Below are 115343 nucleotides of genomic sequence, written 5' to 3' on the forward strand. Positions count from 1 at the left end.
CTGATCCGCCAGATCCTCGAACAGCACCCGCTGGCGGTACTCATCGACACCGACACCTTCTTCCGCGCCTCGCCCATGCAGCTGTTCCGCCGCGTCGTGCCCGGCACGCTGTTGTGCAACGCCATCGGCGGGCGTTTTGGCGACAACCCGCACTGCGTGCTGCACCAGGCCCTGGCAGGCATCCTCGCGGAGCGCGGCCTGGCCGATGAGCAGATGCCACTGCTCAACTCCGGCGTGATCGGCCTGAACGCCTGCGACGCGGCGCTGCTCGACCAGTCCATCGCCATGATGGACGAGTTCCACCCGCTCGCCCCGAAAGCCTACACCCTCGAGGAATTCTGCCTGGCGGTGGCGGCCTACCGCACGCTCAAGGTCAGCGAGTGTACCGACGTCATCCATCACTACTGGAGCCGCAAGGCCCAGTTCCGCGCCAAGATCCAGGCCTGGCTGCGCAAGCACGGTGAAGCCATGCTGAGCGAAGCGGCGCTGGCCGACGTGCCACTGGTCAACGACCAACTGCCACGGCCACCCTCCCTACACCGCTTGGGCTACAAGGCCTTGACCTACATACTCCCCGGCCAGCATCGGCAGTTCGCCCGCGAACTGCTGTACGGCTGCTATCCGTATGCCAACGAATTCGACCGCGCCTGCGCCTCGGCCTGGTGGGACAAGGCCCTGGAAAACCTCAGCCAGCGTCATGGCCGACCCGACCCGGAGCAACTGCGGCGCTGCCTGCGCCATCCAGGCCTGCGCCTGTCACTGGGCAGCCGACGCAGCGAAGTCGAATCCCACCTGCTGAATCAGCACCAAGGCTGATCGGCATGCCGGGCACGCCATCGCGGACTAGCCAGCCTTGACCCTGCCCCGCGCCCTGCTCAGCCTGTTACGCCCCTTGAGCCTGTTGCTGCTTGCCTGCCTGAGCCCACTGGCCCACAGCGAACGCCTGCGCATCGTCAGCGACGACTGGGCGCCCTACCTCTATCAGGAGAACGGCCAGCCCAGGGGCATCGACTATGAAGTGACCAACGAAGTGTTCAAGCGCCTGGGGGTCGATGTGCAATGGGAGTTCATGCCCTGGAAGCGCTGCCTGGCGATGATCCAGCAAGGCCTGGCCGACGGCGTGATGGACATCTTCCGGGTCGACTCGCGCCAGTCCTACATGGTTTACCCGGAGGAACCGATGTCCGACGTCGAGTTCGTCCTGTACCAGGCCCGTACCCGCCGCCATGCCGTGCAGGCACTCGAAGACCTCGCAGGCCTGACCGTGGGCACCTCACCGGGTTACGCCTATAGCGATGCTTTCAACGAGTCCACGCTGTTTCGCCGCGAATCGGCGCCCAGCCACGAAGCCAACTTCGGCAAGCTGGCGCTGGGGCGCATCGACCTGCTGATCACCGACCGCAAAGTCGGGCGCTACCTGAGCCGCAGGCTCGGGCTTGACCAGCAGGTCGAAGCGCTGCCACTGGTGATCGCCCGCCAGACCCAATACCTGGGCCTGGCCCGCAAGCCGGGCCGCGAGCAACTGGCCCAGGCGTTTTCCGATGAGCTGCGACGCTTCAAGCAGGAGCCCGGCTACGCCGCCATCAATGCGCGCTATATCGGCGAAGACGCTATTCCTTTCGCCGTTGAGCAGCAGGAACGCAGCACACGCTGATTGCTCTGTTATACTCGGGCCTTCCCGCCCGGCTCACGCCCGGACGCTCGGTCTCACTGCAGGCATCTCGAGCAGCGGCGCAGCACACACAGTGCCCACCCGCCACCTCCAGGATGCACAGTAAAGGCCCAGCTGGACCGGACGCGATCGCATCCCTCCGATGCCCGTCGCGCCAGGCAGAACACCCCATAGGGCCTAGCCCCCACGAGAACAGGATTGCCCATGTCCTTTGCTTCCCTCGGTCTCTCCGAGGCACTTGTCCGCGCTATCGAAGCTGCGGGCTATACCCAGCCCACTCCAGTGCAACAGCGGGCCATTCCCGCCGTGTTGCAAGGCCGCGACCTGATGGTTGCCGCACAGACAGGTACAGGTAAAACCGGCGGCTTCGCGCTCCCTATTCTCGAGCGCCTGTTCCCGGGTGGCCACCCTGACAAATCGCAGCGCCACGGCCCACGCCAGCCGCGCGTGCTGGTGCTGACCCCGACCCGTGAGCTGGCCGCGCAAGTGCATGACAGCTTCAAGGTCTACGCCCGTGACCTGAACTTCATCAGCGCCTGCATCTTCGGCGGCGTCGGCATGAATCCGCAGGTCCAGGCCATGGCCAAGGGCGTCGACGTGCTGGTGGCCTGCCCTGGCCGCCTGCTCGACCTGGCCGGCCAGGGCAGCGTCGACCTGTCCCACGTCGAGATCCTGGTGCTGGACGAAGCAGACCGCATGCTCGACATGGGCTTCATCCACGATGTGAAGAAAGTGCTGGCGCGCCTGCCGGCCAAGCGCCAGAACCTGCTGTTCTCGGCCACCTTCTCCAAAGACATCACCGACCTGGCCGACAAGCTGCTGCACAACCCCGAGCGCATCGAAGTCACGCCGCCGAACACCACCGTCGAGCGTATCGAGCAGCGCGTCTACCGCCTGCCCGCCAGCCACAAGCGCGCGCTGCTGGCACACCTGATCACCCTCGGTGCCTGGGAGCAGGTGCTGGTGTTCACCCGCACCAAGCACGGCGCCAACCGCCTGGCCGAGTACCTTGAAAAGCACGGCCTGACCGCCGCCGCGATCCACGGCAACAAGAGCCAGAACGCGCGCACCAAGGCGCTGGCCGACTTCAAGGCCAACACCGTGCGCGTGCTGGTGGCCACCGATATCGCCGCCCGCGGCCTGGACATCGATCAGTTGCCCCACGTAGTCAACTTCGAGCTGCCCAACGTCGAGGAAGACTACGTTCACCGCATTGGCCGTACGGGTCGTGCCGGCCGTTCCGGCGAAGCCATTTCGATGGTCGCCCCGGATGAAGAGAAGCTGCTCAAGAGCATCGAGCGCGTCACCAAGCAGAAGATCCCGGATGGTGACTGGATGGGCTTCGATGCTTCGCAAGTCGAGGCAGAGAAACCAGAGGTGCGCGAGCGCCAGCCAAACGCCGGGCGCGGTGGCCGCAACCAGCAGGCTCGTGGCGATGCCAAGAAAGAAGGCAGCGGCGGGCGCAAGGACAAAGGCAAGGATCAAGGCAAGAGCAAGCCGGCAGCCGAGAAGTCGGCAGACAAGGACAAGGCCGACGACAAGCCGCAGCAGGGCCGCCAGCGTAAACCTCGCGATGGCAAACCTCGCCAGCAGCAAGGCGGCCAAGGCCAGAAAGCTGCGCAACCGATGCCGGCCAACCGTGATCCCGAAGAGTTCCTGGACGACGACATCGACAACTTCGGTAACCGTGCCGACTACGTCAGCCCCTACCAGAACGCCAAGAACCAGGGCCGCAACCGTCGCCCGGGTGGTACTGGCGGTCAGGGCCAAGGTCAGCGTAGCGGTGCCGGCGGTCAGGCTCAGGGCCAAGGTCGCGGCAATGGCCAGCAGCGCCAGGGCCAGGGGCAGAACCAGGGCTCGGGCGAAAAACGCGCCCGTAACGGTGGCGGCAGCAATGGCGGCGCCCGTCGCGACAACAACGGTGGCCGTAACCGCCGTGACGATTCGGCCCGCCAAGAACCGGCCGTGCGCAATCCGCGCGATTCGCAGCCGGCACCGGTGATCATCCGCAAGGAATCCAAGCTTGATCGTTACCCAACGCCCGAGCAGCTGGACGACCTGCCAAGCCGCCCACGCGGCGAGCGCCCGGCGCTGCTGACCCGCAAGGGTTAACAAGCGATCGCGGGGCAAGCCCGCTCCCATAAAGCCAGGCTGGCTGTTGTGGGAGCGGGCTTGCCCCGCGATGAGGCCAAAAATGAAAACGCCGCCCAATGGGCGGCGTTTTCGTTACCGAGGCAAATTACTTCTGCTTCACGCCTTCGACACTGATGTCCAGGTCGAGGGTCTGGGAAGCCGGTCCCGGGCCCTTGATGCCGAAGTCATTCAGGTTGAGGGTGGTGGTGGCGTTGAAGCCGGCACGCTCGCCGCCCCACGGGTCCTTGCCCTCACCGTTGAAGGTGGCCTTGAAGGTCACAGGCTTGGTCACGCCGTGCATGGTCAGGTCGCCGGTCACGTCGGCGGTCTTTTCACCGGTGGACTTGACGCTGGTGGAAACGAACTTGGCTTCCGGGTACTTCTTCACATCCAGGAAGTCTTTGCTGGCGATGTGCTTGTCACGCTCGGCGTGGTTGGACCACAGGCTGGCGGTTTTCAGATCGACGTTGATCTTGCTGGCCTCAGGCTTGGCGCTGTCCCAGGTGAAATTGCCGTCGAAGTCCTTGAAGGTGCCGTGGATGAAGCTGTAGCCCAGGTGGCTGATTTTCCAGTCGACGAACGCGTGCTGGCCTTCCTTGTCGATCTTGTATTCAGCGGCCATGGCCTGGCCGGCGGAGAACAGAGCGGTACCGAGCGCCAGAGCGGCAAAAGTCTTTTTCAACATCCTTACTTCCTTCCTTTGCAATTGAGGTTGAGAGTCAAGCTTTGCGGCCCAGCATACGAGTCAGGGTCGCGTCACGGTCGATGAAATGGTGCTTGAGTGCCGCCAGTGCGTGGAGCACGGCAAAGATCACCAGGCCCCAGGCCAGCCACAAATGGATGACCCCGGCAGTGTCGGCCTGGTCAGGCAGGTCGCTGATCAATGCCGGCACCTCGAACAGTTCGAACACCGGGATGCCGACGCCGTCGGCAGTGGAGATCAGGTAACCGGCGATCATCACCGCGAACAGCCCCAGGTACAGCGCCAGGTGCCCAAGTTTGGCGGCCAGGCGCGTCACCTTGCCATGGTTGGCCGGTGCCGGCGGTGGTGGGCTGACGAAACGCCAGAGCACGCGCAGCAGCATCACCGCCAGCAGCACCAGGCCAATGCTCTTGTGCAGGTCCGGCCCGGACTTGCGCCACGGGTCGTAGTAATCCAGACCGACCATCCACAGCCCCAGGCCGAACAACCCGAAGACCGCCAGCGCCACACCCCAGTGCAGGATGATGCTGACCAGGCCATAGCGAGAAGATGAGTTGCGCAGTTGCATGTTGGCGTATTTCCCCGTGAAAGCTGTGCACAAGACTAGCGGGTAATGTATCGAATAAAAGCGTAAAAACTTGCTTAGGATTATCGAGAAATCCGATAACAATTCTGCAAGCTTGCCATTAAGGAAACGTTAACGATAGCCGCTTGCGGTCTGGATGCTAGGGTAGTGTTGCCTGGTCCGCCCTCATCGCCGGCAAGCCGGCTCCCACACGAACCGCATCAACTTCAAAGCTGTGGGAGCCGGCTTGCCGGCGATGAGGCCTGGCCAGACGACGGCGAAGGCTCAGTCAGCCTTGGCCTGGCTGTTCACCACCGCCTTCTTCGCGGGCTCGCTCTTGGCCGTGGCTTTCTTCACTGGCGCAGGCTTGGCAGCAGGTTTGTGTGCCTGCTTGGCTGCCGGCTTCTGCGCAGCAGGCTTGGCCGGCGCAGCTTTGGCAGGGACGGCCTTGACCGGCTCTTCCTTGGCCACCACGGCAGGGGCTGCCGGAGCCTGCGCTGGGGCTGGGGCCGGGGCCGGCGCCACCTCTTCCACCTTGGCGACCGGCGCGGCCTTGACCTCTGGCTTGTCGCCGCCACCGAACAGACGCGAGAAGAACCCCGGTTTGTCTTGCTTGGCCTCTTCAACCTTCACCGGCTCTGGCTTGGCAGGCGCCTTCTCGGCTTTGTCGGACGAGCCGCCGAACAGGTTGGAGAAGAACCCGCCCTTGTCCTTGGCCGCCGCTGCCGCCACGGTACCTGCAGCTGCAGTGGCTGCGACCGCTTTGACCGGGTCGAACGACTTGTCCGCCGCCAGGTCCTGCACTTGGCCGGCGGCGCGCTGGCCACTGCGCAGGGCGCCTTCAAGGGTGCCCGGGTACAGCGCGTCGGTGTGCTCGCCGGCAAAGGTGATGCGTTGCACCGGGCGCTCCCACAGGCGCCAGTACTTGCTGATCTGGCCGGGGCCGAAGGCCAGGTAGGCGCCACCCATGCCAGCGTCGGTGCTGTAGCGGCGCACCTCGTAGCCGGTGAAGGCACCACGGGCCTGCGGATAGAACGCATGCAGGCGAATCAGCACCTGATCGACCATCTGCTTGTCGCCGAACGCCTGCAGCAAGCGGGCATTGTCACCGGACAGGTTGATCACCACGTTGGCGCCACCCTTGAGCGCCGGCTCGATCCACAGCATGCCCAGGCCGGTGTTGCTGAAGATTTCACCCGACATGCGCGCGCGGCTTTCCCAGACCGGGCTCTTGAACTTGAGCATCAGCTGGTCGCGCCAGCCGTAGTTGGTGCCCTTGAGCGCGGCCAGGTGCTGGTTGTCCAGGCCTGGGGTCATCTGGATCTTGGCCAGCGCACGCAGCGGCACGGCCATGACCAGGTAATCGGCCTGGTAGCCGACCGAGCCGACCTTGACCGTCACGCCGTCCTTGTCCTGCACGATGGCAGTGACCGGCGAGCTGGTCTTGATGGTCTTGAGCTGCTTGACGAAGGCCTGGGCCAGCACCGGGCTGCCACCGGGCAGGCGCGCGGCGCGCAGGTCGCGGTCGCTGACATTGCGGTACACACGGCTCTGCTGGGCGAAATACAGCAACGACAGGCGCGACGGTTCGTCGTAGCGGGTGCGGATCTGCTGGTTCACCAGCTGACGCGCAGTCGCTGGCAGTTGCAGCTTGTCGAGCCAGGTCGAGACGTTGATCTGGTCGAGGGCGAACAGGGTGCTGTTGGCCGCCGGGTTCAGTGGGTCTTCGATCGAGCGCGCCAGGTCATCCAGGGTCTTCTCATAGCGCTTGAGCGCCTCGGCCGTGGCCGGCTGCTTGGTGGCCAGGTCGGTGGCGCTGAAATACTCGCCGTCGATCAGGTAGCCAGGGGTGCGGACAAATTCCGGCGCGGGCAAGGTACCGACCTTGAAGCGCTCCAGGTACTGGTTGAGCACCGGCTGGGTCTTGTTGTTGCCGATCCACTCGCTGGTGGCCAGGCCCGAACGCCCGCCCATGCCCGCCTTGGCCTCCAGCAGGGTGACCTGCCAGCCCTTGCTCTGCAGCTCATAGGCGGCCGTCAGGCCCGCCAGGCCGCCACCGACGACGATCGCCGTCTTGTCCTTGGCCAGCGCGCCAGCGCTGGACACACCAATCAATACCAACGCGCACAGGCGCACCCAAGCAGCAGCCATGTCGGCGAACTCCGGTTCAGAAATCACTGAGAAAAAAGGGGAGGAATACCCCAGGGAAAGTAGCGCTAAGAATACGTCAGGTCCGCACACCCTGCCAGTTGGTCGCAGCAAGTGCTTTTAGCGGCTGGAGTTTTTGTCTGAAGCCGCCCCGTAGCAATGCAACCGGCGGTTGTCCCGCCTGCCCGCTTTGCTTAGGCTTACGCGGTCAAGCCACGCCGCCAAGCCAGGAGAAGTGCCCATGGGCCTCAACGATCAGTGGATGCAACGCGACCTCAAGGTCCTGTGGCACCCCTGCACCCAGATGAAAGACCACGAGCAGCTGCCGCTGATCCCGATCAAGCGCGGCGAAGGCGTATGGCTCGAGGACTTCGAGGGCAAGCGCTACCTGGACGCGGTCAGCTCCTGGTGGGTCAACGTGTTCGGCCACGCCAACCCACGCATCAACCAGCGCATCAAGGACCAGGTCGACCAGCTCGAACACGTGATCCTGGCCGGCTTCAGCCACCAGCCGGTGATCGAGCTGTCCGAGCGCCTGGTGGCCATGACCCCGGCCGGCCTGGACCGGGTGTTCTACGCCGACAACGGCTCGTCGTGCATCGAAGTGGCGCTGAAGATGAGCTTCCACTACTGGCAGAACACCGGCAAACCGCAGAAAAAGCGCTTCGTTACCCTTACCAACAGCTACCACGGCGAGACCATCGCCGCGATGTCGGTGGGTGACGTGCCGCTGTTCACCGAAACCTACAAGGCGCTGCTGCTGGACACCATCAAGGTGCCCAGCCCGGACTGCTACCTGCGCCCCGAGGGCATGGGCTGGGAAGAACACTCGCGCAACATGTTTGCCGCCATGGAGCAGACCCTGGCCGAGCACCACGCGACCATCGCCGCGGTGATCGTCGAGCCGCTGATCCAGGGCGCCGGCGGCATGCGCATGTACCACCCGGTCTACCTCAAGCTGCTGCGCGAAGCCTGCGACCGCTACGACGTGCACCTGATCCACGACGAGATCGCCGTGGGCTTCGGCCGCACCGGCACGATGTTCGCCTGCCAACAGGCCGGCATCCGCCCGGACTTCCTGTGCCTGTCCAAGGCGCTGACCGGCGGCTACCTGCCGCTGGCCGCCTGCCTGACCACCGACAAGGTCTACCAGGCCTTCTACGACGACTACCCGACCCTGCGCGCGTTCCTCCACTCGCACAGCTACACCGGCAACCCGCTGGCCTGTGCCGCCGCCCTGGCGACCCTGGACATCTTCGAGCAGGACAACGTGATCGAGGCCAACAAGGCCCTGTCGGCACGCATGGCCAGTGCCACCGCGCACCTGGCCGACCATGCCCACGTCGCCGAGATCCGCCAGACCGGCATGGCCCTGGCCATCGAGATGGTCCAGGACAAGGCCAGCAAGGCCGCCTACCCCTGGCAGGAGCGTCGCGGCCTGAAGGTGTTCGAGCACGCCCTGACCCGCGGCGCGCTGTTGCGCCCGCTGGGCAGCGTGGTGTATTTCCTGCCGCCTTACGTGATCACCCCGGAGCAGATCGACTTCCTCGCCGAAGTGGCCAGCGAAGGTATCGACATTGCCACCCGCGACAGCGTCAGTGTGGCGGTACCGGCCAACTTCCACCCCGACTTCCGCGATCCGGGCTAACCAGCAGCATCGCCGCATACCCTGTGGGAGCGGGTTTACCCGCGAATACCATGGTGGCCACGCCGCCGCATTCGCGGGTAAACCCGCTCCCACAGGGTCTATGACAACCTTTTCCCGAGCAGAACCATGAGACTCTCCCGCTTCTTCATCGACGCCCCCCTGGCCCTCGGCGAGCACGACCTGCCCGAAGCCCAGGCCCACTACATCGGCCGCGTGCTGCGCATGGCTGCCGGCGACGCCGTGCAGTTGTTCGACGGCAGCGGCCAGGAATACCTTGGCCAACTGCTCGAGGTCGGCAAGAAAAGCGTGCGCGTCAGCCTCGACCAGGCCCTCCCCGGCCAGGCCGAATCGCCCCTGCACATCCACCTCGGCCAGGGCCTGTCCCGTGGCGAGCGCATGGACTGGGCCATCCAGAAAGCCACCGAACTGGGCGCCAACGAAATCACCCCGATCGTCAGCGAACGCTGCGAAGTACGCCTGAAGGACGAGCGCGCCGACAAACGCCTGGCCCACTGGCGCCAGGTGGCCATCAGCGCCTGCGAGCAGTGCGGCCGCTCGACCCTGCCGGTGATCCACCCGCCGCTCACCCTGGCCGAATGGCTCAAGGCCTGCGAGGCCGACCTCAAGCTGGTGCTGCACCCGGTGGCCGAGCCGTTGACCAGCCACCCCAAGCCCGCACGCCTGGCCTTCCTGATCGGCCCCGAAGGCGGCCTGAGCGATGCCGAAGTCGAGCAGGCCAAGGCCGCCGGCTACCACGCCGCCCGCCTCGGCCCACGCGTGCTGCGCACCGAGACCGCGCCAGTGGTGGCGCTGTCGGTGGCGCAACAGCTGTGGGGCGATTTCTAACTGACGTAGAAGAACACCGCGACGAAGTGCATCAGGCTGCCGGCGATGACGAACAGGTGCCAGATGCCGTGCCAGTGCCGGAACCGGCTGTCGAAGGCGAAGAACAGGATGCCGACGGTGTAGAACACACCGCCGGCCGCCAGCCAGGTGAAGCCGGCGGTACCCAGGCTGTACAGCAACGGCTTGACCGCCACCAGCACGATCCAGCCCATCACCGCGTAGATGACGATCGACAAGATGCGCGCCTCCGAGCGCGGCTTGATCTCCTGCAGCATGCCGATCAGCGCCAACCCCCAGACCACCCCGAACAGGCTCCAGCCCCACGGCCCGCGCAGGCTGACCAGGCAGAACGGCGTGTAGCTGCCGGCGATCAGCAGGTAGATCGACAGATGGTCGAGCTTGCGCATGACCCGCTTCGCCCTGCCGCGGGTGCTGTGATAGAGGGTGGAGATGCTGTAGAGCAACAGCAGGGTGAAGCCGTAGATGGAGAAGCTGACGATCTTCCAGGGATCGCCCTGCAGGCCCGCGACGACGATCAGCCACACCGCGCCGATGCAGGCCAATACCGCGCCGACCAGGTGGGTCCAGGCATTGAAACGTTCACCGTAATACATGCAAGCACAGACCTCCGAGGGCCAGCAGGGTTCCTGACGGCCTCATCGCGGGGCAAGCCCGCTCCCACGGTTTGCTCTCGAGCGTGGGAGCGGGCTTGCCCCGCGATAGGGCCGGGACTGCCTACATCCTAACCAAGGCCAGGTTGCAATTGCGCGTCACGCACCATCCGCTCAAGCCCCGCCAGGTCCGGCACCCGCGCCACTTGCTCGCCCACCTGCACCGCCGCCAGCTCCAGCGCGGCCAGCGGCACATCCACGTAGTTGAGCTGGCTGTCGAGCTTGCACGAACGCGGAATCCCCTGCAGCAGCAGCGCCAGATAACGCAGCCCGGTATCGCCCAGGGCATTGAGCACGACGATCCGCGCCCGCTCACCGCACGGGGTGTGCCCACCGCAGGCGGCCTCGAAACCGACCAGCGGCAAGCGCTGCTGGCGCCAGTCGACCCAACCCAGGTGCCAGCCGGGCTCGCCCGGCTCACAGGCGATGGCGCGGTGGCCGATCAATTCGGCCACCGCCACGTTCGGCAGCACCAGGGCACGGTCGCCCAGGGGCAGCAACAGCCCGGTCAGGCTGCTGCGCTGCCCGGCGATATGGTCAAGCATGGTGCTGGCTCCAGTGGGCGATGCTCTGCAACAGGACCGACTCCTGGTACGGCTTGCCAAGGTACTCGTTGACGCCGATGGCCATGGCCCGCTCACGGTGCTTCTGCCCCGTGCGCGAGGTAATCATGATGATCGGCAGTTGCTTGAGGCGCTCGTCACGGCGGATGCGCGTGGCCACTTCGAAGCCGTCCATGCGCGGCATCTCGATATCCAGCAACAGCACATCCGGGCGGTGCTCTTCGAGCAGGGCCATGGCATCGACACCGTCCTTGGCGGTCAGCACACTCATGCCGTGGCGCTCCAGCAGGCGGCTGGTGACCTTGCGCACGGTCACCGAGTCATCCACCACCATCACCAGCAACGCCCGACGTGGTGCAGGCCCGGTCAGCGCGCGCTGGCCGTCGCCGGCACCCGGCAGGCGCGCCAGGCGCCGTTGCTGGCCGCGCAACTGGCCCAGCAGGTCGAGAATCAGCACCACCCGGCCATCGCCCAACAGCGTCGCACCCGACAGCCCCGGCACCGCCGCGAACTGCGGCCCGAGGCTCTTGACCACGATCTCGCGGCTGGGCGACAGGCTGTCGACCTGGATGGCGAACGACTGCTCCTGGGAATGGGTGAGCAGCACCGGCAGCGGCACGCTCTGGCCCAGCAGCCCGGGCTGGCCACCGCCCTGCACCAGCTCGCCGAGATAGCGCAGGGCATAGTCGTGGCCGGCGTAGGTGTAACGCGGCGGGTCGAGGCGGTAGCAGGCCTCGAGCTCTGCGGCCGGCACCCGCACTATCCCTTCGATGGTATTGAGCGGGATGGCGTACTGCTCATCGCCCAGGTGCACCATCAGCGCCCGGTTCACCGACACGGTGAACGGCAGGCGGATGAGAAAACGCGCGCCCTTGCCCGGGCTGGACTCGATGCTCATCGAACCGCCCAGCTGCTTGACCTCTTCATGGACCACGTCCATGCCCAGGCCGCGTCCGGAAATCTGGGTGATCTTTTCGGCCGTGGAGAACCCGGGGCGCAGGATGAATTGCAGGATCTCGTGGTCGCTCAAGCGCGCCTGGGGGTCGAGCAGGCCGCGCTTGATCGCCTTGTTGCGCACCGCTTCCAGCGGCACCCCGGCGCCGTCGTCGCTCATTTCGATGACGATGTCGGCGCCTTCATGCAGCAGGTTGAGGTGGATGGTGCCCTGCTCCGGCTTGCCGGCGGCCAGGCGTGCCTCGCGGCCTTCCAGGCCGTGGTCGACGGCGTTGCGCAGCATGTGCTCCAGCGGCGCCACCATGCGCTCCAGCACACTGCGGTCGAGCTCGCCTTCGGCGTTGCCGACCACCAGCTCGACCTGCTTGCCCAGCTCGCTGGCCACCTGCCGCACCACCCGCTGCAAGCGCGGCACCAGGCGTTCGAACGGCACCATCAGGGTGGCGGTCAGGCCTTCCTGCAACTGGCTGTTGACCCGCGCCTGCTGCTGCAGAAGGCTGTGGGTTTCCTGGGAGCGCTGCAGCAGGGTCTCTTTCAGGTCGAGCAGGTCCGACGCCGATTCGAACAGAGCCCGCGACAGCTGCTGCAGCTGTGAGTGGCGGTCCATTTCCAGCGGGTCGAAATCATCGTAGGCGTCGCCCTCGAACTGCTGGCGACTGGAGATCCGCCCCTGGGTTTCGATGTCCAGGCGCAGCAGCTGGTCGCGCATGCGCTCCAGCGTGGTCTCCATTTCGTTGAGGGCGAACTGCGCATCGTTGACCTGCTGTTCGATGCGCCCGCGAATCACCGTGTGCTCACCGGCCAGGTTGCCCAGGTCGTCGAGCAGCTCGGCATCGACCTTGATCATGTCCCCGGCCCGCTCCGGCGCGGCGGCCGGCAGCTCGGCGGGCGTGGCCTCGACCTGCGGCGCGGCGGCGGCGCTGTCGGTCAGCGCGGCGCTGGAGAAGTTGCGGATGTAGTCGATCAGCGCCGTGGCGGCATGCAGCGGCTGGCCCAGGCGCACGGCATCGAGCATGTGGGCCAGGCGGTCGTGGCAGTTCTGCAGCAGGCTGAACAAGGCCGGCGTCGGCGGCAGCCTGCCGGCGGCCAGCAACTCGTAAAGGAATTCCAGTTCATGGGCCAGGTCGCCAATGGCGGCGATCTCGACCATCCGCGCGCCGCCCTTGAGGGTGTGCAGGTCTCGCAGCAGGTTCTCCACCTCGACCGTGCTACGCGGATCGGCCTGCCAGCGGTCCAGGGCATCGGCGGCGCTCTCGACGATGTCGGAGCTCTCTTCGAGGAAGACTTCCAGCAGCTCTTTGTCGCCTGCGGCCTGGGCCTGCTCTTCGGGCGTGCCGGGCAGCTCGGCCGGGCTGGGCGGCGGCGCGGTCTGGCGAAATTCGCGCAGCTCGCCCAGCAGCGCCACTGCCGAGACCGGAGCCTCGCCCTGGCGCAGGCTGTGCAGCATCTCGGCCAGGGCCGCGTGGCTGCGCCGCAGCAAGTCGAAAAGCGCTGCGCTGGCCCCCAGGCGACGGTCCACCAGCCCTTCGTAAAGCAGCGCCAACTCCTGGGCGAGCACTTCCACCGCGCCGATCGCGGCCATCTGCGCCCCGCCCTTGAGGGTCAGTGCATCATGTTGCAGCGAAGACAGCACGGTGACGTTGCCCGGCTCGCCTTGCCACTGCTGCAGGGCCTGGTTGGCGCTGTCGAGGATATCCCCGGCCTCCTCCAGGAACAGCTCGACCAAGGCTGGCGCCGGCAGCGGCGTCACCCCCTCGGCACCGACCACGCCCATCACCGACGGGTCGAGCGCATCGTCGAGCAACCCGCGCAAGGCCGCCAGGCACTCGGGGCGCGCATTCAGGTCCTGCCCGGCGGCGATCTCGTCGAGCATATCGAGCAGCACTTCATGAGCCTGGCCGGCCACTTCGAAGAACCTCGGCGTGGCCGCCAGGCTGCCCTCTTCCACCGCGCCATACAGGTCGAGCAAGCCTTCGCAGATTTCATCCACCTGCCACAGCTCGGCCTGGTGAGCCGCATGGCTGAGGCTGGTCATGGCATCCAGCAAAGGGTCCAGCGCCTGGCGCAGCGCCGGCTGTTGCTGCCAGTGCGCCAGTTGCGCCTCGGCGTCGAGCAAGGTGTCCATGCCTGCGGCCAGGAAAGCGGCGATCAACTGTGGGTCGCGACGGCTGCGCCGCACCTGGTGGGGGTCGCTGTGCAACTGCGCCAGGCGTGCATCGACGGTTTGACCGACCTGTTCGATCAGCGCGGCGGCACCGGTGATCGGCGCCAGCGGCGTGCTGCCCAGTTGCGCCAGGCCCAGGTGGAACAAGGCCCGGGCCGCTTCCAGCAGTTCGATTTCCACCAGCAGCAGGGGCAGTTCGTGGCCCTTGTACTCACGCACCAGGCGGTCGAGCGCGGTGGCAAGCTCGGCCACCGGCATCACCCCGGCCATGGCCGCACTACCCTTGAGCGTGTGCAGTGCGCGCTGCAGGCCGTCGCTGACCGGCGTGCCTTCGCCGCTGGCCGTGTGCAGGAAGGCATCGAGGCCGGCCAAATGGCCCTGGGCCTCGTTGCGGAAGATCTCCAACAGCTGCGGGTCGAGCCCGTCGATGCTGGCGCCGGGCGCGGCGTCGTTGAGCGCCAGCGCATGCAGGTGGGCGGCCAGTTGCTCGATCTCGGCGCTGGCCGGCAACTGGCTGGCGGCGAAATCGGCCAGCAAGTCGGGCAAGCGCACAAACACCTGCTGCAGCGCGACCAGCCCCTCGGCGCTGAGCGCGATACGCCCCTCCAGCACCCGGTTGAGCAGGTGCTCGGCGCCCCATGCCAGCTCCGCCACGGCCTCGGCATGGACCATGCGCCCACTGCCCTTGAGGGTATGCAAGGCGCGCCGCACTTCGATCAACGCATCGCGCAGGCTGTTGTCGGCGCGCCAGCGTAGCCAGTGACGTTCGATTTCCGGCAGCAGCTCGCCGGCTTCTTCGAGGAATACGTCGCGCAGCTCGTCATCGATGCCATCCACGGCCCGGCCGCTGCTGGCCGACGGCTCCAGCGCCTGGCACTGCACACCCAGTGCAGCCAGGCTGGCGCGGGCCATCTCGATGAAGGGTTGCGCATCGGCCAACGGGTCGGCCACGCGCCATTGCAGGTACGCCTCGGCGGCGCACAGCGCGTCGGCCAGGTGCGCCAGCTCGTCGGGCAGTGGCTCGTCCTCCAGGTGCACCAGCCAACCCTGCACATAGCCGGCGGCCCCCGCGAACACCTCGGCGGCGGCCGGCAGCATCAGCATCGCCAGCGCCCCGCGCACTTGCTGCAACAGCCCAGGCAGGGCCTGCAGGCGTTGGCGCGACCAGTCCGACTCGAGGCAGTCGCCAATCAGGTCCTTGGCCTGCTGCAAGACGTTGAGCGACTCGTGGAGTACCAACTGGCGGATCTCGGCCAGGTCCGAGCCGGGCAGGCTGCCGGGCTGGCTTTCTTCCAGCGGGCCGACCATGCCGTTGAGCGTCGCTTCCACATACAGCAGCGCCCCGGCCACATCCATCAGCACCGCTTCATTCACGCTGTCGTCCTGCTCGACCAGGGCCTGCAACGCCAGCACCTGGTCGATGATCACCCGCCGTGGCTGCTGGAAGCCCAGCACCGCCAGGGTATCAGCGACGTGGCGCAGCGGTGCGAGCAAGGCTTGCAGCGGCGCCCGTGGCGGCCGCTCGTCACTGACCAGGGGGTCGAGCTGGTCCTTGATGCGCATCAGGTCGTCGCACAGGGCCGAGACCACCGAGCGTAAGGCATCGCGCCCGGCGCCGGCCTGCATGTGCTCGCGCCAGTTGCCCAGCGACAGGTCGAGGTTGGCCAGGTCTTCGGCACCGGCCAGGCGCGTGCCGAGCTCACCCAGCAGGCTGCCCTGGGCCAGCGCCTCGGCGCCCCGGCAGGCGCGCAGCTGGTTGAGCAGCGGCATCACCACCAGCGGCAGGTCGTGGCGCGCGCCGCGCAGCCGGTCGAGGTACGGCGGCAGTTGCTCCAGGCCCCGGAACAGCGCGCCCAGGCACTCGCCGCGGGGGCTGACCTGGCCCTCGGCCATGGCCCGCCCAAGCAGTTCCAGCTCTTCGGCCAGGCGCGTGGCGCCGGGCAACTCGAGCATGCGCAGGCAGCCATGCACCTGGTGCAGGTTGTCGACGAAGAAAGTCAGGTTGGACAGGTCGTCCGGCGCCCCGGTGAAATGTTCCAGGGCCTGGCGCGCCTGGCCCAGGCAGTCGAGGATGGGCGCCTTGGTCCAGGCCAGGGCGACCGTGTCGTGCCGTTCGCTGCTCGCCACCACCGACGTCATGGACTGCTCCATCAGCGGCGCTCGGCCGCGGCCGGCAGGGTGAAGCCCGACACCGAGCGGCGCATTTCACTGGCCATGCGCGCCAGGTGGCGGATGCTGTCGGCGGTGGCGCCGGAACCGGCGGAGGTCTGCGCGGTGATCTGCTGGATCACCGCCATGGTGTGGGAGATCTGCCCGGCGGACGAAGTTTGCAGCTGGGCAGCGTCGGAGATGCTGTGGATAAGTTCGGCCAGGGTCTGCGACACCCCCTCGATCTCGGCCAGCGCCACCCCGGCGTCCTGCGCCAGGCGTGCGCCGCGCACCACTTCGGCGGTGGTCTGCTCCATGGAAATCACCGCCTCGTTGGTGTCGGCCTGGATGGTGCGCACCAGCGCCTCGATCTGCCGGGTGGCCGACGACGAACGTTCGGCCAGGCGTTGCACTTCGTCGGCGACCACGGCAAAGCCGCGCCCGGCCTCGCCGGCCAGCGAGGCCTGGATCGCCGCGTTGAGGGCGAGGATGTTGGTCTGGTCGGCAATGTCGTCGATCAGGCTGACGATGTCGCCGATTTCCTGGGACGACTCACCCAGGCGCTTGATCCGCTTGGCGGTGTCCTGGATCTGCTCACGGATGTTGTCCATGCCGTTGATGGTGTTGTGCACCACCTCGTTGCCCTTGTTGGCGATGGCGACCGAACGCTCGGCCACCTTGGCCGACTCGTAGGCGTGGGCCGATACCCGGTCGATCGACTCGACCATGTCGCCCACCGCCTCGGAGGCCTCGCTGATCTGCGCGGCCTGGTGCTCGGAGGCCTTGGCCAGCTGGCGCGCGGTGTTCTGGGTGTCCTGCACGGCGGCGGCGACCTGCTCGGCGCTGTGGTTGATGGTGGCGACCAGGTCGCGCAGCTGGTCGACCGAGTAGTTGATCGAGTCGGCGATGGCGCCGGTGAAGTCTTCGGTGACCGCCACCGTGACGGTGAGGTCGCCGTCGGCCAGCTCTTCGATTTCGTCGAGCAGGCGCATGATCGCCTGCTGGTTGCGTTCGTTCTTCTCGGCGGTTTCACGCAGCTGGCGGTGGGTGGCGCGCACCATCACCAGGCCGATGAGGATGATCGACGCCAGCGCCAGCAGGCCCAGCACGTAGCCGCCGACGGTGTCGAGGGTGCGCCCGCTGGCCAGGTTTTCGAAGCCGTTGGCCAGGTGCGAGGCCTCGTCGAGCAGGGTTTGCGAGAGGCTGAAGATGTTGCCGGCGGCTTCGCGCACACGGAACAGCTCGGGCGAGGTTTCGAGAATTTCGTCCACCGAGCCGGCAACGAACTGGAACAGCTCGGCAATTTCAGCCAGGCGCGCGCGGGCATCGGCGTCTTCGACCCGGGTCACCTGGATCGCCGGGTTGCCGGCGAGCATGCCTTCGAGCACCTGGCCGAAACGGCTGGCGTCGCGGCCGAAGGTGTCGGCGGCCTGCACCGAGCTGTCGTCGCCGGCCAACACGGTGTTGACCGAGCCGAGAATGCGCTCGGCCAGCAACAGCTGGCGCTGGGCCACCGCCACCTGGCTGGCCGGGGCACCGCTTTGCAGCAGGATCTCCACCACCTTTTCGTACTCGACCTGCAACTGCGGCACGGTCTCGGCCAGGGTGGCCGCCACCTGGTGCAACGACAGCACGGTCTGTTCGCTGGCCAGGATGGTGTCGGTGTTCTTGCGCAGGTTTTCCCAGTCCTGGCGCACCGCGTCCATTTCGTCGCGCACTGTGGCCGGCGCGGCGGGCAGGCCGGTGGCCTTGTCGCCCTCGCGCAGGTAGCTCCAGCGCCGTTCGAAATCGTTGCGCGCATCACTGAGCAGGCGGAATGCCAGGGCCTTGCCGGCTGCCGCTTCGGTGGCGTTCTTGGCGATGCGCTGGGACAGCACGCGCAGCTCGCCGGCATGCCCGATGTACTGCTTGTCGTGGTTGGCCTGGGTGTTGAGGTAGGCGAAGTTGGCGAACAGCAGCACGATCGACAGGATCAGCACCACGAACAGCACGGTGATCTGCGCGCTGCTGCGCGGGCGCTGGGCCACGGCGGCGGGGGAAACGGAGGGGCCAGGCTTGTTCACGTCGAAAGTCCTCTACAACGCCACATCGAGAAAGCCCGGTGCCTGGGCCAGGGCGAACGGGCTGAAGATCGCCCAGTTGCGCTCACGGGGGAAATGCCCCTGCACGAAGGGTGCGGCGGCGCGGATCAAAGGCTGCGGCGGCGACAGTTCGAGGCTGCTCAGGGCGAAGTGCTGCAGGCCCACCACCTCGTCCACCAGCAGCCCGGCGAACAGCTCTTCGTGGTCCAGCACCAGCACCCGCCGCTGCTTGCCCGCCGCCGCAGGGCCTAAGCCGAAGAACGCGCTCAGGTCCATCACCGGCAACAGCCGCCCGCGCAGGTTGGCCACCCCGCATACCCAGGGCTGTACCCCCGGCACCCGGCTGCTGCGCGGCTCACGCAGCACTTCGGCAATTTCACCCATGGGCGCGACGAACCATTGCCCGGCAATGCGAAAGCCGATGCCGCTCCACTGCTGCAGGCGGGTGTCCTGGAGCGGCTGGTCGGCCACCAGCAGGCGGCAACGCCGATCGATGTCCAGCAGCAGCTCGAAGGCGGTCAGTGCCGCGCCCTGAGGGCGAGTGGTCAAGCGCCGAGCACCTCGACCAGCTTGGCGATCAACGCGTCCTCTTCCACAGGCTTGGTCAGGAAGTCGCGGGCGCCCTGGCGGGTGGCCCAGATGCGGTCGGTTTCCTGGTCCTTGGTGGTGACCACGATCACCGGGATGGCGCTGGTTTCCGGGTCTTTGCTCAGCTGGCGGGTGGCCTGGAAGCCGTTCATGCCGGGCATGACGATGTCCATCAGCACCGCATCGGGCTTCTCCTGGCGGGCCAGAGCCACGCCGTCGGCGCCGTTGCTGGCCTTGAGCACCTGGTGGCCGTGTTTTTCCAGCCACTCGGTCAAGCGGTACATCTCGGTCGGCGAATCGTCGACAATCAGAACTCGGGCCATGCTGTTTCCCCATGAGGAACGTGAGACGCCGCCTTCAACTGGGCGGCGTCAGGGTGCGATTGGGTCCTGCGCGGCGAAACCGGGCACATGGGCGCGGATTGCGTCGAGCAGTTCTTCCTTGCTGAAAGGTTTGGTCAGGAACTGGTCGGAGCCGACCACCCGGCCGCGGGCCTTGTCGAACAGGCCGTCGCGGGAAGAAAGCAGAATCACCGGGGTGTCCTTGTAGGCGCTGTTGTGCTTGATCAGTGCGCAGGTCTGGTAGCCGTCCAGGCGTGGCATGAGCACATCGACGAAGATGATCCGCGGCTTGTGGTCGATGATCTTGGCGAGGGCGTCGAAACCATCGCTGGCGGTGATCACCTCGCAGCCCGCCTCGCCGAGCAACATCTGGGCAGTGCGGCGGATCGTGCGCGAATCGTCGATCACCATCACCTTCAGGGGTTGTTCCATAAATTGCGCCACATTGAATGAGCGGTAAGCTGCACGCTTCAAACGACAAGAAAAAGCAGATCGCTGCGCAGCGCCTCTGTCTTGTAGCTTATAGCTTGCGGCCTGAAGCTGGATCGAGCCTTTTTAGCACACTCCGCAGGGCCATTCCATCTGCCCGCCCCCTTGACCGGGCGCGCGCCCGGCGCCACCCTGAGCCACTTTTTCGTGCCATCGCGGCCACTCGCCGCCAAGAGGAATTACCCCATGAGCGTTCGCCTCGGGATTGTCATGGACCCTATCGCGTCCATCTCCTATAAAAAGGACAGCTCGCTGGCCATGCTGCTGGCCGCCCAGGAGCGTGGCTGGAGCCTGTTCTACATGGAACAGCACGACCTGTATCAGGGCGAAGGCAAGGCCCGCGCGCGGATGCGCCCGTTGAAGGTGTTTGCCGACCCGGCGCGCTGGTTCGAGCTGGGCGACGAGCAGGACAGCCTGCTCAGCGAGCTGGACGTGATCCTGATGCGCAAGGACCCGCCGTTCGACATGGAGTTCGTCTACAGCACCTACCTGCTGGAGCAGGCCGAGGCCGACGGCGTGCTGGTGGTCAACCGCCCACAGAGCCTGCGCGACTGCAACGAGAAGCTGTTCGCCACGCTGTTCCCGCAGTGCACGCCGCCGACCCTGGTCAGCCGCCGTCCGGACATCATCCGTGAGTTCGCCGCCAAGCATGGCGACGTGATCCTCAAGCCGCTGGACGGCATGGGCGGCACCTCGATCTTCCGCCACCGGGTCGGCGACCCCAACCTGTCGGTGATCCTCGAAACCCTGACCGCCCTGGGCGCCCAGCAGATCATGGCCCAGGCCTACCTGCCGGCAATCAAGGACGGCGACAAGCGCATCCTGATGATCGACGGCGAGCCGGTGGACTACTGCCTGGCGCGCATCCCGGCCAGCGGCGAGACCCGCGGCAACCTGGCCGCCGGTGGCCGTGGCGAAGCCCGCCCGCTGAGCGACCGCGATCGCTGGATCGCCGCCCAGGTTGGCCCAACCCTGCGCGAGAAGGGCCTGCTGTTCGTCGGCCTGGACGTGATCGGCGAGCACCTCACCGAAATCAACGTGACCAGCCCGACCTGCATCCGCGAGATCGACGCTGCCTTCAACACCAATATCGGCGGCAAACTGATGGATGCCATTGATCGCAAGCTGCAAGCGCGCTGACCGAGGACAGGTGGCAACACCGCACAGTGGGGTATGATGCGCAGCCGCAAGCTTCAAGCTGCAAGCCGCAAGTAAAAGCAGGCCTGCACTCAGCCGCCTCTGCTTGAAGCTTGCAGCTTGTGACTCGAAGCTGCCTTTGGATACCCGATGACGCTCCCCGCCGACATCCCCGCTGACCTGCTGCCACCCCGCGTTCGCCCGGTGGATCGGCTCGGCTTTACCCTGTTCCTGGCCGCGCTGGTGCACCTGGCACTGATCCTGGGCGTCGGTTTCACGGTGATCAAACCCGCTGAAATCCGCCACACCATGGACATCACCCTGGCCACCTTCAAGAGCGAGAAGGCGCCCGAGAAGGCCGATTTCCAGGCCCAGGAAAACCAGCAGGGCAGCGGCACCCTGGACAAGAAAGCGGTACCCAAGACCACCGAGGTGGCGCCGTTCCAGGACAGCAAGATCAACAAGATCACCCCGCCGCCGGCCGCGAGAGTAGAGTCGCCGCCCGCGCCATCGAAGTCCGCGGTCGCCACCCAGGCACCGAAACCGCAGAAGGTCGAGCCCAAGCCGAAGGAAAGCAAACCGCAGCCCAAGGCCGAGGCGAAAGTGCCGGACTTCGACAGCTCGCAGCTGTCCAGCCAGATCGCCAGCCTTGAGGCCGAGCTGTCCAACGAACAGCAGCTGTACGCCAAACGCCCGCGTATCCATCGCCTGAATGCGGCCTCGACCATGCGCGACAAGGGCGCCTGGTACAAGGAAGAGTGGCGCAAGAAGGTCGAGCGCATCGGCAACCTCAACTACCCCGACGAGGCACGGCGCCAGCAGTTGTACGGCAGCCTGCGGCTGATGGTGTCGATCAACCGCGATGGCTCGCTGTATGAAGTGCTGGTGCTGGAATCGTCTGGCCAGCCAGTGCTGGACCAGGCGGCCCAGCGCATCGTGCGGCTGGCCGCGCCGTTCGCGCCGTTTACCGGGGACATGGCGGAGTTTGACCGACTGGAGATCATCCGCACCTGGCGGTTTGCCCGCGGGGACAAGCTGTCGAGCAACTAAGGTTCGAGGGGCAGTTTGTGGGAGCGGGCTTGCCCCGCGATCGGACCGCCCCGCAAGCGGCGTTGCCTGACCTGGCGCAATCGCGGGGCAAGCCCGCTCCCACAGGGTCATCTCAAGGCTGCCATGCACCTTGCCAGCCCCGCCACCTGGCGCCACACTAGCGCTCATGAAAACTTTCGCCCCCAGCTACCTCAAGCACCAGTTCCTGATCGCCATGCCGCACATGGCCGACCCGAACTTTGCCCACACCCTTACCTACATCGTCGAGCACAACGCCAACGGCGCCATGGGGCTGGTGGTCAACCGCCCGCAGGAGCTGAACCTGGGCGACATTCTCGAACAGTTGCGCCCCGACGAAACGCCCCCGGCCAGCACGCTGCAGGTGCCCATCTACCTGGGCGGCCCGGTGCAGACCGACCGTGGTTTCGTGCTGCACAGCGATGAGTGCAGTTTCCAGGCCACCGTGGCCCTGGAAGGCCTGTCGCTGACCACCTCCCAGGACGTGCTGCTGGCCATCGCCGCCGGCGTGGGCCCGAAAAAGAGCCTGATCACCCTCGGCTATGCCGGCTGGGAAGCCGGCCAGCTGGAAGCGGAGCTGGCCGACAACGCCTGGCTCAACTGCCCGTTCGACCCCGCGATCCTGTTCGGCATGGACAACGAACAGCGCCTCGGCGCCGCCGCTGCCAGCCTCGGCATCAATCTGAGCCTGCTCACCAGCCAGGCGGGGCACGCCTGATGGCCGAACTGCGCCTGCTGCTGGGCTTCGACTACGGTAGCAAACAGATCGGCGTGGCCGTCGGCCAGGTGATCACCGGCCAGGCCCGCGAGCTCTGCGTGCTCAAGGCACAGAACGGCGTGCCGGACTGGAACCAGGTCGAAAAACTGATCAAGGAATGGAAACCCGATGCCATCGTCGTCGGCCTGCCGCTGAACATGGACGGCACCCCCAGCGAGATGAGCGAGCGCGCCGAGAAATTCGCCCGGCGCCTCAACGGCCGTTTCAACCTGCCGGTGCACACCCACGACGAACGCCTGACCACCTTCGAAGCCAAAGGTGAGCAGATGGCCCGTGGCGGCCGTCACGGCAGCTACCGCGACAACCCGGTCGACGCCATCGCCGCCGCCCTGCTGCTGCAAGGCTGGCTGGAGGCCAACGTTTAATTCCGCTTTGCCGCCGGAGCTACCCGGCGCCTGCCTTCCGAGGAGCACGCAATGAGCCTACCCAATCCCGCCGACCTGATCCGGCAGATGGCCGTCGACCTTCGCGCCCACCTGGCCCGCCGCGCCATCGCCGAGCCACGCTTCATCGGCATCCGCACCGGCGGCGTATGGGTGGCCCAGGCGCTGCAGCAGGCATTGGCCGACGAGAGCCCGCTGGGCACCCTGGATGTCTCGTTCTACCGCGACGATTTCAGCCAGAACGGCCTGCACCCGCAAGTGCGCCCTTCGGAGCTGCCGTTCGAGATTGAAGGCCAGCACCTGGTGCTGGTGGATGATGTGCTGATGAGCGGCCGCACCATCCGCGCCGCCCTCAACGAACTGTTCGATTATGGCCGCCCGGCCAGCGTGACGCTGGTGTGCCTGCTGGACCTGGATGCCGGCGAACTGCCGATCCGCCCCAATGTGCTCGGTGCCACCCTGTCACTGGCCGCCCATGAACGGGTAAAATTGACCGGACCCGCACCGCTCGTCCTCGAGCGCCAGGACCTCGCTTCCGCTTCCGCCCTTTAAGAGTCCCCCGCGATGACGCCATTCGACGCCAAGCGCCCGCTGCAGCTCAATGACCAGGGCCAGCTGCGCCACTTCCTCTCACTCGACGGTTTGCCCCGCGAACTGCTCACCGAGATCCTCGACACCGCCGACTCGTTCCTCGAAGTCGGCGCCCGGGCCGTGAAGAAAGTCCCGCTGCTGCGCGGCAAGACCGTGTGCAACGTGTTCTTCGAGAACTCCACCCGTACCCGCACCACCTTCGAACTGGCCGCCCAGCGCCTGTCGGCCGACGTGATCAGCCTGAACGTGTCGACCTCCTCGACCAGCAAGGGCGAGACCCTGTTCGACACCCTGCGCAACCTCGAAGCCATGGCTGCCGACATGTTCGTCGTGCGCCACTCCGACTCCGGCGCCGCCCACTTCATCGCCGAGCATGTGTGCCCGGACGTGGCGGTGATCAATGGCGGCGACGGCCGTCACGCCCACCCGACCCAGGGCATGCTCGACATGCTGACCATCCGTCGGCACAAGGGCAGCTTCGAGAACCTGTCGGTGGCCATCGTCGGCGACATCCTGCACTCGCGCGTAGCCCGCTCGGACATGCTCGCGCTCAAGGCGCTGGGCTGCCCGGACATCCGCGTGATCGGCCCGAAAACCCTGATCCCGATCGGCATCGAGCAGTACGGGGTGAAGGTCTACACCGACCTCGCCGAAGGCCTCAAGGACGTTGACGTGGTGATCATGCTGCGCCTGCAGCGTGAGCGCATGGCCGGCGGCCTGCTGCCCAGCGAGGGCGAGTTCTACCGCCTGTTCGGCCTGACCACCGCACGCCTGGCCGGCGCCAAGCCCGACGCCATCGTCATGCACCCCGGCCCGATCAACCGGGGCGTGGAGATCGAGTCGGCGGTGGCCGACGGCAAGCACTCGGTGATCCTCAACCAGGTCACCTACGGCATCGCCGTGCGCATGGCCGTGCTGTCCATGGCCATGAGCGGGCAGAACGCGCAACGTCAAATCGAGCAGGAGAACGCCCAGTGACCCTCAGCATTATCGGCGCTCGGGTAATCGACCCTGCCAGCGGCCTGGACACCATCACCGACCTGCACCTCGAAGGCGGTCGCATTGCCGCCATCGGCGCAGCCACGGCAGGCTTCAGCGCCAGCCGCACGATCCAGGCCGACGGCCTAGTCGCCGCGCCGGGCCTGGTCGACCTCGGCGTCTCGCTGCGCGAGCCGGGCTACAGCCGCAAGGGCACCATCGCCAGTGAAACCCGCGCAGCGGTCGCCGGCGGCGTCACCAGCCTGTGCTGCCCGCCGCAGACCAAGCCGGTGCTGGACACCTCGGCGGTGGCCGAACTGATCCTCGACCGCGCCCGCGAAGCGGCCAACAGCAAGGTGTACCCGATCGGTGCCCTGACCAAAGGCCTGGAAGGCGAGCAACTGGCCGAGCTGGTGGCCCTGCGCGACACCGGTTGCGTGGCCTTCGGCAACGGCCTGAAAGAGATCCCCAACAACCGCACCCTGGCCCGCGCCCTGGAATACGCGGCGACCTTCGACCTGACCGTGGTGTTCCACTCCCAGGACCGCGACCTGTCCCAGGGCGGCCTGGCCCACGAAGGGCCGATGGCCAGCTTCCTCGGCCTGCCCGGCATCCCCGAAAGCGCCGAGACCGTGGCCCTGGCCCGCAACCTGCTGCTGGTCGAGCAGAGCGGCGTGCGCGCGCACTTCAGCCAGATCACCAGCGCCCGCGGCGCACGGCTGATTGCCCAGGCCCAGCAACTGGGGCTGCCGGTCACCGCCGACGTGGCGCTGTACCAGCTGATTCTCACCGACGAAGCGCTGCGCGATTTCTCCAGCCTGTACCACGTGCAGCCGCCGCTGCGCAGCGCCGCCGACCGTGACGGCCTGCGTGAGGCGGTGAAGTCGGGCGTGATCCAGGCGATCTCCAGCCACCACCAGCCCCACGAGCGCGATGCCAAGCTGGCGCCGTTCGGTGCCACCGAGCCGGGCATCAGCAGCGTCGAGCTGTTGCTGCCGCTGGCCATGACCCTGGTCGAGGACGGCCTGCTCGACCTGCCGACGCTGATGGCGCGGCTGAGCAGCGGCCCGGCGGCGGCCATGCGCCTGCCGGCGGGTGAGCTGAAAGTAGGCGGCGCGGCCGACCTGGTGCTGTTCGATCCGCAAGCCTCGACAGTGGCGGGCGAGCAGTGGCTGTCGCGCGGCGAGAACTGCCCGTTCATCGGCCACTGCCTGCCGGGCGCGGTGCGTTATACCTTGGTCGATGGGCACATCTGCCACGAGGCCTGACAGACCGCACCGCCCATTTCGCGGGTAAACCCGCTCCCACAGGGTATCGAGCCACTGTGGGAGCGGGTTTACCCGCGAATGCAGCAACAGCGATGAGCCTGTTCGACGCCGACCACTCATCCCTCAAGGTTGAAATCCATCCCCCCACCCCCATATGACTCTCCATCAGGCATTTTCGCCCCGCTGCGTGGAGACTCTCCCTTGACTACCATCGTTTCTGTCCGCCGTAACGGCAAAGTCGTCATGGGCGGCGACGGCCAGGTTTCCCTCGGCAACACCGTGATGAAAGGCAACGCCAAGAAGGTCCGCCGCCTGTACAACGGCCAGGTCATCGCCGGCTTCGCCGGTGCCACCGCCGACGCCTTCACCCTGTTCGAGCGCTTCGAAGCCCAGCTGCAGAAACACTCCGGCCACCTGGTGCGCGCCGCCGTCGAACTGGCCAAGGAATGGCGTACCGACCGTTCCCTGAGCCGCCTGGAAGCGATGCTGGCGGTAGCCAACAAGGACGCCTCCTTGATCATCACCGGCAACGGCGACGTGGTCGAACCCGAAGACGGCCTGATCGCCATGGGTTCCGGCGGCGGCTACGCCCAGGCCGCAGCGCGCGCCCTGCTGAACAAGACCGACCTGTCGGCCCGGGAAATCACCGAGGCTGCCCTGAACATCGCCGGCGACATCTGCGTGTTCACCAACCACAACCTGACCATCGAGGAGCAGGACCTGGCCGAGTAATCAGTTGTTTTGGCGTCCCGCCAACAGCGGGACTTTTCCACACTGATGACTGCGCCTTAGGACCCTATTGATCATGTCCATGACCCCCCGCGAAATCGTTCACGAACTGAACCGCCACATCATCGGCCAGGACGACGCCAAGCGCGCCGTCGCCATTGCCCTGCGCAACCGCTGGCGGCGCATGCAGCTGCCTGCCGAACTGCGTGCCGAAGTCACCCCGAAGAACATCCTGATGATCGGCCCCACCGGCGTGGGCAAGACCGAAATCGCCCGTCGCCTGGCCAAGCTGGCCAACGCGCCGTTCATCAAGGTCGAAGCGACCAAGTTCACCGAAGTCGGCTACGTCGGCCGTGACGTCGAATCGATCATCCGCGACCTGGCCGATGCCGCGCTGAAGATGCTCCGCGAGCAAGAGATCGTCCGTGTGCGCCACCGCGCCGAAGACGCCGCCGAAGACCGTATTCTCGACGCCCTGCTGCCGCAGGCGCGCACCAGCAGCTTCGCCGAAGAGGCTGCACAGTCGAGCAGCGATTCCAACACCCGCCAGTTGTTCCGCAAGCGCCTGCGTGAAGGCCAGCTGGACGACAAGGAAATCGAGATCGAAGTGGCCGACGCGGTCGGTGTCGAGATCGCCGCGCCGCCCGGCATGGAAGAGATGACCAACCAGCTGCAGAGCCTGTTCGCCAACATGGGCAAGGGCAAGCGCAAGGCGCGCAAGCTGAAGGTCAAGGACGCGCTGAAGATGGTCCGCGATGAAGAAGCCGGCCGCCTGGTCAACGACGAAGAGCTCAAGGCCAAGGCCCTGGAAGCGGTCGAGCAGCACGGCATCGTGTTCATCGACGAAATCGACAAGGTGGCCAAGCGTGGCAACGTCGGCGGCGCCGATGTGTCCCGCGAAGGCGTGCAGCGCGACCTGCTGCCGCTGATCGAAGGCTGCACCGTCAACACCAAGCTGGGCATGGTCAAGACCGACCACATCCTGTTCATCGCCTCCGGTGCGTTCCACCTGAGCAAGCCGAGCGACCTGGTGCCCGAGCTGCAGGGTCGCCTGCCGATCCGCGTCGAGCTCAAGGCCCTGACCCCGGAAGACTTCGAGCGCATCCTCAAAGAGCCGCACGCCTCGCTGACCGAGCAGTATGCAGCGCTGCTGAAGACCGAAGGCCTGAACATCGAGTTCGCCGACGAGGGCCTCAAGCGCCTGGCCGAGATCGCCTTCCAGGTCAACGAGAAAACCGAGAACATCGGTGCCCGCCGCCTGCACACCCTGCTCGAGCGTTTGCTCGAAGAGGTGTCGTTCAGTGCCGGTGACCTGGCCAGCGCCCACGACGAGACGCCGATCCACATCGACGCCGCGTATGTGAACAGCCACCTGGGTGAGCTGGCGCAGAACGAAGACCTGTCGCGCTACATCCTGTAAGCGGCAAGCTGTAGGCTGCAAGCGACAAGCTGATTTGCGTCGCTTGCAGCATCACCTCTCTCCTGTTTATCCGCGATGGCTTGAATATCGCTTCTTGAAGCTTGAAGCTTGCAGCTTGAAGCTCAAGAGAGAAGCCCATGGCCCGCCTGCCCACCGCCATCAACCTGCACAAAGCCTCGAAAACCCTCACCCTCACCTACGCCCCCGGCGAGGTCTACCACCTGCCTGCCGAGTTCCTGCGGGTGCACTCCCCTTCCGCCGAGGTCCAGGGCCACGGCAATCCCATCCTGCAATTTGGCAAGATCAACGTAGGCCTCAGCGGCCTGGAGCCTGCCGGCCAATACGCACTGAAACTGACCTTCGACGACGGCCATGACTCAGGGTTGTTCACCTGGGAATACCTCGAACAACTGTGTCTGCGCCAGGAACAACTGTGGGCCGAGTACCTGGATGAACTGCACAAGGCCGGCAAATCCCGCGACCCCGCCGAGTCGGTCGTCAAGCTGATGCTCTAGCGCGGGGCCTCCAGGTTTTAGAGCGCATTTTCTAATCTCATCTGCTTGAATGCGTGAATGGCGGCCAAAGACTGGCTGTCTTGCGCATTACATGAAAGTCGGGTAACCAATGGAGCTGGCAAGTTCCCTGCATCGCCTTCTCGGCAAGCAGGGCCAGGCCGGTATGTAGAGGTCGCGAGCGAAAGCAGGTTGTCTTCACACGCAGAAACCCCCGCAGCTCATCATCGACACGCATCCGGTCGCAGCACCGCTGTTCCTTATCACTGGTCACCCGAGTAGCAGTACCGGGCTGTCACAGCACACCGGTACTCGTCTCAGGACAACGGAGCGTCGTAGATGAGTAACAAGAACAACGATGAGTTGCAGCGGCAGGCCTCGGAGAACACCCTGGGGCTGAACCCGGTCATCGGCATTCGCCGTAAGGATTTGCTCACGTCGGCGCGCACGGTATTGCGCCAGGCGGTTCGCCAGCCATTGCACAGTGCCAAGCACGTGGCGCATTTCGGCCTGGAACTGAAGAACGTGCTGCTGGGCAAATCCAGCCTGCAGCCCGGTGGCGACGACCGTCGCTTCCAGGACCCGGCCTGGAGCCACAACCCACTGTACCGGCGCTACCTGCAGACGTACCTGGCCTGGCGCAAGGAGCTCAACGACTGGATCGGCGAAAGCGACCTGTCGCCCCAGGACATCACCCGTGGCCAGTTCGTCATCAACCTGATGACCGAAGCCATGGCACCGACCAACACCCTCTCCAACCCGGCGGCGATCAAGCGCTTCTTCGAAACCGGCGGCAAGAGCCTGCTCGACGGGCTGTCCAACCTCGCCAAGGACATGGTCAACAACGGCGGCATGCCCAGCCAGGTGAACATGGAAGCCTTCGAGGTGGGCAAGAACCTGGGCACCAGCGAAGGCGCGGTGGTGTACCGCAACGACGTGCTCGAACTGATCCAGTACAAACCCATCACCGAGCAGGTGCACAGCCGCCCGCTGCTGGTGGTGCCGCCGCAGATCAACAAGTTCTACGTGTTCGACCTGAGCCCGGAAAAGAGCCTGGCGCGCTTCTGCCTGCGCTCGCAGCAGCAGACCTTCATCATCAGCTGGCGCAACCCGACCAAGGCCCAGCGCGAGTGGGGCCTGTCCACCTACATCGACGCCCTCAAGGAAGCGGTCGACGCGGTGCTGGCGATCACCGGCAGCAAGGACCTGAACATGCTCGGCGCCTGCTCCGGGGGCATCACCTGCACCGCGCTGGTGGGCCACTACGCGGCCCTGGGCGAGAAGAAGGTCAACGCCCTGACCCTGCTGGTCAGCGTGCTCGACACCACGATCGACACCGAGGTGGCGCTGTTCGTCGACGAGCAGACGCTGGAAGCCGCCAAGCGCCACTCCTACCAGTCCGGGGTGCTCGAGGGCAGCGACATGGCCAAGGTGTTCGCCTGGATGCGCCCCAACGACCTGATCTGGAACTACTGGGTCAACAACTACCTGCTGGGCAATTCACCGCCCGTGTTCGACATCCTGTTCTGGAACAACGACACCACGCGCCTGCCGGCCGCCTTCCACGGCGACCTGATCGAAATGTTCAAGAACAACCCGCTGATCCGCGCCAATGCCCTGGAGGTGTGCGGCACCGCCATCGACCTGAAGCAGGTCGACTGCGACATCTTCAGCGTCGCCGGTACCGCCGACCACATCACCCCGTGGCAGTCGTGCTACCGCTCGGCGCACCTGTTCGGCGGCAAGATCGAATTCGTGCTGTCCAACAGCGGCCATATCCAGAGCATCCTCAACCCGCCGGGCAACCCCAAGGCGCGCTTCATGACCGGTGAAGACCGCCCGGACGACCCGCTGGCCTGGCAGGAGAACGCGGTCAAGCACGCCGACTCCTGGTGGCTGCACTGGCAGACGTGGCTGGGCGATCGCGCCGGGGAACTGAAGAAGGCGCCGACCCGCCTGGGCAACCGCACCTATGGCGCAGGCGAGGCCGCACCGGGAACCTACGTGCACGAGCGTTGAGCCCAACCGCCGTGATGTGCCGGCAGGCGCATCGCGGCGCTACCTTCACCCCAGAGTCACGCGTATGCCGCAACCCTACATCTTCCGCACCGTCGAGCTGGACGATCAGTCCATCCGCACCGCGGTGCGCCCGGGCAAGCCGCACCTGACGCCGCTGCTGATCTTCAACGGCATCGGCGCCAACCTCGAACTGGTGTTCCCCTTCATCGAGGCGCTGGACCCGGACCTGGAAGTGATCGCCTTCGACGTGCCCGGGGTCGGCGGCTCGTCGACGCCGCGTCACCCGTACCGCTTCCCCGGCCTGGCCAAGTTGACCGCGCGCATGCTCGACTACCTCGACTACGGCCAGGTCAATGCCATCGGTGTGTCCTGGGGCGGGGCGCTTGCCCAGCAGTTCGCCCACGACTACCCCGAACGCTGCAAGAAGCTGGTGCTGGCCGCCACCGCCGCCGGTGCGGTGATGGTGCCGGGCAAGCCCAAGGTGCTGTGGCTGATGGCCAGCCCCCGGCGTTACATCCAGCCCTCCCACGTGATCCGCATCGCCCCCATGATCTATGGCGGTGCCTTTCGCCGCGACCCGGACCTGGCGCTGCACCACGCCTCGAAAGTGCGCTCCGGCGGCAAGATGGGCTACTACTGGCAGCTGTTCGCCGGGCTCGGCTGGACCAGCATCCACTGGCTGCACAAGATCCAACAACCCACCCTGGTGCTGGCCGGCGACGACGACCCGCTGATCCCCCTGGTCAACATGCGCCTGCTGGCCTGGCGGATTCCCAATGCCCAGCTACACATAATCGACGATGGCCACCTGTTCCTGATCACCCGGGCCGAGGCCGTCGCCCCGATCATCATGAAATTCCTCCAGCAAGAGCGCCAGCGCGCGGTCATGCACCCCCGGCCCGCCTCGGGCGGCTGATGCAGACGCGCTGGCGTCTGTGGGAGCGGCTTTAGCCGCGAAGCAAGCGACACGGTGAATGGCACCGGCTACGCCGGTGTTCGCGGCTAACGCCGCTCCCACAGGTCTCTGGTGGGTCAGGCAGTGATGCGCAGCACCACCAGAGCGGCCCGATTGCTATAACGATGGAGTGTTGGCATGAAAGACAAACCGGCAACAGGGACGATACCGGTCCCGGCCACCAGCATGAACGTGCAGAACGCGATCACTGGCCTGCGCGGCCGCGACCTGCTTTCGACGCTGCGCCATGTCGGTCGCCATGGCCTGCGCCACCCGCTGCACACGGCAAAACACCTGCTGGAGCTGGGCGGCACCCTGGGCCGGGTGATGCTCGGCGACACCCCCTTCCAGCCGCACGCGCGCGACAGCCGCTTCAGTGACCCCACCTGGAGCCAGAACCCGTTCTACCGGCGCAGCCTGCAGGCCTACCTGGCCTGGCAGAAACAGACCCGCCTGTGGGTCGAGGAAAGCTCGCTGTCCCACGATGATCGCGTGCGCGCGCAGTTCCTGTTCAACCTGATCAACGACGCCATCGCCCCGAGCAACTCGCTGCTCAATCCGCTGGCGGTCAAGGAGCTGCTCAACACCGGCGGCCAGAGCCTGCTGCGTGGCGTTGGCCACTTGCTCGACGACCTGCGCCACAACGACGGGCTGCCACGCCAGGTGGACGAGCGCGCCTTCGAGGTCGGCGGCAACCTCGCCGCCACGCCTGGCGCGGTGGTGTTTCGCAATGAGCTGCTGGAGCTGATCCAGTACAAGCCGATGAGCGAAAAGCAGTACGCCCGGCCAGTGCTGGTGGTGCCGCCGCAGATCAACAAGTTCTACATCTTCGACCTCAGCCCGACCAACAGCTTCGTCCAGTACATGCTCAAGAACGGCCTGCAGGTATTCATGATCAGCTGGCGCAACCCCGACCCGCGCCATCGCGAGTGGGGCCTGTCGAGCTACGTGCAGGCCCTGGAAGAGGCGCTCAACGCCTGCCGCAGCGTCAGCGGCAGCCGCGACCCGAACCTGATGGGCGCCTGCGCCGGCGGCCTGACCATGGCCGCGCTGCAGGGCCACCTGCAAGCCAAGAACCAACTGCGCAAGGTGCGCAGCGCCACCTACCTGGTGAGCCTGCTCGACAGCCAGTTCGACAGCCCCGCCAGCCTGTTCGCCGACGAACAGACCATCGAGGCGGCCAAGCGCCGCTCGTATCAGCGCGGCGTGCTCGACGGCGGCGAGGTGGCGCGGATCTTCGCCTGGATGCGGCCCAACGACCTGATCTGGAACTACTGGGTCAACAACTACCTGATGGGCAAGACCCCGCCGGCCTTCGACATCCTCTACTGGAACGCCGACAACACCCGCCTGCCGGCCGCCCTGCACGGCGACCTGCTGGACTTTTTCAAGCACAACCCGTTGCCCCACCCCGACGGGCTGGAGGTGTGCGGCACGCCCATCGACCTCAAGCAGGTCGACCTGGACAGCTTCACCGTGGCCGGCAGCAACGACCACATCACCCCCTGGGACGCGGTGTACCGCTCGGCCCTGCTGCTGGGTGGCGAGCGACGCTTCGTGCTGTCGCACAGCGGGCATATCCAGAGCATCATCAACCCGCCCGGCAACCCCAAGGCCTATTACCTGGATAACCCCAAGCTGTCCGGTGACCCGCGCGCCTGGTTCTACGATGCCGAGCGCCGCGACGGCAGTTGGTGGCCGCAGTGGCTGGAGTGGATCAGCCAGCGCTCCGGTACGCTCAAGGCACCGCGCACCGAGCTGGGCAACGCCACCTACCCACCGCTGGCCCCCGCGCCAGGCACCTACGTACTGGCACGCTGACTGAATGAAGACCCGCGACCGCATCCTCGAATGCGCCCTGCTGCTGTTCAACCGCCAGGGCGAACCTAACGTCTCGACCCTGGAGATCGCCAACGAACTGGGGATCAGCCCAGGCAACCTGTACTACCACTTCCACGGCAAGGAGCCGCTGGTGATCGGCCTGTTCGAGCGCTTCGAAGAACAGCTGATGCCGCTGCTCGACCCACCGCTGGACGTGCGCCTGGACGCCGAGGACTACTGGCTGTTCCTGCACCTGATCGTCGAGCGCATGGCCCAGTACCGCTTCCTGTTCCAGGACCTGTCCAACCTCACCGGGCGCCTGCCCAAGCTGGCGCGGGGCATGCGCAGCCTGATCAACGCGCTCAAGCGCACCCTCGCCGCGCTGCTGGCCAGCCTCAAGAGCCAGGGCCTGGTGACCAGCGAAACGCAAGCCTTGGGGCAATTGGTGGAACAGATCGCCCTGACCCTGATCTGTTCGCTGGATTACCAGCGGGTACTGGGGCGTGAAGGCGATGTGGGGGTGGTGGTGTACCAGGTGATGATGCTGGTGGCGCCGCACTTGCAGGCGCCGGCGCGCACGGCGGCGGAGCAGCTGGCGATGAGGTATCTGGAGGGGTGAAATGATCGCGGGGTAAGCCCGCTCCCACGTTGGCCTGAGTAGCCATTGTGGGAGCGGGCTTGCCCCGCGATGAAGGCGACGCGGTATCAGGCCTGGGCGGCCACGTTCACCGGTGCCGACGGGGTGGCGCTGGCCGGGGCCGCGCTCGGCGCCGGGGCGGCGGTGGCGGCAGGTGCCGCTGCTACCGGCTTGGCTGCCGCAGGTTTGGCCGCAGGTGCTTTCTTGACTGCTGGTTTCTTCGCCGCTGCCGGTTTGGCCGCAGGCTTGGCAGCAGCCGGCTTGGCTGCAGCGGTTTTAGCCGCAGGCTTGGCCGCAGGTTTCGCCGCAGCGGTCTTGGCGGCCGGTTTGGCAGCTGCCTTGGCCAGTGGCTTGGCAGCCGTCTTGCTGGCGGCGGCCTTGGATACCGGCGTGACCGAAGCGCCGGTCAGCTTCTCGATCTGCTTGGTCAGCGTGTCGACCTGCTGGTGCAGTGCCTTGATCTCGTTGCGGCTGGGCACGCCCAGGCGCGAGATGGCGCTGTTCAGGCGCTTGTCGAAGGCCTCTTCGAGTTCGCTCCACTTGCCCAGTGCGCGTTCCTTGACATCCGATACCCGCGAGGTGGTGGCGGACTTGGCCGAGTCGGCTGCCGAGTCGACGCTTTTCTTCGCCTGCTTCTCGGCTTTCTCGCCATCCTTCACCAGCGAATCGAACAGCTTCGGACCGTCCTGGTCGACCTTGGAATAGATACCCAGGCCAGCCAACCAGATCTTGCGGGAGTACTTCTCGATTCCGCCGATCCAGGAGCTGCCTTCTTTTTCGGTGTTCTTCTTGCCAGCCATCCTGCTCTCCTTATGGTTTGTGCGCGACGCGCTCGAGCAGCTCGTGCAGCTGTTCAAGCTTGATGGACAACGCCTCAACGTCATGTTTAGACGGAATGCCGAGGCGATTCAAGGCGCGGCCGACGCGCTCGTCGAAGGCTTTCTCGATTTTGTCCAGCTGGACCTCGACCTTGCCCCGCACGCGGGTCACTTCCTGGCCAGCTTCGTCGAGCTGGTGGTTGGCCGCATCGAGTTCTTTATGGATGCGTTTCTTGCCGCGCTTCTCGACGCCTTCACCGGCCTTGACCAGTTCCTTGAAGTAGTCGGAGCCTTCCTGGCCGACACGGGCGTATGCACCGATGCCAGCCAGCCAGATCTTGCGCGCGTAACCGCGCACTTCGCCCAGGGTGCCCTGGGCGTCGTCCTGCTTGAGATTCACTTTGGCCATGCTCTGTACCTCATGCTCATTTGGGGAGGGAGGATGAGCCCAGGGTGGTAGGGCTTGAGCGTGAAGGTAGGCGGAATAATTAGAATCCTCACCCTAAGGTGTGGCGATGCGGGGCTAGTGTGTACGGGGATCGTGGGAGCGGGCTTGCCCCGCGATAGCGTCAGCCCCGGCAATCGCTATCGCGGGGCAAGCCCGCTCCCACAAAGCCTGCCCCCGCAAACAGCAAGGACCTCGCGGCCTCAGGCCAGGGCTTTGTCCAGCGCCCGCTCGATCTCGCCCTTGATGGTGCCGCCCATCATCGACAGCATCATGCCCAGCTTGAGCTCGACGCGGATGCTGTCGTCAAAGATGTGCACGCTGCCATTGGCACCGCTGCGGGTCACGTCTACCCGGTCGCCGTTCCAACTGGCCTTGAGGTCGTATTCGCGGCTGAGCTTGTCCACCAGCGCTTCGGCCTTGGCGCGGGCGGCTTCGCGGCCGAGGGAGTGTTTGCGTTCGACGCTGATCTGGGTCATGCGGGTGTTCCTGCTGATGTAGACATAATCGCCATTATGCCCGCCACCCCGCCACGGCACACCCCGCGAAGACAAATCCGCCCGATGCCCCTAGAATGGCGGTAATTTTTTTCTGGTGAAGCGAAATGACCGACCAGCGCAAAGGCGACCACGCCGAACCCACCACCCACTTCGGCTACCAGGACGTGCCCGAGAGCCAGAAGGCGAAGAAAGTCGCCGAGGTCTTCCACTCCGTCGCCGCCAAGTACGACCTGATGAACGACGTGCTGTCCGGCGGCATGCACCGCCTGTGGAAGCGCTTCACCATCGAGCTGTCCGGTGTGCGCAGCGGCAACCGGGTGCTGGACATCGCCGGTGGTACCGGCGACCTGGCCGCCAAGTTCTCGCGCCTGGTCGGCCCGACCGGCCAAGTGGTACTGGCCGACATCAACGACTCGATGCTCAAGGTCGGCCGTGACCGCCTGCTCGACCGGGGCGTGGCCGGCAACATCGAGTTCGTCCAGGCCGACGCCGAGAAGCTGCCGTTCCCGGACAACCACTTCGACTGCGTGACCATCGCCTTCGGCCTGCGCAACGTGACGCACAAGGACGAAGCCATTCGCTCGATGCTGCGCGTGCTCAAGCCCGGTGGCCGGCTGTTGATCCTGGAATTCTCCAAGCCCACCAACAAGCTGATGTCCAAGGCCTACGACGCCTACTCGTTCGCCTTCATGCCACTGGCCGGCAAGCTGATCACCAACGACTCCGAGAGCTACCGTTACCTCGCCGAGTCGATCCGCATGCACCCCGACCAGGAAACGCTCAAGAGCATGATGGTCGAAGCTGGCTTCGACCGCGTCACCTACCACAACATGACCAGCGGCATCGTCGCCGTGCACCGGGGGATCAAACCCTGATGCTCCTGGCCGGCCTTCTCGCCAGCGTCGAACACGGCCTCAACCGGGTCTTGCGCATGGACAGCACGGCACTGCCGCGGCTGGCCGCGCTGGAGGGCCAGGTCATCGAGATCGACTGCGTGCAGCCGGCCCTCAAGCTGTTCGTGCTGCCCGATGAAGAAGGCCTGATGCTGGCCGCCCACTGGGAGGGCGAGGTCGATTGCACCCTGCGCGCCCCGGCCGGGCGCCTGGCCCAGTTGGCCCTGAGCAAGGACAAGAGCGCCGTGCTGCACAGCCCGCAGGTCGAACTGCACGGTGACAGCGCCGTGCTGCTCGACCTGGTCGCGGTGCTGCAGGACCTGGAACTGGACTGGGAGCACGAGCTGCAACGCTGGCTCGGCCCGGTACCCACCGCGCTGCTCGCCGGCCACGTGCGCCTGCGCGCGCGCTGGACCAGGCAAGGCCTGGCCCGTTTCAGCCAGAACCTTTCCGAGTACCTGGCCGAAGAGTCCCGCACCCTGGTCGGCAAACGCGAAGCCGAAGCGGCGTTCAGCGAACTCGATGCGCTCAAAGTCGACATCGAACGTCTCGAGGCGCGCCTGCGCCGCCTCGCCCACACTCTTGATACCAGCGATAACGCATGAAGCTGCTCGCCGTCCGCCGTCTGTTGCGCATCCAGCGCGTCGTGATCCGCTACCGCCTCGATGACCTGCTGTTCGAACAGCCCCTGCTGCCCTGGTGGCTGGCCAGCCTGCGCCTGCTGATGCCCTGGCGCTGGCTGCCGCGCAAACCCCTCGAGCTCAGCCGTGGTGCGCGCATGCGCCTGGCGCTGCAGGACCTGGGGCCGATCTTCATCAAGTTCGGCCAGCTGCTGTCCACCCGCCGTGACCTGCTGCCCACCGACATCGCCGACGAGCTGATGCTGCTGCAGGACCGGGTGCCGCCGTTCGACCCGCAGCACGCCGTGGCGCTGATCGAAGAGCAGCTGGGGGCCAAGGTTGGCGAGGTGTTCAGCCGTTTCGACGTCGAGCCGCTGGCCTCCGCTTCGGTAGCCCAGGTGCACGCCGCACGCCTGAAAAGCGGCGAAGAAGTGGTGGTCAAGGTGGTGCGCCCGGGCCTCAAGCCGGTGATCGCCCAGGACCTGGCCTGGCTGTTCCTGATCGCCAAGGCCGCCGAGCGCGCCTCGGCCGATGCCCGCCGTCTGCACCCGGTCGAGATCGTCGGCGACTACGAAAAGACCATCTACGACGAGCTCGACCTGCTGCGCGAGGCGGCCAACGCCAGCCAGCTGCGGCGCAACTTCGAAGGTTCGGAGCTGATGTACGTGCCCCAGGTGTACTGGGACTTCTGCCGGCCCAAGGTGCTGGTCATGGAGCGCATCTACGGTGTGCCGGTCACCGACATGGCCACCCTGGCCGACCAGCGCACCGACATGAAGCTGCTGGCCGAGCGCGGTGTCGAGGTGTTCTTCACCCAGGTGTTCCGCGACAGCTTCTTCCACGCCGACATGCACCCGGGCAACATCTTCGTCAGCACGGTCAAGCCGTGGAGCCCGCAGTACATCGCCATCGACTGCGGCATCGTCGGCAGCCTCACCGCCGAGGACCAGGACTACCTGGCGCGCAACCTGATCGCCTTCTTCAAGCGCGACTACCGCCGCGTGGCGCAACTGCACATCGATTCGGGCTGGGTGCCGGCGCAGACCAAGGTCAACGAGTTCGAAGCGGCGATCCGCACCGTGTGCGAGCCGATCTTCGAAAAGCCGCTCAAGGACATCTCCTTCGGCCAGGTACTGATGCGCCTGTTCCAGACCGCCCGGCGCTTCAACATGGAAGTCCAGCCGCAACTGGTGCTGCTGCAGAAGACCCTGCTCAACATCGAAGGCCTGGGCCGCCAGCTGTACCCCGACCTGGACCTGTGGAGCACCGCCAAGCCGTTCCTCGAACGCTGGATGCGCGAGCGCATGAGCCCCAAGGCGGTGTTCGGCAACCTGTACAGCCAGGCCGAGCAACTGCCGCACCTGGCCGACATGACCCGCGACCTGCTCGAACGCCTGTCGCAGCCGCACCTGCACGACCCGCAACTGCCCGAACGCCGTCGCCAGGGCGACAACTGGGCGCTGCGCCTGCTCGGTGCCGGCCTGCTGGCCGGCGGCGCCACGCTGGCCACCGGCGCCGTGAGCCTGAGCGCCCCGGCGGCGTGGCCGGCCTGGTTGATGCTGGCCGCAGGCTTGTACCTGATCGTGCGCCGATAGCCAGCCGCGCGGCTGGCTGGCACACTAGCGCACAGGGGCCCGGTACGGGAGCGGGCCCGGTTTGGAGTCGACGATGAAAGACTGGCTGGACGAGATCAAGTGGAACAGCGATGGCCTGGTACCGGCCATCGCCCAGGACCACAAGACCGGGCGCGTGCTGATGATGGCCTGGATGAACCGTGAATCCCTCGTGCTGACCGCCGCCGAAAACCGCGCCATCTACTGGTCGCGCTCGCGGGGCAAGCTGTGGCGCAAGGGCGAAGAGTCGGGCCATGTGCAGAAACTGCACGAAATGCGCCTGGACTGCGACGCCGACGTGATCATCCTGATGGTCGAGCAGTTGGGCCATATCGCCTGTCATACCGGCCGCGAAAGTTGCTTCTACCGCGTCTTCGAAGACGGCCAGTGGAAAATCGTCGATCCGGTCCTGAAGGACCCGGACGCCATCTACAGCGCAGGACACTGAACATGAGCGACACGCTGAACCGCCTCGCCGAAGTGCTGGAAGAACGCAAGCACGCCGCCCCCGACAGCAGCTATGTGGCCAGCCTCTATCACAAGGGCCTGAACAAGATCCTCGAGAAACTCGGCGAAGAGTCGATCGAGACCATCATCGCCGCCAAGGATGCCGCCGCCAGCAAGGATTACAGCGATGTAATCTATGAGACCGCCGACCTGTGGTTTCATAGCCTGGTCATGCTCAGCGCGCTGGGCCAGCACCCGCAGGCGGTGTTGGACGAACTGGATCGCCGGTTCGGCCTGTCCGGCCACGACGAGAAGGCGGCGCGACAGCCGTCTGCCTGACTTATCACAGCCCCTGTGGGAGCGGGTTCACCCGCGAAGCAGGCGCCGCAATGCCGGGCAATGGTTTCGCCCGTGTTCGCGGCGGTTCGGCGCCCCGATGAACCCGCTCCCACAGGTCCTGCATGGCCTGTAGGCGCTTGATCGGTCTCGCTGGCCGACACACATTTTCAGGAGTTTGAGATGGGCATTTTCGACTGGAAACACTGGATCGTCCTGCTGGTCGTCGTCGTGCTGGTGTTCGGCACCAAGAAGCTGAAGAACTTCGGCAGCGACCTGGGCGAATCGATCAAGGGCTTTCGCAAGGCCATGAACGAAGAAGAAAGCAAGCCGGCCGAGCAGACCCCGCCGCCCGCCCAGCCCGTGCCACCGGTGCAGAACACCGCGCAGCAGGCCCAGGGCCACACCATCGAGGGCCAGGCGCAGCCGGTCCAAGAGCCGCAGCGGAAAGACTGACCCATGTTCGGCATCAGTTTCAGTGAGCTGCTGCTCGTCGGCCTGGTCGCCCTGCTGGTGCTCGGCCCCGAGCGCCTGCCGGGCGCCGCGCGCACCGCAGGCCTGTGGATAGGCCGGCTCAAGCGCAGCTTCAATGCGATCAAGATGGAGGTCGAGCGCGAAATCGGCGCCGACGACATCCGCCGCCAGCTGCACAACGAGCACATCCTGCAGATGGAACAGGAAGCCAAGCGCATCCTCAATCCACTGGCGCCGCCTGCCGCCCAGCCCGGCACTGATGCACCCGCAACCCCAGCAGCACCCGCCGCCGACGCAGCACCGACGCCACCTGCCGCTGCGCCGCAACCCTCCGAGCCGCCACCACCGCCGCGAGCCCCATGAGCGATAACCCGGAAAACGACCAGCCGATGCCGCTGGTTTCGCACCTGACCGAGCTGCGCACCCGCCTGCTGCGATGCGTCGCCGCCATCTTCCTGATCTTCGCCGGGCTGTTCTCCTTCGCCCAGCAGATCTATACCCTGGTGTCGGCGCCGCTGCGCGCGCACTTGCCGGCCAACGCGACGATGATCGCCACCGACGTGGCCTCGCCGTTCCTCACGCCGTTCAAGCTGACCATGATCGTTTCGCTGTTCCTGGCGATCCCGTTCATCCTCCAGCAGATCTGGGGCTTCATCGCGCCAGGGCTGTACCGCCACGAAAAGCGCATCGCCATCCCGCTGCTGGTGTCGAGCATCTTCCTGTTCTACGCCGGCATGGCCTTCGCCTACTTCCTGGTGTTCCCGCTGATCTTCGGCTTCTTCGCCAGCGCCACCCCCGAGGGCGTGTCGATGATGACCGACATCGCCAGTTACCTCGACTTCGTCATGACCTTGTTCTTCGCCTTCGGCGTGGCCTTCGAGATTCCGGTGGCCGTGGTGCTGCTGGTGTGGATCGGCGTGGTCGACGTGCAGTACCTGAAGAAGATCCGCCCGTACGTGATCATCGGCTGCTTCGTGGTCGGCATGGTACTGACGCCGCCGGACATCTTCTCCCAGACCCTGCTGGCCGTGCCCATGTGGCTGCTGTTCGAGATCGGCGTGCTGTGCGGCAGCCTGATCCGCAAGCGCAGCCACGAACACGACGAACAAAACGAAGACCACAACGACCAACCGCCAGCGACCCAACCGTGAACCTGTTGCTTCTCGAAGAGGCCGACTTCGTGTCGGCCGACCGCGTCATCCTCGCCGACCGCCGTTTCACCCACATGCAGGAGATCCACGGCGTGGCGGTGGGCGACAGCCTGCGCGTCGGGCGTATCAACGGTTTGATGGGCAAGGCCGAGGTGGTCCGCCTCGAAGGCCATGAAGCCGAGCTTCAGGTGGCCTTCCACCAGCCGCCACCCGCCAAGCTGCCGCTCACCCTGGTGCTGGCCGTGCCCCGGCCGAAAATGCTCCGCCGGCTGTTCCAGACCATCGCCACCCTGGGCGTTGAGCGGCTGATCCTGGTCAACAGCTACAAGGTCGAGAAGAGTTTCTGGCAGACGCCGTTCCTCAACCCCGAAACGATCCGGGAAAACCTCATCCTGGGCCTGGAACAGGCCCGCGACACGGTCTTGCCGGAAGTCATCATCGAAAAACGCTTCAAACCATTCGTCGAGGACCGCCTGCCCGCCATCGCTGCTGGCACCCTTGGCCTGGTCGGCCACCCCGGCCCTTACCCGGCCTGCCCGCGCGCCGTGGAAGGCCCGGTCACCCTGGCGATCGGCCCCGAAGGCGGCTGGATCCCGTATGAAGTCGACCTGCTGCACAAGGCCGGCCTGGCGCCGGTGCAGCTGGGTGATCGCATCCTGCGGGTCGAGACGGCTGTCACTGCCCTGCTTTCGCGAATTTTCTGACAAACGGGTCAGCTTTCGCCCATCAAGTTTCCCCGACGCACGCCGATGGCCTTTGCAACAGAACAATAATCCGCACTGCCACGCGCCGGGGAGTCGTCTATGTACCGTTGGTTTGCCCAGTCACTGGGGAATGTAAGCGTCAATCGCAAGTTGGGGATCGGCTTCGGCCTGGTACTGCTGTTCACCCTGGGCATCACCTTCACCGGGTGGATGGGGATCGACAGCGTGACCAGCCGGGGCGACAAGCTCGGTAATATCTCGGTCATCCACCAGTACACCCAGGACCTGCGCATCGCTCGCCAGCACTATGAGCGCAACCGCGACGAGGCCTCGGTGGCCGAACTGGAAAAAGCCCTGGCCAACCTCGAACGCCAGGTACAGCTGATGCTCGGCCAGATCGAGCTCCCCGCCGACCGCCAGCGCCTGGATCAGCAACAAGGCGCCGTGCGCGAATACCAACAGGCCTTCGCCGAGCTCAAGCAGGCCGGCCAGCGCCGCGAAGCCAGCCGTGGCCTGCTGGGCGACAGCGCCGACAAGGCCGCCGCATTGATCGGCAAGGTTCAGCAGCGCCTGCTGCAGGCCGGCGATATCCAGCAATACCAGCAAACCGTGGAAACCAGCGCCTTGCTGCAGCAGGCGCGCTTCCAGGTGCGCGGCTACACCTACAGCGGCAAGGCCGAGTTCCAGCAGACCGCCCTCACCGCCATCGACCAGGCCATGGCCGTGCTCAAGGCCCTGCCGGCCAAGCTCCCTGCCGAATACGCCGCCAGCCTCGACGATGCCGCCGAGGCCCTGGCCGCCTACCGTGACGCGGTGAACCAGTTCGGCAGCGCCCAGTCCGCCAGCGAACAAACCCTGCAGCGCATGGCCGCCCAAGGCCAGCTGCTGATCAGCACCAGCCAGGAAATGACCCTGTCGCAGACCAAGGTCCGCGACCAGGGCACCCAGCAGGCCAAGACCCTGCTCGCCGGCGCCACCGCCCTGGCGCTGCTGCTGGGCGTGCTGGCCGCCCTGGCCATCACCCGGCAGATCATCGTGCCCCTGCGCCAGACCCTGACCGCCGCCGAGCGCGTGGCCAATGGCGACCTCAGCCAGGACCTGCAGGCCGACCGCCGCGACGAGCTGGGCCAGCTGCAGGCCAGCATGCAGCGCATGACCCAGGGCCTGCGCCAGCTGATCAGCGGCATCGGCGACGGCGTCACGCAGATCGCCAGCGCCGCCGAGGAGCTGTCGGCGGTGACCGAACAGACCAGCGCCGGGGTGAACAACCAGAAGGTCGAGACCGACCAGGTGGCCACCGCCATGAACGAGATGGCCGCCACCGTGCAGGAAGTGGCGCGCAATGCCGAACAGGCCTCGGAGGCGGCACTGATGGCCGACCAGCAGGCCCGCGAAGGCGACAAGGTGGTGACCGAGGCAATTACCCAGATCGAACGCCTGGCCCACGAAGTGGTGAACTCCAGCGAAGCGATGAACCAGCTCAAGGCTGAAAGTGACAAGATCGGCAGCGTGCTCGACGTGATCAAGTCGGTTGCGCAACAGACCAACCTGCTGGCGCTCAACGCGGCCATCGAAGCCGCCCGTGCCGGCGAAGCCGGGCGCGGTTTCGCCGTGGTCGCCGACGAGGTGCGCAGCCTGGCCCAGCGTACCCAGCAGTCGACCGAAGAGATCGAAGAGCTGATCGCCGGCCTGCAAAATGGCACCCAGCGCGTAGCCAGCGTGATGGACAGCAGCCGCAGCCTCACCGACAGCAGCGTCGAGCTGACCCGCCGCGCCGGCGGCTCGCTGGAAACCATCACCCGCACCGTCTCGTCGATCCAGGCGATGAACCAGCAGATCGCCACGGCTGCCGAGCAGCAGAGTGCGGTGGCCGAGGAGATCAACCGCAGCGTGATGAACGTACGCGATATCTCCGACCAGACCTCCGCCGCCAGTGAAGAGACCGCCAGCTCCAGTGTCGAATTGGCGCGCCTGGGCACCCACCTGCAGGGTCTGGTCGCCAAGTTCAGGCTGTAACGCCCGGCGTGGCCGGGCCCCTCAGGGCTACCCGGTCACGACTTCTCCTATGCGTCGAAGGGAATCCTCCTACGCAATTCGCAGGTACAGTCTTACGCCTCCCCGGCCGATGAGCAGGATGTACACGCCCCGCGTCACGCAGGGCGCCCTCATCGCCGGAGACTCACCATGCTCGGACCGCTCAACCGCATGCTCGGCCACCTCAGCGTGCGCCTCAAGCTGGCCATGGGCTTTGCCCTGGTCCTGTTGCTCACCCTGCTGACCACCCTGACCGGCTGGCAGGCCCTGGGTGATGCCATCGACCGCTCGGAAAAGCTCAGCCAGATCGCCCAGCTCAACGAGCTCAGCAAGGACCTGCGCGCCGAGCGCATTACCTTCCGCGTGCTCAGCGACGATCAGAGCCGCACCCAGCTTGCACAGACCATCAAGCAGCTCGAAACCTTGATAGAAACCATGCGCCCACGCTACCTGTCCCCGGAGAACGTGCGCCTGATCGCCGAGAAGCGCGACTTGGTTGAGCGCTACCGGGCTGACTTCGAAAAACTGCAGCAGGCCGTGGCGACACGCCAGCAGCACCACACAGCCCTGCAGCAGCAGGAGTCCGAGCAGGATCAGCACATCAGCGCCCTGCAAGGTGAGCTGGTCAAGCGCTTGAGCCAGCTCGACCAACCGGCCGCCCAGGGCCAGGCACTCACCCTGATCGATACGCTCAACCGCCATGTGGAAATGGCCAACCAGCGCGCCGCCATCCCGGCCTACTACAGCGACCCGCTGCAAGCCTTCGAGGAAGTCGGCCAACCCGCCATGGATGCAGCGCAAGCCACACTCGGGCAGCTCGACCAACTGGTACGGCGCCTGGGCCTGGATGAACGCCTGAGCGCCCCCGTTGCCGCCGGTCTGGCCCGGTACCGCGAGCAGTTGCGCCAGTACGCGCGCTCAGCGATCGCCGTGGAGTTGCTGCAGAACGAGATGGAGCAGCTGGGCGACCAGATCACCACCAGCAGCCGCGAACTCAGCGACAATCAGATCGCCCTGCGCGACGAACAAGCGCTGGCCTCACGCAGCCTGATGACCAGCGTCGCCCTGCTGGCCCTGTTGATCGGCGGCTTGGCGGCCTGGCTGATCAGCCAGCAGATCACCGTGCCGCTGAAACAGACCTTGCTTCAGGCCGAACGTATCGCCAAAGGCGACTTGAGCCAGATAGACGACGTCACCCGCAGCGACGACCTTGGGCAACTGCAGGGCAGCATGCGCACCATGACCCTGAGCCTGCGTGAGCTGCTGGGCGGTATCGACCATGGCGTCACCCGCTTGTCTCAAGCGGTGGACGAGCTGGCAACGGTCAGCGAGCAAACCCAGCACCGGGTCGGCCAGCAGAAGGAAGAGACCGACCAGGTGGCCACGGCGATGAACCAGATGAGCGCCACCGTGCAGGAAGTGGCACAGAACGCCGAACAGGCGTCGCAGGCCGCAACCACCGCCGACCACCAGGCGCAGCTGGGCGATCAGGTGGTGGCCCAGGCCATCGAGCGCATCGAGCAGCTCGCCGGGCAGATGGAGCACTGCCAGCAGGCCATGGCCCATCTGGCAGAAGAAAGCCAGCGCATCGGCTCGATCCTCGACGTGATCAAGTCGGTGTCCGAGCAGACCAACCTGCTGGCGCTCAACGCGGCCATCGAAGCCGCGCGGGCCGGCGAGGCCGGGCGTGGCTTTGCCGTGGTCGCCGACGAGGTGCGTGGCCTGGCCCAGCGCACCCAGCAGTCGACCGAAGAGATAGAGCAACTTATCGGCAACCTGCACAGCGGCACCGAGCAGGTCATGGGGCTGCTCGACGACAGCAAGCGCCTCACCGGACAGAGCGTCGAGCTCAGCCGCAAGGCCGGTGAAGCACTTGGGCAGATCACCGCGACCGTCTCGACCATCCAGGGCATGAACCAGCAGATCGCCACGGCCAGCGAAGAGCAGAGCGTGGTGGCCGAGCAGATCAACCGCAGTGTGATGAACGTGCGCGATGTGTCGGACCAGACCAGCACGGCCAGCGAGCAGACGGCGGCGTCCAGCGTGGAGTTGGGGCAGTTGGGGCGGGAATTGCGGGGGATGGTGGGGGATGGTGGGGAGGTTCAACCTTTGAAGCAGCTGCAAGCTACAAGCTACAAGCTGCAAGAAAAAGCACCACGCGTTGCCTGGGCATTCGCGGTTCGGCTTCTTCTTGTCGCTTGCGGCTTGCGGCTCGCAACTGCTTCAGAGCACCTGGCGCAGGAAGGCTTGCGCCCTCGGATCTTTCGGTGCGTCGAAGAACTGGCTTGGCGGCGAATCCTCCAGCAGCTTGCCGTGATCGAAGAACAGCACACGGTCGGCCACTTCACGGGCGAAGCCCATTTCGTGGGTTACGCAGACCATGGTCATGCCCTCTTGGGCAAGGGTTTTCATCACGTCCAGCACCTCGCCGACCATTTCCGGGTCGAGCGCCGAGGTCGGCTCGTCGAACAGCATCACCTTGGGCTCCATCGCCAGGGCGCGGGCAATCGCCACCCGCTGCTGCTGGCCACCGGACAGGCGCGACGGGAACTCGTTGGCCTTCTGCGATATGCCGACCTTTTCCAGCAGCGCCCGGGCCTTGGCTTCACGCTCGGCCTTGCCGCGCTTGCGCACCACCTTCTGCGCCAGGCACAGGTTCTCCAGCACGGTCATGTGCGGGAACAGGTTGAAGTGCTGGAACACCATGCCGACTTCGCGGCGGTAGGCGTTGATGTCGGTCTTCGGGTCGGCCAGTTGCAGGCCGTCGATGGCGACATGGCCCTGGTCGAAGTGTTCCAGGCCGTTAAGGCAGCGCAGGAAGGTCGACTTGCCCGAGCCGGACGGGCCGAGCACCACCACCACTTCGCCCTTGGCGACCTGGGTGGTGACGTTGTCCACCGCGCGCACCACCTGGCCACGGGTGTCGAAGACTTTCAGCAGGTCACGGACTTCAATCACTTTGCGCAAGCCTCCGCTCGAGCCGGCTGGCGATGTGCGACAGCGGCAGGTTGATCAGCAGGTACAGGCCTGCCACGCAGAACCAGATCTCGAAGGTCGAGAACGAAGTGGTGATGGCTTCGCGGCCGCTCTTGGTCAGCTCGGTGATGGCGATCACCGACACCAGCGAGGTGTCCTTGACCAAGCTGATGAACTGCCCGGCCAGCGGCGGCAGCACGCGCTTGAACGCCTGCGGCAGGATCACGTGACGCATCGACTGGGCGCCGTTGAGGCCCAGCGAGCGTGCCGCCTCGTTCTGGCCCTTGGCGATCGACTGCACGCCGGCACGGACGATCTCGGCCACGTAGGCGCCGGTGAACAATGCCAGCGCCGCCACCCCGGCGAACTCGCGGCTCAGGTTGAGCACGGTGCCGATGAAGAAGTAGAAGATGAAGATCTGCACCAGCAACGGCGTGCCACGCACCAGTTCGACGTAGACCGTGGACAGGTCACGCAGGGTCGGGTTGTTCGACAGCCGGCACAGCCCGGCAAACAGGCCGATCAGCAGGCCCAGGGCGCCGGAAATCACCGACAGCCAGAGCGTGGTCCACAGGCCCCAGGCCAGGGGCCCCGCGGCCCAATGGCGGGTGACACCGATGGCATCGCCTTCGGCGACGTCGTCGCCACGGGCCAGCAGCATGCTGTCCTTGGCCACTTCGATCACCTGGGTGTCGCCGCTTTCATCCTTCAGGGTGACCCGGGCGTTGTCGCCGGACACCACGATTTCCTCGACCGTGCCTGGGTTGGCGGCACGCTGGGTTTCCTCGGCCTTGTAGGCGAAGTATTGCGGAACGCGGTTCCAGCGCCACTCATAGGAAATCATCGAGGTGGCCAGGTACAGGCTGAACGCCAGGCCCACCAGGACCAGCGCGGTCAGCCCATGCCAGGGCCACTGTGCTTTCTTGTGTTTGATCACGTGCTCACTCCAGAAAGCGACAAGCCGCAAGCCACAAGCCTCAAGAAGAAGCGGACCTCACTGCGGCCTGCTTCTTCTTGTCGCTTGCAGCTTGCGGCTTGAAGCTGCCTCTTATTCCATTTCCTTCAGCCAGTCCTTGTTCTTGAACCACTTGTCGTGGATACGATCGTAGGTCCCGTCATGCTTGATCTGGTGCAGGAAGTTGTTGATGAAGTTGATGCTGTCGTAGTCGCCTTTCTTCAGGCCGAAGGCCAGCGGCTCGTAGGTGAAGGGTTCTTCGAGGAACAGCAGCTTGCCGGCGCCGGCCTTCTCCACTGCCACCACGTTGTACGGCGCGTCGTAGACGAAGGCGTCAGCCTTGCCGTTGACCACGTCCATCACCGCTTCCTGCTCGTTGTCGTAGCCGTGGTACTTGGCTTTGCCGATCAGCTTCTTGGAAACCATCTCGCCGGTGGTACCGAGCTTGGAGGTGATGCGGTACTTCTCGTTGTTCAGGTCTTTGTACGACTTGATCTCGCCCGCCAGTTCCTTGCGGATCAGCAGGGTCTGGCCGACCACGATGAAGGGTTCGCTGAAGTTCAGGCGCAGGTTGCGCTCTTGAGTGAGGGTCATGCCGCTGCCGATGAAGTCGAACTTGTCGGTGAGCAGGGCCGGGATGATGCCGTCATAGGCGGTGGAGACGGTCTCCAGCTTGACGCCCATGGACTTGGCCATGGCCTTGAGGATGTCGACTTCGAAGCCGATGATCTCGCCGCGTTTGTTGGTCATCTCGAACGGCATGTAGGTCGGGTCCATACCGACCCGCAGGGTGCCGCGCTTGACCGCGTCGTCGATGGCGCCGGCCTGGGCGGCGGTTACCGCGATGAGGGCGGTGGCACCGACCAGCAATCGCGACAGGTATTTCTTCATCATCACCAAGTCCCCTAGCAAGAAGTACGCAAATTTCTTTTTGTAGGCACGGCCTGACAGGCCGATGCGTAATGTCGCGTAGGATGCTAACGCATGCGCGGGCTGGGACCTAGCGCTCGGGGGGACTTTGTTGGCCAAAATCGAGGACGGTCAGCGAAACCGCATGAAGGCATTCGCGGGTAAACCCGCTCCCACAGGGTTTGCGTCACCTGTGGGAGCGGGTTTACCCGCGAAGGGCCGCAAAGCGGCCCCAAGAGGCTCAAGCCAGGGCTGGCTGTGCCTGGTTCTCCGGATGCAACGGCAGCAACGGCGAGTGCGGGTCGTTGTCGATCGACGCACGCCACACATCGATCCACGCCGCGTTGTGCTCGGCCCAGACCTGCCCGTGCAGGCGCGACAGCGCCACCGGGTCGCTCAGCAAGGCCAGGCGGGTGTTGCCGTCCAGGCCTTTGGGGCCTACTTCCAGCGCCTTGGCCACGCGCTCGTCACGCAAGGTTTCGATCGCCTTGGACTGACCATGGCGCGCAGTGGCCATGGCGCAGGCCAGGGCGTTCTGGCGCGGGTCGACCACGGCGCGGACGAAGCCGTCGTGCAGGGCGTGCCAGCGGTTCTCGTGGGTGTACTGGTCGGTGGCCAGCAGCTCCTGAGGCGTGGCGTACTCCTCGGGGATGAGGAACAGCTTCTCGTCCTTGGCCGCCAGGCCCAGGCGCGTGCGGCTGGAGATCACCGACACCGGGATCGACAGCAGCAGCGAGCCAACGATAGGCGCCAGCCACCACAGGAAGCTCGGGTTCAGCCAGGCCACCAGGGCGGCCCAGGCAAAGCCCAGCAGGGTCTGCGGGCCGTGGCGACGCACCGCTTCGCTCCACGGCGTGGAGTCGTCGTCACGCTGCGGCGAGTTCCAGGTCGCGGCCCAGCCGAGGAACGCGGCCAGTACGAAACGGGTGTGGAAGATCATCCGCACCGGTGCCAGCAGCATGGAGAACAGCATCTCCATCAGCATCGACAGGGTGACCTTGATGCGCCCGCCAAACTCGGTGGCGCCCTTGGCCCAGATCAGGATGACGCTGAGCAGCTTGGGCAGGAACAGCAGCACGATGGTGGTGGAGAACAGCGCGATGGCCTTCTCCGGGTGCCACTGCGGCCACAACGGGTAGAGCTGGAACGGCTCGATGAAGTACTGCGGCTCCATCAGGGTGTTGGTCGCCAGCAGCGCGGTCGACAGCACCAGGAACAGGAACCACAGCGGCGCCGACAGGTACGACATCACCCCGGTGAGGAACACCGCACGGTGCACCGGGTGCATGCCCTTGACCAGGAACAGGCGGAAGTTCATCAGGTTGCCGTGGCACCAGCGACGGTCACGCTTGAGCTCGTCGAGCAGGTTCGGCGGCAGCTCTTCGTAACTGCCCGGCAGGTCGTAGGCAATCCACACGCCCCAGCCGGCACGGCGCATCAGCGCGGCTTCGACGAAGTCGTGGGAGAGGATGGCACCGGCGAAGGCGCCCTTGCCGGGCAACGGCGCCAGGGCGCAGTGCTCGATGAACGGCTTCATGCGGATGATCGCGTTGTGGCCCCAGTAGTGCGATTCGCCCAACTGCCAGAAGTGCAGGCCGGCGGTGAACAGCGGGCCATACACGCGGGTGGCGAACTGCTGCATGCGCGCATACAGGGTGTCCATGCCCGAGGCTTTCGGCCCGGTCTGGATGATGCCGGCGTCCGGGTTGGCCTCCATCAGGCGCACCAGGCTGCTCAGGCACTCGCCGCTCATGACGCTGTCGGCGTCGAGCACGACCATGTACTTGTACTCGCCACCCCAGCGACGGCAGAAGTCGTCGAGGTTACCGCTCTTGCGCTTCACGCGGCGACGGCGACGGCGGTAGAAGATGCGGCCGAAGCCCTTGGCCTCACGGCACACGTCCAGCCAGGCCTGCTGTTCGGCCACGGCGATGTCGGTGTCGTTGGTGTCGCTGAGCACGAAGAAGTCGAAGCGGTCGAGGTTGCCGCTGGCAGCCACCGACTCGAAGGTGGCGCGCAGGCCGGCGAACACCCGTGGCACGTCTTCGTTGCAGATCGGCATCACCAGCGCGGTGCGCGCCTCGGCGGGGATCGGCTCGTTGCCGGCACTGCTGCCAGAGATGCGGTACTTGTCACGCCCGGTGAGCAGCTCGAGGAAGCCCATCAACGCGGTCCAGAAGCCCGCCGAAACCCAGCAGAACAGGATGCCGAAGAGGATCAGGATGGAGGTCTGCAGCGCGTACGGCCACACCTGTACCACGGTGTCCCACAGCGGCTGGTGCAGCACTTCCTCGAGGTCGACGAACGACCAGCCCTGGTACGGCAGGATGCCCTTCATGTACCAGCCGGCGACGATGGTCTGGCCGATCATCAGCGTCAGCAGGATATAGCGGCGGATCGAGCCGACCGTGCGCCAGCGCGCCGGCGGCAGCTCGCGCTTGGGCGGCTGCGGGGCGTTGGTGCGGCCGGTCATGCGTCGCCACATGCGGATCAGCACGTTGGTGCGCCACGGCTCGGGCACGACCTTGGTGCGCTTGATCGGCGGGGCGATCTTCAGGCACAGCCGCCCGCTGCCGTCGACGCCGAGCATCTCGGCCTCTTCCAGCTCGGCGGCGCTGCCTACGGTAAGACGGGAGCCCACCGAGGCCTGCACGGCCTCGGCGGTGCCGGCGGCCGGGTTGGCCGCCAGACGTTGGTGCAGCTCGTTGAACGAGGTGCAGCTGGCGAGTTCCGCGCGCTGCTCGTCGCTCAGGGGGAGATGGGCCAGGTATTCGCCAAGCGATTCCGGCCTTGCGCTTGAGTTACTCATCGGCAGGCAACTGATAGCTCCAGGTCTCGGTCAGCACTTTTTCGGTGGTGGCCGGGGTACCGGTGGTGGATGCCGCGTCGGCGGCGGGTTGCTCGGCCTTGGCTTTCTCGGCCTTGGCCTGGGCGTGCTTGGCCTCAGCCTTGTCCTGTTTGGTTTCCTTGGCGGGCTTCGGTTGCTCGACCGGAACGTCACGCAGCAGCGCGGCGCGCATCTCGGTGGACTTCTTCGGATCCTGCACCTTCAGGCGCAGGGTGAGACGCCAGCCTTTGGTCTCGGGGTTGTAACGCAGGTTGTTCTCGACCACTTCGGCGTTGTCGCCGACGCTGACCTGGCTGCGCACGGCGGTGTCTGCAGGCAGTGCCGCCAGGTTCGGGCCGACGAAATCGACCAGCAGGGCGACGCTGCCGTCGGTCTGGCGGATCAGGTTGGACTGCTTGACGTCACCGGCGGAACGCAGGGTCTGCTTGACCCACCCCAGTTCCTGGGAGTGCAGTTGGTCTTCCTTGATGGTCCAGCGCAGGCGGTAGTCGTATTCGAACGGCTTGCCCGGCTCAGGCAGGGTTTCCGGGCTCCAGAACGCAACGATGTTGTCGTTGGTTTCGTCGGCGGTCGGGATCTCCACCAGGTCGACGGTGCCTTTGCCCCAGTCGCCTTTCGGCTCGATCCAGGCGCTCGGGCGCTTCTCGTATTCGTCGTCGAGGTCTTCGTAGTCGCTGAAGTCGCGCTGGCGCTGCAGCAGGCCGAAACCACGCGGGTTCTCGACGCTGAAGTTGCTCACGGCCAGATGTTTCGGGTTGTTCAGCGGGCGCCACAGCCACTCGCCGTTGCCGGCATGGATCGCCAGGCCTTCGGAGTCGTGCAGCGCTGGGCGGTAGTTCATGATCTTCGACGGCTGGTTAGGGCCGAACAGGTACATGCTGGTCAGCGGGGCAACGCCCAGGCGGCTGACGTGGTCACGCAGATAGACGCGCGATTTGACGTCGACCAGGGTGTCTTCACCCGGACGCAGGGTGAGCTTGTAGGCACCAGTGGAGCGCGGCGAGTCGAGCAGGGCGTAGATCACCAGGTGCTTGTCGGTCGGCTTCGGCTTCTCGATCCAGAACTCGGTGAAGCGCGGGAATTCCTCGCCCGACGGCAGCGCGGTGTCGATGGCCAGGCCACGGGCCGACAGGCCATAGCGGTGGCCCTTGCCGACCACGCGGAAGTAGCTGGCGCCCAGCAGGGTCATGATCTCGTCCTGCTTGTCGGCCTTGTTGATCGGGTAGAGCACCCGGAAGCCGGCGTAGCCGAGGTTCTTGGTGGCGTCGGGGTCATGCGGCACGTCACCGAACTCGAAGCGGCTCGGGTCGTACTTGATCTCTTCGACTTTCTTGGCGCTGATCTGGTTGATCTTGACCGGCGTATCAAAGTGCATGCCCTGGTGGTAGAACGAGAGCTTGAACGGCGTCTTGTCCTTGGACCACTCGGCTTTTTCCTGCAGGAAGCGGATCTTCTGGTAGTCGGCGTACTTCATGTCGCGGAACACCGGCGGCAGGTTGCTCTTCGGTGCTTCGTACTTCTGGCCGGCCAGATCCTTTGCCTTGGCTGCAACATCATCCAGATTGAATGCCCACAACTGGCCCGCGCTCATCAGGCCGACCAGCGCAGCGCCGGCGAGCATCGCCTTGCGCAGCCGAGTGCTGGGGATTCTTGGTGCAAAACTGGGGCTTACAATCACGAGCAATCCTCGCCGAAAACAGATCATGAAACCAACGGCCAGCGACCAATGCCGGGTTGGCGAGCACTGTTCGGACCCCGTGAGGGCGTAATGATTCCCCAAACGGATCCAGACAATACTCGGGTCAAAGTGAAACGAACCTGCGAACGCAGGTTCAAGCAGCGCGCGATTATCCAGCAGGTCGCGTTACAACGCATCAGGCTGGAGTAACTATTTATCGTACAAAACCCCTTGTTTTCCTACAAACAAGGGGTTTTTTGACCTCATATTTGTAACATAAATGTTACCGGGCCATCATTCACCAGGTGCACCTGCATGTCTGCACCGAAGCGACCGCTCGCCACCTCGGGGTGCTGGCGCTGTGCCTGCTGCAAAAGATAGTCGAAAAGCTCGGCGCCGAGGGCCGGCGGCGCGGCCGTCGAAAAGCTCGGGCGCATGCCATTGCGGGTGTCGGCGGCCAGGGTGAACTGCGACACCAGCAGCAAGCCGCCGCCGACATCCTTGAGCGAGCGGTTCATCTTGCCCTGCTCGTCACTGAATACCCGATAGTTAAGCAGCTTGTGCAACAGCTTGTCGGCGTGCTCGGGCGAATCTTCAGGCTCGACCGCGACCAGCGCCAGCAGGCCCTGGTCGATGGCGCCGACGATCTCCCCGGCCACTTCGACCCGGGCGCCGCGCACGCGCTGAATCAGGCCCTTCATGCCTCTTCCAAAGGCAGGTCGAGCAGACGCCGGGCCATCTGGTCGGCGGCACGCACCAGGGCGTCGGTGATGCCTGGCTCGGAGGCGGCGTGGCCGGCATCGCGAATCACCTTGAGCTCGCTGTTAGGCCAGGCCTGGTGCAGTTCCCAGGCGTTGTCCAGCGGGCAGATCACGTCGTAGCGGCCATGCACGATCACTGCCGGCAGGTGGGCGATCTTCGGGATGTCGCGGATCAGCTGGTTTTCTTCGAGGAAGGCGTTGTTGGTGAAGTAATGGCATTCGATACGGGCGATCGACAGCGCGCGCTGCGGCTCGGAGAAGCGGTCGACCACCAGCGGGTTCGGGCGCAGCGTCGCAGTGCGGCCTTCCCAGGTCGACCAGGCCTTGGCGGCGTGCATCTGGGCGATCTGGTCGTTGCCGGTGAGGCGCTTGTGGAAAGCCTGGACCAGGTCGCCACGCTCTTCGGGCGGGATGGGCGCGATGTAGTCCTGCCAGTAGTCGGGGAACAGGCGGCTGGCGCCTTCCTGGTAGAACCAGCTGATTTCCTGTGGACGGCACAGGAAGATGCCCCGCAGGATCAGGCCGTGCACGCGCTCGGGGTGAGTCTGGGCGTAGGCCAGGGCCAGGGTCGAACCCCAGGAGCCACCGAACAGCACCCACTTGTCGATCCCCAGGTGCTCACGGATACGCTCGAGGTCTTCGACCAGGTGCCAGGTGGTGTTGTTCTCCAGGCTCGCATGGGGCGTGGAACGGCCACAGCCGCGCTGGTCGAAGGTGATGATGCGGTACAGGTTGGGGTCGAAGTAGCAGCGGCTCTGGGCATCGCAACCAGCGCCCGGGCCACCGTGGATGAACACCACCGGCAGACCTTCCGGCGAACCGCTTTCATCGACATACAGCACATGCGGCGCTTCCACGGCCAGATCGTGCCGGGCGTAGGGTTTGATCTGCGGGTAGAGGGTCTGCATTGCGCACTCCGTGTGAGGAATTATTCTGCCGTTGGGCATCATAAACCTGAATTGCGCGAAGAGCATGTGTCCGTGTGAATCGTCGGGGTTTTGGGGTTATTGGCGATGGGGGAGTGGTGGGGCGTGATGCTTTGGAGGGCATGGTTTGGGATTGCGTCAGGGCTGGCAGGTGTTCGACAAGGGATCTTCAGCGCCCTCGAGATCGAGCGCCGCCCGCGCGGCGCATCGCTGGCAAGCCAGCTCCCACATCTATGGTTACCCCCATTTCTGCAATACTGTAGCGAGATGTGCGTGAGTTTGGTTTGCGTCAATCTATACGGCGTCGTGTGGGAGGTCAGTCCCGCGCCTCGATGAAAGTCGCGCCCGACGAGCCTTAATATTTGTTCGGCTTCTGAAGCCGAGTGGGAGCTCAGGTTGATCGCCAGGCCGGTGTACCGTTCACGTCATCTGTGTGCAGCATCGCAAAACCAGGTGGTTACAACTCGTGTGTCCGCAGGGTCAAGCGCTCATCGCGCTTGCCCCTGCATCAAATTCGCTGTGATGTGCGGTGATGGCCCAGGCGATGCGGGCCAGTTTGTTGGCGACAGCGCACACCACCAGGTTAGGGTGGTGAGCGCGTAGCAAACCACGCACCCAGTCCGCCAACTTGCCGGATTGGCGCTCCAGTCCCATCAAATAGACCCTCGCGCACTGGATCAGCAGTCGTCGTTGATTGCCATCTCCGCGCTTGCTGATTCGCCCCAGGCAAGGCTTGCCACCCGTCGTATGTTGCCTGGGAACCAGGCCTACGGAAGCTGAGTAATCTCGCCCACAACGGAACTGCTTGCCGTCCCCCAGTTCCGCAGCCAGGGCGGTAGCGGTGATCGGGCCAATACAAGGTATCGACATCAAACGAGAAGCGAGATCATCGCTAGCGGCCTGGCCATGCACTTCTTTGTCCAGCGCTTTGACCCGATCGTCGAGGTAGCTGAAGTGGGTGTGCAGGTCCAGCAGCAGCTTTTTGATCAGCGGTGAGAAAGTGCTGTCGTCCAGTACGATGGGGAGTTCACGGACCGCTTTGAAGCTGGGCGGCAAACTGATCCCGACCTCCAGCAAATACGCGTGGATGCGGTTCATGGTGGCGGTACGGTCCCTGATGAAGCTGTCACGCAGTGAGTTGAGCATCGCCAACGCCTGCTGGGCTTCCGTTTTGGGCTGCACGAAGCGCATTTGGTCACGAGTTGCCGCCTCGCCAATTGCGGCAGCATCGGCGAAGTCGTTCTTGTTGCTCTTCACGTAAGGGCGAACGAACTGGGCAGGAATGAGCTTGGGCGTATGGCCCAGCCTCGTGAGCTCTCGGGCCATGAAATGAGAGCCGCCGCAGGCCTCCATCGCCACGGTGCACGGTGCAAGATTGGCAAGGTGGCGCATGAGCGTTTCACGGTTGAACTTGCGGTGATAAAGCTCATGACCCCGATCATTCTGCGCGTGGACATGGAAGCTCAGCTTTCCCAAGTCGATGGCGACGATGGCGACAGTGTTCATGGCGTTGCACTCCGAATAGGCACCCTGTGAAAGCTTAGGGGCTCACACAGGGTGAGGCGGGGGTAGCCATTTCATTATCTGTTTCGGGCCAATGAGTCCTGTGAAAGTACCGCTGCCCGTTTTGGCGCATGTCTTGAGTCATGTGAAGCAGCGTTAGCGACCACGCCAGAACCGCGTCGTACCAACAAGGCGGACCAGGTAATGGCACAGGAGAGACTGGCCCGAAACAAATGTGGGAGCTGGCTTGCCAGCGATGCGCCGCGCGGGCGGCGCTCGATTTCATAGGCGCCGAAAGGGTCGTGGCGAACACCTGCCAGCCCTGACGCGGTCGACCGCCCTACCCTCGCGAACCACCCCGGTACCGCTCCTCACCCCACGCCAGCACCGTCTCCAACAGGCGCTTGAGCACCACCTGCGTCGGCTGCGCCAGATCTTCGCGGTAGGCGAACGGCTCCACCTCATTCATATAGGTGCACTGCCCCAGCTCCAGCTGCACGGCATGGATGTGATTGGCCGGATCACCATAGTGGCGAGTGATGTGCCCGCCTTTGAAGCGGCCATTGAGCACATGGGTATAGGCCGGGAACTCGGCGCAAACACCCTGCAGCCGCTCAGCCAACACCGGATCGCAACTGGCGCCATTGAAGGTCCCCAGGTTGAAATCCGGCAATTTGCCGTCAAACAGATGCGGTATCACCGACCGGATCGAGTGCGCATCCCACAACAACGCATAACCAAACTCTTCACGCATCCGCGCCAGTTCGCGACGAATCGTGTCGTGGTACGGCCGCCAGATCTGCTCCAGGTACACGGCCCGCTGTTCAACGCTGGGCGCCTGGCCTTCCTTGAACAACGGCTCCCCCTCGAACAGCGTCGCCGGATACAACCCGGTAGTAGCCCCGGCGTACAACGGCTTGTCGTCATCCGGCCGGTTCAGGTCGATGACGAACCGCGAATACTCCGCCGCCACCACACTGGCCCCCAACTCGCGGGCAAAGTCGTACAACTGCGGAATATGCCAATCGGTGTCGGGCAGGCTGCGCGCCGCGTCGACCAGGCCATCACGCACCGCGTCGGTCAGGCCAAGCCCGGCATGGGGCATGCTGATCAACAACGGCAGGCGGCCCTGGTGGAAACTCAATACCTTGTCCATGTCGCCTCGCTCAGTGGGTTATCTCGTGACCCAGGCGCACCACGCGCTTGGGCAAGTCGCCGCCGAGCCAGTAGCTGAGGTCGGCGGGGCGCTCGATCTGCCAGGCGACGAAATCGGCCACCTTGCCGGCCTCCAGCGAGCCATGGCTGTCGCCCAGGCCCAGTGCCGTGGCGGCATGCACGGTGACGCCGGCCAGCGCCTCTTCCGGGGTCATGCGGAAACAGGTGCAGCCCATGTTCAGCATCAGGCGCAGTGACAGCCCCGGCGATGTGCCTGGGTTGAGGTCACTGGCCAGGGCAATCTTCACCCCATGTCGGCGCAGGGCCTCCATGGGTGGCAGCTGGGTTTCACGCAGGAAGTAGAAGGCCCCCGGCAGCAGCACGGCGACGGTGCCGGCCTCGGCCATGGCGATGGCGTCTTCCTCGGTCATGAATTCCAGGTGGTCGGCCGACAGCGCCTGATAACGCGCTGCCAGGCTCGAGCCATGCAGCGACGACAGCTGCTCGGCATGCAGCTTGACCGGCAGCCCCAACTCCCGCGCCTTGATGAACAGGCGTTCGACCTGGGCCGGGGAGAACGCCAGGTGCTCGCAGAACGCATCCACCGCATCCACCAGGCCCTCGGCCGCCAGCGCCGGGAGCATTTCGTCGCAGATGTGGGCAATGTAGTCGTCCGCCCTGCCCGCGTACTCCGGCGGTAGCGCATGGGCCGCCAGGCAGGTGCTGCGCACGGTCAGTGGCAGCGCCTCGCCCAGGCGCCGGGCCACACGCAGCATCTTGCGCTCGTTGGCCAGGTCCAGGCCGTAGCCAGACTTGATCTCGAGCGTGGTGACGCCATCGCGCATCAGCGCCAGCACCCGCTGCCGGGCACTGGCGAACAGCGCGTCCTCGCTGGCCGCGCGGGTGGCCCGCACGGTGCTGGCGATGCCGCCGCCCTGGGCGGCGATCTCGGCGTAGCTGACGCCCTGCAGGCGCTGCTCGAACTCACCGCTGCGGTTGCCACCGAAGACCGCGTGGCTGTGGCAGTCGATCAAGCCGGGGGTGACCCAGGCATTGCCCAGGTCCACCGTGCGCTCGGCCGCAACCGGCGGCAGTTCACCCCGTGGGCCGATCCATTCGATCAAGCCGTCGTGGGTGACGATGGCCGCGTCCTCGATGATCGAGTAACGGCCCTCGGCCATGGTTGCTGCATGGCAATGCTGCCAGAGGGTTCTCATTTGCAATCTCCTGAACTAGCGGTGCAGCTCGGCCGGTGCCTGGGCCGACCCGCCCTGCCCTGCGCGCGGCTTGCACCACAGCAGGTAGGAGGCGACCAGGAACACCACCCAGATCACGCCGACGATCAATGCCGCCTGGGTATCCGGGAAGTAACCGAGCACACCGAAGATGAACACCATGAAGGCGATGGCCAGGGCCGGGCCATAGGGCCAGAACGGTACCGGGAACTTCAGTTGCGCCACCTGCTCACGGCTCATGCTGCGACGCATGGCCACCTGGGTGACCAGGATCATCAGCCAGACCCACACGGTAGCGAAGGTGGCGATGGACGCGATCAGCAGGAACACGTTTTCCGGGATCAGGTAGTTGAGCAGCACGCCGATCAGCAGCGCCCCGCCCATGACGACCACGGTCATCCACGGCACGCCGTGCTTGGACAGCTTGCCGAAGCCACGCGGCGCCTGACCGTGCTGGGACAGGCCGTACATCATGCGGCCAGCGCCGAAGATGTCGCTGTTGATCGCCGAAATGGCTGCCGAAATCACCACGACGTTGAGCACCGCTGCCGCCGAGCCAATCCCCAGGTTGCTGAAGATCTGCACGAACGGGCTGCCTTGGCTGCCGATCTGCGGCCAGGGGTACAGGCACATCAGCACGAACAGGGTCAGCACGTAGAACAGCAGGATGCGCAGCGGCACGGCGTTGATCGCCTTCGGGATCACCCGCTGCGGGTCTTTCGCCTCACCGGCGGTAACGCCGATGATCTCGATGCCGCCGAAGGCGAACATCACCACGGCGAACGAGGCGATCAGGCCGCTGACGCCATTGGGCATGAAGCCGCCATGCTCGAACAGGTTGCTCACGCCGACAGCGTGGCCAGTGCCCACCTGGCTGAAACCGAAGGCCATGATCCCCAAGCCTGCGAGGATCATCGCGACGATGGCGCCGACCTTGAGCAGCGACAGCCAGAACTCCATCTCGCCGAACACCTTGACGTTGCACAGGTTCAGGCCGCCGATCAGGAACACGATGCCCAGCACCCAGATCCAGCGGGCGACTTCGGGGAACCAGAAGCCCATGTAGATACCGAAGGCGGTCACGTCGGCGATGGCGACGATGACCATCTCGAAGGCGTAGGTCCAACCGAGGATGAAGCCGGCCATGGGGCCGAGGTAGGTACTGGCGTAGTGGCCGAAGGAGCCGGCCACCGGGTTGTGCACGGCCATCTCGCCGAGGGCGCGCATGACCATGAAGACGGCGGCGCCACCGATCAGGTAGGCCAGCAGCACGGCTGGCCCGGCCATCTGGATGGCCGAGGCGGAGCCGTAGAAAAGCCCGGTACCGATTGCCGAACCGAGCGCCATGAAACGGATATGCCGGGCAGATAGCCCGCGGGTGAGGCCTTGAGCTTGTTGCATGTCACGTCCCTATATTGTTCTTGTGGTCGTGATGTCTGGATGGGGTCTGCTGCGCAGCCCTTCGCGGGTAAACCCGCTCCCACAAAGGTTGCGCTGAACCTGTGGGAGCGGGTTTACCCGCGAAGGGGCCGCAAAGCGGCCCCCGAAGGCATTACAGGCTTGGCAGGACGCCGGCCGGCAGCAGGCCGGTCAAGGTGCCTTTGGCCAGCAGCTCGGCAGCTGCCTCGATATCCGGCGAGAAGAAGCGGTCGCGGTCATAGTGCGGCACTTCACGGCGCAGAGCCTGACGCGCCTGCTCCAGCTTGGCGGAGGTTTTCAGGCCTTTGCGCAGGTCCAGGCCCTGGCAGGCACCCAACCACTCGATAGCGATCACGCCACGGGTGTTCTCGGCCATTTCCCACAGACGCTTGCCGGCAGCCGGGGCCATCGACACGTGGTCTTCCTGGTTGGCCGAGGTTGGCAGGCTGTCGACGCTGTGCGGGTGCGACAGCGCCTTGTTCTCGCTGGCCAGCGCGGCGGCAGTGACCTGGGCGATCATGAAGCCGGAGTTGACCCCACCGTTCTCCACCAGGAATGGCGGCAGCTGGGACATGTGCTTGTCCATCATCAACGAGATGCGGCGCTCGCTCAGCGAGCCGATCTCGGCGATGGCCAGGGCCAGGTTGTCGGCGGCCATGGCCACTGGCTCTGCGTGGAAGTTGCCACCGGAAATCACGTCGCCTTCGGCGGCGAATACCAGCGGGTTGTCGGACACGGCGTTGGCTTCGATGCCCAGCACTTCGGCGGCCTGGCGGATCTGGGTCAGGCAGGCGCCCATGACCTGTGGCTGGCAGCGCAGGGAGTACGGGTCCTGGACCTTGTCGCAGTTCTTGTGCGACAGCGACACTTCACTGGAGTCACCCAGCAGGTCGCGGAAGCAGGCGGCGGTGTCGATCTGGCCACGCTGGCCACGCACTTCATGGATACGGGCGTCGAAGGGCGAACGCGAACCCAGTGCAGCTTCAACGCTCAGGCCACCACAGGCGATGGCTGCGGCGTACAGGTCTTCGGCCTGGAACAGGCCGCGCAGGGCGTAGGCGGTGGAAGCCTGGGTGCCGTTGAGCAGGGCCAGGCCCTCTTTCGCGGCCAGGGTCAGTGGCTCCAGGCCGGCAACGGCCAGGGCCTCGGTAGCGTTCAGCCACTGGCCCTTGTGGCGGGCCTTGCCTTCGCCCAGCAGCACCAGCGACATGTGCGCCAGCGGGGCCAGGTCGCCGGAGGCGCCGACCGAACCTTTGAGCGGGATGTGTGGGTAGACTTCGGCGTTGACCAGGGCGATCAGGGCGTCGATGACTTTGCGGCGGATGCCGGAGAAACCACGGCTGAGGCTGTTGATCTTCAGCACCATGATCAGGCGCACCAGGTCGTCGTCCAGCGGCGCGCCGATACCGGCGGCGTGGGACAGCACCAGCGAGCGCTGCAGGTTTTCCAGGTCATGGCTGGCGATGCGGGTCGAGGCCAGCAGGCCGAAACCGGTGTTGATGCCGTAGGCGGTGCGGTCTTCGGCAATGATCTGCTCGACGCAGGCGACGCTGGCGTCGATGGCCGGGGCGGCGCTGGCATCCAGTTGCAGGCGCACGGGCGCAGCATGAATGGCGCGCAGCTGGGCCAGGGTCAGGGTGCCAGGCTTGAGGGTCAGTTCGGTCACTTCGCTACTCCAATCGCTTGTGGCCGCAGGCCCTGTGTTCAGGGTCCCCGCAGGCCACTTCTTGTTGTTCAGTATCACCCTTGTGGGGTGCGATCCAAAGCGCGGCAATCAGCCGGTGATCATTGGCAGGTCGAGGCCCTGCTCCTTGGCGCAGTCGATGGCGATCTGGTAACCGGCATCGGCGTGGCGCATCACGCCGGTGCCCGGGTCGTTGGTCAGTACGCGGGCGATCCGCTCGGCCGCCTCGTCGGTACCGTCACAGACGATGACCATGCCCGAGTGCTGGGAGAAGCCCATGCCCACGCCGCCGCCGTGGTGCAGCGATACCCAGGTGGCGCCGCCTGCGGTGTTGAGCAGGGCGTTGAGCAGTGGCCAGTCGGAGACCGCGTCGGAGCCGTCGCGCATGGCTTCGGTTTCACGGTTGGGGCTGGATACCGAGCCCGAGTCCAGGTGGTCGCGGCCGATGACGACCGGCGCCGACAGCTCGCCGCTGCGGACCATTTCGTTGAAGGCCAGGCCCAGCTTGGCGCGCAGACCCAGGCCAACCCAGCAGATACGGGCCGGCAGGCCCTGGAAGCTGATGCGCTCGCGGGCCATGTCCAGCCAGCGGTGCAGGTGGGCGTCGTCCGGGATCAGTTCCTTGACCTTGGCGTCGGTCTTGTAGATGTCTTCGGCGTCACCGGACAGCGCAGCCCAGCGGAACGGGCCGACACCGCGGCAGAACAGCGGGCGGATATAGGCCGGGACGAAGCCTGGGAAGTCGAAGGCATTGGCCACGCCTTCTTCCTTGGCCATCTGGCGGATGTTGTTGCCGTAGTCGAAGGTCGGGATGCCCTGCTTCTGGAAGTCGAGCATGGCTTGCACGTGCACGGCCATCGATTGCTTGGCGGCCTTGACCACGCCAGCCGGGTCGGTCACTGCGCGGTCGCGGTACTGCTCCCAGGTCCAGCCGGCTGGCAGGTAGCCGTTGAGCGGGTCGTGGGCGCTGGTCTGGTCGGTGACCATGTCCGGGCGCACGCCACGCTTGACCAGCTCAGGCAGGATTTCGGCGGCGTTGCCGTGCAGGGCGATGGAGATGGCCTTGCCTTCGGCGGTGTACTTGGCGATGCGGGCCAGGGCGTCGTCGAGGTCGGTGGCCTGCTCATCGACGTAGCGGGTTTCCAGGCGGAAATCGATGCGGCTCTGCTGGCATTCGATGTTCAGCGAGCAGGCACCGGCCAGGGTCGCGGCCAGTGGCTGGGCGCCGCCCATGCCGCCCAGGCCTGCGGTCAGTACCCACTTGCCTTTCAGGCTGCCGTTGTAGTGCTGGCGGCCGGCTTCGACGAAGGTTTCGTAGGTGCCCTGGACGATGCCCTGGCTGCCGATGTAGATCCAGCTGCCGGCGGTCATCTGGCCGTACATGGCCAGGCCCTTGGCATCCAGTTCGTTGAAGTGTTCCCAGTTGGCCCAGTGCGGTACCAGGTTGGAGTTGGCGATCAGCACACGGGGGGCGTTGCTGTGGGTCTTGAACACGCCGACCGGCTTGCCCGACTGCACCAGCAGGGTTTCGTCGTCTTCCAGGCGGGTCAGGGTCTCGACGATCTTGTCGTAGCACTCCCAGTTACGCGCGGCACGGCCGATGCCGCCGTACACCACCAGTTCCTTGGGGTTTTCGGCGACCTGCGGGTCGAGGTTGTTCATCAGCATGCGCAGCGGCGCTTCGGTCAGCCAGCTCTTGGCGGTCAGCTTGTTGCCACGCGGGGCACGGATTTCAACGTCACGGTATTTGTTGTTGTCAGTCACGGGGATGTCCTCTGCGGTCATGCGACGGCATGTGTGTGTGTCGTGGTGCTATACAAACACATCTTTACTTGTATGTACAAGCATGGACAACCAAAAATTCCGGACCGTTCCTCCGAAATGCATCGCGGGGCAAGCCCGCTCCCACAGAGCCCTGCACAGGTTCCGTGGGAGCGGACTTGCCCCGCGATAGTGCAGCAGCTGGTTTAGCGCGGCATCAGCTCGATCAGGCAGAACCGCCCCTGCACGTCCAGCGCCAGCAACCCTTCGTTGCCTTCCAGGCGCAAACAGTCATACCGGCCCAGCTGTTGGGTCTCGTGCCCGGTCAGCCCAACTTCAACGTGATTGCTCGCGGCAAACAGCAACACCGTCGAGGCCGAGCTGAACAGCCGGCTGGTGCCATCGAACCACTGCAACCGTGCGTGATAGCGCTGCGGCGCATAGATCAGGTTGAAATCCCGGATCGCCCCACCCAGCAGCTCGCAGCTGACCTGGCTCTCGCCGCTGAAGGCGAAGGCGTCGAATGGCAGCAGGGGCCTGCTGGCCTGGCCATCGACCAGCAGGCGCATGCCATCGCCCTGCAGCACGGTGATGATGCGCTGGTAACCGGCGAAGGTGGAAAAACCGCCGGACGCTTCGATGTCGGCGATCGACAGGCGCCAGCCGAAGCCGTCCAGGCCGTCGCCGGCATCGCGGGTGATCTCTTCGGTGAAACCGCCACCGTTCTTCCAGGGCATGCGCGGGTAATCCTGCGCACGCAACAACTGCAACGCACTCATTTACTGAATCGTCCTTCCAGGCGATGACGGGAACCGGGGTGGATCAGGCGCGCGGCGGTGACCGGCTGACGACCCGACCAGGTGCGGCGGCGGATCAACAGGCAGGGCTCGCCACGCTCGATCTGCAGCAGCTGGCACTCATCGGGCTCGGCAAGTATGGCCTCGACCACGTGCTCGCCTTCGGTGAGCGGTGCCACCTGCGACAGGTAGGCGTAGGGCGTCTGCCGGGTGAAGTCCTGCTTGAGGTAGTCGGGGGCGATGGCGGCGTTTACGTAGCGGTCCTCGATCTGCACCGGCACGCCGTTCTCGTAATGCACGATCAGCGAGTGGAACACCCGCTGGCCTTCACGCATGTCCAGGGCCAGGGCACGCTCGGAGCCGGCGGCCTCTTCGGCCAGAGTGACCACCTGGCAGCTGTGCTGGTGGCCGCGACCGGCGATCTCGTCGGCGATGTTGTTGACCTCGAACAACGCCGAGCGGCTCTTCGGCTCGGCGACGAAGGTACCGACACCCTGCATGCGCACCAGCAGCCCTTCGGCAGTGAGCTCACGCAGGGCACGGTTGATGGTCATGCGGCTGAAACCCAGCTCGCTGACCAGCTCGCTCTCCGACGGCACCCGGTGATGCGGCGGCCAGCTGCCGTTTTCGATCTGCTGGGCGATCATCTGCTTGACCCGGGCATACAGCGGCGCCGGCCCTTCGCCCATCTGGGCAACCAGCGCGGAGACAGGAGGTGTCGGCACGGCGTTGAATCCTTGTACGGTTGGAGTGAACGGTAGCTTGCCGGAGTTTACCCGGCAGGCAAACGGCTGTATATGTATATACAAGTTAAACAATAACAGGATTTCACCGATGTCCGCCTATTTCGCCGAACGCGCCCTGCTACCCACGGGCTGGGCCCGCAATGTCCGCCTGGAGGTCGCCGCCGATGGCCGGCTGACGGCGGTCGAGGCCAATGCCAGCGCCGAGGGCGCCGAGCGCCTGGCCGGCCCGCTGCTGCCGGGCATGCCCAACCTGCACTCGCACGCGTTCCAGCGGGCCATGGCGGGGCTGGCGGAAGTGGCCGGCAACCCCAACGACAGCTTTTGGACCTGGCGCGACCTGATGTACCGCCTGGTCGGGCGCATCACCCCGAAGCAGCTGCAGGTGATCGCCCGTCAGCTGTACATCGAGATGCTCAAGGCCGGCTACACCTCGGTGGCCGAATTCCACTATGTGCACCATGACCACGACGGCCAGCGCTACGCCGACCCGGCCGAGCTGTCCCGGCGCATCAGCGCCGCGGCAGCCGCCAGCGGCATCGGCCTGACCCTGCTGCCGGTGCTGTACAGCCACTCGGGCTTCGGCGGGCAAGCGCCCAACGACGGGCAACGGCGCTTCATCAACTCCACCGAACAGTACCTGGCGCTGCAGCAGCAGCTCGCCCCCGTGCTGGCGGCGCAGCCGGCGCAACAGCTGGGGTTGTGCTTCCACTCGCTGCGCGCGGTGACGCCTGGGCAGATCGCCGAGGTGCTCGGCGCCAGCGACAAGCAGTGCCCGATCCACATCCATATTGCCGAGCAACAGAAGGAAGTCGACGACTGCCTGGCCTGGAGCGGCCTGCGCCCCCTGCAATGGCTGTATGAGCACACCGAGGTCGATTCACGCTGGTGCCTGGTGCATGCCACCCACGCCGAGCCCGATGAAGTCACCGCCATGGCCCGCAGCGGCGCGATCGCCGGCCTGTGCCTGACCACCGAGGCGAACCTGGGCGATGGTATTTTCCCGGCGGTGGACTACCTGGCCCAGGGCGGGCGCATGGGGATCGGCTCTGACAGCCACGTGTCGCTGAGCGTGGTCGAAGAGCTGCGCTGGCTGGAATACGGCCAGCGCCTGCGCGACCAGCGCCGCAACCGCCTGTACCGCAACGATCAGCCGATGGTCGGGCGCACCTTGTACGACGCCGCACTGGTGGGCGGCGCCCAGGCGCTGGGCCAGCCGATCGGCGAACTGGCCGTGGGCAAGCGCGCGGACTGGCTGGTGCTGGACGGGCAGGACCCGTACCTGGCCGTGGCGGACGGCGACGCCATCCTCAACCGCTGGCTGTTTGCAGGCCACGATCGCCAGGTGCGCGATGTGATGGTCAACGGGCAGTGGGTGGTGCGCCAGGGGCGCCATGGCCAGGAAGCAGAGAGTGCGCTGGCGTTTGTCGAGGTGCTGCGCCAGTTGCTGGGCTAATTGAAGGGCCATTCGCGGGCAAACCCGCTCCCACAGGCTCGTGTAGATCCTGTGGGAGCGGGTTTACCCGCGAAGCATTTAACGCGACTTCAATGCCGGGCAACGATTTCCTTGTCCGCCGTGCGCCAGATCAGCCGGCGGGTGTCATACCCCTGCTGGCGCGCCTTGGCCAGCAGGTTCTCGCGCTCCCACGCCGGCAACGACGGCGTGCGCGACAAAATCCACAGGTACTTGCGGTCCGGGCTGCCGACGATCGCGGTGCGGTAACGCTCGTCAACGAACAGAATCCAGTAATCACCCTTGGCCACACCCGGCACCAGGCGAGTGAACCAGTTGTCGAACTCCACCCACAGCTTGTCGGTATGCCCGGGCTGTTGCGTGGTGGCATGGCCTTCGGCGCGCAGCCACTCGTCACCCAGAGTGCGGCAGCGGTTGAGCACGCCCACCGTGCCGTCGGGCTTGAGGTTGTAATGGGCCTCGGACTGGGCGCAGCCTTCCTGGTACTTCATCGGCAAGCGCGCCAGCTCGAACCACTTACCCTGATAACGCTTGAGGTCCACCGCACCTGCGGTCTTCGGTGCCAGCGGGTCGGTGGCGGACGTGGCACAGCCACCCAGCAGCATCACCAGGCACACACTCAACAGCAGGTGCAGACGCCTCATTTGAGGCCCTGCCCGGAGTACATCAATACTTTGTCCGCCGCGTACTGCACGCTGATGAAGCTCTTCTCGTCACCCCAGGTGCAGCTGCTCATGCCCAGCGCGCCGGAGCACTCGGTGGGCGTGCCGAGCAATTGCTCGACCTCGGCCTTGTTCATGCCGGCCTTGAGTTTGGAATAGTTTTCCTGGTTGATCTTGCTGCAGGCAGTCAGGACGACGCACAAGGACAACAGGGCGAGGGAACGCAACGACATGAAAGTGACACTCCTGGAGGTGGATACACAGGTTCTGAGAGGCCTGCTGGGAGCTTAGAAGGGAAAAAGGGCTCGCGGTTCCCTGCCATCCGAGGTTTTCCTGCCGCACCGCCAGTCGGTATCTGCGCAAACGATTAATGTTTTTTCCGGCACTGACGACACAGCTTCCGACGGTGTGGCTTTTCGCCGCACCTGCCCTCCTCCGTGCCCGTGCGCAGACTTTCTAAAAATGACCAAGAACCTCAAGTTCAGCCACAAGATCCTGCTGGCTGCCGCCCTGGTGGTGGCCGTTGCCTTCACCTGCTTCGTGCTGTTCAACGATTACCGACAACGCCAGTCCCTGCGCAGTGACACGGAGGCCACTCTGCAGGACCTGGGCAATCTCACCGCCGGTAACATCCGCAACTGGCTCGACAGCCGTATCCAGTTGCTCAACACCCTGGCCCAGCAGGTCGCCGTGGACGGCCCGGGCAAAGCCAGCCTGGACCGCAGCCTGGCGCTGCCGGTGTACGCCAACAACTTCATGCTCAGCTACTTCGGTGGCCAGGACGGCAGCATGCAGTCGGTGCCAGTAGGCAGCCGCGCAGCCGACTACGACCCGCGCGTGCGCGGCTGGTACAAGGCGGCCACTGCCGCCGGCCAGACCATTGTCACCGAGCCGTACATCTCGGCCTCGGCCGGCAAACTGGTGATCACCCTGGCCACCCCGGTGCAGCAGGCCGGCCGCCTGATCGGCGTGAGTGGCGTCGACACCGACCTGCAGACCATCAGCAACCTGATCAACACCCTCGACTTCGACGGCCGTGGCCACGCCTTCATCGTCAACGGCGAGGGCAAAATCCTCATCCATCCCAAAGGCGAACTGGCGCTCAAGACCCTCAGCGACGTCTACCCGGCCAACACCCCGCGCATCGGCAGTGGCCTGAAAGAAGTCGAGGTCGATGGCCGCAAGCAGTTCATCAGCTTCACCCATGTCGACGGCGTGCCGTCGGCGGACTGGTACGTCGCGCTGGTACTCGACCAGGACGCAGCCTTCGCCATGCTCGGCGAACTGCGCACTTCGGCGGTGGTGGCGACCTTGATCGCAGTGATCGTGATCATCGCCCTGCTCGGCCTGCTGATCCGCGTGCTGATGGAGCCGCTGCACGTAATGGGCCGCGCCATGCATGACATCGCCGAAGGCGAAGGCGACCTGACCCGCCGCCTGAAGATTCACGCCCAGGACGAGTTCGGCAGCCTGGCGCAGTCGTTCAACCGCTTCGTCGAGCGTATCCACGAATCGATCCGCGAAGTGGCCTCGGCCACTGGCCAGGTCAATAGCGTGGCGGGCCAGGTGGTCAGCGCCTCCAATGCCTCGATCCACAATGCCGACCAGCAGTCCAGCCGCACCAGCAGCGTGGCTGCGGCGATCAACCAGCTCGGCGCCGCCGCCCAGGAGATCGCCCAGAACGCCGCCCTGGCCTCGCAGCACTCCAGTGCCGCGCGTGGCCTGGCCGAGGAAGGCCAGCAGGTGGTTGGCGAAACCATCGAGGTGATGAACCAGCTGTCGGCACGCATCAGCGATGCCAGCGGCAACATCGAGACGCTGAACAACCACACGGTGAACATCGGCCAGATCCTCGATGTGATCAGTGGCATTTCGCAGCAGACCAACCTGCTGGCGCTCAACGCCGCCATCGAAGCCGCCCGCGCGGGCGAGGCCGGCCGTGGCTTTGCCGTGGTGGCCGATGAGGTGCGCAACCTGGCCCATCGCACCCAGGATTCGGCGCAGCAGGTACAGCGCCTGATCGAGGAGTTGCAGGCCGGCGCGCAGATGGCCGTGAGCACCATGAACCAGAGCCAGCAGCACAGCGACCGCAGCGTCGGCATCGCCAACCAGGCCGGCGAACGCCTGGGCAGCGTCACCCAGCGCATCGGCGAGATCGACGGCATGAACCAGTCGGTGGCCACCGCCACCGAAGAGCAGACGGCCGTGGTCGAATCGATCAATGTCGACATCACCGAGATCAATACGCTGAATCAGGAAGGGGTGCACAACCTGCAGAGCACCTTGCGTGCCTGCACCGACCTGGAGCACCAGGTGGAGCGGTTGAAGCATCTGGTAGGGAGTTTCAGGATCTGATTCGATAACGTGGTAGCGGGCTTGCCCCGCCATTGCGATGTCAGACCCACCATCGCAATCGCGGGGCAAGCCCGCTCCCACAGCTACCGCTAGAAGCTAGAAGCTAGAAGCTAGAAGCGGGAACCAGGCTCCAGCAAGAAATCCATCTCCTCGCTAGTACTCGGCCGCTCCAGCAACAGGTTGCGGTGCGGGAAGCGCCCGAACCGGGCAATCACCCGCTGGTGCTGCTGGGCATAGTCGAGGAAGCCTTCGAACAACCGGCGATTCGCCTCCGGCTGTTCACCCAGCAAGATCTGGTAGCGCTCGACGCACAGGTTCTGCCAGTCCAGCACCTCGGCATGCTCCAGCACCAGCAGCACGAACACCCGCTGGATCGGCAGCAGCTGGTAGTCCCAACCCTTCTGCAAACCCTGCATGGCCACCACCTGCGCCCGCCGGTCGCCCTCGAAGGCGCGCGGCGTGTCGCGGTGGATCATGCGCGGCAGCTGGTCCAGCAGGATCAGCAAGCCGAGCCAGCCCTGCGGGCTCTGCTGCCACTCGTCGAGGCCGCCCGCCAGGGCGTGCTCCATCAAGTCGCCGAACAACGCCTGGGCTTCGGCATCGTGATGCTTGCCGAACCACAGCGTGCTCTTCTCGTCAGCCACGGCCTGGGGGCTGCTGCCCCAACCGAACCACCACTCCAGCAACGGCTGCCAAGGTGCGAGCATGGTTTACTCCTTGTGGTACGCGGTGACGCGCTCGACCTCTTCCTTCGAGCCGAGGATCACCGACACGCGCTGGTGCAGGCCCTCTGGCTTGATGTCGAGGATACGCTGGTAACCGTCGGTGGACGCACCGCCGGCCTGTTCGATGATGAACGACATCGGGTTGGCTTCGTACATCAGGCGCAGCTTGCCCGGTTTGCTTGGGTCGCGGGCGTCGCGTGGGTACATGAACAGGCCGCCACGGGTCAGGATACGGTGCACGTCGGCCACCATCGAGGCGATCCAGCGCATGTTGTAGTTCTTCTTCAGCGGGCCGGTCTCACCGGCCAGCAGCTCGCCCACGTAGCGCTGAATCGGGGCTTCCCAGTGGCGCTGGTTGGACATGTTGATGGCGAATTCGGCGGTGCTTTCCGGCACGCGGATGTTCTCGTGGGTGAGCACGAAGCTGCCCAGCTCGCGGTCCAGGGTGAAGCCCTTGACGCCATTGCCCAGGGTGAGGATCAGCATGGTCTGCGGGCCATAGATGGCATAACCGGCGGCGACCTGCTCGGTGCCTGGCTGCAGGAAGGCGTTCTCGTTGAGGCTTTCGTTCTGGCTCAGATATTGGTTAGGGCAACGCAGCACCGAGAAGATGGTGCCGACCGAGACGTTGACGTCGATGTTCGACGAACCGTCCAGCGGGTCGAAGACCAGCAGGTAGGCGCCTTTGGGGTACTTGCCCGGGATCTGGTAGGCGTTGTCCATCTCTTCGGAGGCCATGCCGGCCAGGTGGCCGCCCCACTCGTTGGCTTCGAGCAGGATGTCGTTGGAGATGACGTCGAGCTTCTTCTGCACTTCGCCCTGCACGTTTTCGGTGCCCATGCTGCCCAGGACGCCACCCAGCGCGCCTTTGGAGACGTGATGGCTGATTTCCTTGCACGCACGCGCCACCACTTCGATCAGGAAGCGCAGATCGGCAGGGGTGTTGTTGCTGCGGGTCTGCTCAATCAGATAGCGACTCAGGGTAACGCGGGACATGTATGGCTCCGAAAAGGAAAGGGGGAGAAAAACCCCCGCAGTTTACAGGGAGTGTTGCGGGCTAGCGAGCAAAGAGACTCGTTGGACGACGTTGAGTTCAGCTCGCCGAGGGCCAGCTGTCGGCCAGAGAAGCATCGCGGGGCAAGCCCGCTCCCACGTGTTGCCAGCGTGGGAGCGGGCTTGCCCCGCGATGGGCGAGGCTCAATCCAGTGCCTTCCAGATCTCGGTGGCATATTCACGAATGGTCCGGTCCGACGAGAACCACCCCATCCGCGCGGTATTGAGCACTGCCATGCGCCACCACTCCTGGGGCGTATGCCACAGCTCCTCGACCCGCCGCTGGGCATCCCAGTAGGCGTCAAAGTCGGCACACACCAGGAAGCGGTCATAGGCGATCAGGCCATCCACCAGCCCGGTATAACGCGACGGATCATCCGGTGAGAACACCCCGCTGCGAATCGCCTGCAGCACATCGCCCAAGCGGTGCGACGCCCCAATCGCCGCGCTGGCGCCAAAGTCGCCACTGCGCTTGCGCGCCTCCACCTGCTGCGCGGTCAGGCCGAAGATGAACATGTTCTCGGCACCTACCTGCTCGCACATCTCGACGTTGGCGCCGTCCAGGGTGCCGATGGTCAGCGCGCCGTTGAGCCCGAACTTCATGTTGCTGGTGCCAGAGGCTTCGTAACCGGCCGTGGAGATCTGCTCGGACAGGTCGGCCGCCGGGATGATGCTCTCGGCCAGGCTGACGTTGTAGTTGGGCAGGAACACCACCTTGAGCAGGCCGCGCACGGTCGGGTCGTTGTTGACCACCCGGGCGATGTCGTTGGCCAGCTTGATGATCAGCTTGGCCTGGTGATAGCTGGCCGCCGCCTTGCCGGCGAAGATCTTCACCCGTGGCACCCAATCGGTACCGGGGTCGTGACGCATGGCCTGGTACAGCGCCACGGTGTGCAGCAGGTTGAGCAACTGGCGCTTGTACTCGTGGATGCGCTTGACCTGCACGTCGAACAGCGCCTCGGGGTTGACCGTCACCCCCAGGCGGTCCTGGATGATGGCGGCCAGGGCACGCTTGCTGTGCAGGCGCTGGGCCGCGAACTGCTTGCGAAAGTCGGCCTTGTCGGCAAAGGGCACCAGGGCCTTGAGCTTGCCTTCCGGGTCGTCCAGCACCTCCGGGCCCAGCGCCTCGATCAGCATCGCCGTGAGCGGCGGGTTGGCCTGGTAGAGCCAGCGGCGGAAGGTAATGCCGTTGGTCTTGTTGTTGATCCGTTGCGGATAGAGCTTGTGCAGCTCGGCGAACACCGTGCTCTTCATCAGCTTGCTGTGCAGCGCCGACACACCGTTGACGCTGTGCGAGCCAAGGAATGCCAGGTTGCCCATGCGTACCCGGCGGCCGTTGTCCTCTTCGATCAGCGACACCGCGCGCAGCACGTCGAAGTCGTGCAGGCCTTTGGCCCGCAGCGCGTCGATATGGTAGGCGTTGATCAGGTAGATGATCTGCATGTGCCGCGGCAGCATGCGCTCCATCAGCGCCACCGGCCAGGTTTCCAGGGCCTCGGGCAGCAGCGTGTGGTTGGTGTAGGCCAAGGTGCCGACGGTCACCTGCCAGGCGGTGTCCCAGGGGATCTCGTGCTGGTCGACCAGCAGCCGCATCAACTCCGCCACGGCGATCGACGGGTGGGTGTCGTTGAGCTGGATCGCCGCTGCATCCGGCAGGTTGAGCAGGTTGTCATGCATGTTCAGGTGGCGGCGCAGCAGGTCCTGCAGCGAGGCGGAGACGAAGAAGTACTCCTGGCGCAGGCGCAGCTCCTGGCCGGCCTCGGTGCTGTCGGCCGGGTACAGCACCCGCGAAATGCTCTCGGCCCGGGCCACCTCGGCCACCGCCCCCAGGTGATCGCCGGCGTTGAAGCGCTCCAGGTGCAGCTCTTCCAGCGCCCGGGCGCGCCACAGGCGCAAGGTGTTGACGCTGGAGCCACGCCAGCCGACCACTGGCGTGTCGTAGGCCACGGCCCTCACCGTTTCGCCCGGCCACCAGACCTGGCGCTGCTTGCCGGTGCCTTCCTGCACGGTTTCGACACTGCCGCCAAAGCTGATCGGGTAGATCACCTCGGCACGCTCGAACTCCCAGGGGTTACCGAAGTCCAGCCAGTTCTCGGTCTGCTCCTGCTGCCAGCCATCGACCAGCGCCTGGCGGAACAGGCCGTGTTCGTAGCGGATGCCATAGCCATGGGCAGCAATGCCCAGTGTCGACATGCTCTCCATGAAGCACGCCGCCAGGCGCCCGAGGCCGCCGTTCCCCAGCGCCGCATCCGGCTCGAGCAGGCGAATACGCTCAAGGTCAACGTCCAGGCCCTGCAGCGCCTCGCGGGCGATTTCCAGGTAGCCCAGGTTGCTCAGGCTGTCGTACAGCAGCCGGCCGATGAGGAATTCGAGGGAAAGGTAATACACCCGCTTCTGGCTGCGGCGGTAGGCCCGCCGGGTGTGGTCCATCCAGTGGTCGACCATGTGGTCGCGGGCCGCCAGGGCGATGGCCTCGAACCAGTCGTGATCGAACGCGTGTTCCGGGTCCTTGCCGACCGCGTAGGTCAGCTTGGCCAGCACGGCGGCGCGAAAATCCGCCACCTCCTCATGATGAGCTTTGGCCTCACGGGCCTTGTTTTCCTGGGACATGCGGCATCCTCGGGCAAGTAGGCTAAAGCGCAGGGAAAGTGTTCAGCCTAGACGGTCTGACACAGAGCGACAGCAACGGTTCGTGGATTTCATGCGCCAGGCGGGAATCGGGCAAAAGGTTGTTCACAAATTGAACAACTCCGGTATGATCGCGCGCCCCAAGACCGTGATTCGCCCCCATAACGATGAAAACGACCCTGATCGCCGCCGCCGAAGTCGACCGCCTGGAGACCTGGCAGCGCTATGCCAGCCACATGTGCGGTGGCTGCCACTCGACCTGTTGCACCTTGCCGGTGGAGGTGAAGATCAAGGATCTGATCCGTATCGGCGTGGTGGACGAGTTCGAAAAAGACGAACCGCCGAAGAACGTGGCCAAGCGCCTGCAGAAGGAAGGCATCATCGAGCGCTTCAACCAGAAGTCGGGGATCTTCACCCTGACCCGGATGAGCAACGATGACTGCATGTACCTGGACCGCAAGAGCCGGCTGTGCACCATCTACGACAAGCGCCCGGACACCTGCCGCAACCACCCCAAGGTCGGGCCGCGGCCGGGGTATTGTGCGTACAAGCCCAAGGTGGTTGGGCGCTGATCGTCAGCCAGTGCCGGCCTCTTCGCGGCTAAAGCCGCTCCCACAGGTACTGTGCAGACCCTGAGTCCAGTAGAGATCCTGTGGGAGCGGGTTTACCCGCGAAGAGGCCAGCAAAACCCATGCAAATCCTCCAGGCATAAAAAAACGCCCCCGGCCTTTCGACCGGGGGCGTTTTCATTGCGCCTGAGCTAACTCAGTTCTTGGCTTTCTTGGCAGCGCGGGTACGCTCGCCTTCGTCCAGGATCTTCTTGCGCAGACGGATCGACTTCGGAGTGACTTCGCACAGCTCGTCGTCCTGGATGAATTCCAGGGCCTGTTCCAGGGTGTGGCGAACCGGCGGCACCAGGGCGATGACTTCGTCTTTGCCCGAAGCACGCATGTTGTCGAGCTTCTTGCCTTTGGTCGGGTTCACGCCCAGGTCGTTGTCACGGCTGTTCAGGCCGATGATCTGACCGTTGTAGATCTCCTGGCCGTGCTCGACGAACAGCTTGCCGCGCGCCTGCAGGGTTTCCAGCGAGTAGGTCAGAGCCTTGCCGGTCTCGACCGAAACCAGAACACCGTTCAGGCGGCCGGACATCTGGCCCGACTTCATGGTGTCGTAGCGATCGAAGATCGAGGTCAGGATGCCTGCACCGTTGGTCAGGGTCAGGAACTGGTTACGGAAACCGATCAGACCACGGGCTGGAATGTTGTATTCCAGACGAACACGGCCCTTGCCATCCGGCACCATGTTGGTCAGGTCGCCTTTACGCAGACCCATCTCTTCCATGACCTTGCCCTGAGCTTCTTCAGGGATGTCGATGGTGACGTTCTCGAACGGCTCCTGCTTGACGCCGTCGACTTCGCGGATGATCACTTCAGGACGGCCTACAGCCATCTCGAAGCCTTCACGACGCATGGTTTCGATCAGTACCGACAGGTGCAGCTCACCACGGCCCGAAACCTTGAACTTGTCTGGGGAATCGGTTTCCTGAACGCGCAGGGCAACGTTGTACAGCAGCTCTTTGTCCAGACGGTCCTTGATGTTACGGCTGGTGACGAACTTGCCTTCTTTACCGCAGAACGGCGAGTCGTTGACCTGGAAGGTCATCGAAACGGTCGGCTCGTCGACGGTCAGCGGCTTCATCGCTTCTACCGCGTCCGGGGCGCACAGGGTGTCGGAGATGAACAGCTCGTCGAAACCACTGATGCAGACGATGTCGCCAGCCTGGGCTTCTTCGACGTCGACGCGGTGCAGGCCGTGGTGGCCCATCAGCTTCAGGATACGGCCGTTACGCTTCTTGCCGTTGGTGTCGATGGCGACAACCGGGGTGTTCGGCTTGACGCGACCACGGGCGATACGGCCAACACCGATAACGCCGAGGAAGCTGTTGTAGTCCAGTGCCGAGATCTGCATCTGGAACGAACCGTCACGGTCAACGTCCGGCGCCGGTACGTTGTCGACGATCGACTGGTACAGGGCGGTCATGTCTTCGCCCATGGCGGTGTGGTCCAGACCGGCGATGCCGTTCAGGGCCGAGGCGTAGACGACTTTGAAGTCCAGCTGTTCGTCGGTGGCACCGAGGTTGTCGAACAGGTCGAAGATCTGGTCCAGAACCCAGTCAGGACGCGCGCCCGGACGGTCAACCTTGTTGATCACGACGATTGGCTTCAGGCCAGCTTCGAAAGCCTTCTTGGTCACGAAGCGGGTTTGCGGCATCGGGCCGTCCTGGGCGTCGACCAGCAGCAGCACGGAGTCGACCATCGACATTACACGCTCAACCTCGCCACCGAAGTCGGCGTGGCCGGGGGTGTCGACGATGTTGATGTGGTAGCCGTTCCAGTTGATGGCGGTGTTCTTCGCCAGAATGGTAATGCCGCGCTCTTTTTCCTGGTCGTTGGAGTCCATGACGCGCTCGTCGTTGAGCTCGTTACGCTCCAGGGTGCCGGACTGACGCAGGAGTTTGTCGACCAGAGTGGTTTTACCATGGTCAACGTGGGCGATGATGGCGATGTTACGCAGATTTTCGATCACAACTGTATCTCGATCAGAGGATTCGGTTGCCGCCAGTGTAGGCGGCGAATATGTACGGTTTGAGGCTCAGCGGGCCCGATGGTCGGGAGGGCGATGGCGGATGCTGCCGCCATACAGCCCTGGGGTCTTATGTCGGACGATAAACACGCACATTGGCATGTCCCTCACTGAGCAGGTGGTGTGCGTGCAAACGGCTCATCACACCTTTGTCGCAATACAGCAGGTACTGGCGCGTGGGGTCCAGGTGCTTGAACTTGCTGTTGATCGCGTAGAACGGCATGGCCTGGACTTCGATACCGTCCAGTGCCAGAGGTTCGTCTTCCTGGGCGTCGGGGTGACGGATGTCGATGACGATCTGGCCCGGCAGTGCCTCGGCCACTTCCTCGATCTCGATGTCCTTGCCCAACTCGTCGATCACGTGGTCGATGGAGATGAACTTGGCGCGCTCCAGAGCACGCTCCAGCACCGCCATGTCGAACTGCTTCTCTTCGTGCTCCATGCGGTGACGCTTGGCATGGGTGGTCGGGTTCACCGAAATCACGCCGCAGTACTCGGGCATGTGCTTGGCGAAGTCGGCGGTGCCGATTTCGGTGGCCTGGTCGATGATGTCCTGCTTGTGGCTGGCCAGCAGCGGGCGCAGCACCAGCTTGTCGGTGGCCGAGTCGATGATCGACAGGTTCGGCAGGGTCTGGCTGGACACTTGCGAGATCGCCTCGCCGGTGACCAGCGCGTCGATCTGCAGGCGCTCGGCCATGTGCGCGGCACCGCGCAGCATCATGCGCTTGAGGGTCACGCCCATGTAGCTGTTGTCGACCTTGTTGAGGATTTCGCCGACCACTTCCTCGAACGGCACGCTGATGAACAGCACGCGCTGGCTGCTGCCGTACTTCTTCCACAGGAAGTGCGCCACTTCCATCACGCCCAGCTCGTGGGCGCGCCCGCCCAGATTGAAGAAGCAGAAGTGCGTCATCAGGCCACGGCGCATCATCTGGTAGGCGGCCACGGTGGAGTCGAAGCCACCGGACATCAGCACCAGGGTCTGCTCAAGGGCGCCCAGCGGATAGCCGCCGATGCCGTTGTGCTGGTTGTGGATCACGTACAGGCGCTGGTCGCGGATCTCGATGCGCACCAGCACTTCGGGCTTCTTCAGCTCGATGCCGGCGGCGCCGCATTGCTGACGCAGCTGGCTGCCGACATAGCGGTCGACGTCCATCGAGGTGAAGTCGTGGTGGCCGCCACGCTTGCAGCGCACGGCGAAGTACTTGCCGGCCAGCAGGTGACCGAAGTGCTGCTTGCACTTTTCGACGATGTCGTCAAAGTCGCCCAGCGGGTACTCCTGCACCTGCAGGAAGTGGGTGATGCCCGGGGTGCAGCGCAGGCGCTCGATCATTTCCCGCTGGATCTTTTCGTCCTCGATGCGGGTGACCACCTCGAGATTGTCCCAGACGCCATCGACCGCGAGCTCAGGATCGAGGTCCTTGAGCACGTTGCGGATGTTCTTGCTGAGCTGACGGATGAAGCGCTTGCGCACCGGTCGGCTCTTGATGGTGATCTCTGGGAAGACTTTGACGATAAGTTTCATTGGTTTAACAGCGCGCGCAGGGCCTGCCGAAAATGAGGGGCGCGAATTATATCGGAAATTGCTCAGGTTTTGACCAACTTTTGATCAGAAGCTTTGAGATAAATGTATGGGTGGGCTTTTGTGCTGCCTGTTCCGGCTCTTCGCGGGTAAACCCGCTCCCACAGAGACCGCACCGATTCCATAGGCTGTGCAAACCCTGTGGGAGCAACTGTCTTATGTTGTCAGTGCTGGCCTCATCGCTGGCAAGCCAGCTCCCACAGGTACGATGCTGCCTCGAAGTTAGCGCGATCCCTGTGGGAGCGGGTTCACCCGCGAAGTGGCCCCCAAAGAAAGCACACCAGCCGGCCAGCGCACTCTATTGGTGCATTGCTACCAAAATTCGCATCTTAAGAGTGCACCCTTCCCCGCCACCCCACCGCCAGATGCCCGCAAACGCCTTCTTTTATCCCACTCTCGCCATTTTCGGGCACTGGCATGCAATTTGCTCTCTTGTGAGGCAGGTACGCTTGGCCGACTATCCGCGCCTGGCAACACCCTTTTTCCAGAGCAGCGGCCCACCGCGCTCTAGACCATCCGGAGGACAACATGTCGAAGTCGGTTCAACTCATCAAAGATCATGACGTCAAGTGGATTGATCTGCGTTTCACGGACACCAAAGGTACTCAGCACCACGTGACCATGCCGGCGCGTGATGGCCTGGACGAAGACTTCTTCGAAACCGGCAAGATGTTCGACGGTTCCTCCATCGCCGGCTGGAAAGGCATCGAAGCCTCCGACATGATCCTGCTGCCGGACGACTCCACCGCCGTGCTGGACCCGTTCACCGAAGAGCCGACCCTGATCCTCACCTGCGACATCATCGACCCGGCCAGCATGCAGGGCTATGACCGCGACCCACGCGCTATCGCCCGTCGCGCCGAAGAGCACCTCAAAGCCACGCTGATCGGTGACACCGTGTTCGCCGGCCCGGAGCCAGAGTTCTTCATCTTCGACGAAGTGAAGTTCAAGTCCGACATCTCCGGCTCGATGTTCAAGATCTACTCCGAGCAAGGCTCGTGGATGTCCGACCAGGACGTGGAAGGCGGCAACAAAGGCCACCGTCCAGGCGTCAAAGGCGGCTACTTCCCGGTTCCGCCGTTCGACCACGACCACGAAATCCGTACCGCCATGTGCAACGCACTGGAAGAGATGGGCCAGACCGTCGAAGTTCACCACCACGAAGTGGCGACTGCCGGCCAGAACGAAATCGGCGTCAAGTTCAACACCCTGGTGAAGAAGGCCGACGAAGTTCAAGCCCTGAAGTACGTCGTGCACAACGTTGCCGACGCCTACGGCCGCACCGCTACCTTCATGCCTAAGCCACTGTACGGCGACAACGGCTCGGGCATGCACGTGCACATGTCGATCTGGAAAGACGGCAAGAACACCTTCGCGGGTGAAGGCTATGCCGGTCTGTCCGACACCGCCCTGTACTTCATCGGCGGCATCATCAAGCACGGTAAGGCCCTGAACGGCTTCACCAACCCGGCCACCAACTCCTACAAGCGTCTGGTACCTGGCTTCGAAGCCCCGGTAATGCTGGCCTACTCGGCTCGCAACCGTTCTGCCTCGATCCGTATCCCTTACGTTTCCAGCCCGAAAGCCCGCCGTATCGAAGCGCGCTTCCCGGACCCGGCGGCCAACCCGTACCTGTGCTTCGCCGCCCTGCTGATGGCAGGCCTGGACGGTATTCAGAACAAGATCCACCCAGGCGACGCCGCCGACAAGAACCTGTACGACCTGCCGCCTGAAGAGGCGAAAGAGATCCCGCAGGTGTGCGGCAGCCTGAAAGAAGCCCTGGAAGAGCTGGACAAGGGCCGTGCGTTCCTGACCAAGGGCGGCGTGTTCTCCGACGATTTCATCGATGCCTACATCGAGCTGAAATCCGAAGAAGAGATCAAGGTCCGCACCTTCGTGCACCCGCTGGAATACGAGCTGTACTACAGCTGCTGATTTGATCGACGCCCCGCGTCGGTGACATCAGGACGGCCTCCCCAGGGAGGCCGTTTCCATTTCTGCATCACCTTCACCGACCTGCTGCCTCGCACTATCGGGCTGCAGCACACCGCCACCGCCCCCTTCAAACCTCGTCACCCTGCTCGATGCCATCGAGCAACGCCCTGCCCTGATCCGCGCCAGCATCCAGCTGTGCAAAACCTGATGAGCGCCCTATGCTCCATATTGGTGCACCGAAAGGCCTGACGCCCCAGCATGCACCCCACTTTGGGTCACATGAATCGTTTAACCAGGGCTTTATGTCCTGAATTGGCGCGAATACAGGCTTTTATCCGCCATTTCCGCTTCTTTTCAGAGCCTTGGTTTGGTTCTTGCATTTTCATCGCATCCAGCACGTCATCCGTGCGCGCCCCAGGCCTTGCCGGGGCGCCAAAAGAGTGCCAACAGAGGTCAACGACGCCTTATGACCATCAGCGATGCACAGCACCGTCTGCTTCTGGACAACCTGACCACGGCCACGCTCCTGCTCAACGCCGAGCTGCGCCTTGAGTACATGAACCCGGCGGCGGAAATGCTTCTGGCCGTCAGTGGCCAGCGCAGCCATGGGCAGTTCATCAGCGAGCTGTTCACCGAATCGACCGAGGCACTCAACTCGCTGCGCCAGGCGGTGGAGCAGGCGCATCCGTTCACCAAGCGCGAAGCCCAACTGACCTCGCTGACCGGCCAGAGCATCACCGTCGACTACGCCGTCACGCCAATCCTGCACCAGGGCAATACCCTGCTGCTGCTCGAAGTGCACCCGCGGGACCGCCTGCTGCGCATCACCAAGGAAGAGGCCCAGCTGAGCAAGCAGGAAACCACCAAGATGCTGGTGCGCGGCCTGGCCCACGAAATCAAGAACCCGCTGGGCGGCATTCGCGGCGCCGCGCAGTTGCTGGCCCGCGAATTGCCCAACGATGGCCTGCGCGACTACACCAACGTGATCATCGAAGAGGCCGACCGGCTGCGTAACCTGGTTGACCGCATGCTCGGCTCGAACAAGCTGCCGTCGCTGTCGATGACCAACATCCACGAAGTGCTGGAGCGCGTGTGCAGCCTGGTGGAGGCGGAAAGCCAGGGCGGCATCACCCTGGTGCGCGACTACGACCCGAGCCTGCCGGACGTGCTGATCGACCGCGAGCAGATGATCCAGGCCGTGCTCAACATCGTGCGCAATGCCATGCAGGCCATCGGCGGGCAGAACGAGCTGCGCCTGGGCCGCATCACCCTGCGCAGCCGCGCCGTGCGCCAGTTCACCATCGCCCACGTGCGTCATCGCCTGGTGGCCCGGGTCGAGATCGTCGACAACGGCCCGGGCATCCCCGCAGAGCTGCAAGACACCCTCTTCTACCCCATGGTCAGCGGCCGCCCGGACGGTACCGGGCTCGGCCTTGCCATTACCCAGAACATCATCAGCCAGCACCAGGGCCTGATCGAGTGTGAAAGCCACCCCGGCCACACCGCCTTCTCGATCTACCTGCCCCTGGAACAAGGAGCCACCGCCTCATGAGCCGAAGTGAAACCGTCTGGATCGTCGATGATGATCGCTCCATCCGCTGGGTCCTGGAGAAGGCCCTGCAGCAGGAGGGCATGACCACCCAGAGCTTCGACAGCGCCGACGGCGTGATGGGCCGCCTGGCACGCCAGCAGCCTGATGTGATCATTTCCGATATCCGCATGCCCGGTGCCAGCGGCCTCGACCTGCTGGCACAGATTCGCGACCAGCACCCGGGCCTGCCGGTCATCATCATGACCGCGCACTCCGACCTGGACAGTGCCGTTGCCTCATACCAGGGCGGTGCCTTCGAGTACCTGCCCAAGCCGTTCGACGTGGACGAAGCGGTGTCGCTGGTCAAGCGCGCCAACCAGCACGCTCAGGAACAGCAAGCGCTGGAGGTGCCCCAGGCACTGGCCCGCACCCCCGAGATCATCGGTGAAGCACCGGCGATGCAGGAGGTGTTCCGCGCCATCGGCCGCCTGAGCCACTCCAACATCACCGTGCTGATCAACGGCGAATCCGGTACCGGCAAAGAGCTGGTGGCCCATGCCCTGCACCGCCACAGCCCGCGCGCGGCTGCGCCGTTCATCGCCCTGAACATGGCGGCGATCCCCAAGGACCTGATGGAGTCCGAGCTGTTCGGCCATGAAAAAGGCGCGTTCACCGGCGCCGCCAACCTGCGCCGTGGCCGCTTCGAGCAGGCCGACGGCGGTACGCTGTTCCTCGACGAAATCGGCGATATGCCCGCCGACACCCAGACCCGCCTGCTGCGCGTGTTGGCCGACGGCGAGTTCTACCGGGTCGGCGGCCACGTGCCGGTGAAGGTCGATGTGCGCATCATCGCCGCGACCCACCAGAACCTGGAAACCCTGGTGCAGGCCGGCAAGTTCCGCGAAGACCTGTTCCACCGCCTCAACGTGATCCGCATCCATATCCCGCGCCTGTCCGACCGTCGCGAAGACATCCCGACCCTGGCCCGCCACTTCCTCGGCCGCGCCGCCCAGGAGCTGGCGGTCGAGCCCAAGCTGCTCAAGCCGGAAACCGAAGAGTTCATCCGCAACCTGCCGTGGCCGGGCAACGTCCGCCAGCTGGAAAACACCTGCCGCTGGATCACCGTGATGGCCTCCAGCCGCGAGGTGCTGATCGGCGACCTGCCACCGGAGTTGCTCAACCTGCCACAGGACGCAGCGCCAGTGACCAACTGGGAGCAGGCCCTGCGCCAGTGGGCCGACCAGGCCTTGGCCCGTGGCCAGTCGAGCCTGCTGGACAGCGCCGTGCCCAGCTTCGAGCGAATCATGATCGAGACCGCGCTCAAGCACACCGCCGGGCGGCGCCGCGATGCAGCGGTACTGCTGGGCTGGGGGCGCAACACCCTGACGCGCAAGATCAAGGAGTTGGGGATGAAGGTCGATGGCGCCGAGGATGATGACGGCGACGATCACTGAGTTCTGATGCAGCATGCCATCGCGTGGGAGCGGGCTTGCCCCGCGATGGCTTCAGCCCTGAAACATGATGTGCCCATTGCCTTGGGCGCGCCTGATCCTGCCTAACTAACTTGTTGTTTTCCCTTATCGAGGAATACGACATGGAAAGTCCTGCCTCCCATCGACTGCGTCGCGGTCGAGTCTCTGAGCCTGGTCGGGCCTATCTGCTGACCAGCACCACCAAGGACCGGCTACCCCTGTTCCGCGACTTCCAAGCGGCTCGCTGCCTCCCAGCTACTTTCGCGCAGGCTGAGGCCGAAGGCTCGGTCCTGAGCCTTGCATGGGTGATCATGCCCGATCACGTGCACTGGCTGATCCAACTCAGAGACGACACCCTTCGCACTGTCATGCGTCGCTTCAAATCACGCAGCCGTTGCTCGCTGTACAAAATGGGCAAGCTCAACGGGCAGCTATGGCAAGCCGGCTATCACGACCGAGCACTCAGACGCGAAGAAGACCTGCGAAGCTTTGCCAGGTACGTAGTTGCCAACCCTGTCAGGGCGGGGCTGGTCAGCCGCGTTGGAGACTACTCGCACTGGGATGCGATCTGGGTTTAGGGGGAGATTGCAATCGCGGGGCAAGCCCGCTCCCACGGCAGATCGCGTTCTTGTACAGGGGGCGGGCTTGCACTGGGATGCGATCTGGGTTTGACGGGAGATTGCGATCGCGGGGCAAGCCCGCTCCCACGGCAGATCGCGTTCTTGTACAGGGGGCGGGCTTGCACTGGGATGCGATCTGGGTTTGACGGGAGATTGCAATCGCGGGGCAAGCCCGCTCCCACGGCAGATCGCGTTCTTGTACGTGGGGGCGGGCTTGCACTGGGATGCGATTTGGGTTTAACGGGAGACTGCAATCGCGGGGCAAGCCCGCTCCCACGGCAGATCGTGTTCTTGTACGTGGGAGCGGGCTTGCACTGGGATGCGATTTGGGTTTAACGGGAGACTGCAATCGCGGGGCAAGCCCGCTCCCACGGCAGATCGCGTTCTTGAACGTGGGAGCGGGCTTGCCCCGCGATATGCACCGATCCTGTGCCTGCTGCACCTTGCGAAGGCACAAACCCCCTCAAAAACCGGCCAAATAGCCCTGAATCCCAGTATTTCCGGGCATTTCAAAACTGGCACGCCCCCTGCAATGAGTACTGCAACTCCAGTTTCGGGGTCCTCGGTACAGGCAGGCCGGGAAAGCCCCTCTTTTATTCGCAACAGCAACACCGTTTCGGGGACCCTGGTACAGGCAGGCCGGGAAATCCCCCTTTTATTCGCCACAGCAACCTGCTTTGGGGACCTCGGTACAGGCAGGCCGGGACATCCCCTCTTTTATTCGTGCAGCCTCACCTGCACCTTCCAGCGCCCGTCGTCCTCTGCACCTGACCATTCCCCTCGCAGGGGGCGCGCGGCAATCAGCGTCAGCAGCAAGCCCTCCTTGCCCTTCTGCACCCGCCAGGCCACCGGTTTTTCCTGCAAGAACAACTGGCCGCGCTGGGCCTTGCCCTCGGCCTGGAACGCCAGCGCCACGGTGCCTTCAACGTTCTCGCCATGCAGCTGGGGTTCTTCGTTGAACCACAGGTCCAGGCCATCCTGCACCACCTCGACCTGCTGCAGCACCCGCTCGTCCGGGGCGGTCAGGCGGCCGATCATCAGGCCCACCATCAACCCGACGATGGCCAGCGACAGGATCATCTTCGGGAACGCCTTCGAACGCACATCGGGTTCGGGGGTAGAATGCCCGTCATCTTCATGCTTGGAGCCGTGCATGTTTCACGTCATCCTTTTTCAACCTGAAATTCCGCCGAATACCGGCAATATCATCCGCCTGTGCGCCAACAGCGGCTGCGCCCTGCACCTGATCGAACCCATCAGCTTCGAACTGGACGACAAGCGCTTGCGCCGCGCCGGGCTGGATTACCACGAGTATGCCACGCTCAAGCGCCACGAAAGCCTGGCCGGATGCCTGGAGAGCCTGGGCAACCCGCGGCTGTTCGCCTTCACCACCAAAGGCTCGCACCCCTTCCACGAAGTTGCCTACCAGCCGGGCGATGCCTTCCTGTTCGGCCCCGAGAGCCGAGGCCTGCCGACCGAGGTACTGGACAGCCTGCCGGCCGAGCAGCGCCTGCGTTTGCCGATGCGCCCAGGGTGCCGCAGCTTGAACCTGTCCAATACCGTGGCGGTGACCGTTTATGAAGCCTGGCGGCAGAACGGCTTTGCCGGGAGTTGATGCATTGCCTGTTCAGGCCTATCGCGGGGCAAGCCCGCTCCCACGGATTGAGCTGCCCCCAAGAAGCAGGCCAGAGTACCGTGGGCGCGGGCTTGCCCCGCGATAGGGCCGGTACTGCCAACACAAAAAAAGCGCCCCGAAAGGCGCTTTTTTCATGACCGCTGCAATTACTGCACGGTCGGCACTTCACCGGCTTCCTGCATGCGCTGCATTTCTTGCGCGTACAGGGCGTCGAAGTTGACCGGCGACAGCATCAGCGCCGGGAACGAACCACGGGTCACCAGGCTGTCCAGGGCCTCACGGGCGTACGGGAACAGGATGTTCGGGCAGAACGCGCCGAGGGTGTGGCTCATCGAGGCCGCGTCGAGGCCTGCGATCAGGAAGATACCGGCCTGCTGCACTTCGGCGATGAACGCCACTTCTTCACCGTTCTTCACGGTCACCGACAGGGTCAGCACCACTTCATGGAAGTCGCCTTCCAGGGCTTTCTGGCGGGTGTTCAGGTCCAGCGAGACATTCGGCTCCCACTGCTGACGGAAGATCTGCGGGCTCTTCGGAGCCTCGAACGACAGATCGCGCACGTAGATGCGCTGCAGGGAGAACTGTGGGCTGTTTTCTGCAGCCGCGCCGTTGGTCTGTTGGTCAGTCATGGCAGATCCTTATCCTAATGTTTTCGAATGCAGTGCAAAGTCAGGCCGCCAGCAGCGCGTCGAGCTTGCCCGCGCGCTCCAGGGCATAAAGGTCATCGCATCCACCGACGTGCGTGCTGCCGATCCAGATCTGCGGTACCGAAGTACGGCCGGCCTTCTGGCTCATTTCGGCGCGCAGCTGCGGCTTGCCGTCGACCTTGATCTCTTCGAACGCCACGCCCTTGCTCTCGAGCAGGTATTTGGCGCGCATGCAGTAGGGGCAGTAGTCGCTGGAGTAGACGATGACGGGCTTCATATCACTTCACCAGGGGCAGGTTATCGGCTTTCCAGCTGGATACGCCACCGCTCAGCTTGGCCGCGGTGTAACCAGCCTTGAGCAGCTCACGGCAGATGGTGCCGGACTGCTGGCCCATCGCGTCGACGACGATCAGGGTCTTCTCTTTATGTTTTTCCAGCTCGGTCATGCGGCTGACCAGCTTGTCCTGCGGAATGCTCACCGCACCGACGATGTGCCCGGCGGAATACTCCTTGGCAGGGCGAATATCGATGACCAGCGCCTTGTCGGCGTTGACCAGCGCGGTCAGCTGGCCGTTGCTCAGGCTCTGGCCACCACGACGCACTTCGTTGATCAGCAGCAGGACCAGCAGAACGACGAAGATCGCCACCAGGATGAAGTGATCTGTCGCGAATTGAATCAGGTGAGCAACCATCGGGGGTGTTCCAGGCGATTGAAAATGGCGGCCAGTATACACAGCCCCCCATGACCACCAAAGCCCGGTGGGCCACCGGCAAAACCGGCTTCATGTTGCATATCCGACAGCGCTGGTCGGACAAGGGGAGGAATATTCGCCGTCGCTGGCGGATTTGCCCTAAAATGCGTGTCTTTATCATCTTTGAACAACCGTGAGTTTGATTGATGACGAGTACGCCTAAACCCCTGGTCCTGATTATTCTGGATGGCTTCGGACACAGCGAAAGCCCCGAATACAACGCCATCTTCGCCGCCAACACACCGGTCTACGACCGCCTGCGCGCCACCCAGCCGCACGGTCTTATCTCGGGGTCCGGCATGGACGTGGGCCTGCCCGACGGGCAGATGGGCAACTCTGAAGTCGGTCACATGAACCTCGGCGCCGGCCGCGTGGTGTACCAGGACTTCACCCGGGTCACCAAAGCCATCCGCGACGGCGAGTTCTTCGAAAACCCGGTGCTCACCGGCGCGGTGGACAAGGCTGTCGGTGCCGGCAAGGCCGTGCATATCCTCGGCCTGCTCTCCGACGGTGGCGTGCACAGCCACCAGGACCACCTGGTGGCCATGGCCGAACTGGCCGCCCAGCGTGGCGCCGAGAAGATCTACCTGCACGCCTTCCTCGACGGCCGCGACACCCCGCCGCGCAGCGCCCAGTCGTCCATCGAACTGCTCGACGCCACCTTTGCCAAGCTGGGCAAGGGCCGTATCGCCAGCCTGATCGGCCGCTACTACGCGATGGACCGCGACAACCGCTGGGACCGCGTACAAGCCGCCTACGACCTGATCGTCGACAGCACCGCCCAGTACACCGCCGACAGCGCCGTGGCCGGCCTCGAGGCCGCCTACGCCCGTGACGAGAGCGACGAGTTCGTCAAGGCCACGCGCATCGGCGAAGCGGTCAAGGTCGAGGATGGCGACGCGGTCATCTTCATGAACTTCCGCGCCGACCGTGCCCGCGAGCTGTCGCGAGTGTTCGTCGAGCCTGACTTCAACGAATTCCCCCGCGCCCGCCTGCCAAAGCTGGCCGCCTACATCGGCCTGACCCAGTACTCGGCGAAAATCCCGGCGCCAGCGGCCTTTGCCCCATCCAGCCTGGACAATGTGCTCGGCGAGTACCTGGCGAAGAACGGCAAGACCCAACTGCGCATCGCCGAAACCGAGAAATACGCCCACGTCACCTTCTTCTTCTCCGGTGGCCGTGAAGAGCCGTTCGAAGGCGAAGAGCGCATCCTGATCCCGTCGCCGAAGGTCGCCACCTATGACCTGCAGCCGGAAATGAACGCCCCCGAGGTGACCGACCGCATCGTCGAAGCCATCGAGCAGCAGCGTTTTGACGTGATCGTGGTCAACTACGCCAACGGCGACATGGTCGGCCACACCGGCGTGTTCGAGGCAGCAGTCAAGGCGGTCGAGGCCCTGGACAACTGCGTCGGCCGCATCGTCGAGGCACTGGCAAAGGTCGACGGCGAAGCGCTGATCACCGCCGACCACGGCAACGTCGAGCAGATGGAAGACGCCTGCACCGGCCAGGCGCACACCGCCCATACCAGCGAGCCAGTGCCGTTCATCTATGTCGGCAAGCGCAAGGTCAAGGTGCGTGACGGCGGCGTGCTGGCCGACGTGGCGCCAACCATGCTCAAGCTGCTGGGATTGGAAAAGCCTGCAGAGATGACCGGAACGAGCATTCTGGTCGATCTGTAAACCTTGTGGGAGCGGGCTTGCCCCGCGATTGCGATCGCGGGGCAAGCCCGCTCCCACAAGGGCATTCGCTGCCTATGCAGATGAATTCCAGACAAACGCCTCGCTGCACATGCCGCGAGGCGTTTTTTTTGCAAGCCCGCGCGGGCATACTAGGCCAGTCTCCATCCTTGGTACGCCCAACCCCATGCTCCGCGCCCTGTTCCTACTCGCCCTGTCATGCCTGCTCGCCCCGGCCTACGCCGACGAGCGCGCACAGACCCAGCAACAGCTGGACGCCACCCGCCAGGACATCGCCGAGCTGAAAAAGATGCTGGGCAAGCTCCAGGAGGAGAAGTCCGGCGTGCAGAAAGATCTCAAGTCCACCGAGACCGACATCGGCAACCTGGAAAAACAGGTGGAGGCACTGCAGCAAGAACTAAAAAAGACCGAGGGCGAGCTGGAGCGCCTTGATCACGAGAAAAAAAAACTCCAGAGCGCCCGCGTTGAACAACAACGCCTGATTGCCGTCCAGGCCCGTTCGGCCTACCAGAACAACGGCCGCGAGGAATACCTCAAGCTGCTGCTCAACCAGCAGAACCCCGAGAAATTCGCCCGCACCCTCACCTACTACGACTACCTGAGCAAGGCGCGCACCGAGCAGCTGCGCACCTTCAACGAGACCTTGCGCCAGTTGGCCAACGTCGAGCAGGACATCGGCCGCCAGCAGGAGCAACTGCTCACTCAGCGCGCCGACCTCGACAGCCGCCGCCAGGCGCTGGTCGGCGAACGCGACAAGCGCCAGCAGGTACTGGCCAAGCTCAACAGCGACATGAAAGAGCGCGACCAGAAGCTGCAGTCCCGCGAGCAGGACCAGGCCGACCTGGGCAAAGTGCTCAAGACCATCGAGGAGACCCTCGCACGCCAGGCCCGCGAGGCGGAAGAAGCGCGCCAGCGCGCCCTGCTCGCCAAGCAGGAAGAAGAAAAGCGCCGCAAGGAACAGGCCCTGGCCGCCGCCGCCCGCAACCAGCAAGCCGAGCCGGAAGAACCGCCGAAAAAGGCCCGCACCACGCTTGGCCCGGTGGTTTCCAGCGACGGCGCCAACTACGGCGGTGCATTTTCCGCAGCCCGGGGAAAACTTCCATGGCCAGTCAATGGTCGACTGCTGGCACGCTTCGGTGACATGCGCGGCAGCGATGCCCGGGCCAAGTGGGACGGCGTGATGATCAGCGCCAGCGCCGGTACCCAGGTACGCGCCGTACACGGCGGGCGCGTGGTATTCGCCGACTGGTTGCGCGGCGCCGGGCTTCTGGTCATTCTCGACCACGGCAATGGTTACCTGAGCCTGTACGGCCACAACCAGAGCCTGCTCAAGAGCGCCGGCGACATCGTCAAGGCCGGCGAAGCCATCTCTACCGTGGGCGACAGCGGCGGCCAGGACAGCGCCGGTCTGTACTTCGCGATTCGCCAGCAGGGCCGGCCCACCGACCCTGCGCAATGGTGCCGCGGCTAACACCGACTACTTTTACGGCACGGCGCGTGAAAACGCCGGGCCGATGCTCCCGAAAGGGGCGCCTACAGGATCAGGAGTTCGTTCGACATGCTGCACTCGCCTCGCCTCACCCAGCTGGCCCTGACCATTGCCCTGGTCATCGGCGCGCCCCTGGCGCTCGCCGCCGAGCCGGCCAAGCCTGCCGTTGCCGCCAAGCCGGCCACGGTGCCGGCCACCGAGGTGACCGCCAAGGCGCCACTGCCGCTGGAGGAGCTGCGCACCTTCGCCGAGGTCATGGACCGCATCAAGGCCGCGTATGTAGAGCCCGTCGACGACAAGACCCTGCTGGAAAACGCCATCAAGGGCATGCTCAGCAACCTCGACCCCCACTCGGCCTACCTCGGCCCTGAAGACTTCCAGGAGCTGCAGGAAAGCACCAGCGGCGAATTCGGTGGCCTGGGCATCGAAGTCGGCCAGGAAGACGGCTTCATCAAGGTCGTTTCGCCGATCGACGACACCCCGGCCTCCCGCGCCGGCGTGCAGGCCGGTGACCTGATCGTCAAGATCAACGGCGCCCCGACCCGTGGCCAGACCATGACCGAAGCCGTCGACAAGATGCGCGGCAAGGTCGGCGAGAAGATCGTCCTCACGCTGGTGCGCGACGGCGGCACGCCGTTCGACGTGACCCTCACCCGCGCGGTGATCCAGGTCAAGAGCGTGAAGAGCCAGCTGCTGGAGAACGACTACGGCTATATCCGCATCACCCAGTTCCAGGTCAAGACTGGCGAAGAGGTGGGCAAGGCCCTGGCCAAACTGCGCAAGGACAACGGCAAGAAGCTGCGCGGCGTGGTGCTCGACCTGCGCAACAACCCCGGCGGCGTGCTGCAAGCCGCGGTGGAAGTGGCCGACCACTTCCTCACCAAAGGCCTGATCGTCTACACCAAAGGCCGCATCGCCAACTCCGAACTGCGCTTCTCGGCCGACCCGGCCGACGCCAGCGAGGGCGTACCGCTGGTGGTACTGATCAACGGCGGCAGCGCCTCGGCTTCGGAGATCGTCGCCGGTGCCCTGCAGGACCAGAAACGCGCCGTGCTGATGGGCACCGACAGCTTCGGCAAGGGCTCGGTGCAGACCGTGCTGCCGCTGGCCAACGACCGTGCGCTCAAGCTCACCACCGCGCTGTACTTCACCCCCAACGGCCGCTCGATCCAGGCCCAGGGCATCGTCCCCGACATCGAAGTGCGCCCGGCCAAGCTCACCGCCGAAACCGACACCGAGAACTTCAAGGAAGCCGACCTGCAGGGCCACCTGGGCAACGGCAACGGCGGCGCCGATCGTCCGACCGGCAGCGCCAAGCGCAAGGAGCGCCCGCAGGACAACGACTTCCAGCTCAGCCAGGCGCTGAGCCTGCTCAAGGGCCTGAACATCACCAAGGGCGATTGACCTGCGGCCATGCGTTATCTGCTGTTACTGCTGTGCTGCCTGTTGGCCGGCGTCGCGCAAGCGGCACCAGCCAACAAGGCCTACCTGAGCATCATCATCGACGACCTGGGCCAGAGCAGCGAGCGTGACAGCCGTACCCTCGCCCTCTCTGGCCCGGTCACGATGGCGATCATGCCCGACACCCCTCACGCCAGCGACTTCGCCCGCCAGGCCCACAAGGCCGGCAAGACGGTGATCCTGCACATGCCCATGGACCCGGCCACCGGCCCCTATGCCTGGCACCCCGGTACGCCACTGCCGGAACTGGCCAGTCGCTTGCAAGCCGCCCTGGCCAAGGTCCCTTACGCAGCGGGCATCAACAACCACATGGGCAGCCGCATGACGGCCCAGCGTGAACCCATGGCCTGGCTGATGGGAGAACTGCAGCAACGCCACCTGTTCTTCGTCGACAGCCGCACCAGCGCAGCCACAGTGGCGGCGGCCGAGGCCCAGCGCATCGGCCTGGCGCATGTGTCGCGGGATGTATTCCTGGACGACGTACGCACGCCCGAGGCGATCACGGCTCAATTGCAGCAAGGCGTGGCCCTGGCCCACAAGCAGGGCTCCGCCGTGCTGATCGGCCACCCCTACCCGCAAACCCTGCAAGTGCTGGAGCGTGAGATACCCCGGCTCAAGGGCCAGGGTATCGAACTGATCCCGCTGCGCCAGATGATCGCCGAACGTGGCAACCAGGCCATGCCTGCCCATGGCGGGCACGGGCTTTACCATAACCGCTGACCCCTGCCAGCACTCAATCAAGCGAACGGGATGATGCCCTTCACCTGCTCGTAGGTGAGCGGTCCCCGGTGTATACGCTCACCTTGCCTGGCCAGCTCGAGGGCTTCGACACGACCGTAGAAGCGCTGTTGCCAGGTTTTCAGGTGCGCCCGGGTGAACTCATGGGCAGGAGCGGCCTGATCGCTGAAGTGAAAGTGCGCAGCCCAGAGCGGTACGCCCTGGACGTCCCCGGGGTATCTCAAGTGCTTGATGCTGTACTCGTCCATGGCTGTACCGTTGGCAATCCGCTGTCGGGGCCCCTCGTACGTCACCTTGATCAGCCCTTGCCGGTGCAGGAACGCGAGCGCCCGCGCACCTGGGTAGCGTGTTTGCAGATAGTGTTCGGTGAGCAAGGCCGTGCGTCGTGCCGTCCAATACTCGATGCGCTCACTCAAACGCGTCATCACGGCCTTGGCGCCATCCTCGCCTACCCTGGCCAGTGCGGCGCTGGCACCGCGCAGGGCTTTGTCATGCTCGTCCAGCAACCTCTTCAGCTCGCTGTCTCGCACATCGCTTGCAACGTAATGCCTGGCCTTGACCTCGACCTGCTGGTCCTCGGCCAGCAACGCCTCGGCCTGTATCCTGGCATCGCTGGCAACAGCCCCCTCCCCCGAAGGCTCTGGCACCTCGGCGACAACCTCCTCCCAGGCATCACCTCTCTTTTCGAAAGTGTGCAGACGCACGCCGGTAATCGGCTCGTCCACCTTCAGCCGGATGACATCGCCGTCCTTTTGCTCGCTTGCGATCACCAGCTCGCCATCCACGGTGCGCACGGCATGCTGGGGTGCAGCACTTCTGCCGTAGGCCTGCCGCCGAGTGGACAACTGGCCGCTATCCTGCTCGGCAATGGCTTCACTCAGCTGTTCGCTGGCCATGTCCTTCAGGGCTTGCAACTGCCGCATATAGCCATCCAGCATGCCGCGCTCAAGCCCTGCGCGCCCCTCTCTGCCAATATCGAGGCCATTGACGATTGCAGTGGAGTACTCATCCCAGGCGGTTTGCAGGATTTCGATCCGCTGCGCTGCCGGCAGGTTGCTCAAAGGCAGCAAGCCGTGACTGCTCGCAGCGCTGCGCAAGCCATCACTACCCAGCTGTTTTCGGTAGCGCGCCTGCCGCTCGAGCTGCTTGGTCTTGTCCATCGGTAACGCAAGGTCGATGTAGTTCGAAGCCTGGTGAAAACGCACGCGCTCTGTGGTGAGTTTGCGTAGCGTGGCGACTTTGGCGGCCGTATAGGGTTCTTGCGCGGCGTACAGGAGCGTCTGCGGATCGAGACGGGACAAGCTGAAATCCAGATCGAGGCTGGCCTGGATCATACGCTCCTGAAGGCTTACCGCATTTTTCAGGTGACCGAGCAGTGCACGGTACTCCACGAGCACCTCGTGTATCCGACGCCCATCCAAAGCCGACATCAAGCTCTTGATCTGCTCATACGCCACGGCTTCGCGCAGCTCTTCGAACAGGTTCCAACTGTTGGCCGCCAATGCCTTCAGCCCGTCCTGGCGGCTATCTTCCAGAAACTGTGAATTGACCGGCCGCTCAATACCAGGGTGGCGCTGTAGCTCGCTGATTTGCTCGAGCGTCTTAAGACTGTTTCGCTCATATTCGCTGGACGCCTCGCGCTGAATGGCCATCTGCTTGCGCAGGTCAAGCAACTCGCTGGTCTTATGGGCAATTTGCGCCTGGTGAAAATCGCTCAACTTGCCGATCTGCTCCTGGCTGAACTTGCCCTCGGCATTTACCTGCACCGACAGCAGTCCGGCCTTGTGCGTATTCAACTGCTCTTCCAGGGTGCGGGCTCTTTGTCCCTGTGCCGCCGTCTCTGCCTTCAAAACGTTGTTGGCCTTGGTGTTCTGACTTTCCAGCTCCACCAACCTTTCAAATTCCTTCTGTTTCGCAGCGAGCGTCCGCGACTTCTTAGGCATGCCACCGAAGAGCCCCTTGCGAACCGTCCACGACAGCCCACGCCACAGGTATGGGCCTTCGCGCCCGCCCGGGCCGACGATACGTACCTCATCCCTGTCCAGGCGCACCTGATAGCGCTCGCCGTACAACTCGACATAACGCTGCCCATCCACCCGGTAAAAACCGTGGCTGTCCTCCATCACCCCATGCAGGTCCACCTTAGCGACGAACGGCTGCAATGCCTGACTGCTCGCCACCGGGCCAGAGCCCCAGCCGCTGACGATTTCGACAACACTGCTTTCGGATTCCTGAAGCGCGCCACCGAGGTACACCCGGCCTTTTTCCACCGGTTCCGGCCCCGCCGCTGCCACGCCAATCGCATCGCCGCCGAGCATCTCGATAGGCTCCAAGGCCTCTGGCTCATCCTTCGCGCCTTCGATCTTCGGTACAACGCCATGCAATAACATCATGGAAAGGTTGCTCACCAGGTCCAGGATCGCCAGGGATTTCTCGGCACCGTTGCCGCGCTTCAATGCCGCTACATCTTCCTCGACCGATTCCAGCGCCAGTGCCAACCACGTCACGATCGCCACCGGCCCTTTCAGCACTGGCGCCACCACATTGAACAGCAACCAGGCACCTTCCTTCAGGCGCTCCCAGCGGCTCTCGCGCGTCGACACCGAGTCGCGTTTGGCCAGTGTCACGAGCACCTGCTTGCCGGCGACGAACAGATGGGTATCGACGTCTGCCAACCAAGGCGTGAACTTGATCCTTGCCGGCTCGGAGGTACCTTCTACTACCGCCGAGCCCCCTGGTACCGCAACCTCCAGAACGCCTTCCAGTGCCTCGCCGAGCAGATGGGGGTGTTTGAAACCTCCGTTCTGGTACACCGCCCTGGCGTCTGTCTCCATCCAGGTCAACACAGTGCTCTGCAGCGCATCTTCGTCGGCAATTGCTGCCATCAACGCCGTGGCGTCGCTGAACTGGCGCAGCGAGTCTTGCCCATAAAGGGGCCGATAGAGCAGCCACGCCGCAGGATGCGCCAGGCGTATGACAAACATCCCACTCACCGTGTCGCGGGCCCTGAAGGCCGGGACAGAGAACGCCAGCGCAGCGATATCGACGTTGGCCTTGAGATCGCGGTTGGTCCGACAGAACTCCGCCAATGCCTGCCATGCTTCTTTGCTCAGCCCGCCTTCGATCCTCAAGCTCAGGGCATCGAACAGCAGCCGGTTGCGCCACTCGCGAGCAAACAAGCTGATCCGCTCGTCGCGCTTTTGCGCATCATCCAAAGTGGCCTGGACATAGGTCGGGTAGCCAGCGCCGATATCCACCTTTTCCACGAGGTCCTTGAGATAACCGGGCGTCAACCAGCTCATGATCTCCTGGCCGGTGCGATGCTTGATTGCAGTGATGGTCGAATGTCCGAGCGCGCTCAGGTTGCCGATGGCAAGCTCGGTCAAGGTCATGGTGCGGGTAACGATGACCCCATCGCCAGGTCCGACACCCACGCCACCTGGCACACCGTGAATTTCTCGCACAGTCAGCAGTAAGTCGTCGGAAAAGTAATTGGCCTCCACCGGATAATCAGCCAGCAGTTGTTCGCGCAGGCGTTGACGGGCATAGGCCTGCAGGTCGAGCAGACCGTCCCGGGACGAGGCTGAGCCGGACAGCGCCTGATCGACAGCCAAATCCAGCACGGCCGCCTGGTAGTCGAAACGATCCTCGGAGGTAGCGCCAGACAGCCAGTCAGGCACTGCCAGCTCAACACCCGGATCGCAAAAGTACGACTCGTTGAAGAATACTTCGGACGGATCGGACAACTGCCAGTACACCGCCTCCATCTGCTCAACGCTGGCAAGCCTGGACCAGCGTACGTGGTCCAGGCGAGTCAGCAACCAGCCAAGCAGCAACGCCGACTGTTGCATGAACGCATCGCCTTGCAGGGCGTAGGTGTTCCAAGTGAGGCTGTCGAAGCGATGTTCGCGGGCCATGAAGTCCCGCAGGGCTTCGCCAAAGGCCTGCGCGTCGGCATAGGCGCGCACCTTGCCCGAGGGTGGGCTCCACAGCAGCAGCCTGTCCTCATCGCGCTCAAGGGCCACCAGCAAATCCGGGAGCAGGACGCTGCGATCAGCCTGCGCACTGCGCATGACTACTTCGATGGCCTGGGCCTGAATGCTGACAAATCGACCCGACAGCATTTCGTAGACGCAGGTCCTGGCTGCATCCGTCAGCCGTTGCTGACCGACATTGCCCAGCAGGGCCATACGCAACGCCTGCTGCATCCAGCAATGCCGACTGACAGCGTAGCCATCGGGGGCCGCGTAAGGCGCGCCATTCCAGTAATCGATCTGCGCCTGACAGAAGTACTCAGGCAACGCCGTCACCAAATCGTTGAGCGGGCCCGACATCCCCATCAACGAGCGAGTATCGAATTCACTCTGCGAGCCAGCAAAGCGATAGGGACTGCTCAACCCCAGGTTATGGGTACGCTTGCCAAGCGGCTCCAGGTCCAGCTTCGTGCCGCTCAGCAACGAGTGCAGCACCACGTCGACCAGTGGCGCCGTCGTCCAGTACGCGGTTTCAGGATCCGGGCTGTCGAGCATGAACGGCGCCGCGTCGGTCAGCGCCGGCTGAACGCTGGCGAGCCAAGGCAGTTGCTCTACCAGTAGCGTGAGGATTCGCTGACTGGCAACCTGGCGCAACGTGGGGCGAGCGGCGAACTGCCTGGCGCAGGCATGCTTGAGATTGAAGTTGGCGATAGGTGGAGTGGGCATCGAACGGCTCCTTCTCGAGAAAGGCTCAAGAATGCAGTCGCGCGCTCCCGCTGCAGGTATTACATATGGCAAGCCTGATGAAGGTTTACGCCCGGCGGCTGAAAGCAACAAGGCCCTGTTCTCACGAACAGGGCCTTGTTGCTTTCAGCCGCCGGGCGTCAACTGTACACGCGCCCTAACACGCGCCAGCCCTTCACTCGAAGGGAATCACGCCCTCGACATCCGCCCAGCGCAGGTTACCGCGATAGATTGCCAGCAGTTCACCGGTGCTGGTAGCCGCGCGCAGCTGCGCCTCTCGCCCCAGCGTGCGCTGCTCCCACAGTTTGAGGTGCCCCTTGCTGAACGCCCGCGCAGGCGTGTCGGCGGCCGGGTAGTGGAAGTGCGCGTCCCATAGCCCCACACCCTTGGCCTTGCCGGGCGCAGGCACGCGCCTGATCTCGAACACGTCGAGAAAATCACGCCCCCCCAGTGGCCTGCGGCTCACGGTCCGCGTGATACGAACCAGCCCCTTTTCAACCAGGAACCTGAGGCCGCTGGCCGAAGGATGTCTGGTCGAGATGTAAGTGGAAATCAGGTGGACCCGCTGCACCGATTCCAGGTGCGCGATGTCATCGGCCAGACGACTGCCGAACTCGCTTTCGATGCCAGCCCGCGTCAGCAGCTGCTCCGCCTCCTTTAGCTGGCTGACATGATTGGCGATGATGGTACGGACACCAAACGGGTCTAGTGCCTCGGCATACTGGCGCACCAGGCTGATCACACCGCTGACCTGCCTCAACGCGGCCCTGGCCTTACCCCTGGCGTGACCAACATCGACCGTTGCCTCGCCGCCTTGCTCCTCCTCCACGGCAGGAAGTTGCTCGACGAACGTATCGCCGTCCTGGCGGAATGTGCGCAGCACCTGCCGACCAGTGACATCATGCTGCTGGACAACCCGCTCGCCAGAAACCTCGACTTCCGCGCCCACCACACTGCGCCCGTCATAGGTACGCGCCATGCGCAAGGTGCCAGGGCGCTGGGCATATAGACGCGTCCTGGGCTGCGCCGGTATCGATAGCTCAAGCTCGCGCACCACCTGCGCAAGCAGTTGTTCGGCCTGGCTGGTCAGCCTGTGCAGCACGTCCTTGTATTGCCCGACCTTGGCCCCTACCAACAGCTCGGGACAGGTTTCGGCCAGATAATCCAAGCGTACTCGGGTGCTCCGGTAGGTCTGCAAGGTGCTACCCAGCACCTGCTGTTGAGTGGTCAATGACAGGCCGTCGGCAGTGATCACCCTTTCATGGGCGGCGCCTGCGCTCTTGAGCTCGTCCCCGGCCAGATAATCCAGCGCCTGGATCAATTCCCGCTCTTCCACCGGGGCCACACGATCCAGGCTCAGCTCACCAAGATCCAGCAAGCTCCGCAGGCGCAAGCCGACTCCGCTGAGCTTGCGGCTTTCTTGCAGGAACTTCAGGACTTCACGCTTCTCCACCCTCGCATCAAGCGCCGCGTCCCATAGCACGATACCGTCTTTCGGCAAGCTCTCTGCCAGCACATCCAGCACCTCGGAGACTTCGATCAGATCCAGCTGCCAGCTCAGCACTTTTTCCAACTGCGCCCTGGCAAACCGATAACGCTCCAGCTGTTCGGCACCCTCCGGCTTGGCGGCCATACCATTGAGCACACCAGGCAGATCTACCTCATTAACCCGTTCCACGGTCTCGTTGTAGAGCGCCACGCCGTAACCGATCAAATCATGACGTATGACGCCACGCTGATGGGGAAGCACAGCGATCAAAGCCTGAGATGCAAAGCGCTGCTCACTCATTGAAGTCAGCACGTCATCCAACCTTACGGTGTAGTCCAGCAACTTCTTGAGGTCATCCATGACAAGCGCCTTCGCACTGGCAACTTCTCCCTTGACCCTGGCGATCCGCTGATCGAACTTATCTGCCAGGCCAGGATCGGTGATCAACTTGGCCTGCTGACGCAGTCGATCGAGTTCTGCTTCCTTGGCCTTGGACTTGTCCTTGCTCGCTGCGAAAAAATCACCCAGGAGGTTGCGCTCTGCAAGCAACGCGTTCTGGCGCTGGTTCAACTGCTCGAAGTCGCTCTTGTTCTTCTGTTGCGTCAGCTCCAGACGCCCCTTAGGCCCGCCCCCCGCCAGTCGCAACCTGGTATCGATGCGCCAGTCTCCCTGCTCCCGTACAAGCCAGGGCCCATGCGCATCCTGCGGTCCCACGATGCGTGCAGCGCTTCCCAGCAATTCGACCTGGTAGGTATCACCGGCAAGCAAGAGGTACTGCCGGCCCTGCACCTGATAGGTCCCCGAGGCCTCCTGCGACACACCCGTCAGATCCACGACCGAAGCCAGACCGCGAAGCGACCTGCGCTCCTGGGAGGTCAGCACATTGACCCCCTGTGCGCCTCGCCAGGAGAAATCCAGCACCTGACTCGAACGGCTGGCCAGCTGTGACGCCTCGCCTTGTACGGGCATTACCGCCAGCCGGCTGTCAGTGCTGGCCAAGGCAAGCCGTGGCAGTGGTTTAACCACGCGCGGCGCCCCGACAAGATCGGTCGTCGGCAAGCGTACATGCGCAAGCGCCATGCCCAGATTCAGCAGCACATCCACCACCGCCGCGCTGCGCTCGAACTCGCTGCCCTCGGAGAATGCCTGCGTATCGTGCACAACCCCCAGCACCGACTGCGCCAGCCAGGCGACCGTGGCAATCGGCCCGCGCAGCAACAGCGTGGCCACATCGAACAGCAACCAGGCGCCCCGCTGTAACAAGGCCCAGCGGCTCTGGCGAGTAGAGACCGATTGCCGGCCAGCCAACTCGACCAGCAAGCGACGGTTGGCGTCGTACATCAGCCGATCGACTTCCACGACCCAGGGCAGCCGGGCCAAGGTCGGCGGATCTGCCCGGGCCGGTGACAGCGAGGTATCAATGATCGGTGTCCCCAGGTGTGGCTCGAAGAACCCACCATGGTCGTACACCGGACGAGCCTGGGGATCGAGCCATTGCAGGACACTTTCGCCAAGCGCCTTATCGTCGCGAATCGCCGCCATCAGCGCCTCGAACCCCGAGAACTCGGTCAAGGCCTGCTGGCCGTAAAGCGGCCGATAAAGCACCAACGAAAACGGCTCGACCGAGTGCAGCACGAACATGCCCATGACCAGATCCGGGGCCGGATGATCCTCCGCGCGCTGAAACGCCAGCGGCATGAGCGTGGTTCTGGGGCGCTGGGCATCTACCCGTCCAGCACAATAGTCGACGATAGCTTGCAGGCCTGCCTCACCCAGCGTGCCGCCCAGCTTGGCGCCCAGGGCAGTGAACAGCAGGGAGCAGCGCCATTCGCGGGCAAAGCGGGTGACCCGCTCCGGCTGCAGGGCAGGGTCGAGCTGCTCGGACACATAGCTGGGGTAGCGAGCGCCGATGTCCACCCGCTCGACCAGTGATCGTAGATAGTCGGCAGTCAACCAGGGGGCGATCAGTTGCTTTTTACGATGCTCGATCTTCGTGATCAGCGCATCGCCCAGCGCGCTCAGGTTGCCGATGGCGAACTCGGTCAGCGTGATGCTGCGGGTTTCGATGACGCCATCCCCAGGGCCCACACCTGCTCCCCCCGGCACGCCCCGCGCAGTGGTCAGGGTCAGCAGCAGGTCGTTGGCGTGGTAGTTCGCTTCATCGGGTTGATCCAGCAACATCTGCTGCCTGAGCTGCGCATCGGTGTAGCTGTGCAGGTCTTCGACACCATCGAGGGCAGAGCTGCCTAGCGATTCGGCCTGCGCCAGAGCCAGCTCGAACAGCCCGCACTGGAACGCAAACTTGTCTTGCGCCTGCGCGCGATAGAGCCCCACAGGCGTCGAGACGCCGGCCTCGTCCGCAGCGTGATAACCGGCGATGAACCACTGCGCGGGGTCACTGGTGCCCGAATAGAATTGCTCCATCGACGCCACATCATCGAACGTCGAAACCTGCCAGCGATCCACCTGGCCTAGCATGCGCTCAAGCAACAGGGCGCATTGCACGGCAAACACATCGCCAGTGCATTCATGGCGGCGCCAAGTCAACGAGGTGAACCGCTGGGTCTCGGCCAACTCATCGCGCAATGCCATGGCGAAGGCATCGTAGCCGGAAAACCCTTTGACCACCCCGCTGGGAGCGCACCACAGCACCTGCTCGCCTTCGTCCCACTCGCCGCGCACGAGCAGTTGCGTCTGCAACTGGTTGAGGCTGTCACCGCCATCGTTCAGTTGCACCTCGACGCTGAACACCGAAGGTAGCTGAGCCCCTCCCTTGAGCAGCCCCAACACGCATTCACGTTGCTGGGCATTGAGGTCTTGCAGAGGCAGGCTTTGCAGCAGGGTCGACTTGATGACCTGCGCAAGCCAGCGATCCCGGCTAACGCCATGGAAGCCGATGGCCGCCCAGTAGTCGACCTGAGCCTGGCGAAACCGGTCTGGCAGTGTCGACACCAGTTGGTTCAGCTCAGCCAGCACACCGTCCACAGCTACCGCGGTAAATGCCAACGGCTCGCCGGCGGTATTACGAATGAAATACGGCGGTGCAACCCGGACAGAAAAACTTCCACCTGCCAAGCCCAACGCCTCCAGCTTGCAGCCTTGACGCAGGGCATCGAGCAAAGCATCAACCAGTGGCCGCGAGGACCAGGAATCATAAGGGCGGTACTGGCCAGTGACAGCCCCGTCGTAGGGTATGTCCAGGATGACAGGGCCTGCATCCGGTAACTGGGCATCGGCAATGCCACGTAGTCGCGCAGCAAGCACTTGCAAGGCCTGCTGCGAGGCCAACTGGCGCAAGGTCGGGCGATCAGCGAACGCCAGCGACACCGCGCGCTGGTAGTCCGGTGTGGTTCTGGTTTCGATTGGCATGCGAGGTCACCCTTGGTGATGAATGGATCACCGAGGGTGCGATTTCGCGAAAGGCGGGAGGCACTAATTAATGCTGCGCAGGTTAATCATCCGGCTGAACGATCACCTGCAAGAAACAAAAGAGGCCCGGTTCTTTCGAACCGGGCCTCTGCCTCACAGCAACAGCAATCAGCTGTACACACGCCCCAACAACTGGCGGTGGCTTTCGAACTGATCCAGCACGTCACGCACGATCTGCTCGCGGGTGAAGCCCATCAGGTCGTATTCCTGGCTGCCGTCGTGCAGGTACACCTCGGCGCGGTAGAAGCGCTGCTGCACCTCTGGCTCGCCTTCGACCGGCGCCTCGCTCGGCGCGGCCAGGTAACCGTCCAGGCTGGCTTCGTAGACGAAGGGGTTGCCCTCTTCCATCATCACCCGCAGGCCCATCATGTTGCGCGACTGGCCAACGCGGGTCTCGACCTCGAAGCCCAGGGTGCGCAGCTGTTCGGCGGCTTCCTTGAGCGCCGGGCTGACCTGCTTGTCCATGAAGCGCTGCACCACGGCCTGGGTCGGCTGCAGGTCCAGCTGGCTCAGGCGCTCGCTGAAGCCGCGACGGCCACGGGCGGCCAGTTCGGCGCGCTCGCTCTCGACGGCAACGTCCTGCTTCATCGCCTTCATCAGGCCGAACATGAACAGCACCAGCACCACCGAGAACGGCAGGCCAGCCAGCACCACCATGGTCTGCATGGCTTCGAAGTTACCGGCGAACAGCAGGCCGATGGTCACCAGGGTGATCACCACCGACCAGAACACCACCATCCAGTGCGGGGCGTCTTCGTCCACCTTGCCGCCTTTGCACGACAGGTTGGCCATCATCACGGCGCCCGAGTCGGCCGGGGTGAGGAACAGCACGAAGCCGACGAACACCGCTACACCGATGACGATTTTCGACGCTGGGAAGTATTCGAGTAACTGGTAGATCGACATCGACGGCTGTTCGAGCGCAGTCTTGCCAAGCTCCACGGCGCCCTGGTTGATCACCAGGTCCAGCGCGGTGTTACCGAAGATCGACAGCCAGGCCAGGGTGAAGCCCAGCGGGATCAGCAGCACGCCGCTGACCAGCTGACGCACGGTACGGCCCTTGGAAATACGGGCGATGAACATGCCGACGAACGGGCCCCAGGAGATCCACCAGGCCCAGTAGAACACGGTCCACAGGCCCAGCCAGCGCTCGGACTTGTCACCCGCGCCTTCGTACACATAGAGGTCGAAGGTCTTCAGCACGATGCCGTTGAGGTAATCGCCGATGTTCTGCACGAAGGCGTTGAACAGGTGCAGGGTGTTGCCGGCCAGCAGCACGAAGATCAGCAGGCCGCTGAACAGCAGGATGTTCAGGTTGGACAAACGACGAATGCCGTTCTCCACGCCCGACACCGCAGCGATGGTGGCCACGCCAGCCATGGTCAGGATCACCGCCAGCAGGTTGGTCTTGCTGTGGTCCATGCCGAACAGGTACTCGAGGCCCGAGGCCACCTGCATCGAACCGATCCCCAGGTTGGTCACCAGGCCCAGCAGGGTGACGAACATGCCGAAGATGTCCACGGCATGGCCGGCACCGCCCTTGACCCAACGCTCACCGACCAGCGGGTACAGCGCCGAGCGCAGTGCCAGCGGCTGGTTGTGGCGGTAGGCGAAGTAGCCCACGGCCAGGCCCACCAGGGCGTAGATCGCCCAGCCGTGCAGGCCCCAGTGCAGGAAGGTCAGTTGCAGGCCCTGGCGCGCGGCCTCGAGGCTGGCAGGCGTGCCTTCCGGTGGGTTGAAGTAGTGGTCCAGCGGCTCGGATGCGCCGAAGTACAGCAGCGAGATACCAATGCCGGAGGAGAACAGCATGCCGGCCCAGGCGCCGTAGCTGAAATCGGGGGTGTCGTCCTTGCCGCCCAGCTTGAGCTTGCCGTAGTCGGAGAAGGCCAGGTAAACGACGAACAGCAGGTAACCGCAGATTACCAGCATGTAGTACCAGCCGAAGGTGCGGGTCAGCCATTTCTGGGCGACACCGAGCACCTGGCCGGCGGTTTCGGGTACAGCGATCAGCAAGGCCGTCAGAACGAGGATCAGCAGCGCCGAGGTGTAGAACACCACGCGGTTGACCCGTACCCGCTCGGCAGGGGGGTTGGTTAGGGAAGCAGAACTCATTGCACGAATGCTCCGGGCAGTGCGGCAGTGGAGGCTAAACAGTTATGTCCGACGCAATTGGTGCAATAGCCCTACAGCGTCAGGTGTTATAAAAGGCACCCTGGAAACCGTGATCCCGATTAGAAACGCTGCAAGAAAACAGACGGGTGACCTGTCGCCGATCCGCATCTCCGTTGAGGAGTGTGCGCATTCGCCACAGCCACCAGGCCCGCTCCAAGGGCCGACCGCGCAGCCTGTGACCGCTCGGCAGAATCTGTCTTTGCATCGCTCATGCCCGTCAACGCCTTGTATTCCGGGGGGTTACGCGATTTCCTGGGGTGTCAATCCGTGTCCCGTTGACCGCTTGAAAACTGTCAATGGCACAAATTGTCGCAGAGCTTATTCTTTATTGATTGAACGTTCAATCAAAACAAAATAGACTGGCCTTCGCCGAGTCAGCCGCCCGTCGTCTGCTCGCAGGCCTGAGGAGATAGCAAGATGCCCAAGGTCGGTATGCAACCCATCCGCCGCCAGCAGTTGATCGAAGCCACCCTGCAGGCGGTCGATCAGGTCGGACTGGGGGACGCCAGCATTGCGCTGATTGCCCGTTTGGCCGGTGTGTCGAACGGCATCATCAGTCACTACTTTCAGGACAAGAACGGCCTGATCGCAGCGACGATGGGCTACATCATGAGCATGCTCAACGAGGGCGTGGCCGCACGTCGCCAGGCCCTGACGGACGACAGCCCGCGCGCTCACCTGAAGGTGATCATCGAAGGCAACTTCGATGCGAGCCAGGTGAACGGCCCGGCAATGAAAACCTGGCTGGCCTTCTGGGCCTCCAGCATGCACCAGCCGTCTTTGCACAGGTTGCAGCGGATCAACGATCACCGCCTGTATTCCAACCTGTGCTGCCAGTTCCGCCGCGCCCTGCCGCTCTACCATGCGCGCAAGGCTGCCCGCGGGCTGGCGGCCCTGATCGACGGCCTATGGTTGCGTGGCGCCTTGTCGGGTGACGCATTCGACACCGACCAGGCAATACGGATTGCTTACGAATACATGGATCTACAACTGGCTAAACAGCACACCCTGGGCACCAACGACCAGGCCGCTGAAACACCGCGCACAGCCACTGGCCAACCGGCAGGAGCGTGACGCGGCAGCCAACCACACACTGCACTTGCGAGGACACTATGGCCCGTTTCGGAACGCAAAAACTCTACATTGATGGCGCTTACGTCGACGCTGGCAGCGATGCCACCTTCGAAGCCATCAACCCGGCCACCGGCGAAGTCCTCGCCCACGTGCAGCGCGCCACCCAGGCGGACGTCGAGAAGGCCGTCGAAAGCGCCGAACGCGGTCAGAAGGTCTGGGCTGCCATGACTGCCATGCAGCGTTCGCGCATCCTGCGCCGCGCCGTCGACATCCTGCGCGAGCGCAACGACGAGCTGGCCCAGCTGGAAACCCTGGATACCGGCAAGTCGTACTCCGAAACCCGCTACGTCGACATCGTCACCGGCGCCGACGTGCTGGAGTACTACGCAGGCCTGGTACCGGCCATCGAAGGCGAGCAGATCCCGCTGCGCGAGTCGTCCTTCGTCTACACCCGCCGCGAGCCGCTGGGCGTGACCGCCGGTATCGGCGCGTGGAACTACCCGATCCAGATCGCCCTGTGGAAATCCGCCCCGGCCCTGGCCGCCGGCAACGCGATGATCTTCAAGCCATCGGAAGTCACCTCGCTGACCACCCTGAAACTGGCCGAGATCTACACCGAAGCCGGCCTGCCGAACGGCGTGTTCAACGTCCTGACCGGCAGCGGCCGTGAAGTCGGCACCTGGCTGACCGAACACCCGCGCATCGAGAAAGTCTCGTTCACCGGCGGCACCACCACCGGCAAGAAAGTCATGGCCAGCGCTTCGAGCTCGACGCTCAAGGAAGTCACCATGGAACTGGGCGGCAAGTCGCCGCTGATCATCTGCGCCGACGCCGACCTGGACAAGGCCGCCGACATCGCCATGATGGCCAACTTCTACAGCTCCGGTCAGGTCTGCACCAACGGCACCCGCGTGTTCATCCCTGCCCCGATGAAAGCGGCCTTCGAAGCCAAGATCGCCGAACGCGTTGCCCGCATCCGCGTCGGCAACCCGGAAGACGAGAACACCAACTTCGGCCCACTGGTCAGCTTCGCCCACATGGAAAGCGTGCTGGGCTACATCGCCAAGGGCAAAGAAGAAGGTGCCCGCGTGCTGTGCGGCGGCGAGCGTCTGACCGAGGGTGACTTCGCCAAGGGCGCCTTCGTTGCCCCGACCGTGTTCACCGACTGCACCGACGACATGACCATCGTCAAGGAAGAGATCTTCGGCCCAGTGATGAGCATCCTCAGCTACGAGACCGAGGAAGAAGTCATCCGCCGTGCCAACGACACCGAATACGGCCTGGCCGCCGGTGTCTGCACCAACGACATCAGCCGCGCCCACCGCATCATCCACCAGCTGGAAGCCGGCATCTGCTGGATCAACGCCTGGGGCGAGTCGCCGGCAGAAATGCCGGTTGGCGGCTACAAGCAGTCGGGCGTCGGCCGTGAGAACGGTGTCAGCTCGCTGGCTCAATACACTCGCATCAAGTCGGTCCAGGTCGAGCTGGGCGGCTACAACTCGGTCTTCTAAGACCGAGAGCTGCAAGCTTCAAGCCTCAAGCTGCAAGAAAGAGCCGGTCGGCGTCATGCCACCGGCCCTTGCAGGCCTAATCCATTCGCAAGCTTCGCACGACTGCTTTCCTTGCAGCTTGTAGCTAGAAGCTTGCCGCTGCATTTCGGAGAAATGCCATGGAATATGACTACATCATCGTCGGTGCCGGCTCGGCCGGTAACACCCTGGCCACCCGCCTGACCGAAGACGCCAGCGTCACCGTCCTGCTGCTGGAAGCCGGCGGCCCCGACTACCGCTTCGACTTCCGCACCCAGATGCCGGCCGCCCTGGCCTTCCCGCTGCAGGGCCGCCGCTACAACTGGGCCTACGAGACCGACCCGGAGCCGTTCATGGACGGCCGCCGCATGGAATGTGGCCGCGGCAAGGGCCTGGGTGGCTCTTCGCTGATCAACGGCATGTGCTACATCCGCGGCAACGCCATGGACTTCGACGGCTGGGCTGAACTGCCGGGCCTGGAAGACTGGACCTACCTGGACTGCCTGCCGTACTTCCGCAAAGCGGAAACCCGCGACATCGGCCCCAACGACTACCACGGCGGCGAAGGCCCGGTCAGCGTTGCCACGCCCAAGGCCGGCAACAACCCACTGTTCCACGCCATGGTCGAAGCAGGCGTGCAAGCCGGCTACCCGCGCACCGAAGACCTGAACGGCTACCAGCAGGAAGGCTTCGGCCCGATGGACCGTTCGGTGACCAAGAACGGCCGCCGCTCCAGCACCGCCCGTGGCTACCTGGACCAGGCCAAGAAGCGCCCGAACCTGACCATCGTCACCCACGCCCTGAGCGACCGCGTGCTGTTCGACGGCAAGCGCGCCGTTGGCGTGACCTACCTGGTCGGCGACAGCGAAGAGCGTGTCGAAGCCCGTGCGCGCAAGGAAGTCATCGTCAGCTCCGGCGCCATCGCCTCGCCGCAGCTGCTGCAGCGTTCCGGCGTCGGCCCGCGCGCCCTGCTGGAAAGCCTCGACATCCCGGTCGTTCACGACCTGCCGGGCGTCGGCGAGAACCTGCAGGACCACCTGGAGCTGTACCTGCAGTACGCCTGCACCCAGCCGGTGTCGCTGTACCCATCGCTGCTGTGGTGGAACCAGCCGGCCATTGGCGCCGAGTGGATGTTCAACGGCACCGGCATCGGCGCCAGCAACCAGTTCGAGGCCGGTGGTTTCATCCGTACTCGCCCTGAGTTCAAGTGGCCGAACATCCAGTACCACTTCCTGCCGGTAGCGATTAACTACAACGGCTCCAACGGCGTGAAAGAGCACGGCTTCCAGGCGCACATGGGCTCCATGCGCTCGCCTGCCCGTGGTCGCATCCAGGCCAAGTCGAAGAACCCGCGCCAGCACCCGAGCATCCTGTTCAACTACATGTCCACCGAGCAGGACTGGCAGGAGTTCCGCGACGGCATCCGCCTGACCCGCGAAATCATGGCCCAGCCAGCGCTGGACCCGTACCGCGGTCGTGAGATCAGCCCGGGCGCCCACGTGCAAACCGACGAAGAGCTGGACAAGTTCATCCGCGAGCACGCCGAAACCGCCTTCCACCCGTCCTGCTCGTGCAAGATGGGTACCGACGACATGGCGGTAGTGGATGGCGAAGGCCGCGTGCATGGCATGCAGGGCCTGCGTGTGGTCGACGCGTCGATCATGCCGCTGATCATCACCGGCAACCTCAACGCCACCACGATCATGATCGCCGAGAAAATCTCCGACAAGATCCGTGGCCGCAAGCCACTGCCGCGCAGCACCGCCAAGTACTACGTGGCGGGCGATGCACCGGTGAAGGGCAAGCCGATGCGGGAAGTGAAGCAGGCGTAAGCCTGCACCGGCCTCTTCGCGGGTAAACCCGCTCCCACAGGTCCCACACTGCCCTTGAGGCCAGTGATATGCCTGTGGGAGCGGGTTCACCCGCGAAAGGGCCCGCATAGGCAACACAAGAAAAGGCACCTCTCGAGGTGCCTTTTTTCATATACGGAAACGCTTTACAGCCTGCCAATTCATCAGGTTAGAATCGATTGGCACGCGACCTGCTAGTTCACGGCTGCACGTCCCTCATTCCCCCGCTGTCCCGGAGTACCTGCCTTTGGATGCAAGCACCATCAACAGCCTGTTCTTGATCGGCGCATTGCTGGTGGGTGCAAGTATCCTGGTCAGCTCGCTGTCATCGCGCCTGGGCATCCCGATCCTGGTCATCATCCTCGCCGTCGGCATGGTCGCCGGCGTGGATGGCGGCGGCATCATCTTCAACAACTACCCGACCGCCTACCTGGTGGGCAACCTGGCGCTGGCGGTGATCCTGCTCGACGGCGGCCTGCGCACTCGGGTAGCCAGCTTTCGCGTAGCCTTGTGGCCGGCGCTGTCGCTGGCCACGGTGGGCGTGATGATCACTACCGCGCTGACCGGCATGGTCGCCGCCTGGCTGTTCAACCTGAGCATGATCCAGGGCCTGCTGATCGGCGCCATCGTCGGCTCCACCGACGCTGCGGCAGTGTTCTCGCTGCTCGGCGGCAAAGGCCTCAACGAACGGGTCACGGCCACCCTGGAAATCGAGTCGGGCAGCAACGACCCGATGGCGGTGTTCCTCACCGTTACCCTGATCGACATGATCGCCAGCGGCCAGACCGGCCTGCACTGGAGCCTGCTCACCCACCTGCTGCGCGAATTCGGCATCGGTACGCTGCTGGGCCTGGGCGGCGGCTGGCTGATGCTGCAACTGGTCAACCGCATCAACCTGGCCGGCGGCCTGTACCCGATCCTGGTGATAGCCGGCGGCCTTGCAGTGTTCTCGCTGACCAACGCCCTGCACGGCAGCGGCTTCCTCGCCGTCTACCTGTGCGGCCTGGTGCTGGGCAACAAGCCGGTACGCAGCCGCCACGGCATCCTGCACATGCTCGACGGCATGGCCTGGCTTGCGCAGATCGGCATGTTCCTGGTGCTGGGCCTTTTGGTCACGCCCCACGACCTGCTGCCCATCGCCCTGCCGGCACTGGGCCTGGCGCTGTGGATGATCGTGGTTGCCAGGCCGCTGTCGGTGGTCGCCGCGCTGCTGCCGTTCAAGGCCTTCCACGGCCGTGAAAAGGGCTTCATCAGCTGGGTCGGCCTGCGCGGCGCGGTACCGATCATCCTCGCGGTGTTCCCGCTGATGGCCGGCCTGCCGGACGCGCAGCTGTTCTTCAACCTGGCGTTCTTCATCGTGCTGGTGTCGCTGCTGGTGCAGGGCACCAGCCTGCCGTGGATGGCCAAGCTGCTCAAGGTCACGGTACCGCCAGACCCGGCACCGATTTCGCGCTCGGCGCTGGAAGTGCACATCACCAGCGAGTGGGAGCTGTTCGTCTACCGCCTGGGCGCCGAGAAGTGGTGCATCGGCGCCGCCCTGCGCGAACTGAAGATGCCCGAGGGCACGCGCATCGCCGCGCTGTTTCGCAGCGAACAACTGCTGCACCCCTCGGGCAGTACCGTGCTGGAAGTCGGCGACATGCTCTGCGTGATCGGCCACGAACACAACCTGCCGGCGCTGGGCAAGCTGTTCAGCCAGGCACCGCAACGTGGCCTGGACCTGCGCTTCTTCGGCGACTTCGTGCTCGAAGGCGATGCCGAACTGGGCGCGGTGGCGGCACTTTATGGCCTGAAACTCGACGGCCTGGACGCGAAAATGCCGCTGGCGCAGTTCATCCGACAGAAGGTCGGAGGCGCTCCAGTAGTAGGCGACCAGATCGAATGGCACGGCACGATCTGGACCGTCGCGGTCATGGACGGGAACAAGATCCAGAAAGTCGGCGTCAGATTCCCCGAAGGTACCCGGCCTGGCCCCGGCTTGTTCCTCTAAACTCCGATTTGCCCCGTAGCACAAGAATCCTGCCTATGTCCCTGCGCCATTACTGCCGCGCAGCCCTGCTGGGGCTGTGCCTGACCCTCTCGTTCGCGGCCGCCGCGGCGGAGGTCCCGACCACCTCGGGCATTCAGAACAGCCTCGACAAGATCGCCGAGCGCAAGCTGCCCGAAGCCGAACAGAAAGCCGTGCAGCAAGTGCTGGAGCAGACCCTGGCGCTGCTGGCCAGCAAGGAGGACAGCGAGCAGAAGCTTGAAGCCCTCAAGCAGCAACTGGCCTCTGCCCCCCAGGAAACCCGCGACAGCCAGCGCGAGCTGATCAAGCTCAAGGGCGCCAGCGCCATACCCGTTGCCCAACGCTACGCCAACCTGACGGTGCCGCAGCTCGAACAGATGCTCAGCGAGCGCAGCACCCAGCAGGGCGAGCTGCAGAAAGCCCTGTCCGAAGCCAACAGCCTGATCATCAACTCGCAGACCCGGCCCGAACGGGCCCAGGCCGAGATCAGCAGCAACCAGACCCGCGCCCAGCAGATCAACAACAGCCTCAAGAGCGGCAAGGACGGCGGCAAGGCGCTGACCAGCGACCTGCGCAACCAGCTCAACGCCGAACTGGCCTCGCTCAACGCCCTGACCCTGCTGCGCCGCCAGGAACTGGCCGCCAACAGCCAGCTGCAAGACCTGGGCAACGCCCGGCACGACCTGCTGATCGCCCGCGCCGCACGGCTGGAGCAAGAGATCCAGGACCTGCAGACGCTGATCAACGACAAGCGCCTGGCCCAATCCCAGCAGGCCGTCACCCAGCAGTCGATCGAAGCGCAGAAGGCCGGCGGCAGCACCGTGCTGGCCAACGAGAGCACCGCCAACCTCAAACTCTCGGATTACCTGCTCAAAAGCACCGACCGCCTGAACGAGCTGACCCAGCAGAACCTCAGGACCAAGCAGCAGCTGGACAGCCTGACCCAGGCCGACCAGGCGCTGGACGAGCAGATCAACGTGCTCAAGGGCAGCCTGCTGCTGTCGAAGATCCTCTACAAACAGAAACAGGCCCTGCCGCACCTGAAAGTCGACCGCGACCTGGCCGACCAGATCGCCGATATCCGCCTGTACCAGTTCGAGATCAACCAGCAACGCGAGCAGATGAGCAGCCCGTCCAGCTATGTGGACAAGCTGCTGGCCAACCAGCCGCAGGAAGAGGCCACACCGCAGTTGCGCAAGGCCCTGCTGGAAGTGGCGATCACCCGCGGCGACCTGCTCGAACGCCTGAACCGCGAACTCTCCGCGCTGCTCAACGAATCGATCACTCTGCAACTGAACCAGAAGCAACTGCTCAGCACCGCCCAGAACCTGCGCACCACCCTGGATGAGCAGATGTTCTGGATCCCCAGCAACAAGCCGCTGGACTGGGAATGGCTGCGCTTCGTGCCGGAGCGCCTGGCCGAACAGGTCGCCAGCCTGCCCTGGGGCTCGGGGATAAAGGAGCTGGCCGACGGCCTCAGCCAGCGCCCGCTGCTGTTCCTGCCGCTGCTGCTGGTGATCGGCGCCCTGCTGTGGCGACGCAAGTACCTGTACCAGCGCCTGGGCAAGGTTCACCAGGACATCGGCCACTTCAAGCGTGACAGCCAGTGGCACACGCCCCAGGCGATCCTGATCAACATCCTCCTGGCCATGCCGGTGGCCCTGGCCCTGGCGCTGGGCAGTTACGCCCTGCAGATCGACGCCCGCGGGCAGAACGCCAACCTCGGCGCCGCGCTCTGGCAACTGGCCCAGGCCTGGCTGGTGTTCTACACCGCCTACCGCATCCTCGCCCCGGGCGGCGTGGCCGAGATCCACTTCCGCTGGCACAAGCCGCAGGTCGAGTTCCTGCGTGGCTGGGTGCGCCGCCTGGGTACCGTGGTGCTGGCTCTGGTGGGCGTGGTGGCGGTGGCCGAGCACCAGCCCTCGGCACTGGCCGACGACGTGCTGGGCATCGGCGTGGTGCTGGCCTGCTATGCCCTGATGGCCTGGCTGCTCAGCCGCCTGCTGCTGAGCAGCCCGGCGCACCGCGACACCTCGCTGTTCCGCCGCGCGGTCGGGGTGGCCTTCACCGCACTGCCTATCGCCCTGTTCGTGGCGGTGTGCTTCGGCTACTACTACACCGCGCTCAAACTCACCGACCGCCTGATCTACACCCTTTATCTGCTGCTGTTCTGGCTGGTGATCGAGGCCGCGTTCGTGCGTGGCCTGTCGGTGGCGGCACGGCGTCTGGCCTACCAGCGCGCCCTGAGCAAACGCCAGGCGGTCAAGGAAGGCCTGGACGGCGAAGTACCGGTCGAAGAGCCGACCCTGGACATCGAACAGGTCAACCAGCAGTCCCTGCGCCTGATCCGTCTGGCCCTGCTGGGTGGTTTCATCGCCGGCCTGTACTGGGTGTGGGCAGACCTGATTTCGGTGTTCTCGTACCTCAACAACTTCACCCTCTACGAATACACCAGCGGCACTGGCGCCGCCGCCAGCATGGTGCCAATCAGCCTCGGCGACCTGCTGGGGGCGCTGGTGATCGTCGGCATCACCTTCGCCCTGGCCGGCAACTTGCCGGGCCTGCTCGAAGTGCTGGTGCTGTCGCGGTTGAACCTGGCCCAGGGCAGCGCCTACGCCACCACCACGCTGCTGTCGTACATCATCGTCGGGGTCGGCATCGTCAGTACCCTGTCGACCCTCGGGGTCAGCTGGGACAAGCTGCAATGGCTGGTGGCGGCGCTGTCGGTGGGCCTGGGCTTCGGCATGCAGGAGATCTTCGCCAACTTCATCTCCGGCATCATGATCCTCTTCGAGCGCCCGGTACGGATCGGCGACACCATCACCATCGGCAACCTGTCCGGCACGGTAAGCAAGATCCGCATCCGCGCCACCACCATCACCGACTTCGACCGCAAGGACATCATCGTCCCCAACAAGACCTTCATCACCGGCCAGCTGATCAACTGGTCGCTGACCGACACGGTCACCCGGGTAACGCTGAAACTGGGCATCGACTACGGCTCGGACCTGGACCTGGTGCGCGATATCCTGCTCAAGGGCGCCCACGAGAACCCGCGGGTGCTCAAGGACCCGGAGCCGATCGTGTACTTCCTCAACTTCGGCGAGAGCTCGCTGGACCATGAGCTGCGCATGCACGTGCGCGACCTGGGCGACCGCAACCCGACGCTGGATGAGCTCAACCGCTACATCAATCGCGAGTTCAAGGCGCACGACATCAAGATTTCGGTACGCCAGGTGGAGGTGTTCTTGATGGATACCAAAGGCGGCAAGCAGCAGTTGATTCCGATGGATAAACCCAAGCCGGACGGCACTGAGCCGGCCTGACCGGCCTCAGATCCTTTATCCTGTCGAGAATCGTTGCGAGGGCTACGCCCTCGTTCGCGGGTAAACCCGCTCCCACACAGCCAGCGCAATCCCTGTGGGAGCGGGTTTACCCGCGAAGGGCCGCAAAGCGGCCCCAATCGCACCGAATCCAGGAGCAGGCACCGTGAAGTCCCTCGACCACCTCAGCTTCGACAACCGCTTCGCCCAGCTCGGCGACGCCTTCTCCACCCAGGTCCTGCCCGAGCCGATTGCCGAGCCGCGCCTGGTCGTCGCCAGCACATCGGCCATGGCCCTGCTCGACCTCGACCCGGCCCAGGCCGAACTGCCGGTGTTCGCCGAGCTGTTCGGCGGCCACAAGCTGTGGGAGGAAGCCGACCCGCGGGCGATGGTCTATTCCGGCCACCAGTTCGGCTCGTACAACCCGCGCCTGGGCGATGGCCGCGGCCTGCTGCTGGGCGAAGTAGTCAACGACGCCGGCGAGCACTGGGACCTGCACCTCAAGGGCGCCGGCCAGACCCCCTACTCGCGCATGGGCGACGGCCGCGCGGTGCTGCGCTCGTCGATCCGTGAATTCCTCGCCTCCGAAGCCCTGCACGCCCTGGGCATCCCCAGCAGCCGCGCACTGTGCGTGATCGGCTCGAGCACCCCGGTGTGGCGCGAAACCCGCGAAAGTGCCGCCATGCTGCTGCGCCTGGCCCAGAGCCACGTGCGCTTCGGCCACTTCGAATACTTCTACTACACCCAGCAGCCCGAACAGCAGCGGGTGCTGATCGACCATGTACTGGAGCAGCACTACCCCGAATGCCGCGACGCCGAGCAGCCCTACCTGGCCATGTTCCGCACCATCGTCGAGCGCAACGCCGAGCTGATCGCCCGCTGGCAGGCCTATGGCTTCTGCCATGGGGTGATGAACACCGACAACATGTCGATCCTCGGTATTACCTTCGACTTCGGCCCTTACGCCTTCCTAGACGACTTCGACGCCAACTTCATCTGCAACCACTCCGACGACCGTGGCCGCTACAGCTACGCCAACCAGGTACCGATTGCCCACTGGAACCTCAGCGCCCTGGCCCAGGCCCTGACCACGGTGATCGAGGTCGAGCCGCTCAAGGAAGTGCTGGCGCTGTTCCTGCCGCTGTACCAGGCCCACTACCTCGACCTGATGCGCCGCCGCCTGGGCCTGACGACGGCCGAAGATGACGACATGGCGCTGGTCGAACGCCTGCTGCAGCGCATGCAGAGCGGTG

General features: G+C 64.6%; 88 protein-coding genes and 5 pseudogenes (2 of these 93 cut by a window edge). 50 read left to right on the plus strand and 43 right to left on the minus strand.

Going from position 1 to position 115343, the window contains the following annotated elements; translation table 11 throughout:
* The 3 genes from EJA05_RS25900 to EJA05_RS25910 form a co-directional block, all read left to right on the plus strand.
* A protein-coding gene (locus tag EJA05_RS25900; RefSeq protein WP_125860758.1) for a hypothetical protein crosses the window boundary here: on the plus strand, positions 1 to 816 show its 3' portion. It extends 261 nt beyond the left edge of the window; the window shows 816 of its 1077 coding nt (coding positions 262–1077); its start codon lies off the left edge, out of view; its stop codon occupies positions 814 to 816.
* 37 nt (positions 817 to 853) lie between these two features.
* The gene (locus EJA05_RS25905) at positions 854 to 1654 is read left to right on the plus strand and encodes a substrate-binding periplasmic protein (protein ID WP_407692085.1); all 801 of its coding nucleotides are present in this window, start codon (positions 854 to 856) and stop codon (positions 1652 to 1654) included.
* Positions 1655 to 1876: 222 nt separating this feature from the next.
* Positions 1877 to 3784, plus strand: coding sequence for a DEAD/DEAH box helicase (locus tag EJA05_RS25910; protein ID WP_189654502.1), 1908 nt, complete (start codon positions 1877 to 1879; stop codon positions 3782 to 3784).
* 127 nt (positions 3785 to 3911) lie between these two features.
* Here the strand turns inward: EJA05_RS25910 and EJA05_RS25915 are convergent, their stop codons facing one another.
* The 3 genes from EJA05_RS25915 to EJA05_RS25925 form a co-directional block, all read right to left on the minus strand.
* Complete coding sequence (locus tag EJA05_RS25915; RefSeq protein WP_125860760.1) at positions 3912 to 4490, minus strand: YceI family protein; 579 nt, start codon at positions 4488 to 4490, stop codon at positions 3912 to 3914.
* Positions 4491 to 4524: 34 nt separating this feature from the next.
* The gene (locus EJA05_RS25920) at positions 4525 to 5076 is read right to left on the minus strand and encodes a cytochrome b (RefSeq protein WP_125860762.1); all 552 of its coding nucleotides are present in this window, start codon (positions 5074 to 5076) and stop codon (positions 4525 to 4527) included.
* 282 nt (positions 5077 to 5358) lie between these two features.
* Positions 5359 to 7224: a flavin monoamine oxidase family protein gene (locus EJA05_RS25925; protein ID WP_125860764.1), complete on the minus strand. Its 1866-nt coding sequence runs from the start codon at positions 7222 to 7224 to the stop codon at positions 5359 to 5361.
* Positions 7225 to 7462: 238 nt separating this feature from the next.
* Between EJA05_RS25925 and EJA05_RS25930 the strand changes: the two genes are divergently transcribed.
* Complete coding sequence (locus EJA05_RS25930) at positions 7463 to 8869, plus strand: adenosylmethionine--8-amino-7-oxononanoate transaminase (RefSeq protein ID WP_125860765.1); 1407 nt, start codon at positions 7463 to 7465, stop codon at positions 8867 to 8869.
* A 126-nt stretch (positions 8870 to 8995) separates the two neighbouring features.
* On the plus strand, positions 8996 to 9715 hold the full coding sequence (locus tag EJA05_RS25935) for a 16S rRNA (uracil(1498)-N(3))-methyltransferase (protein ID WP_110994156.1): 720 nt from the start codon (positions 8996 to 8998) through the stop codon (positions 9713 to 9715).
* On the opposite strand, the gene trhA is transcribed toward EJA05_RS25935, so the two are convergent.
* From trhA to pilG, 7 genes are all read right to left on the minus strand, one after another.
* Complete coding sequence (trhA, locus tag EJA05_RS25940) at positions 9712 to 10329, minus strand: PAQR family membrane homeostasis protein TrhA (protein ID WP_110994155.1); 618 nt, start codon at positions 10327 to 10329, stop codon at positions 9712 to 9714. The two genes, EJA05_RS25935 and trhA, sit on opposite strands and share 4 nt — an antisense overlap.
* 128 nt (positions 10330 to 10457) lie before the next feature.
* The gene (locus EJA05_RS25945; RefSeq protein ID WP_125860767.1) at positions 10458 to 10931 is read right to left on the minus strand and encodes a chemotaxis protein CheW; all 474 of its coding nucleotides are present in this window, start codon (positions 10929 to 10931) and stop codon (positions 10458 to 10460) included.
* Positions 10924 to 16206, minus strand: a complete 5283-nt coding sequence (locus EJA05_RS25950) for an Hpt domain-containing protein (protein WP_125860769.1) — start codon at positions 16204 to 16206, stop codon at positions 10924 to 10926. The genes EJA05_RS25945 and EJA05_RS25950 overlap by 8 nt, the downstream gene beginning before the upstream one ends.
* Positions 16207 to 16217: 11 nt before the next feature.
* On the minus strand, positions 16218 to 18242 hold the full coding sequence (locus tag EJA05_RS25955) for a methyl-accepting chemotaxis protein (protein WP_258705249.1): 2025 nt from the start codon (positions 18240 to 18242) through the stop codon (positions 16218 to 16220).
* 48 nt (positions 18243 to 18290) lie between these two features.
* The gene (locus tag EJA05_RS25960) at positions 18291 to 18845 is read right to left on the minus strand and encodes a chemotaxis protein CheW (RefSeq protein ID WP_125465834.1); all 555 of its coding nucleotides are present in this window, start codon (positions 18843 to 18845) and stop codon (positions 18291 to 18293) included.
* Complete coding sequence (gene pilH, locus EJA05_RS25965; RefSeq protein ID WP_110994150.1) at positions 18842 to 19207, minus strand: twitching motility response regulator PilH; 366 nt, start codon at positions 19205 to 19207, stop codon at positions 18842 to 18844. Before pilH ends, EJA05_RS25960 begins: the two co-directional genes overlap by 4 nt.
* 48 nt (positions 19208 to 19255) lie before the next feature.
* Positions 19256 to 19657, minus strand: a complete 402-nt coding sequence (gene pilG / locus EJA05_RS25970) for a twitching motility response regulator PilG (RefSeq protein WP_110994149.1) — start codon at positions 19655 to 19657, stop codon at positions 19256 to 19258.
* A gap of 243 nt (positions 19658 to 19900) precedes the next feature.
* On the opposite strand from pilG, the gene gshB reads away from it, so the two are divergent.
* The 14 genes from gshB to EJA05_RS26045 all read left to right on the plus strand — a co-directional run bounded on the left by gshB (position 19901) and on the right by EJA05_RS26045 (position 33992).
* A complete protein-coding gene (gene gshB / locus EJA05_RS25975; protein WP_125860771.1) occupies positions 19901 to 20854 on the plus strand; it encodes a glutathione synthase in 954 nt (317 codons plus the stop codon).
* A gap of 147 nt (positions 20855 to 21001) precedes the next feature.
* A complete protein-coding gene (locus tag EJA05_RS25980; protein WP_125465836.1) occupies positions 21002 to 21901 on the plus strand; it encodes an energy transducer TonB in 900 nt (299 codons plus the stop codon).
* A 166-nt stretch (positions 21902 to 22067) separates the two neighbouring features.
* Positions 22068 to 22637, plus strand: coding sequence for a YqgE/AlgH family protein (locus EJA05_RS25985; protein ID WP_125465837.1), 570 nt, complete (start codon positions 22068 to 22070; stop codon positions 22635 to 22637).
* Complete coding sequence (gene ruvX, locus EJA05_RS25990) at positions 22637 to 23062, plus strand: Holliday junction resolvase RuvX (RefSeq protein ID WP_110994144.1); 426 nt, start codon at positions 22637 to 22639, stop codon at positions 23060 to 23062. Before EJA05_RS25985 ends, ruvX begins: the two co-directional genes overlap by 1 nt.
* A 51-nt stretch (positions 23063 to 23113) precedes the next feature.
* A complete protein-coding gene (pyrR, locus tag EJA05_RS25995; protein ID WP_125860773.1) occupies positions 23114 to 23632 on the plus strand; it encodes a bifunctional pyr operon transcriptional regulator/uracil phosphoribosyltransferase PyrR in 519 nt (172 codons plus the stop codon).
* A 12-nt stretch (positions 23633 to 23644) separates the two neighbouring features.
* Positions 23645 to 24649, plus strand: coding sequence for an aspartate carbamoyltransferase catalytic subunit (locus EJA05_RS26000; RefSeq protein ID WP_110994142.1), 1005 nt, complete (start codon positions 23645 to 23647; stop codon positions 24647 to 24649).
* On the plus strand, positions 24646 to 25917 hold the full coding sequence (locus tag EJA05_RS26005) for a dihydroorotase (RefSeq protein ID WP_125860775.1): 1272 nt from the start codon (positions 24646 to 24648) through the stop codon (positions 25915 to 25917). The genes EJA05_RS26000 and EJA05_RS26005 overlap by 4 nt, the downstream gene beginning before the upstream one ends.
* A gap of 201 nt (positions 25918 to 26118) precedes the next feature.
* Entirely contained in the window at positions 26119 to 26649 is a 531-nt protein-coding gene (gene hslV / locus EJA05_RS26010; protein ID WP_011536056.1) for an ATP-dependent protease subunit HslV, read from the plus strand.
* 73 nt (positions 26650 to 26722) lie between these two features.
* Positions 26723 to 28066: an ATP-dependent protease ATPase subunit HslU gene (gene hslU, locus EJA05_RS26015; protein ID WP_125860776.1), complete on the plus strand. Its 1344-nt coding sequence runs from the start codon at positions 26723 to 26725 to the stop codon at positions 28064 to 28066.
* Positions 28067 to 28203: 137 nt separating this feature from the next.
* The gene (locus tag EJA05_RS26020) at positions 28204 to 28581 is read left to right on the plus strand and encodes a gamma-butyrobetaine hydroxylase-like domain-containing protein (RefSeq protein WP_125465841.1); all 378 of its coding nucleotides are present in this window, start codon (positions 28204 to 28206) and stop codon (positions 28579 to 28581) included.
* A gap of 336 nt (positions 28582 to 28917) precedes the next feature.
* Complete coding sequence (gene phaC / locus EJA05_RS26025; protein WP_125465842.1) at positions 28918 to 30597, plus strand: class II poly(R)-hydroxyalkanoic acid synthase; 1680 nt, start codon at positions 28918 to 28920, stop codon at positions 30595 to 30597.
* Positions 30598 to 30661: 64 nt separating this feature from the next.
* Positions 30662 to 31513, plus strand: a complete 852-nt coding sequence (gene phaZ, locus EJA05_RS26030; protein ID WP_125465843.1) for a poly(3-hydroxyalkanoate) depolymerase — start codon at positions 30662 to 30664, stop codon at positions 31511 to 31513.
* Between the two features lie 177 nt (positions 31514 to 31690).
* On the plus strand, positions 31691 to 33373 hold the full coding sequence (phaC, locus tag EJA05_RS26040; protein WP_125860778.1) for a class II poly(R)-hydroxyalkanoic acid synthase: 1683 nt from the start codon (positions 31691 to 31693) through the stop codon (positions 33371 to 33373).
* A gap of 4 nt (positions 33374 to 33377) precedes the next feature.
* Positions 33378 to 33992, plus strand: coding sequence for a TetR/AcrR family transcriptional regulator (locus EJA05_RS26045; protein WP_125465845.1), 615 nt, complete (start codon positions 33378 to 33380; stop codon positions 33990 to 33992).
* A gap of 86 nt (positions 33993 to 34078) precedes the next feature.
* On the opposite strand, the pseudogene EJA05_RS28980 reads toward EJA05_RS26045, so the two are convergent.
* From EJA05_RS28980 to EJA05_RS26060, 4 genes and pseudogenes are all read right to left on the minus strand, one after another.
* Positions 34079 to 34393: pseudogene (locus EJA05_RS28980) on the minus strand (hypothetical protein); the annotation flags it as partial.
* Between the two features lie 78 nt (positions 34394 to 34471).
* Positions 34472 to 34894 (minus strand): annotated as a pseudogene (locus EJA05_RS28985) (phasin family protein); the annotation flags it as partial.
* Positions 34821 to 35237 carry a phasin family protein gene (locus EJA05_RS26055; RefSeq protein WP_125465847.1) on the minus strand — a complete coding sequence of 139 codons (417 nt, stop codon included), beginning with the start codon at positions 35235 to 35237 and terminating at the stop codon, positions 34821 to 34823. The pseudogene EJA05_RS28985 and the gene EJA05_RS26055, both read right to left, overlap by 74 nt.
* Before the next feature lie 239 nt (positions 35238 to 35476).
* A complete protein-coding gene (locus EJA05_RS26060) occupies positions 35477 to 35752 on the minus strand; it encodes a polyhydroxyalkanoic acid system family protein (RefSeq protein ID WP_110994133.1) in 276 nt (91 codons plus the stop codon).
* Between the two features lie 125 nt (positions 35753 to 35877).
* Between EJA05_RS26060 and ubiE the strand changes: the two genes are divergently transcribed.
* The 12 genes and pseudogenes from ubiE to EJA05_RS26115 all read left to right on the plus strand — a co-directional run.
* Positions 35878 to 36648 carry a bifunctional demethylmenaquinone methyltransferase/2-methoxy-6-polyprenyl-1,4-benzoquinol methylase UbiE gene (gene ubiE / locus EJA05_RS26065; RefSeq protein WP_050707258.1) on the plus strand — a complete coding sequence of 257 codons (771 nt, stop codon included), beginning with the start codon at positions 35878 to 35880 and terminating at the stop codon, positions 36646 to 36648.
* The gene (locus EJA05_RS26070) at positions 36648 to 37271 is read left to right on the plus strand and encodes a ubiquinone biosynthesis accessory factor UbiJ (RefSeq protein ID WP_125465848.1); all 624 of its coding nucleotides are present in this window, start codon (positions 36648 to 36650) and stop codon (positions 37269 to 37271) included. The genes ubiE and EJA05_RS26070 overlap by 1 nt, the downstream gene beginning before the upstream one ends.
* Complete coding sequence (gene ubiB / locus EJA05_RS26075; protein WP_125860782.1) at positions 37268 to 38881, plus strand: ubiquinone biosynthesis regulatory protein kinase UbiB; 1614 nt, start codon at positions 37268 to 37270, stop codon at positions 38879 to 38881. Before EJA05_RS26070 ends, ubiB begins: the two co-directional genes overlap by 4 nt.
* Positions 38882 to 38954: 73 nt before the next feature.
* Positions 38955 to 39347: a phosphoribosyl-AMP cyclohydrolase gene (gene hisI, locus EJA05_RS26080; RefSeq protein WP_110994129.1), complete on the plus strand. Its 393-nt coding sequence runs from the start codon at positions 38955 to 38957 to the stop codon at positions 39345 to 39347.
* 2 nt (positions 39348 to 39349) lie between these two features.
* Positions 39350 to 39685: a phosphoribosyl-ATP diphosphatase gene (locus EJA05_RS26085; protein ID WP_125860784.1), complete on the plus strand. Its 336-nt coding sequence runs from the start codon at positions 39350 to 39352 to the stop codon at positions 39683 to 39685.
* A gap of 180 nt (positions 39686 to 39865) precedes the next feature.
* Positions 39866 to 40138, plus strand: a complete 273-nt coding sequence (locus tag EJA05_RS26090) for a twin-arginine translocase TatA/TatE family subunit (protein ID WP_125465849.1) — start codon at positions 39866 to 39868, stop codon at positions 40136 to 40138.
* 3 nt (positions 40139 to 40141) lie between these two features.
* Positions 40142 to 40519 carry a Sec-independent protein translocase protein TatB gene (gene tatB, locus EJA05_RS26095; RefSeq protein ID WP_125860786.1) on the plus strand — a complete coding sequence of 126 codons (378 nt, stop codon included), beginning with the start codon at positions 40142 to 40144 and terminating at the stop codon, positions 40517 to 40519.
* Complete coding sequence (tatC, locus tag EJA05_RS26100) at positions 40516 to 41307, plus strand: twin-arginine translocase subunit TatC (RefSeq protein WP_125860788.1); 792 nt, start codon at positions 40516 to 40518, stop codon at positions 41305 to 41307. Before tatB ends, tatC begins: the two co-directional genes overlap by 4 nt.
* Positions 41304 to 42011, plus strand: a complete 708-nt coding sequence (locus EJA05_RS26105) for a 16S rRNA (uracil(1498)-N(3))-methyltransferase (RefSeq protein WP_125465851.1) — start codon at positions 41304 to 41306, stop codon at positions 42009 to 42011. The genes tatC and EJA05_RS26105 overlap by 4 nt, the downstream gene beginning before the upstream one ends.
* Before the next feature lie 210 nt (positions 42012 to 42221).
* Positions 42222 to 43172: pseudogene (locus tag EJA05_RS28990) on the plus strand (methyl-accepting chemotaxis protein); the annotation flags it as partial.
* Positions 43173 to 43313: 141 nt separating this feature from the next.
* Positions 43314 to 44027 carry a methyl-accepting chemotaxis protein gene (locus tag EJA05_RS28995; protein ID WP_407692109.1) on the plus strand — a complete coding sequence of 238 codons (714 nt, stop codon included), beginning with the start codon at positions 43314 to 43316 and terminating at the stop codon, positions 44025 to 44027.
* 168 nt (positions 44028 to 44195) lie between these two features.
* Positions 44196 to 46133: pseudogene (locus tag EJA05_RS26115) on the plus strand (methyl-accepting chemotaxis protein); the annotation flags it as partial.
* 135 nt (positions 46134 to 46268) lie between these two features.
* Here EJA05_RS26115 and EJA05_RS26120 read toward each other — a convergent pair.
* The 15 genes from EJA05_RS26120 to hutC form a co-directional block, all read right to left on the minus strand.
* Entirely contained in the window at positions 46269 to 47003 is a 735-nt protein-coding gene (locus EJA05_RS26120) for an amino acid ABC transporter ATP-binding protein (protein ID WP_125861437.1), read from the minus strand.
* Positions 46996 to 47958 carry an amino acid ABC transporter permease gene (locus EJA05_RS26125; protein WP_125860790.1) on the minus strand — a complete coding sequence of 321 codons (963 nt, stop codon included), beginning with the start codon at positions 47956 to 47958 and terminating at the stop codon, positions 46996 to 46998. The genes EJA05_RS26120 and EJA05_RS26125 overlap by 8 nt, the downstream gene beginning before the upstream one ends.
* A 111-nt stretch (positions 47959 to 48069) precedes the next feature.
* Positions 48070 to 48867 carry a transporter substrate-binding domain-containing protein gene (locus EJA05_RS26130; RefSeq protein WP_167409836.1) on the minus strand — a complete coding sequence of 266 codons (798 nt, stop codon included), beginning with the start codon at positions 48865 to 48867 and terminating at the stop codon, positions 48070 to 48072.
* 259 nt (positions 48868 to 49126) lie between these two features.
* Positions 49127 to 51694: a glucans biosynthesis glucosyltransferase MdoH gene (gene mdoH, locus EJA05_RS26135; RefSeq protein ID WP_125860792.1), complete on the minus strand. Its 2568-nt coding sequence runs from the start codon at positions 51692 to 51694 to the stop codon at positions 49127 to 49129.
* Complete coding sequence (locus tag EJA05_RS26140; RefSeq protein ID WP_322359551.1) at positions 51687 to 53411, minus strand: glucan biosynthesis protein G; 1725 nt, start codon at positions 53409 to 53411, stop codon at positions 51687 to 51689. Before EJA05_RS26140 ends, mdoH begins: the two co-directional genes overlap by 8 nt.
* A gap of 263 nt (positions 53412 to 53674) precedes the next feature.
* Positions 53675 to 54112 carry a D-aminoacyl-tRNA deacylase gene (dtd, locus tag EJA05_RS26145; protein ID WP_110994117.1) on the minus strand — a complete coding sequence of 146 codons (438 nt, stop codon included), beginning with the start codon at positions 54110 to 54112 and terminating at the stop codon, positions 53675 to 53677.
* Entirely contained in the window at positions 54109 to 55080 is a 972-nt protein-coding gene (gene pip / locus EJA05_RS26150; RefSeq protein ID WP_125465856.1) for a prolyl aminopeptidase, read from the minus strand. The genes dtd and pip overlap by 4 nt, the downstream gene beginning before the upstream one ends.
* Before the next feature lie 498 nt (positions 55081 to 55578).
* Positions 55579 to 56604, minus strand: coding sequence for an IS110 family RNA-guided transposase (locus tag EJA05_RS26155; RefSeq protein WP_125860794.1), 1026 nt, complete (start codon positions 56602 to 56604; stop codon positions 55579 to 55581).
* Positions 56605 to 56941: 337 nt separating this feature from the next.
* Complete coding sequence (hutG, locus tag EJA05_RS26165) at positions 56942 to 57757, minus strand: N-formylglutamate deformylase (RefSeq protein ID WP_125860796.1); 816 nt, start codon at positions 57755 to 57757, stop codon at positions 56942 to 56944.
* A 10-nt stretch (positions 57758 to 57767) separates the two neighbouring features.
* Entirely contained in the window at positions 57768 to 58973 is a 1206-nt protein-coding gene (gene hutI / locus EJA05_RS26170) for an imidazolonepropionase (protein WP_125860798.1), read from the minus strand.
* A gap of 15 nt (positions 58974 to 58988) precedes the next feature.
* Positions 58989 to 60392, minus strand: coding sequence for an amino acid permease (locus EJA05_RS26175; RefSeq protein WP_125860800.1), 1404 nt, complete (start codon positions 60390 to 60392; stop codon positions 58989 to 58991).
* Between the two features lie 151 nt (positions 60393 to 60543).
* Entirely contained in the window at positions 60544 to 62076 is a 1533-nt protein-coding gene (gene hutH, locus EJA05_RS26180; protein WP_125860802.1) for a histidine ammonia-lyase, read from the minus strand.
* Positions 62077 to 62184: 108 nt separating this feature from the next.
* Positions 62185 to 63858, minus strand: a complete 1674-nt coding sequence (gene hutU / locus EJA05_RS26185) for a urocanate hydratase (protein WP_038706939.1) — start codon at positions 63856 to 63858, stop codon at positions 62185 to 62187.
* A gap of 203 nt (positions 63859 to 64061) precedes the next feature.
* On the minus strand, positions 64062 to 64634 hold the full coding sequence (locus tag EJA05_RS26190; RefSeq protein ID WP_110996502.1) for a HutD/Ves family protein: 573 nt from the start codon (positions 64632 to 64634) through the stop codon (positions 64062 to 64064).
* Positions 64631 to 65341 carry a histidine utilization repressor gene (gene hutC / locus EJA05_RS26195; protein ID WP_189654580.1) on the minus strand — a complete coding sequence of 237 codons (711 nt, stop codon included), beginning with the start codon at positions 65339 to 65341 and terminating at the stop codon, positions 64631 to 64633. Before hutC ends, EJA05_RS26190 begins: the two co-directional genes overlap by 4 nt.
* A 145-nt stretch (positions 65342 to 65486) precedes the next feature.
* Here hutC and EJA05_RS26200 point away from each other — a divergent pair, with 145 nt between their 5' ends.
* On the plus strand, positions 65487 to 66851 hold the full coding sequence (locus EJA05_RS26200) for a formimidoylglutamate deiminase (protein ID WP_125860804.1): 1365 nt from the start codon (positions 65487 to 65489) through the stop codon (positions 66849 to 66851).
* Positions 66852 to 66940: 89 nt separating this feature from the next.
* Here the strand turns inward: EJA05_RS26200 and EJA05_RS26205 are convergent, their stop codons facing one another.
* A complete protein-coding gene (locus EJA05_RS26205) occupies positions 66941 to 67513 on the minus strand; it encodes a lipocalin family protein (protein WP_125465864.1) in 573 nt (190 codons plus the stop codon).
* Positions 67510 to 67764, minus strand: coding sequence for an outer membrane protein assembly factor BamE domain-containing protein (bamE, locus tag EJA05_RS26210; RefSeq protein ID WP_079230016.1), 255 nt, complete (start codon positions 67762 to 67764; stop codon positions 67510 to 67512). The genes EJA05_RS26205 and bamE overlap by 4 nt, the downstream gene beginning before the upstream one ends.
* A gap of 229 nt (positions 67765 to 67993) precedes the next feature.
* Between bamE and EJA05_RS29000 the strand changes: the two are divergent.
* Positions 67994 to 69031 (plus strand): annotated as a pseudogene (locus EJA05_RS29000) (HAMP domain-containing protein); the annotation flags it as partial.
* A 129-nt stretch (positions 69032 to 69160) separates the two neighbouring features.
* Positions 69161 to 69886 carry a methyl-accepting chemotaxis protein gene (locus tag EJA05_RS29005; RefSeq protein WP_371923757.1) on the plus strand — a complete coding sequence of 242 codons (726 nt, stop codon included), beginning with the start codon at positions 69161 to 69163 and terminating at the stop codon, positions 69884 to 69886.
* A gap of 110 nt (positions 69887 to 69996) precedes the next feature.
* Here EJA05_RS29005 and EJA05_RS26220 read toward each other — a convergent pair whose 3' ends face one another.
* The 3 genes from EJA05_RS26220 to EJA05_RS26230 form a co-directional block, all read right to left on the minus strand.
* Positions 69997 to 70593: a DUF924 family protein gene (locus EJA05_RS26220; protein ID WP_125860810.1), complete on the minus strand. Its 597-nt coding sequence runs from the start codon at positions 70591 to 70593 to the stop codon at positions 69997 to 69999.
* Between the two features lie 3 nt (positions 70594 to 70596).
* Positions 70597 to 71607, minus strand: a complete 1011-nt coding sequence (locus EJA05_RS26225) for a class 1 fructose-bisphosphatase (protein WP_125465868.1) — start codon at positions 71605 to 71607, stop codon at positions 70597 to 70599.
* Between the two features lie 201 nt (positions 71608 to 71808).
* Positions 71809 to 74274, minus strand: a complete 2466-nt coding sequence (locus EJA05_RS26230; RefSeq protein ID WP_125465869.1) for a glycogen/starch/alpha-glucan phosphorylase — start codon at positions 74272 to 74274, stop codon at positions 71809 to 71811.
* 185 nt (positions 74275 to 74459) lie between these two features.
* Here EJA05_RS26230 and EJA05_RS26235 point away from each other — a divergent pair, with 185 nt between their 5' ends.
* Positions 74460 to 74864, plus strand: coding sequence for a YkgJ family cysteine cluster protein (locus tag EJA05_RS26235; RefSeq protein ID WP_016712459.1), 405 nt, complete (start codon positions 74460 to 74462; stop codon positions 74862 to 74864).
* A gap of 193 nt (positions 74865 to 75057) precedes the next feature.
* Here the strand turns inward: EJA05_RS26235 and typA are convergent, their stop codons facing one another.
* Together typA and thiI are read right to left on the minus strand one after the other, a co-directional pair.
* Positions 75058 to 76878 carry a translational GTPase TypA gene (gene typA / locus EJA05_RS26245; RefSeq protein ID WP_110995311.1) on the minus strand — a complete coding sequence of 607 codons (1821 nt, stop codon included), beginning with the start codon at positions 76876 to 76878 and terminating at the stop codon, positions 75058 to 75060.
* Positions 76879 to 77005: 127 nt separating this feature from the next.
* Positions 77006 to 78460: a tRNA uracil 4-sulfurtransferase ThiI gene (gene thiI, locus EJA05_RS26250; RefSeq protein WP_125465870.1), complete on the minus strand. Its 1455-nt coding sequence runs from the start codon at positions 78458 to 78460 to the stop codon at positions 77006 to 77008.
* Positions 78461 to 79045: 585 nt separating this feature from the next.
* Here thiI and glnA point away from each other — a divergent pair.
* The 4 genes from glnA to EJA05_RS26270 all read left to right on the plus strand — a co-directional run bounded on the left by glnA (position 79046) and on the right by EJA05_RS26270 (position 84033).
* Positions 79046 to 80452 (plus strand): type I glutamate--ammonia ligase, encoded by a 1407-nt coding sequence (gene glnA, locus EJA05_RS26255; RefSeq protein ID WP_110995313.1) that lies wholly within the window; start codon positions 79046 to 79048, stop codon positions 80450 to 80452.
* A 466-nt stretch (positions 80453 to 80918) separates the two neighbouring features.
* A complete protein-coding gene (gene glnL, locus EJA05_RS26260) occupies positions 80919 to 82004 on the plus strand; it encodes a nitrogen regulation protein NR(II) (RefSeq protein ID WP_125465871.1) in 1086 nt (361 codons plus the stop codon).
* Positions 82001 to 83437, plus strand: a complete 1437-nt coding sequence (ntrC, locus tag EJA05_RS26265) for a nitrogen regulation protein NR(I) (RefSeq protein ID WP_125860812.1) — start codon at positions 82001 to 82003, stop codon at positions 83435 to 83437. The genes glnL and ntrC overlap by 4 nt, the downstream gene beginning before the upstream one ends.
* 140 nt (positions 83438 to 83577) lie before the next feature.
* Positions 83578 to 84033, plus strand: a complete 456-nt coding sequence (locus EJA05_RS26270) for an REP-associated tyrosine transposase (RefSeq protein ID WP_125860814.1) — start codon at positions 83578 to 83580, stop codon at positions 84031 to 84033.
* A 759-nt stretch (positions 84034 to 84792) separates the two neighbouring features.
* Here the strand turns inward: EJA05_RS26270 and EJA05_RS26275 are convergent.
* A complete protein-coding gene (locus EJA05_RS26275; protein WP_125860816.1) occupies positions 84793 to 85230 on the minus strand; it encodes a hypothetical protein in 438 nt (145 codons plus the stop codon).
* On the opposite strand from EJA05_RS26275, the gene trmL reads away from it, so the two are divergent.
* Positions 85229 to 85690: a tRNA (uridine(34)/cytosine(34)/5-carboxymethylaminomethyluridine(34)-2'-O)-methyltransferase TrmL gene (gene trmL, locus EJA05_RS26280; protein WP_125860817.1), complete on the plus strand. Its 462-nt coding sequence runs from the start codon at positions 85229 to 85231 to the stop codon at positions 85688 to 85690. The two genes, EJA05_RS26275 and trmL, sit on opposite strands and share 2 nt — an antisense overlap.
* A 167-nt stretch (positions 85691 to 85857) precedes the next feature.
* Here trmL and secB read toward each other — a convergent pair whose 3' ends face one another.
* The 3 genes from secB to EJA05_RS26295 are packed head-to-tail and all read right to left on the minus strand — an operon-like array spanning position 85858 to position 87050.
* The gene (secB, locus tag EJA05_RS26285) at positions 85858 to 86340 is read right to left on the minus strand and encodes a protein-export chaperone SecB (protein ID WP_125860819.1); all 483 of its coding nucleotides are present in this window, start codon (positions 86338 to 86340) and stop codon (positions 85858 to 85860) included.
* A gap of 40 nt (positions 86341 to 86380) precedes the next feature.
* Positions 86381 to 86635, minus strand: coding sequence for a glutaredoxin 3 (gene grxC / locus EJA05_RS26290; protein WP_110995319.1), 255 nt, complete (start codon positions 86633 to 86635; stop codon positions 86381 to 86383).
* 1 nt (position 86636) lies between these two features.
* Positions 86637 to 87050, minus strand: a complete 414-nt coding sequence (locus EJA05_RS26295; RefSeq protein ID WP_125860821.1) for a rhodanese-like domain-containing protein — start codon at positions 87048 to 87050, stop codon at positions 86637 to 86639.
* 206 nt (positions 87051 to 87256) lie between these two features.
* Between EJA05_RS26295 and gpmI the strand changes: the two genes are divergently transcribed.
* The 4 genes from gpmI to EJA05_RS26315 all read left to right on the plus strand — a co-directional run bounded on the left by gpmI (position 87257) and on the right by EJA05_RS26315 (position 92480).
* Complete coding sequence (gpmI, locus tag EJA05_RS26300) at positions 87257 to 88792, plus strand: 2,3-bisphosphoglycerate-independent phosphoglycerate mutase (protein WP_125860823.1); 1536 nt, start codon at positions 87257 to 87259, stop codon at positions 88790 to 88792.
* Between the two features lie 184 nt (positions 88793 to 88976).
* Positions 88977 to 90281, plus strand: coding sequence for a murein hydrolase activator EnvC family protein (locus tag EJA05_RS26305; protein WP_125860825.1), 1305 nt, complete (start codon positions 88977 to 88979; stop codon positions 90279 to 90281).
* Between the two features lie 87 nt (positions 90282 to 90368).
* A complete protein-coding gene (locus EJA05_RS26310) occupies positions 90369 to 91703 on the plus strand; it encodes a S41 family peptidase (protein ID WP_125465877.1) in 1335 nt (444 codons plus the stop codon).
* 9 nt (positions 91704 to 91712) lie between these two features.
* The gene (locus EJA05_RS26315; RefSeq protein WP_125465878.1) at positions 91713 to 92480 is read left to right on the plus strand and encodes a divergent polysaccharide deacetylase family protein; all 768 of its coding nucleotides are present in this window, start codon (positions 91713 to 91715) and stop codon (positions 92478 to 92480) included.
* A 17-nt stretch (positions 92481 to 92497) separates the two neighbouring features.
* Here the strand turns inward: EJA05_RS26315 and EJA05_RS26320 are convergent, their stop codons facing one another.
* The 3 genes from EJA05_RS26320 to EJA05_RS26330 form a co-directional block, all read right to left on the minus strand.
* Positions 92498 to 97198 (minus strand): dermonecrotic toxin domain-containing protein, encoded by a 4701-nt coding sequence (locus EJA05_RS26320; protein ID WP_125860827.1) that lies wholly within the window; start codon positions 97196 to 97198, stop codon positions 92498 to 92500.
* A gap of 193 nt (positions 97199 to 97391) precedes the next feature.
* Positions 97392 to 102074, minus strand: coding sequence for a dermonecrotic toxin domain-containing protein (locus EJA05_RS26325; protein WP_125860829.1), 4683 nt, complete (start codon positions 102072 to 102074; stop codon positions 97392 to 97394).
* 168 nt (positions 102075 to 102242) lie between these two features.
* Positions 102243 to 104246 carry a BCCT family transporter gene (locus EJA05_RS26330; protein ID WP_125465881.1) on the minus strand — a complete coding sequence of 668 codons (2004 nt, stop codon included), beginning with the start codon at positions 104244 to 104246 and terminating at the stop codon, positions 102243 to 102245.
* 477 nt (positions 104247 to 104723) lie between these two features.
* Here EJA05_RS26330 and betI point away from each other — a divergent pair, with 477 nt between their 5' ends.
* The 6 genes from betI to selO all read left to right on the plus strand — a co-directional run.
* Positions 104724 to 105380 carry a transcriptional regulator BetI gene (gene betI / locus EJA05_RS26335; RefSeq protein WP_125465882.1) on the plus strand — a complete coding sequence of 219 codons (657 nt, stop codon included), beginning with the start codon at positions 104724 to 104726 and terminating at the stop codon, positions 105378 to 105380.
* Positions 105381 to 105418: 38 nt separating this feature from the next.
* Entirely contained in the window at positions 105419 to 106891 is a 1473-nt protein-coding gene (gene betB / locus EJA05_RS26340) for a betaine-aldehyde dehydrogenase (protein ID WP_125860831.1), read from the plus strand.
* Between the two features lie 158 nt (positions 106892 to 107049).
* Positions 107050 to 108741: a choline dehydrogenase gene (gene betA, locus EJA05_RS26345; RefSeq protein ID WP_125465884.1), complete on the plus strand. Its 1692-nt coding sequence runs from the start codon at positions 107050 to 107052 to the stop codon at positions 108739 to 108741.
* 265 nt (positions 108742 to 109006) lie between these two features.
* The gene (locus EJA05_RS26355; RefSeq protein WP_110995330.1) at positions 109007 to 110749 is read left to right on the plus strand and encodes a potassium/proton antiporter; all 1743 of its coding nucleotides are present in this window, start codon (positions 109007 to 109009) and stop codon (positions 110747 to 110749) included.
* 35 nt (positions 110750 to 110784) lie between these two features.
* Positions 110785 to 114093, plus strand: coding sequence for a mechanosensitive channel MscK (mscK, locus tag EJA05_RS26360; protein ID WP_125860833.1), 3309 nt, complete (start codon positions 110785 to 110787; stop codon positions 114091 to 114093).
* A 163-nt stretch (positions 114094 to 114256) separates the two neighbouring features.
* Positions 114257 to 115343: the 5' portion of a protein adenylyltransferase SelO gene (gene selO, locus EJA05_RS26365; RefSeq protein ID WP_125860835.1), read on the plus strand. 374 nt of this gene lie beyond the right edge of the window; only the first 1087 of its 1461 coding nucleotides appear in the window; it begins with the start codon at positions 114257 to 114259; its stop codon lies off the right edge, out of view.

This window comes from Pseudomonas oryziphila, assembly GCF_003940825.1.
GTDB lineage: Bacteria > Pseudomonadota > Gammaproteobacteria > Pseudomonadales > Pseudomonadaceae > Aquipseudomonas > Aquipseudomonas sichuanensis.

Excerpts from the sequence above, each read along its gene's own strand:
- EJA05_RS26235 (WP_016712459.1), top strand. The coding sequence starts at position 74,460 with ATGAAAACGACCCTGATCGCCGCCGCCGAAGTCGACCGCCTGGAGACC.
- hutG (WP_125860796.1), bottom strand. The coding sequence starts at position 57,757 with ATGGACAAGGTATTGAGTTTCCACCAGGGCCGCCTGCCGTTGTTGATC.
- EJA05_RS25910 (WP_189654502.1), top strand. The coding sequence starts at position 1,877 with ATGTCCTTTGCTTCCCTCGGTCTCTCCGAGGCACTTGTCCGCGCTATC.
- pilH (WP_110994150.1), bottom strand. The coding sequence starts at position 19,207 with ATGGCCCGAGTTCTGATTGTCGACGATTCGCCGACCGAGATGTACCGC.
- EJA05_RS26085 (WP_125860784.1), top strand. The coding sequence starts at position 39,350 with ATGAGCGACACGCTGAACCGCCTCGCCGAAGTGCTGGAAGAACGCAAG.
- EJA05_RS25915 (WP_125860760.1), bottom strand. The coding sequence starts at position 4,490 with ATGTTGAAAAAGACTTTTGCCGCTCTGGCGCTCGGTACCGCTCTGTTC.
- pilG (WP_110994149.1), bottom strand. The coding sequence starts at position 19,657 with ATGGAACAACCCCTGAAGGTGATGGTGATCGACGATTCGCGCACGATC.
- EJA05_RS26315 (WP_125465878.1), top strand. The coding sequence starts at position 91,713 with ATGCGTTATCTGCTGTTACTGCTGTGCTGCCTGTTGGCCGGCGTCGCG.
- ruvX (WP_110994144.1), top strand. The coding sequence starts at position 22,637 with ATGGCCGAACTGCGCCTGCTGCTGGGCTTCGACTACGGTAGCAAACAG.
- EJA05_RS25930 (WP_125860765.1), top strand. The coding sequence starts at position 7,463 with ATGGGCCTCAACGATCAGTGGATGCAACGCGACCTCAAGGTCCTGTGG.
- EJA05_RS26205 (WP_125465864.1), bottom strand. The coding sequence starts at position 67,513 with ATGAGGCGTCTGCACCTGCTGTTGAGTGTGTGCCTGGTGATGCTGCTG.
- EJA05_RS26230 (WP_125465869.1), bottom strand. The coding sequence starts at position 74,274 with ATGTCCCAGGAAAACAAGGCCCGTGAGGCCAAAGCTCATCATGAGGAG.
- EJA05_RS26045 (WP_125465845.1), top strand. The coding sequence starts at position 33,378 with ATGAAGACCCGCGACCGCATCCTCGAATGCGCCCTGCTGCTGTTCAAC.
- EJA05_RS26020 (WP_125465841.1), top strand. The coding sequence starts at position 28,204 with ATGGCCCGCCTGCCCACCGCCATCAACCTGCACAAAGCCTCGAAAACC.
- EJA05_RS25950 (WP_125860769.1), bottom strand. The coding sequence starts at position 16,206 with ATGACGTCGGTGGTGGCGAGCAGCGAACGGCACGACACGGTCGCCCTG.
- EJA05_RS26305 (WP_125860825.1), top strand. The coding sequence starts at position 88,977 with ATGCTCCGCGCCCTGTTCCTACTCGCCCTGTCATGCCTGCTCGCCCCG.
- ubiB (WP_125860782.1), top strand. The coding sequence starts at position 37,268 with ATGAAGCTGCTCGCCGTCCGCCGTCTGTTGCGCATCCAGCGCGTCGTG.
- EJA05_RS26220 (WP_125860810.1), bottom strand. The coding sequence starts at position 70,593 with ATGCTCGCACCTTGGCAGCCGTTGCTGGAGTGGTGGTTCGGTTGGGGC.
- EJA05_RS26295 (WP_125860821.1), bottom strand. The coding sequence starts at position 87,050 with ATGGTTGCTCACCTGATTCAATTCGCGACAGATCACTTCATCCTGGTG.
- pyrR (WP_125860773.1), top strand. The coding sequence starts at position 23,114 with ATGAGCCTACCCAATCCCGCCGACCTGATCCGGCAGATGGCCGTCGAC.
- EJA05_RS26270 (WP_125860814.1), top strand. The coding sequence starts at position 83,578 with ATGGAAAGTCCTGCCTCCCATCGACTGCGTCGCGGTCGAGTCTCTGAG.
- betI (WP_125465882.1), top strand. The coding sequence starts at position 104,724 with ATGCCCAAGGTCGGTATGCAACCCATCCGCCGCCAGCAGTTGATCGAA.
- hslU (WP_125860776.1), top strand. The coding sequence starts at position 26,723 with ATGTCCATGACCCCCCGCGAAATCGTTCACGAACTGAACCGCCACATC.
- EJA05_RS26310 (WP_125465877.1), top strand. The coding sequence starts at position 90,369 with ATGCTGCACTCGCCTCGCCTCACCCAGCTGGCCCTGACCATTGCCCTG.
- EJA05_RS28995 (WP_407692109.1), top strand. The coding sequence starts at position 43,314 with ATGAACGAGATGGCCGCCACCGTGCAGGAAGTGGCGCGCAATGCCGAA.
- mscK (WP_125860833.1), top strand. The coding sequence starts at position 110,785 with ATGTCCCTGCGCCATTACTGCCGCGCAGCCCTGCTGGGGCTGTGCCTG.
- betA (WP_125465884.1), top strand. The coding sequence starts at position 107,050 with ATGGAATATGACTACATCATCGTCGGTGCCGGCTCGGCCGGTAACACC.
- hutC (WP_189654580.1), bottom strand. The coding sequence starts at position 65,341 with ATGGGCGAAGGGCCGGCGCCGCTGTATGCCCGGGTCAAGCAGATGATC.
- EJA05_RS26155 (WP_125860794.1), bottom strand. The coding sequence starts at position 56,604 with ATGAACACTGTCGCCATCGTCGCCATCGACTTGGGAAAGCTGAGCTTC.
- EJA05_RS26060 (WP_110994133.1), bottom strand. The coding sequence starts at position 35,752 with ATGACCCAGATCAGCGTCGAACGCAAACACTCCCTCGGCCGCGAAGCC.
- hisI (WP_110994129.1), top strand. The coding sequence starts at position 38,955 with ATGAAAGACTGGCTGGACGAGATCAAGTGGAACAGCGATGGCCTGGTA.
- EJA05_RS26325 (WP_125860829.1), bottom strand. The coding sequence starts at position 102,074 with ATGCCAATCGAAACCAGAACCACACCGGACTACCAGCGCGCGGTGTCG.
- thiI (WP_125465870.1), bottom strand. The coding sequence starts at position 78,460 with ATGAAACTTATCGTCAAAGTCTTCCCAGAGATCACCATCAAGAGCCGA.
- EJA05_RS26275 (WP_125860816.1), bottom strand. The coding sequence starts at position 85,230 with ATGCACGGCTCCAAGCATGAAGATGACGGGCATTCTACCCCCGAACCC.
- secB (WP_125860819.1), bottom strand. The coding sequence starts at position 86,340 with ATGACTGACCAACAGACCAACGGCGCGGCTGCAGAAAACAGCCCACAG.
- phaC (WP_125465842.1), top strand. The coding sequence starts at position 28,918 with ATGAGTAACAAGAACAACGATGAGTTGCAGCGGCAGGCCTCGGAGAAC.
- ntrC (WP_125860812.1), top strand. The coding sequence starts at position 82,001 with ATGAGCCGAAGTGAAACCGTCTGGATCGTCGATGATGATCGCTCCATC.
- EJA05_RS25985 (WP_125465837.1), top strand. The coding sequence starts at position 22,068 with ATGAAAACTTTCGCCCCCAGCTACCTCAAGCACCAGTTCCTGATCGCC.
- hutI (WP_125860798.1), bottom strand. The coding sequence starts at position 58,973 with ATGAGAACCCTCTGGCAGCATTGCCATGCAGCAACCATGGCCGAGGGC.
- glnL (WP_125465871.1), top strand. The coding sequence starts at position 80,919 with ATGACCATCAGCGATGCACAGCACCGTCTGCTTCTGGACAACCTGACC.
- trmL (WP_125860817.1), top strand. The coding sequence starts at position 85,229 with ATGTTTCACGTCATCCTTTTTCAACCTGAAATTCCGCCGAATACCGGC.
- tatB (WP_125860786.1), top strand. The coding sequence starts at position 40,142 with ATGTTCGGCATCAGTTTCAGTGAGCTGCTGCTCGTCGGCCTGGTCGCC.
- EJA05_RS26225 (WP_125465868.1), bottom strand. The coding sequence starts at position 71,607 with ATGTCCCGCGTTACCCTGAGTCGCTATCTGATTGAGCAGACCCGCAGC.
- EJA05_RS25925 (WP_125860764.1), bottom strand. The coding sequence starts at position 7,224 with ATGGCTGCTGCTTGGGTGCGCCTGTGCGCGTTGGTATTGATTGGTGTG.
- mdoH (WP_125860792.1), bottom strand. The coding sequence starts at position 51,694 with ATGAGTAACTCAAGCGCAAGGCCGGAATCGCTTGGCGAATACCTGGCC.
- EJA05_RS26190 (WP_110996502.1), bottom strand. The coding sequence starts at position 64,634 with ATGAGTGCGTTGCAGTTGTTGCGTGCGCAGGATTACCCGCGCATGCCC.
- gshB (WP_125860771.1), top strand. The coding sequence starts at position 19,901 with ATGAGCGTTCGCCTCGGGATTGTCATGGACCCTATCGCGTCCATCTCC.
- pip (WP_125465856.1), bottom strand. The coding sequence starts at position 55,080 with ATGCAGACCCTCTACCCGCAGATCAAACCCTACGCCCGGCACGATCTG.
- bamE (WP_079230016.1), bottom strand. The coding sequence starts at position 67,764 with ATGTCGTTGCGTTCCCTCGCCCTGTTGTCCTTGTGCGTCGTCCTGACT.
- glnA (WP_110995313.1), top strand. The coding sequence starts at position 79,046 with ATGTCGAAGTCGGTTCAACTCATCAAAGATCATGACGTCAAGTGGATT.
- trhA (WP_110994155.1), bottom strand. The coding sequence starts at position 10,329 with ATGTATTACGGTGAACGTTTCAATGCCTGGACCCACCTGGTCGGCGCG.
- betB (WP_125860831.1), top strand. The coding sequence starts at position 105,419 with ATGGCCCGTTTCGGAACGCAAAAACTCTACATTGATGGCGCTTACGTC.
- EJA05_RS26090 (WP_125465849.1), top strand. The coding sequence starts at position 39,866 with ATGGGCATTTTCGACTGGAAACACTGGATCGTCCTGCTGGTCGTCGTC.
- ubiE (WP_050707258.1), top strand. The coding sequence starts at position 35,878 with ATGACCGACCAGCGCAAAGGCGACCACGCCGAACCCACCACCCACTTC.
- EJA05_RS26055 (WP_125465847.1), bottom strand. The coding sequence starts at position 35,237 with ATGGCCAAAGTGAATCTCAAGCAGGACGACGCCCAGGGCACCCTGGGC.
- EJA05_RS26320 (WP_125860827.1), bottom strand. The coding sequence starts at position 97,198 with ATGCCCACTCCACCTATCGCCAACTTCAATCTCAAGCATGCCTGCGCC.
- EJA05_RS26175 (WP_125860800.1), bottom strand. The coding sequence starts at position 60,392 with ATGCAACAAGCTCAAGGCCTCACCCGCGGGCTATCTGCCCGGCATATC.
- EJA05_RS26070 (WP_125465848.1), top strand. The coding sequence starts at position 36,648 with ATGCTCCTGGCCGGCCTTCTCGCCAGCGTCGAACACGGCCTCAACCGG.
- grxC (WP_110995319.1), bottom strand. The coding sequence starts at position 86,635 with ATGAAGCCCGTCATCGTCTACTCCAGCGACTACTGCCCCTACTGCATG.
- tatC (WP_125860788.1), top strand. The coding sequence starts at position 40,516 with ATGAGCGATAACCCGGAAAACGACCAGCCGATGCCGCTGGTTTCGCAC.
- EJA05_RS25980 (WP_125465836.1), top strand. The coding sequence starts at position 21,002 with ATGACGCTCCCCGCCGACATCCCCGCTGACCTGCTGCCACCCCGCGTT.
- EJA05_RS26330 (WP_125465881.1), bottom strand. The coding sequence starts at position 104,246 with ATGAGTTCTGCTTCCCTAACCAACCCCCCTGCCGAGCGGGTACGGGTC.
- EJA05_RS26000 (WP_110994142.1), top strand. The coding sequence starts at position 23,645 with ATGACGCCATTCGACGCCAAGCGCCCGCTGCAGCTCAATGACCAGGGC.
- EJA05_RS26200 (WP_125860804.1), top strand. The coding sequence starts at position 65,487 with ATGTCCGCCTATTTCGCCGAACGCGCCCTGCTACCCACGGGCTGGGCC.
- EJA05_RS25920 (WP_125860762.1), bottom strand. The coding sequence starts at position 5,076 with ATGCAACTGCGCAACTCATCTTCTCGCTATGGCCTGGTCAGCATCATC.
- phaC (WP_125860778.1), top strand. The coding sequence starts at position 31,691 with ATGAAAGACAAACCGGCAACAGGGACGATACCGGTCCCGGCCACCAGC.
- EJA05_RS26130 (WP_167409836.1), bottom strand. The coding sequence starts at position 48,867 with ATGAAGAAATACCTGTCGCGATTGCTGGTCGGTGCCACCGCCCTCATC.
- dtd (WP_110994117.1), bottom strand. The coding sequence starts at position 54,112 with ATGAAGGGCCTGATTCAGCGCGTGCGCGGCGCCCGGGTCGAAGTGGCC.
- EJA05_RS25945 (WP_125860767.1), bottom strand. The coding sequence starts at position 10,931 with ATGCTTGACCATATCGCCGGGCAGCGCAGCAGCCTGACCGGGCTGTTG.
- EJA05_RS25935 (WP_110994156.1), top strand. The coding sequence starts at position 8,996 with ATGAGACTCTCCCGCTTCTTCATCGACGCCCCCCTGGCCCTCGGCGAG.
- phaZ (WP_125465843.1), top strand. The coding sequence starts at position 30,662 with ATGCCGCAACCCTACATCTTCCGCACCGTCGAGCTGGACGATCAGTCC.
- gpmI (WP_125860823.1), top strand. The coding sequence starts at position 87,257 with ATGACGAGTACGCCTAAACCCCTGGTCCTGATTATTCTGGATGGCTTC.